89 protein-coding genes, 5 tRNA genes, 2 rRNA genes, 2 pseudogenes and 1 other annotated feature (1 of these 99 only partly in view) are annotated in these 94576 nt (G+C 62.6%); of the genes and pseudogenes, 73 read left to right on the top strand and 25 right to left on the bottom strand.

All coding sequences use genetic code 11. The features are described 5' to 3' along the window. Together DTPSY_RS16330 and rrf are read left to right on the top strand one after the other, a co-directional pair. Nucleotides 1-2325: ribosomal RNA gene (locus tag DTPSY_RS16330) — 23S ribosomal RNA — on the top strand; it begins 551 nt to the left of the window's first position. A gap of 120 nt (nt 2326-2445) precedes the next feature. After that, nucleotides 2446-2558 (top strand): 5S ribosomal RNA (gene rrf, locus DTPSY_RS16325). Between the two features lie 215 nt (nt 2559-2773). Here rrf and DTPSY_RS16320 read toward each other — a convergent pair. Continuing rightward, a protein-coding gene (locus tag DTPSY_RS16320; RefSeq protein WP_434060545.1) for an IS3 family transposase occupies nt 2774-4005 on the bottom strand; the annotation gives its coding sequence in 2 pieces (ribosomal slippage) (nt 2774-3714 and nt 3714-4005; 1233 coding nt in all). Continuing rightward, nucleotides 3611-3727 (bottom strand) — a sequence feature (AL1L pseudoknot). (Overlaps the previous gene by 117 nt.) Before the next feature lie 181 nt (nt 4006-4186). Between DTPSY_RS16320 and DTPSY_RS16310 the strand changes: the two genes are divergently transcribed. From DTPSY_RS16310 to DTPSY_RS16220, 19 genes are all read left to right on the top strand, one after another. After that, nucleotides 4187-4272 (top strand) — tRNA-Tyr (locus tag DTPSY_RS16310). A gap of 48 nt (nt 4273-4320) precedes the next feature. Further along, nucleotides 4321-4394: transfer RNA gene (locus DTPSY_RS16305), tRNA-Gly, on the top strand. Nucleotides 4395-4435: 41 nt separating this feature from the next. Then, nucleotides 4436-4510: transfer RNA gene (locus tag DTPSY_RS16300), tRNA-Thr, on the top strand. Between the two features lie 75 nt (nt 4511-4585). Beyond that, nucleotides 4586-5776: an elongation factor Tu gene (gene tuf / locus DTPSY_RS16295; RefSeq protein ID WP_012655361.1), complete on the top strand. Its 1191-nt coding sequence runs from the start codon at nt 4586-4588 to the stop codon at nt 5774-5776. A 15-nt stretch (nt 5777-5791) separates the two neighbouring features. Next, nucleotides 5792-5867 (top strand) — tRNA-Trp (locus DTPSY_RS16290). Between the two features lie 85 nt (nt 5868-5952). Beyond that, complete coding sequence (gene secE, locus DTPSY_RS16285) at nt 5953-6336, top strand: preprotein translocase subunit SecE (protein ID WP_015914495.1); 384 nt, start codon at nt 5953-5955, stop codon at nt 6334-6336. Beyond that, the gene (gene nusG / locus DTPSY_RS16280) at nt 6336-6926 is read left to right on the top strand and encodes a transcription termination/antitermination protein NusG (RefSeq protein ID WP_015914494.1); all 591 of its coding nucleotides are present in this window, start codon (nt 6336-6338) and stop codon (nt 6924-6926) included. The genes secE and nusG overlap by 1 nt, the downstream gene beginning before the upstream one ends. A 109-nt stretch (nt 6927-7035) precedes the next feature. Then, nucleotides 7036-7467 (top strand): 50S ribosomal protein L11, encoded by a 432-nt coding sequence (gene rplK, locus DTPSY_RS16275; protein WP_011806988.1) that lies wholly within the window; start codon nt 7036-7038, stop codon nt 7465-7467. Next, nucleotides 7468-8163 carry a 50S ribosomal protein L1 gene (gene rplA, locus DTPSY_RS16270; protein ID WP_011806987.1) on the top strand — a complete coding sequence of 232 codons (696 nt, stop codon included), beginning with the start codon at nt 7468-7470 and terminating at the stop codon, nt 8161-8163. It begins immediately after the preceding gene. A 241-nt stretch (nt 8164-8404) separates the two neighbouring features. Next, nucleotides 8405-8911, top strand: coding sequence for a 50S ribosomal protein L10 (rplJ, locus tag DTPSY_RS16265; RefSeq protein WP_011806986.1), 507 nt, complete (start codon nt 8405-8407; stop codon nt 8909-8911). Nucleotides 8912-8960: 49 nt separating this feature from the next. Then, nucleotides 8961-9341: a 50S ribosomal protein L7/L12 gene (rplL, locus tag DTPSY_RS16260; RefSeq protein ID WP_015914493.1), complete on the top strand. Its 381-nt coding sequence runs from the start codon at nt 8961-8963 to the stop codon at nt 9339-9341. Between the two features lie 273 nt (nt 9342-9614). Further along, a complete protein-coding gene (gene rpoB / locus DTPSY_RS16255) occupies nt 9615-13739 on the top strand; it encodes a DNA-directed RNA polymerase subunit beta (protein ID WP_015914492.1) in 4125 nt (1374 codons plus the stop codon). A gap of 130 nt (nt 13740-13869) precedes the next feature. Continuing rightward, on the top strand, nt 13870-18099 hold the full coding sequence (gene rpoC / locus DTPSY_RS16250) for a DNA-directed RNA polymerase subunit beta' (RefSeq protein WP_015914491.1): 4230 nt from the start codon (nt 13870-13872) through the stop codon (nt 18097-18099). Between the two features lie 146 nt (nt 18100-18245). Then, nucleotides 18246-18818 carry a LemA family protein gene (locus tag DTPSY_RS16245; protein WP_041838907.1) on the top strand — a complete coding sequence of 191 codons (573 nt, stop codon included), beginning with the start codon at nt 18246-18248 and terminating at the stop codon, nt 18816-18818. Further along, nucleotides 18815-20188 carry a 16S rRNA (cytosine(967)-C(5))-methyltransferase RsmB gene (rsmB, locus tag DTPSY_RS16240; protein WP_015914489.1) on the top strand — a complete coding sequence of 458 codons (1374 nt, stop codon included), beginning with the start codon at nt 18815-18817 and terminating at the stop codon, nt 20186-20188. Before DTPSY_RS16245 ends, rsmB begins: the two co-directional genes overlap by 4 nt. Then, nucleotides 20139-20810, top strand: a complete 672-nt coding sequence (locus DTPSY_RS16235) for a DUF4390 domain-containing protein (protein ID WP_238526548.1) — start codon at nt 20139-20141, stop codon at nt 20808-20810. Before rsmB ends, DTPSY_RS16235 begins: the two co-directional genes overlap by 50 nt. 92 nt (nt 20811-20902) lie before the next feature. Continuing rightward, the gene (locus DTPSY_RS16230; protein WP_238526607.1) at nt 20903-23095 is read left to right on the top strand and encodes a sensor histidine kinase; all 2193 of its coding nucleotides are present in this window, start codon (nt 20903-20905) and stop codon (nt 23093-23095) included. Nucleotides 23096-23131: 36 nt separating this feature from the next. Then, complete coding sequence (locus DTPSY_RS16225; RefSeq protein ID WP_011806978.1) at nt 23132-23830, top strand: response regulator; 699 nt, start codon at nt 23132-23134, stop codon at nt 23828-23830. Between the two features lie 63 nt (nt 23831-23893). Beyond that, nucleotides 23894-23969: transfer RNA gene (locus DTPSY_RS16220), tRNA-Phe, on the top strand. Between the two features lie 294 nt (nt 23970-24263). Here DTPSY_RS16220 and DTPSY_RS16215 read toward each other — a convergent pair. The 3 genes from DTPSY_RS16215 to DTPSY_RS16205 form a co-directional block, all read right to left on the bottom strand. Beyond that, complete coding sequence (locus DTPSY_RS16215; RefSeq protein WP_015914486.1) at nt 24264-24494, bottom strand: DUF2188 domain-containing protein; 231 nt, start codon at nt 24492-24494, stop codon at nt 24264-24266. A gap of 73 nt (nt 24495-24567) precedes the next feature. After that, entirely contained in the window at nt 24568-25566 is a 999-nt protein-coding gene (locus tag DTPSY_RS16210) for a hypothetical protein (RefSeq protein WP_015914485.1), read from the bottom strand. A 3-nt stretch (nt 25567-25569) separates the two neighbouring features. Further along, nucleotides 25570-26805, bottom strand: coding sequence for a hypothetical protein (locus DTPSY_RS16205; protein WP_015914484.1), 1236 nt, complete (start codon nt 26803-26805; stop codon nt 25570-25572). A gap of 245 nt (nt 26806-27050) precedes the next feature. On the opposite strand from DTPSY_RS16205, the gene DTPSY_RS16200 reads away from it, so the two are divergent. The 22 genes from DTPSY_RS16200 (at nt 27051) to DTPSY_RS16095 (ending at nt 44184) form a co-directional block, all read left to right on the top strand. Further along, nucleotides 27051-27392, top strand: coding sequence for a helix-turn-helix domain-containing protein (locus DTPSY_RS16200; protein ID WP_015914483.1), 342 nt, complete (start codon nt 27051-27053; stop codon nt 27390-27392). Nucleotides 27393-27395: 3 nt separating this feature from the next. Next, nucleotides 27396-28325: an ImmA/IrrE family metallo-endopeptidase gene (locus DTPSY_RS16195; RefSeq protein WP_238526547.1), complete on the top strand. Its 930-nt coding sequence runs from the start codon at nt 27396-27398 to the stop codon at nt 28323-28325. 23 nt (nt 28326-28348) lie between these two features. Beyond that, on the top strand, nt 28349-30061 hold the full coding sequence (locus DTPSY_RS16190; RefSeq protein ID WP_015914481.1) for a DUF262 domain-containing protein: 1713 nt from the start codon (nt 28349-28351) through the stop codon (nt 30059-30061). Nucleotides 30062-30170: 109 nt separating this feature from the next. Then, nucleotides 30171-30386: a hypothetical protein gene (locus DTPSY_RS18255; RefSeq protein WP_094766854.1), complete on the top strand. Its 216-nt coding sequence runs from the start codon at nt 30171-30173 to the stop codon at nt 30384-30386. Further along, the gene (locus DTPSY_RS16180; protein WP_015914480.1) at nt 30383-30853 is read left to right on the top strand and encodes a DUF2924 domain-containing protein; all 471 of its coding nucleotides are present in this window, start codon (nt 30383-30385) and stop codon (nt 30851-30853) included. Before DTPSY_RS18255 ends, DTPSY_RS16180 begins: the two co-directional genes overlap by 4 nt. After that, a complete protein-coding gene (locus DTPSY_RS16175; RefSeq protein ID WP_015914479.1) occupies nt 30850-32274 on the top strand; it encodes a recombinase family protein in 1425 nt (474 codons plus the stop codon). The genes DTPSY_RS16180 and DTPSY_RS16175 overlap by 4 nt, the downstream gene beginning before the upstream one ends. Beyond that, entirely contained in the window at nt 32271-32735 is a 465-nt protein-coding gene (locus DTPSY_RS16170; RefSeq protein WP_015914478.1) for a hypothetical protein, read from the top strand. The genes DTPSY_RS16175 and DTPSY_RS16170 overlap by 4 nt, the downstream gene beginning before the upstream one ends. Before the next feature lie 181 nt (nt 32736-32916). Then, nucleotides 32917-33180: a helix-turn-helix transcriptional regulator gene (locus DTPSY_RS16165; protein ID WP_015914477.1), complete on the top strand. Its 264-nt coding sequence runs from the start codon at nt 32917-32919 to the stop codon at nt 33178-33180. A gap of 11 nt (nt 33181-33191) precedes the next feature. Further along, nucleotides 33192-33668 (top strand): hypothetical protein, encoded by a 477-nt coding sequence (locus DTPSY_RS16160; protein WP_015914476.1) that lies wholly within the window; start codon nt 33192-33194, stop codon nt 33666-33668. Nucleotides 33669-33673: 5 nt separating this feature from the next. Beyond that, nucleotides 33674-33955, top strand: coding sequence for a hypothetical protein (locus DTPSY_RS16155; protein WP_015914475.1), 282 nt, complete (start codon nt 33674-33676; stop codon nt 33953-33955). 2 nt (nt 33956-33957) lie between these two features. Continuing rightward, nucleotides 33958-34716: a BRO-N domain-containing protein gene (locus DTPSY_RS16150; protein ID WP_015914474.1), complete on the top strand. Its 759-nt coding sequence runs from the start codon at nt 33958-33960 to the stop codon at nt 34714-34716. After that, complete coding sequence (locus DTPSY_RS16145; protein ID WP_015914473.1) at nt 34716-35561, top strand: ATP-binding protein; 846 nt, start codon at nt 34716-34718, stop codon at nt 35559-35561. Before DTPSY_RS16150 ends, DTPSY_RS16145 begins: the two co-directional genes overlap by 1 nt. 5 nt (nt 35562-35566) lie before the next feature. After that, entirely contained in the window at nt 35567-36190 is a 624-nt protein-coding gene (locus DTPSY_RS16140) for a hypothetical protein (protein WP_015914472.1), read from the top strand. Nucleotides 36191-36197: 7 nt separating this feature from the next. Further along, nucleotides 36198-36698 carry a DUF6511 domain-containing protein gene (locus DTPSY_RS16135; RefSeq protein ID WP_015914471.1) on the top strand — a complete coding sequence of 167 codons (501 nt, stop codon included), beginning with the start codon at nt 36198-36200 and terminating at the stop codon, nt 36696-36698. Continuing rightward, a complete protein-coding gene (locus DTPSY_RS16130) occupies nt 36695-37432 on the top strand; it encodes an isoleucyl-tRNA synthetase (RefSeq protein WP_015914470.1) in 738 nt (245 codons plus the stop codon). Before DTPSY_RS16135 ends, DTPSY_RS16130 begins: the two co-directional genes overlap by 4 nt. Then, nucleotides 37429-37656: a helix-turn-helix domain-containing protein gene (locus tag DTPSY_RS16125; RefSeq protein ID WP_015914469.1), complete on the top strand. Its 228-nt coding sequence runs from the start codon at nt 37429-37431 to the stop codon at nt 37654-37656. Before DTPSY_RS16130 ends, DTPSY_RS16125 begins: the two co-directional genes overlap by 4 nt. Continuing rightward, complete coding sequence (locus DTPSY_RS16120) at nt 37649-39931, top strand: phage/plasmid primase, P4 family (protein WP_015914468.1); 2283 nt, start codon at nt 37649-37651, stop codon at nt 39929-39931. Before DTPSY_RS16125 ends, DTPSY_RS16120 begins: the two co-directional genes overlap by 8 nt. Before the next feature lie 129 nt (nt 39932-40060). Continuing rightward, nucleotides 40061-40537, top strand: a complete 477-nt coding sequence (locus DTPSY_RS16115; RefSeq protein ID WP_015914467.1) for a crossover junction endodeoxyribonuclease RuvC — start codon at nt 40061-40063, stop codon at nt 40535-40537. Nucleotide 40538: 1 nt separating this feature from the next. After that, nucleotides 40539-40748: a hypothetical protein gene (locus DTPSY_RS16110; protein ID WP_015914466.1), complete on the top strand. Its 210-nt coding sequence runs from the start codon at nt 40539-40541 to the stop codon at nt 40746-40748. Then, complete coding sequence (locus DTPSY_RS16105; protein ID WP_015914465.1) at nt 40741-41136, top strand: DUF6362 family protein; 396 nt, start codon at nt 40741-40743, stop codon at nt 41134-41136. Before DTPSY_RS16110 ends, DTPSY_RS16105 begins: the two co-directional genes overlap by 8 nt. Before the next feature lie 358 nt (nt 41137-41494). Then, on the top strand, nt 41495-42910 hold the full coding sequence (locus DTPSY_RS16100) for a site-specific DNA-methyltransferase (RefSeq protein WP_015914464.1): 1416 nt from the start codon (nt 41495-41497) through the stop codon (nt 42908-42910). Then, a complete protein-coding gene (locus DTPSY_RS16095; RefSeq protein WP_015914463.1) occupies nt 42907-44184 on the top strand; it encodes a site-specific DNA-methyltransferase in 1278 nt (425 codons plus the stop codon). Before DTPSY_RS16100 ends, DTPSY_RS16095 begins: the two co-directional genes overlap by 4 nt. On the opposite strand, the gene DTPSY_RS18440 is transcribed toward DTPSY_RS16095, so the two are convergent. The 5 genes and pseudogenes from DTPSY_RS18440 to DTPSY_RS16075 all read right to left on the bottom strand — a co-directional run bounded on the left by DTPSY_RS18440 (nt 44148) and on the right by DTPSY_RS16075 (nt 46252). Continuing rightward, a complete protein-coding gene (locus DTPSY_RS18440; protein ID WP_015914462.1) occupies nt 44148-44390 on the bottom strand; it encodes a hypothetical protein in 243 nt (80 codons plus the stop codon). The two genes, DTPSY_RS16095 and DTPSY_RS18440, sit on opposite strands and share 37 nt — an antisense overlap. Before the next feature lie 32 nt (nt 44391-44422). After that, on the bottom strand, nt 44423-44890 hold the full coding sequence (locus tag DTPSY_RS18435) for a hypothetical protein (protein WP_187148587.1): 468 nt from the start codon (nt 44888-44890) through the stop codon (nt 44423-44425). A gap of 16 nt (nt 44891-44906) precedes the next feature. Further along, nucleotides 44907-45269: pseudogene (locus DTPSY_RS16085) on the bottom strand (hypothetical protein). A gap of 99 nt (nt 45270-45368) precedes the next feature. Then, the gene (locus tag DTPSY_RS16080; RefSeq protein ID WP_015914461.1) at nt 45369-45950 is read right to left on the bottom strand and encodes a DUF3489 domain-containing protein; all 582 of its coding nucleotides are present in this window, start codon (nt 45948-45950) and stop codon (nt 45369-45371) included. Nucleotides 45951-46045: 95 nt separating this feature from the next. Then, nucleotides 46046-46252, bottom strand: a complete 207-nt coding sequence (locus tag DTPSY_RS16075) for a DUF6900 domain-containing protein (RefSeq protein WP_015914460.1) — start codon at nt 46250-46252, stop codon at nt 46046-46048. Nucleotides 46253-46362: 110 nt separating this feature from the next. Between DTPSY_RS16075 and DTPSY_RS16070 the strand changes: the two genes are divergently transcribed. The 25 genes from DTPSY_RS16070 (at nt 46363) to DTPSY_RS15950 (ending at nt 70545) form a co-directional block, all read left to right on the top strand. Further along, entirely contained in the window at nt 46363-46929 is a 567-nt protein-coding gene (locus DTPSY_RS16070) for a hypothetical protein (RefSeq protein WP_015914459.1), read from the top strand. Between the two features lie 2 nt (nt 46930-46931). Next, on the top strand, nt 46932-48887 hold the full coding sequence (locus DTPSY_RS16065; protein WP_015914458.1) for a phage terminase large subunit family protein: 1956 nt from the start codon (nt 46932-46934) through the stop codon (nt 48885-48887). 29 nt (nt 48888-48916) lie between these two features. Further along, complete coding sequence (locus DTPSY_RS16060; RefSeq protein WP_015914457.1) at nt 48917-49123, top strand: phage head-tail joining protein; 207 nt, start codon at nt 48917-48919, stop codon at nt 49121-49123. After that, nucleotides 49123-50622 carry a phage portal protein gene (locus DTPSY_RS16055; RefSeq protein ID WP_015914456.1) on the top strand — a complete coding sequence of 500 codons (1500 nt, stop codon included), beginning with the start codon at nt 49123-49125 and terminating at the stop codon, nt 50620-50622. The genes DTPSY_RS16060 and DTPSY_RS16055 overlap by 1 nt, the downstream gene beginning before the upstream one ends. 45 nt (nt 50623-50667) lie before the next feature. Continuing rightward, the gene (locus DTPSY_RS16050; RefSeq protein ID WP_015914455.1) at nt 50668-51993 is read left to right on the top strand and encodes a S49 family peptidase; all 1326 of its coding nucleotides are present in this window, start codon (nt 50668-50670) and stop codon (nt 51991-51993) included. Between the two features lies 1 nt (nt 51994). Further along, nucleotides 51995-52372, top strand: a complete 378-nt coding sequence (locus DTPSY_RS16045; protein ID WP_015914454.1) for a head decoration protein — start codon at nt 51995-51997, stop codon at nt 52370-52372. A gap of 2 nt (nt 52373-52374) precedes the next feature. Beyond that, the gene (locus DTPSY_RS16040; protein ID WP_015914453.1) at nt 52375-53379 is read left to right on the top strand and encodes a major capsid protein; all 1005 of its coding nucleotides are present in this window, start codon (nt 52375-52377) and stop codon (nt 53377-53379) included. After that, nucleotides 53379-53681: a hypothetical protein gene (locus DTPSY_RS16035; RefSeq protein WP_015914452.1), complete on the top strand. Its 303-nt coding sequence runs from the start codon at nt 53379-53381 to the stop codon at nt 53679-53681. The genes DTPSY_RS16040 and DTPSY_RS16035 overlap by 1 nt, the downstream gene beginning before the upstream one ends. Before the next feature lie 3 nt (nt 53682-53684). Next, nucleotides 53685-54131, top strand: a complete 447-nt coding sequence (locus DTPSY_RS16030) for a hypothetical protein (RefSeq protein WP_015914451.1) — start codon at nt 53685-53687, stop codon at nt 54129-54131. 5 nt (nt 54132-54136) lie between these two features. After that, the gene (locus DTPSY_RS16025; RefSeq protein WP_015914450.1) at nt 54137-54355 is read left to right on the top strand and encodes a DUF7210 family protein; all 219 of its coding nucleotides are present in this window, start codon (nt 54137-54139) and stop codon (nt 54353-54355) included. After that, entirely contained in the window at nt 54352-55104 is a 753-nt protein-coding gene (locus tag DTPSY_RS16020) for a phage tail tube protein (protein ID WP_015914449.1), read from the top strand. The genes DTPSY_RS16025 and DTPSY_RS16020 overlap by 4 nt, the downstream gene beginning before the upstream one ends. A gap of 11 nt (nt 55105-55115) precedes the next feature. Then, nucleotides 55116-55514, top strand: coding sequence for a DUF6631 family protein (locus DTPSY_RS16015; protein WP_015914448.1), 399 nt, complete (start codon nt 55116-55118; stop codon nt 55512-55514). Further along, nucleotides 55511-55720: a hypothetical protein gene (locus DTPSY_RS16010; protein ID WP_041838904.1), complete on the top strand. Its 210-nt coding sequence runs from the start codon at nt 55511-55513 to the stop codon at nt 55718-55720. Before DTPSY_RS16015 ends, DTPSY_RS16010 begins: the two co-directional genes overlap by 4 nt. Continuing rightward, entirely contained in the window at nt 55695-56339 is a 645-nt protein-coding gene (locus tag DTPSY_RS16005) for a DUF6441 family protein (protein WP_015914447.1), read from the top strand. The genes DTPSY_RS16010 and DTPSY_RS16005 overlap by 26 nt, the downstream gene beginning before the upstream one ends. Before the next feature lies 1 nt (nt 56340). Then, nucleotides 56341-60297 (top strand): tape measure protein, encoded by a 3957-nt coding sequence (locus DTPSY_RS16000; RefSeq protein WP_015914446.1) that lies wholly within the window; start codon nt 56341-56343, stop codon nt 60295-60297. Between the two features lie 36 nt (nt 60298-60333). After that, the gene (locus tag DTPSY_RS15995; RefSeq protein WP_015914445.1) at nt 60334-60744 is read left to right on the top strand and encodes a hypothetical protein; all 411 of its coding nucleotides are present in this window, start codon (nt 60334-60336) and stop codon (nt 60742-60744) included. Further along, entirely contained in the window at nt 60744-64352 is a 3609-nt protein-coding gene (locus tag DTPSY_RS15990) for a hypothetical protein (protein WP_015914444.1), read from the top strand. Before DTPSY_RS15995 ends, DTPSY_RS15990 begins: the two co-directional genes overlap by 1 nt. A gap of 18 nt (nt 64353-64370) precedes the next feature. Continuing rightward, nucleotides 64371-65639, top strand: a complete 1269-nt coding sequence (locus DTPSY_RS15985; RefSeq protein WP_015914443.1) for a hypothetical protein — start codon at nt 64371-64373, stop codon at nt 65637-65639. Nucleotides 65640-65642: 3 nt separating this feature from the next. Next, entirely contained in the window at nt 65643-66638 is a 996-nt protein-coding gene (locus tag DTPSY_RS17810; protein ID WP_015914442.1) for a hypothetical protein, read from the top strand. Further along, on the top strand, nt 66635-67030 hold the full coding sequence (locus DTPSY_RS15975; RefSeq protein WP_015914441.1) for a hypothetical protein: 396 nt from the start codon (nt 66635-66637) through the stop codon (nt 67028-67030). The genes DTPSY_RS17810 and DTPSY_RS15975 overlap by 4 nt, the downstream gene beginning before the upstream one ends. Before the next feature lie 17 nt (nt 67031-67047). Continuing rightward, nucleotides 67048-69003, top strand: a complete 1956-nt coding sequence (locus tag DTPSY_RS15970; RefSeq protein ID WP_015914440.1) for a hypothetical protein — start codon at nt 67048-67050, stop codon at nt 69001-69003. After that, nucleotides 68996-69217, top strand: coding sequence for a hypothetical protein (locus DTPSY_RS15965; protein ID WP_015914439.1), 222 nt, complete (start codon nt 68996-68998; stop codon nt 69215-69217). Before DTPSY_RS15970 ends, DTPSY_RS15965 begins: the two co-directional genes overlap by 8 nt. 79 nt (nt 69218-69296) lie before the next feature. Then, a complete protein-coding gene (locus DTPSY_RS15960; protein ID WP_015914438.1) occupies nt 69297-69605 on the top strand; it encodes a DUF6127 family protein in 309 nt (102 codons plus the stop codon). Next, on the top strand, nt 69602-70078 hold the full coding sequence (locus tag DTPSY_RS15955; RefSeq protein WP_015914437.1) for a hypothetical protein: 477 nt from the start codon (nt 69602-69604) through the stop codon (nt 70076-70078). The genes DTPSY_RS15960 and DTPSY_RS15955 overlap by 4 nt, the downstream gene beginning before the upstream one ends. Beyond that, the gene (locus DTPSY_RS15950; RefSeq protein ID WP_015914436.1) at nt 70075-70545 is read left to right on the top strand and encodes a lysozyme; all 471 of its coding nucleotides are present in this window, start codon (nt 70075-70077) and stop codon (nt 70543-70545) included. The genes DTPSY_RS15955 and DTPSY_RS15950 overlap by 4 nt, the downstream gene beginning before the upstream one ends. A gap of 61 nt (nt 70546-70606) precedes the next feature. Here DTPSY_RS15950 and DTPSY_RS15945 read toward each other — a convergent pair whose 3' ends face one another. After that, complete coding sequence (locus DTPSY_RS15945) at nt 70607-71587, bottom strand: HNH endonuclease (RefSeq protein WP_015914435.1); 981 nt, start codon at nt 71585-71587, stop codon at nt 70607-70609. A 186-nt stretch (nt 71588-71773) separates the two neighbouring features. Here DTPSY_RS15945 and DTPSY_RS15940 point away from each other — a divergent pair, with 186 nt between their 5' ends. Next, entirely contained in the window at nt 71774-72991 is a 1218-nt protein-coding gene (locus tag DTPSY_RS15940) for a DNA-methyltransferase (protein WP_202944277.1), read from the top strand. 6 nt (nt 72992-72997) lie between these two features. Here DTPSY_RS15940 and DTPSY_RS15935 read toward each other — a convergent pair whose 3' ends face one another. The 5 genes from DTPSY_RS15935 to DTPSY_RS15915 form a co-directional block, all read right to left on the bottom strand. Further along, nucleotides 72998-74260: a hypothetical protein gene (locus tag DTPSY_RS15935; RefSeq protein WP_148215384.1), complete on the bottom strand. Its 1263-nt coding sequence runs from the start codon at nt 74258-74260 to the stop codon at nt 72998-73000. Then, on the bottom strand, nt 74257-75957 hold the full coding sequence (locus tag DTPSY_RS15930) for an AAA family ATPase (protein ID WP_187148586.1): 1701 nt from the start codon (nt 75955-75957) through the stop codon (nt 74257-74259). The genes DTPSY_RS15935 and DTPSY_RS15930 overlap by 4 nt, the downstream gene beginning before the upstream one ends. A gap of 150 nt (nt 75958-76107) precedes the next feature. Beyond that, nucleotides 76108-78741: a sigma factor-like helix-turn-helix DNA-binding protein gene (locus DTPSY_RS18250; protein ID WP_187148585.1), complete on the bottom strand. Its 2634-nt coding sequence runs from the start codon at nt 78739-78741 to the stop codon at nt 76108-76110. Between the two features lie 4 nt (nt 78742-78745). Continuing rightward, nucleotides 78746-79117, bottom strand: coding sequence for a hypothetical protein (locus DTPSY_RS18430; RefSeq protein WP_148215383.1), 372 nt, complete (start codon nt 79115-79117; stop codon nt 78746-78748). Beyond that, nucleotides 79114-80271 carry a hypothetical protein gene (locus tag DTPSY_RS15915; RefSeq protein WP_041838900.1) on the bottom strand — a complete coding sequence of 386 codons (1158 nt, stop codon included), beginning with the start codon at nt 80269-80271 and terminating at the stop codon, nt 79114-79116. The genes DTPSY_RS18430 and DTPSY_RS15915 overlap by 4 nt, the downstream gene beginning before the upstream one ends. A 67-nt stretch (nt 80272-80338) precedes the next feature. Between DTPSY_RS15915 and DTPSY_RS15905 the strand changes: the two genes are divergently transcribed. Beyond that, nucleotides 80339-81489, top strand: a protein-coding gene (locus tag DTPSY_RS15905; protein ID WP_085945350.1) for an IS3 family transposase whose coding sequence is annotated in 2 segments (ribosomal slippage) — nt 80339-80585 and nt 80585-81489 — 1152 coding nt in all. Because the reading frame shifts where the segments join, the coding sequence is not laid out codon by codon here. Here DTPSY_RS15905 and DTPSY_RS15900 read toward each other — a convergent pair. From DTPSY_RS15900 to DTPSY_RS15860, 10 genes are all read right to left on the bottom strand, one after another. Next, a complete protein-coding gene (locus tag DTPSY_RS15900) occupies nt 81476-82225 on the bottom strand; it encodes a phospholipase D-like domain-containing protein (protein WP_015914429.1) in 750 nt (249 codons plus the stop codon). The genes DTPSY_RS15905 and DTPSY_RS15900 overlap by 14 nt on opposite strands. A gap of 65 nt (nt 82226-82290) precedes the next feature. Further along, nucleotides 82291-83208: a helix-turn-helix transcriptional regulator gene (locus tag DTPSY_RS15895; RefSeq protein ID WP_015914428.1), complete on the bottom strand. Its 918-nt coding sequence runs from the start codon at nt 83206-83208 to the stop codon at nt 82291-82293. Between the two features lie 434 nt (nt 83209-83642). Further along, nucleotides 83643-84929, bottom strand: coding sequence for a DUF3987 domain-containing protein (locus tag DTPSY_RS15890; RefSeq protein ID WP_238526545.1), 1287 nt, complete (start codon nt 84927-84929; stop codon nt 83643-83645). A 92-nt stretch (nt 84930-85021) separates the two neighbouring features. Continuing rightward, nucleotides 85022-85900, bottom strand: coding sequence for a plasmid partitioning protein RepB C-terminal domain-containing protein (locus DTPSY_RS15885; RefSeq protein ID WP_015914426.1), 879 nt, complete (start codon nt 85898-85900; stop codon nt 85022-85024). Then, nucleotides 85897-86808: a ParB/RepB/Spo0J family partition protein gene (locus tag DTPSY_RS15880; protein ID WP_015914425.1), complete on the bottom strand. Its 912-nt coding sequence runs from the start codon at nt 86806-86808 to the stop codon at nt 85897-85899. Before DTPSY_RS15880 ends, DTPSY_RS15885 begins: the two co-directional genes overlap by 4 nt. Next, nucleotides 86805-88370 carry a recombinase family protein gene (locus DTPSY_RS15875; protein WP_015914424.1) on the bottom strand — a complete coding sequence of 522 codons (1566 nt, stop codon included), beginning with the start codon at nt 88368-88370 and terminating at the stop codon, nt 86805-86807. The genes DTPSY_RS15880 and DTPSY_RS15875 overlap by 4 nt, the downstream gene beginning before the upstream one ends. A 136-nt stretch (nt 88371-88506) precedes the next feature. Then, a complete protein-coding gene (locus DTPSY_RS15870) occupies nt 88507-88977 on the bottom strand; it encodes a hypothetical protein (RefSeq protein WP_015914423.1) in 471 nt (156 codons plus the stop codon). 150 nt (nt 88978-89127) lie between these two features. Next, nucleotides 89128-89979, bottom strand: a complete 852-nt coding sequence (locus DTPSY_RS15865) for a hypothetical protein (protein ID WP_015914422.1) — start codon at nt 89977-89979, stop codon at nt 89128-89130. Nucleotides 89980-89984: 5 nt separating this feature from the next. After that, nucleotides 89985-90626 carry a hypothetical protein gene (locus DTPSY_RS18425; protein WP_015914421.1) on the bottom strand — a complete coding sequence of 214 codons (642 nt, stop codon included), beginning with the start codon at nt 90624-90626 and terminating at the stop codon, nt 89985-89987. A 2-nt stretch (nt 90627-90628) separates the two neighbouring features. Further along, on the bottom strand, nt 90629-91414 hold the full coding sequence (locus DTPSY_RS15860; protein ID WP_015914420.1) for a TIGR04255 family protein: 786 nt from the start codon (nt 91412-91414) through the stop codon (nt 90629-90631). A 683-nt stretch (nt 91415-92097) separates the two neighbouring features. Between DTPSY_RS15860 and DTPSY_RS18245 the strand changes: the two genes are divergently transcribed. The 3 genes and pseudogenes from DTPSY_RS18245 (at nt 92098) to DTPSY_RS15855 (ending at nt 94199) form a co-directional block, all read left to right on the top strand. Further along, entirely contained in the window at nt 92098-92313 is a 216-nt protein-coding gene (locus DTPSY_RS18245) for a helix-turn-helix transcriptional regulator (protein ID WP_148215382.1), read from the top strand. A 370-nt stretch (nt 92314-92683) separates the two neighbouring features. Then, a pseudogene (locus DTPSY_RS18240) lies at nt 92684-92899 on the top strand (recombinase family protein); the annotation flags it as partial. Between the two features lie 73 nt (nt 92900-92972). Next, a complete protein-coding gene (locus DTPSY_RS15855; RefSeq protein ID WP_011805843.1) occupies nt 92973-94199 on the top strand; it encodes an IS256 family transposase in 1227 nt (408 codons plus the stop codon). The last annotated feature ends 377 nt before the right edge of the window (nt 94200-94576 follow it).

Below are 94576 nucleotides of genomic sequence, written 5' to 3'. Positions count from 1 at the left end.
GTACCTTTTGTATAATGGGTCAGCGACTTACATTCAGTGGCGAGCTTAACCGAATAGGGGAGGCGTAGAGAAATCGAGTCCGAACAGGGCGTTCAGTCGCTGGGTGTAGACCCGAAACCAAGTGATCTATCCATGGCCAGGATGAAGGTGCCGTAACAGGTACTGGAGGTCCGAACCGACTAGTGTTGCAAAACTAGCGGATGAGCTGTGGATAGGGGTGAAAGGCTAAACAAACTTGGAAATAGCTGGTTCTCTCCGAAAACTATTTAGGTAGTGCCTCAAGTATTACCTGCGGGGGTAGAGCACTGTTTTGGCTAGGGGGTCATGGCGACTTACCAAACCAAGGCAAACTCCGAATACTGCAGAGTACAGCTTGGGAGACAGAGCACCGGGTGCTAACGTCCGGACTCAAGAGGGAAACAACCCAGACCGCCAGCTAAGGTCCCTAAAATTGGCTAAGTGGGAAACGAAGTGGGAAGGCTAAAACAGTCAGGATGTTGGCTTAGAAGCAGCCATCATTTAAAGAAAGCGTAATAGCTCACTGATCGAGTCGTCCTGCGCGGAAGATGTAACGGGGCTAAGCCAGTTACCGAAGCTGCGGATGTGCAATTTATTGCACGTGGTAGGAGAGCGTTCTGTAAGCCTGTGAAGGTGTCTGGTAACGGATGCTGGAGGTATCAGAAGTGCGAATGCTGACATGAGTAGCGTTAAAGCGGGTGAAAAGCCCGCTCGCCGTAAGCGCAAGGTTTCCTACGCAACGTTCATCGGCGTAGGGTGAGTCGGCCCCTAAGGCGAGGCAGAGATGCGTAGCTGATGGGAAACAGGTCAATATTCCTGTACCGATCAATAGTGCGATGTGGGGACGGAGAAGGTTAGCTCAGCCAACTGTTGGATATGTTGGTTCAAGCCTGTAGTCGTGCCTGGTAGGCAAATCCGCCGGGCTTAGATGAGGGGTGATAACGAGTCTGCTTGCAGACGAAGTGAGTGATACCCTGCTTCCAGGAAAAGCCACTAAGCTTCAGCTATTGACGACCGTACCGCAAACCGACACTGGTGCGCGAGATGAGTATTCTAAGGCGCTTGAGAGAACTCAGGAGAAGGAACTCGGCAAATTGATACCGTAACTTCGGGAGAAGGTATGCCGCAAGTAGGTGAACTTGTACAAAGGGAGCCCAAAGCGGTTGCAAAAAATCGGTGGCTGCGACTGTTTAATAAAAACACAGCACTCTGCAAACACGAAAGTGGACGTATAGGGTGTGACGCCTGCCCGGTGCTGGAAGATTAAATGATGGGGTGCAAGCTCTTGATTGAAGTCCCAGTAAACGGCGGCCGTAACTATAACGGTCCTAAGGTAGCGAAATTCCTTGTCGGGTAAGTTCCGACCTGCACGAATGGCGTAACGATGGCCACACTGTCTCCTCCTGAGACTCAGCGAAGTTGAAATGTTTGTGATGATGCAATCTCCCCGCGGAAAGACGGAAAGACCCCATGAACCTTTACTGTAGCTTTGTATTGGACTTTGAACGGATCTGTGTAGGATAGGTGGGAGGCTTTGAAGTGAGGTCGCTAGATCTCATGGAGCCAACGTTGAAATACCACCCTGGTGCGTTTGAGGTTCTAACCTAGGTCCATTAGCTGGATCGGGGACAGTGCATGGTAGGCAGTTTGACTGGGGCGGTCTCCTCCCAAAGCGTAACGGAGGAGTTCGAAGGTACGCTAGTTACGGTCGGACATCGTGACGATAGTGCAATGGCATAAGCGTGCTTAACTGCGAGACTGACAAGTCGAGCAGATGCGAAAGCAGGACATAGTGATCCGGTGGTTCTGTATGGAAGGGCCATCGCTCAACGGATAAAAGGTACTCTGGGGATAACAGGCTGATACCGCCCAAGAGTTCATATCGACGGCGGTGTTTGGCACCTCGATGTCGGCTCATCTCATCCTGGGGCTGTAGTCGGTCCCAAGGGTATGGCTGTTCGCCATTTAAAGAGGTACGTGAGCTGGGTTTAAAACGTCGTGAGACAGTTTGGTCCCTATCTTCCGTGGGCGCTGCAGATTTGAGGAAGCCTGCTCCTAGTACGAGAGGACCGGAGTGGACACACCTCTGGTGTATCGGTTGTCACGCCAGTGGCATTGCCGAGTAGCTAAGTGTGGAAGAGATAACCGCTGAAAGCATCTAAGCGGGAAACTCGTTTCAAGATGAGATCTGCCGGGGCCTTGAGCCCCCTGAAGGGTCGTTGTAGACCACGACGTTGATAGGCTGGGTGTGGAAGTGCAGCAATGCATTAAGCTAACCAGTACTAATTGCCCGTGCGGCTTGACCCTATAACTTTGACTGCCAATCGCAGCTCAAGACTGTTATGCCAAGTACGCAATCAAATCCACGCTGATTCACAGACTCTATGAATTCGCTGTGCAGTCATCTCTGCTCAGCAACCCTTTATGCCTGATGACCATAGCAAGTTGGTACCACTCCTTCCCATCCCGAACAGGACAGTGAAACGACTTCGCGCCGATGATAGTGCGGGTTCCCGTGTGAAAGTAGGTCATCGTCAGGCTCTTACAGCCCAAACCGCCCTCCCACTAAACAGTGGGAGGGCGTTTTGCTTTTGGGCTTGAGCGGTCAACATCGGCTGGCGCACAGCATTCAACAACTCCCAGATGCCCTGTAGATCTGCAGCCAATTCAACCTGCCCCCTTTAGACGTGCTAGTTGAAGAGTTGGCGGTTTGGGCTGAATCGCCCCGGGATTCGCGGAGGCTGTTTGGTTTAAGTCAGGCCACCACCTCGGTGTTCTGACTGGCGAGTTGCCGGTAGTAGTTTGCCTCAGCCTCTGCAGGCGGGATATACCCGATGGGTTCGAGCAGGCGATGGTGGTTGAACCACGACACCCATTCGAGCGTTGCGAACTCCACGGCCTCCTTGGTTTTCCATGGCGCTCGGCGGTGAATCAGCTCGGCCTTGTAGAGGCCGTTGATGGTCTCGGCTAGGGCGTTGTCATAGCTGTCGCCCTTGCTGCCCACAGACGGCTCGATGCCGGCTTCTGCCAGTCGTTCGGTGTAGCGAATGCTGACGTACTGCGACCCTCTGTCCGAATGACAAACAAGGCTTCCATCGCGCTCCGGCTGCCGGGCATATAAAGCCTGCTCCAGCGCGTCGAGTACGAAGTCCGTTCGCATCGAACTGCTCACTCGCCAGCCGACGATGCGCCTGGCAAACACATCGATGACGAAGGCCACGTACAGCCAGCCCTGCCAGGTCGAGACGTACGTGAAATCGCTGACCCACAACTGGTTCGGCCGCTCGGCACGGAACTGCCGATTCACTCGGTCCAGCGGACATGGCGCCCTGGCATCGCCAATCGTGGTGCGCACGACCTTGCCGCGCATCACGCCGCGCAGGCCCAGCCGGCGCATCAATCGCTCGACCGTGCAGCGGACCACGGTCACGCCTTCGCGAGTCAGTTGCCGCCACACCTTGTCGGCGCCGTAGACCTGCATGTTGGCCTGCCAGACGCGCTGAATCTCCGGGACCAGCACATCATCGCGCTGAGCCCGGATGCAGCGTTTGTGAGGCTCACGCAGCAGCGCCGCATGCCTTCGATATGCCGACGGGGCGACCTGCAAGACCTTGCAGAGCGGCTCGACCCCGAAGGCATCGCGATGCTTGTCGATGAAATCCTTCAGGACTTGAGCCGGCGGTCGAGCTCCGCCTGGGCGAAAAACGCGCTGGCCAGCTTCAATATCTCGTTGGCCCGGCGCAGCTCCTTGACCTCGCGCTCCAGCTCCTTCATCCGCTGGGCCTCACTGGTCGTGATGCCTTCACGCACGCCAGTGTCGACCTCGACGCGTTTGACCCATTCGTACAGCGTCTGCGGCACGCATCCAATCTTCGGCGCGATGGACTCGATGGCCGCCCACAGCGACGGGTACTCCCCCCGGTGTTCCTGCACCATCCTCACCGCCCGCTCACGCACCTCGGGTGAGAACTTGTTCGACTTGCTCATGGCTCAATCCTCTCAGAGTGTTGAGCCTCCTCAAAACCCGGGGCGATTCACAACCTCTGGGAACTCGACGGCTAGCTCGCCAAACTGATGCCACCGACTGAATAAAGATCCGCCACGCCTAAAACAAAAAATAGTGATATCGACGCAAGGATCAAAAAGGCTGTATACTTCTAAATTCTTCGGAGGGGTGCCCGAGTGGCTAAAGGGGGCAGACTGTAAATCTGTTGGCTTACGCCTACACTGGTTCGAATCCAGTCCCCTCCACCAGATTGTGGTTTGAAGGCGTTGGACCGTACTTGCGCGAAATTCGGTCTTGCGGGAGTAGTTCAATGGTAGAACCCTAGCCTTCCAAGCTAATGACGCGGGTTCGATTCCCGTCTCCCGCTCCACAGTTTGGATAGGTTGGTTAAGAGGAGTTTGACTCCTTGTTGCCCATGTGGCTCAGTGGTAGAGCACTCCCTTGGTAAGGGAGAGGTCGCGGGTCCGATTCCCGCCATGGGCACCACAGTTTCAGGTGCGTCTCCGTTTGGGGTGCATCAATATTTGTCGTGTTGGTGTAGATTTTTTCGGAGTCGAAAAGATGGCAAAAGGTAAGTTTGAACGTACCAAGCCCCACGTGAACGTGGGCACGATCGGTCACGTGGACCATGGCAAGACGACGCTGACGGCGGCCATCGCCACGGTGCTGTCCAAGAAGTTCGGCGGCGAAGCCAAGGGCTACGACCAGATCGACAACGCCCCTGAAGAAAAGGCGCGCGGCATCACGATCAACACCTCGCACGTGGAATACGAAACGGCCACCCGCCACTACGCCCACGTCGACTGCCCCGGCCACGCCGACTACGTCAAGAACATGATCACCGGCGCCGCTCAGATGGACGGCGCCATCCTGGTGTGCTCGGCCGCTGACGGCCCGATGCCCCAGACGCGCGAGCACATCCTGCTGGCCCGTCAGGTGGGCGTGCCCTACATCATCGTGTTCCTGAACAAGTGCGACATGGTCGACGACGAGGAACTGCTCGAGCTGGTCGAGATGGAAGTGCGTGAACTGCTGGACAAGTACGACTTCCCCGGCGACGACACCCCCATCATCCGCGGCTCCGCCAAGCTGGCCCTGGAAGGTGACCAGTCCGACAAGGGCGAACCCGCCATCATGCGCCTGGCCGAAGCCCTGGACACCTACATCCCCACGCCTGAGCGCGCCGTGGACGGCGCCTTCCTGATGCCTGTGGAAGACGTGTTCTCCATCTCCGGCCGCGGCACCGTGGTGACCGGCCGCGTCGAGCGCGGCATCATCAAGGTCGGCGAAGAAATCGAAATCGTCGGTATCCGCGACACGCAAAAGACCACCGTCACCGGCGTGGAAATGTTCCGCAAGCTGCTGGACCAGGGCCAGGCTGGCGACAACGTGGGCCTGCTGCTGCGCGGCACCAAGCGCGAAGACGTCGAGCGCGGCCAAGTGCTGTGCAAGCCCGGCTCCATCAAGCCCCACACCCACTTCACGGCTGAGGTGTACGTGCTGAGCAAGGACGAAGGCGGTCGTCACACGCCCTTCTTCAACAACTACCGTCCCCAGTTCTACTTCCGCACCACCGACGTGACCGGCTCCATCGAGCTGCCGGCCGACAAGGAAATGGTGATGCCCGGCGACAACGTGTCGATCACTGTGAAGCTGATCAACCCCATCGCCATGGAAGAAGGCCTGCGCTTCGCTATCCGCGAAGGCGGCCGTACCGTGGGCGCCGGCGTCGTTGCCAAGATCATTGCGTAATCTAGTAGGGATCGAAGGGGTATAGCTCAATTGGCAGAGCGTCGGTCTCCAAAACCGAAGGTTGTAGGTTCGATTCCTACTGCCCCTGCCACTTCAAGGTGGTAACAAAACAAGCCCGCCAGCCCCTGGCGGGCTTCGGCGTCTTGTAAGGCGCGATCAAATAGGCGAATTTATCTATGGCCACATCCCAGGTTGAGACGGTCACGACTGGTGCGGACAAGGCAAAGTTGTTCGCGGCAGTGGCGATTGTTCTCGCGTCCATTGCCGGTTTCTATTTGCTGGGTAAGCAAGGGCCCCTGATTCAATGGGGTGTGTTGCTGTTGGGGCTAGTGCTGGCTGTAGCGGTTTTTCTCGTTTCCGAGCACGGACGCCAGTTCGTCGGGTTTGCAAGCGATGCGTGGCGTGAGGTCAAGAAGGTCGTCTGGCCCACGCGCAAGGAAACGCTGCAAATGACGGGCTATGTGTTCGCTTTTGTGGTGGTGATGGCGCTGTTCCTTTGGTTCACGGACAAGACCTTGGAATGGGTTCTGTACGACTTGATCTTGGGCTGGAGGAAGTGATGGTGGATGCCGTGGACACGAATGGTGTGCAGCCTCCGGTGGATGTTGCGGTGAATCCAGATCTGCGCTGGTACATCGTTCATGCCTATTCTGGTATGGAGAAGGCGGTGGAGCGCAACATCCAGGAACGCATTGCGCGTGCCGGTATGCAGCAAAAGTTCGGCCGCATTCTGGTGCCCACTGAAGAAGTGGTGGAAATGAAGAATGGGCAGCGCAAGACTACCGAGCGTCGCCTTTTCCCTGGTTATGTGTTCGTCGAAATGGTGATGGACGATGACACCTGGCACTTGGTGAAGCACACCAGCAAAGTGACAGGATTCGTGGGCGGGGTGAAGAACCGCCCTGCGCCTATTTCCGAAGAAGAGGTGCAGAAGATTGTCAGCCAGATGCAGCAGGGAACGGACAAGCCGCGCCACAAGATCGAATTCATGGTGGGCGAGTTGGTGCGGGTCAAGGAAGGTCCGTTCACCGATTTCAACGGCTCCGTAGAAGAAGTGAATTACGAGAAGAACCGCTTGCGCGTTTCTGTGATGATCTTTGGCCGCTCCACCCCGGTGGAACTGGAATTTGCCCAGGTCGAAAAGACCTGAGCGTCAGTGAAGTATTCGCGCTTTTCGACTCGGTGCGATGAGAGAAGAGAGTCGGTAACCCCGGGGAGCCTGGTGAACGATCAGGCGTTAATACCCGCAAGGAGCAAACATGGCGAAAAAAATCGTCGGCTTCATCAAGCTGCAAGTGCCAGCTGGTAAGGCCAATCCCTCCCCTCCGATTGGTCCCGCGCTGGGTCAACGCGGTCTCAACATCATGGAGTTCTGCAAGGCGTTCAACGCGCAGACCCAAGGTGTCGAGCCTGGTCTGCCGCTGCCTGTGGTGATCACGGCTTTTGCAGACAAGAGCTTTACTTTCGTCATCAAGACGCCGCCCGCAACGGTGCTGATCAAGAAGGCGATCAAGCTGGACAAGGGCTCCTCCAATGCCTTGAGTACCAAGGTGGGCAAGATCACCCGTGCACAGCTCGAAGAGATCGCCAAGACCAAGCTCAAGGACATGAATGCTGCTAGCGTTGACGCGGCAGTGCGCACGTTGGCTGGTTCTGCTCGCTCGATGGGCGTGACGGTGGAGGGTCTGTAAATGGCAAAGCTGACCAAGAAGCAAAAGGCCCTGCAGGGCAAGGTGGACTCTACCAAGCTGTACGCTTTCGCTGAGGCGGTGGCTCTGGTGAAGGAAGCCGCTACTGCCAAGTTCGACGAATCCATCGACGTTGCTGTGCAACTCGGCGTGGATGCCAAGAAGTCGGACCAAGTGGTGCGTGGTGCCGTGGTGCTGCCGAATGGCACGGGCAAGACGACGCGCGTTGCCGTGTTCGCCCAAGGTGCCAAGGCAGAAGAAGCCAAGGCCGCAGGTGCCGACATTGTGGGCATGGACGACCTGGCCGCTCAGGTCAAGGCTGGGGATATGCCGTTCGACGTGGTGATTGCTGCTCCCGATGCCATGCGCGTCGTGGGTACGCTGGGCCAGATCCTAGGCCCCCGCGGGCTGATGCCGAACCCAAAGGTGGGCACGGTGACGCCGGATGTGGCGACGGCCGTGAAGAACGCCAAGGCGGGTCAGGTGCAGTTCCGTGTCGACAAGGCCGGTATCGTGCACAGCACCATTGGCCGTCGGTCGTTCGACAACGACAAGTTGCAGGGCAACCTGGCAGCTCTGATCGAAGCGCTGAACAAGGCCAAGCCTGCGACCAGCAAGGGCGTGTACCTGCGCAAGGTAGCCGTGTCGTCCACGATGGGCGTCGGCGTCCGCGTGGATACGCAGACCATCGCAGCGTAATTGCGAAATCTTCAGGCCTGGTGCCCATGAGGGCGGCAGGTCTGATGTGGTGGGCTGACAGCTCGTTTGAGGGCTGGCAGGCCATCCAAGACCGTTGGTGTGCAAGGTGCACTTAAACCTTTCGAGGCCAACGCAGATGGCGATCCCGCTGCAGATGGAATGCATGTTCCAAAACAGTTGGTCGCTGCAACAAGAGCGCGCACGGAGGCTTGTCCGAAGTGCGCATATGAAGGAGTAGACCTTGAGTCTTAATCGCAGTGAGAAAGAAGCGGTCATCAATGAAGTGACCAGCCTCGCCGCTAAAGCTCAAACGCTCGTGATCGCGGAATACCGTGGCATCACGGTGGCCGACATGACCAAACTGCGCGTGGAAGCTCGCAGCAAGGGTGTGAGCCTGAGTGTTCTGAAGAACACCCTGGCCCGCCGTGCTGTGGCTGGCAGCCAGTTTGACGTGGTGGCCGACCAGATGACCGGTCCTCTGATCTATGGCTTCTCCGAAGACGCTGTGGCCGCCGCCAAGGTGGTGGCCGATTTCGCGAAAACCAACGACAAGCTGGTGATTCGCGGCGGCGCTTTCGCGGGCAAGGCCCTGGACGTGAACGGCGTGAAGCAACTGGCCAACATTCCTACCAAGGAAGTGCTGTTGGCCCAGCTGTGTGGCTTGCTGATGTCGCCGATCTCCCGCACCGCCGTGGTGCTGGGTGCCCTGGCGGCCAAAAAAGGCGAAGGCGAGCCTGCTGCTGCCTGAGGCAGCGTGGCAATCGTCCCCCCTCTCAACCAATTGTTAGGAAATCAAAATGGCATTCGATAAAGACGCATTCTTGACCGCGCTGGACAGCATGACGGTCCTGGAACTCAATGACCTGGTGAAGGCCATTGAAGAGAAGTTCGGCGTGAGCGCTGCCGCTATGGCTGCTCCCGCTGCTGGCGGCGCTGCCGGCGGCGGTGCTGCAGCTGCTGAAGAGAAGACCGAATTCAACGTGGTGCTGGCCGACGCCGGCGCCAACAAGGTGGCGGTCATCAAGGCAGTGCGCGAAATCACCGGTCTGGGCCTCAAGGAAGCCAAGGACCTGGTGGACGGCGCTCCCAAGAACGTCAAGGAAGGCATTGCCAAGGCTGACGCCGAAGCTGCCGTCAAGAAGCTGGTGGAAGCCGGCGCCAAGGCCGAACTCAAGTAATCGACCTTGTCTCCTGGGCTGGGGGTCTTGCAAAAGGCCTCCAGCCTTTGGTGCTTATGGGACGCACTTTAGAGCGCACCAGAAAGCGGCCCTCGTGGACTGTTTTCTAGTGTCTTCTGAACCATCCGACAGCAGAAGACGCCTTGGTTCGGGCGATGTGCAACGCATCGCCGTCCGCCATGGTTGGTAGTGGCCAACCGCCAAGCCTGCAAGGTGGCCGCCTTGCAGGGCAGTCGTCGAAGATCCCATTCCATGTCCTTGCCCGGAGATCTCATGGCCCAAACATCCACGTACAGTTATACCGAACGCAAGCGCATTCGCAAGAGCTTCGGTAGCCGCGACAGTGTGCTCAAGGTCCCGTACCTGCTGCAGATGCAGCGGGATGCCTATACCGCGTTCCTGCAGGCCGACACGGCCCCGCAAAAACGCAGCATCGAAGGCCTGCAGGCCGCATTCAACTCCGCGTTCCCCATCGTTTCCCACAACGGCTTCGTGGAGATGAAGTTCGTTGAATACAACCTGGCCAAGCCGGCGTTCGACGTGCGCGAATGCCAGACCCGCGGCCTGACTTTTGCATCGGCCGTGCGTGCCAAGGTGCAGTTGATCATCTACGACCGCGAGTCCTCGACCTCGCAGTCCAAGGTGGTCAAGGAAGTGAAGGAGCAGGAGGTCTACATGGGCGAAGTGCCCCTGATGACCGATAAGGGCTCCTTCATCATCAACGGCACCGAGCGCGTGATCGTCTCCCAGCTGCACCGCTCGCCCGGCGTGTTCTTCGAGCACGACAAGGGCAAGACCCACAGCTCGGGCAAGTTGCTGTTCTCTGCGCGCATCATCCCCTACCGCGGCTCCTGGCTGGACTTCGAATTCGATCCGAAGGACATCCTGTACTTCCGCGTGGACCGTCGCCGCAAGATGCCGGTCACGATCCTGCTCAAGGCCATCGGCCTGAACCCCGAGTCCATCCTGGCGAACTTCTTCGTCAATGACAATTTCCGCCTGATGGACAGCGGTGCTCAGCTGGAGTTCGTGCCCGAGCGCCTGCGTGGCGAGGTGGCGCGCTTCGACATCACCGACAAGGCCGGCAAGGTGATTGTGGCCAAGGACAAGCGCGTGACGGCGCGCCACACGCGTGAGCTGGAGCAGTCCGGCACCACGCACATCAGCGTGCCTGAGGACTTCCTCATCGGCCGCGTGGTGGCCCGCAACATCGTAGACGGCGACACCGGCGAGATCCTGGCCAAGGCCAACGAAGAGCTGACCGAGGCGTTGCTCAAGAAGCTGCGCGCTGCTGGCGTGCAGGACCTCCAGGTCATCTACACCAACGAACTCGACCAAGGCGCCTACATTTCGCAGACGCTGCGCATCGACGAAACCGTGGATGAATTCGCCGCGCGCGTGGCCATCTACCGCATGATGCGCCCCGGCGAGCCGCCGACCGAGGATGCCGTGCAGGCCCTGTTCCAGCGCCTGTTCTACAACCCCGACACGTACGACCTGTCGCGCGTGGGCCGCATGAAGTTCAACGCCAAGATCGGCCGCGACGAAGCCACCGGCCCGATGGTGCTGTCCAACGACGACATCCTGGCCGTGGTCAAGATCCTGGTGGACCTGCGCAACGGCAAGGGCGAGGTGGACGACATTGACCACCTGGGCAACCGCCGCGTGCGCTGCGTGGGCGAGCTGGCCGAAAACCAGTACCGCACGGGCCTGGCACGTATCGAAAAGGCCGTGAAGGAGCGCCTGGGGCAGGCCGAGCAAGAGCCGCTGATGCCCCACGACCTGATCAACTCCAAGCCCATTTCCGCGGCGCTCAAGGAGTTCTTCGGTGCGTCCCAGCTGTCGCAGTTCATGGACCAGACCAACCCGCTGGCCGAGATCACGCACAAGCGCCGTGTTTCGGCCCTGGGCCCGGGCGGTTTGACCCGCGAGCGTGCCGGCTTCGAGGTGCGTGACGTGCACGTGACCCACTACGGCCGCGTGTGCCCGATCGAGACGCCTGAAGGTCCGAACATCGGTCTGATCAACTCGCTGGCCCTGTACGCGCGCCTGAACGAGTACGGCTTCATCGAGACCCCCTACCGCCGCGTGGTGGACGGCAAGGTCACGATGGAAATCGACTACCTGTCGGCCATCGAAGAAGGCAAGTACATCATCGCCCAGGCCAACGCCACGCTGGATGCCGAAGGGCGTCTGACGGGCGACCTGGTGTCGGCGCGCGAGAAGGGTGAATCGACCCTGGTGTCCGCCGACCGTGTGCAGTACATGGACGTGTCGCCTGCGCAGATCGTGTCGGTGGCGGCTTCGCTCGTTCCGTTCCTGGAGCACGACGACGCGAACCGCGCGCTGATGGGCGCCAACATGTCGCGCCAGGCCGTGCCCGTGCTGCGTCCCGAGAAGCCCATGGTGGGCACGGGTATCGAGCGCGTGGCGGCCGTGGACTCCGGCACCGTGGTGACGGCCAACCGCGGCGGCGTGGTGGACTATGTGGACGCCACCCGTATCGTGGTGCGTGTGAACGACGACGAAGCCGTGGCCGGTGAAGTCGGCGTGGACATCTACAACCTCATCAAGTACCAGCGCTCTAACCAGAACACCAACATCCACCAGCGCCCCATCGTCAAGAAGGGCGACAAGCTGGCCAAGGGTGACGTGATTGCCGACGGCGCTTCGACCGACCTGGGCGAGATCGCCATCGGCCAGAACATGCTGATCGCGTTCATGCCCTGGAACGGCTACAACTTCGAGGACTCGATCCTGATCAGCGAGCGCGTGGTGGCCGAAGACCGCTACACCTCGATCCACATCGAGGAGTTGGTGGTGATGGCCCGCGACACGAAGCTGGGCGCGGAAGAAATCACCCGCGACATCCCAAACCTGTCCGAGCAGCAGCTGAACCGTCTGGACGAGTCCGGCATCATCTACGTGGGCGCCGAAGTGCAGCCTGGCGACACGCTGGTCGGCAAGGTCACGCCCAAGGGCGAAACCACCCTCACGCCGGAAGAGAAACTGCTGCGCGCCATCTTCGGCGAGAAGGCGTCCGATGTGAAGGACACCTCGCTGCGCGTGGACCAGGGCTCGCAGGGCACGGTGATCGACGTGCAGGTGTTCACCCGTGAAGGCATCCAGCGCGACAAGCGCGCCCAGCAGATCATCGACGATGAACTCAAGCGCTTCCGCCTGGACCTGAACGACCAGTTGCGCATCGTGGAGGCCGACGCGTTCGACCGTATCGAGAAGCTGCTGACCGGCCGCGTGGCCAACGGCGGCCCGCAAAAACTCGCCAAGGGTACGAAGATCGACAAGGCCTACCTGGCCTCGGTGGAGAAGTTCCACTGGTTCGACATCCGCCCCGCCGAGGAAGAGGTCGCCACGCAGCTGGAGTCCATCAAGAACGCGCTGGAGCAGACCCGCCACAGCTTCGACCTGGCCTTTGAAGAAAAGCGCAAGAAGCTCACCCAAGGCGACGAACTGCCCGCGGGCGTGCTGAAGATGGTCAAGGTGTACCTGGCCGTCAAGCGCCGCCTGCAGCCAGGCGACAAGATGGCCGGCCGCCACGGCAACAAGGGCGTGGTGTCCAAGATCGTTCCGGTCGAGGACATGCCCTACATGGCCGACGGCACGCCTGCCGACATCGTGCTGAACCCGCTGGGCGTGCCTTCGCGCATGAACATCGGCCAGGTTCTGGAAGTTCACCTGGGCTGGGCCGGCAAGGGCATGGGCCAGCGCATCGGCGACATGCTGCAGCGCGAGGCCAAGACGGCTGAGCTGCGCAAGTTCCTGGAAGAGATCTACAACTCGCGCGGCCGCAAGGAAGAACTGTCGCAGCTGAGCGACGACGAAATCCTGGCCATGGCGCGCGAGCTGACCTCGGGCGTTCCCTTCGCATCGCCCGTGTTCGACGGCGCGTCCGAAGAGGAAATCAAGGACATGCTCAAGTTGGCCTACCCGGACGACCTCGCCCAAGCCAAGGGGCTGACCGAGACGCGCACGCAGGCGTACCTGTACGACGGCCGCACGGGCGAGCGTTTCGAGCGCCCGACGACCGTGGGCTACATGCACTACCTGAAGCTGCACCACCTGGTGGACGACAAGATGCACGCCCGCTCGACCGGTCCGTACTCGCTCGTCACGCAGCAGCCGCTGGGCGGCAAGGCGCAGTTCGGTGGCCAGCGCTTCGGTGAGATGGAAGTGTGGGCGCTGGAAGCCTACGGCGCCGCCTACGTGCTGCAGGAAATGCTGACGGTGAAGTCCGACGACGTGCAGGGCCGTACCAAGGTGTACGAGAACATCGTCAAGGGCGAACACGCGATCGAAGCCGGCATGCCGGAGTCGTTCAACGTGCTGGTTAAGGAAATCCGTTCGCTGGGCCTGGATATCGAGTTGGAACGTTCCTGAGCAGGATCGAGTTTTTAAAAAAGTGAGCGGCTGGCGCTTACTTCATCTGGATTTGCAAGAGTTTTGTATTGCAGACCCTTATACGACAAGCGCCAGCAGCTATGTTTTTAGGTGAAAAGGAAAGAGTCACATGAAATCGCTACTCGACCTGTTCAAGCAATTCACGCCGGATGAGCACTTCGATGCCATCAAGATCGGCATGGCCTCGCCCGAGAAGATCCGTTCGTGGTCTTTCGGCGAAGTGAAGAAGCCCGAGACCATCAACTACCGCACGTTCAAGCCCGAGCGCGATGGCCTGTTCTGCGCCAAGATTTTTGGTCCCATCAAGGACTACGAGTGCCTGTGCGGCAAGTACAAGCGCCTGAAGCACCGCGGCGTGATTTGCGAGAAGTGCGGTGTTGAAGTCACGCAGACCAAGGTGCGCCGCGAGCGCATGGGTCACATCGACCTGGCCGCGCCCTGCGCGCACATCTGGTTCCTGAAGTCGCTGCCTTCGCGTCTGGGCCTGGTGCTCGACATGACGCTGCGCGACATCGAGCGCGTGCTGTACTTCGAAGCCTACGTGGTGACCGACCCCGGCATGACCCCGCTGAAGAAGTTCGGCATCATGTCCGAGGACGACTACGACGCCAAGCGCAAGGAATACGGCGACGAGTTCGTCGCCAAGATGGGCGCCGAGGGCATCAAGGAGCTGCTGGAAGGCATCGACATCGAGATCGAGATCGAGAAGCTGCGCGGCGACCTGACGGGCTCCGAAGTCAAGGTCAAGAAGAACGCCAAGCGCCTGAAGGTGCTGGAGGCCTTCAAGAAGTCCGGCATCAAGCCCGAGTGGATGATCCTGGAAGTGCTGCCCGTGCTGCCGCCGGACCTGCGTCCGCTGGTGCCGCTGGACGGTGGCCGCTTCGCCACGTCGGACCTGAACGACCTGTACCGCCGCGTCATCAACCGCAACTCGCGCCTGCGCCGCCTGCTGGAGCTGAAGGCGCCCGAGATCATCGCGCGCAACGAAAAGCGCATGCTGCAGGAAGCCGTGGACAGCCTGCTGGACAACGGCCGCCGCGGCAAGGCGATGACGGGCGCCAACAAGCGTGCCCTGAAGTCGCTGGCCGACATGATCAAGGGCAAGTCGGGCCGCTTCCGCCAGAACCTGCTGGGCAAGCGCGTGGACTACTCGGGCCGTTCCGTGATCACCGTGGGTCCGACGCTCAAGCTGCACCAGTGCGGCCTGCCCAAGCTGATGGCTCTGGAGCTGTTCAAGCCCTTCATCTTCTCGCGCCTGGAGGCCATGGGCATTGCCACGACCATCAAGGCTGCCAAGAAGGAAGTGGAAGCCGGCACGCCCGTGGTGTGGGACATCCTGGAAGAGGTCATCAAGGAACACCCGGTGATGCTCAACCGTGCGCCCACGCTGCACCGTCTGGGCATCCAGGCGTTCGAGCCCATCCTGATCGAAGGCAAGGCCATCCAGCTGCACCCGCTGGTCTGCGCCGCGTTCAACGCCGACTTCGACGGTGACCAGATGGCCGTGCACGTGCCGCTGTCGGTGGAAGCGCAGCTGGAAGCCCGCACGCTGATGCTGGCCTCCAACAACGTGCTGTTCCCGGCCTCGGGCGAGCCCTCCATCGTGCCCTCGCAGGACGTGGTGCTGGGCCTGTACCACGCCACCCGCGAGAAGATCAACGGCAAGGGCGAAGGCCTGGTGTTCGCCGACACCGGCGAAGTCCAGCGCGCGCTGGATGCCGGCGAGGCCGAGCTGCACGCCAAGATCAGCGTGCGCCTGACCGAGTGGACCAAGGACAAGGCGACGGGCGAGTTCGTGCCCGAGACCAAGCTCGTGGACACCACCGTGGGCCGTGCGCTGCTGTCGGAAATCCTGCCCAAGGGCCTGCCCTTCAGCAACCTGAACAAGGCGCTGAAGAAGAAGGAAATCTCCAAGCTCATCAACGCGTCGTTCCGCAAGTGCGGCCTGAAGGACACCGTGGTGTTCGCCGACAAGCTGCTGCAAAACGGCTTCCGCCTGGCCACGCACGCGGGCTTTTCCGTGGCGATCGACGACATGCTGGTGCCGCCGCAAAAGGCCGAGATCCTGGCCCGCGCCGAAGCCGAGGTGAAGGAGATCGAGCAGCAGTACGTCTCCGGTCTGGTGACGGCCGGCGAGCGCTACAACAAGGTGGTGGACATCTGGGGCAAGGCCGGCGACGACGTGTCCAAGGTGATGATGGACCAGCTCAAGGTCCAGAAGACCATCGACCGCAACGGCAAGGAAGTGAACGAGGAATCGTTCAACGCCATCTACATGATGGCCGACTCCGGCGCCCGCGGCTCGGCGGCCCAGATCCGTCAGCTGGCCGGTATGCGCGGCCTGATGGCCAAGCCCGATGGCTCGATCATCGAGACGCCTATCACCGCGAACTTCCGCGAAGGCCTGAACGTGTTGCAGTACTTCATCTCCACCCACGGTGCCCGTAAGGGCCTGGCGGATACGGCGTTGAAGACCGCGAACTCGGGTTACCTGACCCGTCGCCTGGTGGACGTGACGCAGGACCTGGTGGTGACCGAGGACGACTGCGGCACCTCGAATGGTTCGCTGATGCGCGCCATCGTCGAGGGCGGTGAAGTCATCGAGTCCCTGCGCGACCGTATCCTGGGCCGTACCGCGGCCGAGGAAGTGCTGCACCCCGAAACGCGTGCCGTGCTGGCGCAGCCGGGCCGGATGCTCGATGAAGACCTGATCGAAGAGCTCGAAGCCGCAGGCGTGGACGAAGTGAAGGTGCGTACCGCGCTGACCTGCGAAACCCGCTACGGCCTGTGCGCCAAGTGCTACGGCCGCGACCTGGGCCGCGGCGGCCTGATCAACCTCGGCGAAGCCGTGGGCGTGATCGCCGCGCAGTCCATCGGCGAGCCCGGCACGCAGCTGACCATGCGTACGTTCCACATCGGTGGTGCGGCATCGCGTGCGGCGGTGGCGTCCAGTGTGGAAGCCAAGTCCAACGGCATCATCGGCTTCAACGCCACGATGCGCTACGTGACCAACACCAAGGGCGAGCTGGTGGTGATTGCGCGCTCGGGTGAAATCATCATCCAGGACGAGCACGGCCGCGAGCGCGAGCGCCACAAGGTGCCGTACGGCGCGACGCTGACGGTGAAGGCCGACCAGACCATCAAGGCCGGCACCATCCTCGCCAACTGGGACCCGCTGACGCGCCCGATCATCACCGAGTACGCAGGTACGGTGAAGTTCGAGAACGTCGAGGAAGGCCTCACGGTGGCCAAGCAGGTGGACGAGGTCACGGGCCTGTCCACGCTGGTGGTGATCGACCCCAAGCGCCGCGGCTCTGCCAAGGTGGTGCGTCCGCAGGTGAAGCTGGTGGACGCCGATGGCAAGGAGGTGAAGATCCCCGGTACCGACCACTCGGTGACGATCGGCTTCCAGGTCGGCGCGCTGATCCAGGTGCGCGACGGCCAGGAAGTGGGCCCCGGCGAAGTGCTGGCCCGCATCCCGATGGAAGGCCAGAAGACCCGCGACATTACCGGCGGTCTGCCGCGCGTGGCCGAGCTCTTTGAAGCCCGCAGCCCCAAGGACAAGGGCATGCTGGCCGAGATGACCGGCACGATCTCCTTCGGCAAGGAAACCAAGGGCAAGGTGCGCCTGCAGATCACCGATCCGGACGGCAAGGTCTGGGACGAGCTGGTGCCCAAGGAAAAGAACGTGCTGGTCCACGAAGGCCAGGTGGTCAACAAGGGCGAGCTGATCGTCGACGGCCCGGCCGATCCGCAGGACATCCTGCGCCTGCTGGGCATCGAGGAGCTGTCGCGCTACATCGTTGACGAAGTGCAGGACGTGTACCGCTTGCAGGGTGTGAAGATCAACGACAAGCACATCGAGGTGATCGTGCGCCAGATGCTGCGCCGCGTCGTGGTCGAGAACCCGGGCGAGTCCACCTACATCGCCGGCGAGCAGGTGGAGCGTTCCGAGATCCTCAACACCAACGAGGCGCTGCAGGCCGAAGGCAAGCTCCCTGCCACGTACTCCAACGTACTGCTGGGCATCACCAAGGCGTCGCTGTCCACCGACTCGTTCATCTCCGCCGCGTCGTTCCAGGAAACGACCCGCGTGCTCACCGAGGCTGCCATCATGGGCAAGCGCGACGAGCTGCGCGGCTTGAAGGAGAACGTGATCGTGGGCCGTCTGATCCCCGCCGGCACGGGCTTGGCTTACCACCAGGCGCGCAAGGCCAAGGACGCCATGGACGAGGCCGAGCGCCGCGCCATCGCGGATGCCGAAGCCGCCGAGCTGGCCTCTGCCGGCACCGACGACGCAGCCGCCGAGATCGACGGCAGCGCCGACACGGCTGATTAAGCCGTTGCCAGTCCCGCCTCTCGCATGCGGGTACTGAACGCTCCCGGCTTGCCCATCCGGCAGGCCGGGAGTTTCTTTTTTGTCGTGTTACCAATCCCTCGGTTGGCAGGGGCCGTGCCCGCTGGCGCGAAGCCCCGGCTGTGAACATGTTGACCACCTGGATACTTCTCGCCCTGTTCCTGTTCTGGGCCGTGGGCGCCTACAACCGGCTCATCCGCCTGCGATCCGCGGCGCTGCAGGCCTTTGGCGGGCTGGACACCCACATGGTGCGCTGGATTGCCCTGCTGGGTGAGTACGAGGCTGCGCACGGTGCGCCTGGCGCGGTCCAGGCCATCGTGGGCGACGAACCGGCGCCGGCGGCGGGCGCGCACGACGCCCATGCCGCCCTTTGGGCCGCGGCCACGCAACTCGGCGCCTCGCTGGCAGTAGCGCGCGCGCGCCCGCTGGACAGCGGCGCCGCCGCCGCCCTGGCGGCCGCATCGCAGGTGCTGGAGAACGCCTGGCAGACCGTTGTGCGCGAAGCCGCGCAGGTGAGCGAAGGTGTGGCACCCCCCGCACTCGCCCCATGGGTGGTGCGGCGCGAACAGGTGGCGCTGCACAGCGACGAGGCGCGCCGCCTGTTCAACGATGCCGTGGCTCAGTACAACCATGCCATCGCCCAGTTTCCCGCCAGCCTGCTGGCGTGGCTGTTCGGCTTCAAGAAGGCGCAGACGCTGTGAACAAGCCTACTTCCCTCCCGACGCAGGGGGCTCCCGCGGTTGCGTTGAGCCAGTTGCTGGACGCCACCGCCTTGGCGCTGCAGGCGGTGCGCGCAGGGCAGTCGGGCACCGTGGCCCTGGAGACCACGGCTGCCGCGCTGCGCCCCGGCGTGCAGGCGCTGCTGTTCCAGGTGCTGCGCCACCTGGGGCGCGCGCAGGCCTTGCGCCGCCAGCTGGCACCCCGCAACCCGCCGCCGCGGGTGGATGCGCTGCTGTGCACCGCCCTGGCATTGGCCTGGGACCCGCAGACCGCTCCCTACGCGCCGTTCACCCTGGTCAACCAGGCGGTCGAGGCCGCCAAGCGCCACCCCGCGACGCGGGCGCAGGCGTCTTTCGTCAACGCCTGCCTGCGGCGCTTCCTGCGTGAGCGCGACACGCTGGTGGCCGCCACGCAGGGCGACGAGGTCGCCGTGTGGAACCACCCCACATGGTGGATCCAGCGCCTGCGCCGCGACCACCCCGATCAGTGGCAGCAGATCCTGCAGGCGAACAATGCGCCCGCGCCCATGGTGCTGCGGATTTCTAAGTCAAAAAGCACTCCAGCGCTTTACCAGCAAGCGTTAGAAGCTATCAATATTGAAGCGATGGCGGTAGGCCCCGAAGGGCTGGCGCTGGCACGCCCCGTGCCGGTGCAGCAACTGCCTGGCTTTGCAGAGGGTGTGGTCTCGGTGCAGGATGCCGCCGCGCAGATGGCGGCGCCGCTGCTGCTCAACGGGCTGGACGCCGCGCAGCCGCTGCGCTTATTGGATGCCTGCGCCGCCCCCGGCGGCAAGACCGCCCATTTGCTGGAATGGGCCGCCGCACTGCGGGCCCCTTGGCGGGTCACCGCGTTGGAGGTGGATGCGGCACGCGCCGAGCGCATCCATGACAACCTGCATCGCCTGGGGCTGAGTGCCCAGGTGCTGGTGGCCGATGCCGCCGTGCCCGCCGACTGGTGGCAGCAGGCCAGCGGTGGTGAGCCGTTCGACGCGATCTTGCTCGACGCGCCCTGTACCGCCTCGGGCATCGTGCGCCGCCACCCCGACGTGCGCTGGCTGCGGCGCGAGAGCGACGTGGCCCAGCTGGCCGCGCAGCAGTCGCGTCTGCTGGCGGCGCTGTGGCCGCTGCTGCGCCCCGGCGGGCGGCTGCTGTATTGCACCTGTTCGGTGTTCCGGGCCGAGGGCGACGTGCAGATCGCAGCGTTTCTTGCGCACAACACTGACGCACGCCTGCTGCCGTCGCCGGGCCATTTATTCCCCGGCAGCCCAGACAAGCGCGACGGGCTCCGTGACAATGGGCCGGGTGAACACGACGGTTTCTTTTACGCCCTGTTGCACAAGGCCCCCGCCTGAACGTGCCGGTCTGCGAAGGCCGGGCTGGCTGTGGGCCGCGCTGGTTTGTCTGCTGGCGCTGTGGAGCGCGGTCATTCCCGCCGCCTACGCCCAACAGCACGGCGAGATTGTTGAACTGCAACTCGACCCGCTGCCCGAAGGACTGTATCTGTCGGCCACGCTGCAGCTGGAACTCCCCGAACTCGTCAAGGATGCGCTCTACAAGGGCATTTCCGTGTTCTTCATCACCGAGGCCGAGGTGGTGCGCCAGCGCTGGTACTGGTCCGACAAAGTGGTGGCGCAGGCCAGCCGTTTTCTGCGGTTGAGCTACCAGCCCCTTACGCGGCGCTGGCGTGTGGTGCAGTCGTCCACGCCCTTTGCACCGTCGGGCCTGGGCGTGTCGCTGGGCCAGAATTTCGACACGCTGCAGGATGCGCTGGCATCGATGCAGCGCATCGCGCGCTGGAAGATCGCCGACGAGGGGCAGGTCGATGAAGGCGTGACCTACGTCATGAATTTCCAGTTCCGGCTGGATACCTCGCAGTTGCCCCGGCCCTTGCAGATCGGTGCGGTGGGCCGCTCGGGCTGGAACATGGTGCTTGCGCGCAGCGTGCCGCTGAGCGTGGTGGAGGCTGCGCGGTGAAAGCGGGCGATCCGCGCCCCGCGGGTTCGGCCCGCCGCGCAGAGACACGCGCACGCGCCGTGCGATGGGCGCTGGGCCTCGGCACGGGGCTGATGTGCGCCATCGCATTGGTGCTGCTGTTCCTGCTGACGCTGGCCACCAACAACCGTGACCTGTACGAACGCAACTTCGCCTGGCTGCTGGGCGTGAACGTACTGGTGGCGCTGGTGCTGCTGGCCGTGTTGGTCTGGGGCGCCCTGCGCCTGGTGGTGCGCCTGAGGCGGGGGCGCTTCGGCAGCCGGCTGCTGCTCAAGCTCGCGGGCATCTTCGGGCTGGTGGGCGTGATCCCCGGGCTGCTGATCTACGTGGTGTCCTACCAGTTCGTCTCGCGCTCCATCGAGAGCTGGTTCGACGTCAAGGTCGAGGGCGCGTTGACCGCCGGTGTGAGCCTGGCGCGCGTCACGCTCGACACCATTGCCAGCGACCTGGCCTCCAAGACGCGCACCGCCAGCAGCCAGTTGGCCCAGGTGCCCGATGCGGCCGCGGGCCTGGTGCTGGAGCGCATGCGGGACCAGTTGGGGGCCACCGACCTCGTGCTGTGGAACGCCGCGGGCCAGCCCGTCGCCGCCACCGGGCAATCGCGCTACATGCTCAACCCCGAGCGCCCGAGCGCGCAGCAGTTCCGCATGGCGCGGCAAGACCGCGTCACCTTCCAGATCGAGGGCCTGGACGACATCACCGACCCGCTGGCCGCGGAGAACGCGCGCGTGCGCGCGCTGGTGCTGGTGGCCAACCCCGGCGTGGGTCTGCTGGCCGAGCCGCGCTTCGTGCAGGCCACCGTGCCCTTGCCCCAGGCGCTGGTCGCCAACGCCATTGCGGTGCAGGAAGCAAACCGCGAATACCAGGAACGGGCGCTGGCGCGCGGCGGGCTGCGGCGCATGTACATCGGCACGCTGACGCTGAGCCTGTTCCTTGCCGTCTTTGGCGCGGTGCTGCTCGCCGTGGTGCTGGGCAACCAGCTTGCGCGGCCCCTGCTGGTGCTGGCCGACGGCGTGCGCGAGGTGGCGGCAGGCAACCTGTCGCCCAAGGCCGCGCTGCAGACCAAGGACGAGTTGGGCGGGCTGACGCGCTCTTTTGCCCTGATGACGCAGCAGCTTGCGGACGCCCGCGGCACGGTCGAGCAAAGCCTGAACGCGCTGGACGCCGCGCGCGGGCACCTGCAGACCATCCTGGACAACCTCACGTCGGGAGTCATCGTGCTGGATGAAAAAGGCATCGTCCAGTCGTCCAACCCTGGTGCGACCCGTGTCCTGCGCGCGCCACTGGCGGCCTATGAAGGACGGCCGCTGGCTGAGGTGCCGGGGCTGGCGGATTTCGCGGCGGCCGTGCAGCGGCACTTCGATACCTTTTTGCTGGATCGTGACCACCACGGTCTGGACCACTGGCAGCAGACCTTTGAGCTGCACGCGGCGGGCGGTGGCGTCACCACGCAAGGCACCAGCCTGGTGGCGCGCGGCGCGCAACTGCCCAACGAGGCGCGGCTGCTGGTGTTCGACGACATCTCCGAAATCGTCTCCGCGCAGCGCGCCCAGGCGTGGGGCGAGGTTGCTCGGCGTTTGGCGCACGAGATCAAGAACCCGCTGACGCCGATCCAGCTCTCGGCCGAGCGTCTGGAGATCAAGCTCTCAGGCAAGCTGCCTGCGGCAGAGCAGGCCGTGCTGACCAAGTCGGTGAAGACCATCGTGGACCAGGTGGATGCGATGAAACGGCTGGTCAATGAATTCCGCGACTACGCGCGCCTGCCGTCTGCGGAGCTGCACACGCTGGACCTGAACGCACTGGTTGCCGATGTGCTGCATTTGTATGGCGCCGAGACCGCGCAGGTGCCGGTCGAGGCCGAGCTGGACCCGCGCTGCCCCGCGATCTCCGGCGATGCCCAGCAATTGCGCCAAGTGGTGCACAACCTACTGCAGAACGCTCAGGACGCGACACAGCAGGCGGCCGAGCAGGGGGGCGTTCCACCGCCGCCCGTACGCATCAGCACACGCTGGAGTGCATCCGCGAAACGTGTGCGGCTGACGGTGTCGGACTGCGGGCCGGGCTTTCCTCCACACATCCTGCAGCGCGCCTTCGAGCCCTACGTCACGACCAAGCCGCGGGGCACCGGGCTGGGACTGGCCGTCGTCAAAAAAATCGCGGATGAACATCGCGCGCGGATCGATCTGGTCAACCGCGTGGAAGACGGCGTGGTGAAGGGCGCACAAGTGTCGCTATCATTCGCCCCTGAATCGGCGGTGGCGCTCTAACAACACCGCACGTGCAGCAAGGGTGCATTTACACACATGGCAAATATTCTGGTGGTCGACGACGAACTGGGGATCCGGGACCTGTTGTCAGAAATTCTGAACGACGAGGGGCATAGCGTCGACCTTGCCGAGAACGCCACGCAGGCCCGCAACGCGCGCTTGAATGGCAGCTATGACCTGGTGCTGCTGGATATCTGGATGCCCGATACCGACGGGGTATCGCTGCTCAAGGAATGGGCCATGGCCGGCACGCTGACCATGCCAGTGATCATGATGAGCGGCCACGCCACCATCGACACGGCCGTGGAAGCCACGCGCATCGGTGCCTTCTCCTTTCTCGAGAAGCCCATCACCATGCAGAAGCTGCTCAAGGCAGTGGAGCAGGGCCTGGCACGCAGTACGGCGCAGCCACCAGCAAGCGCTGCCGCTCCGGCCCAGACCAACACCGCACCTGCACCCGCAACAACCGGCGCCATTGCCAATGGCGCGCCGGCTCCTGCGCCTGTTGTTGCGGTGATGGAGCAGGCGCCCATGTCCCACCAGGGCTTCAATCTCGACCGACCCTTGCGTGAGGCGCGCGACGGTTTTGAGAAAGCCTACTTTGAATTCCATCTCGCCCGCGAAGGCGGCTCGATGACACGCGTCGCCGAAAAAACAGGATTGGAGCGCACACATCTTTACCGCAAGCTGCGCCAATTGGGGGTGGACCTCGGGCGCAACAAACGCAACGCGTGAATTGGCAAAAATTTTCCAGCTTGGCGTCATGCCCCGATTTCTCGGGCTATAATTCAAGGCTCAGGCCCGGTAGCTCAGTTGGTAGAGCAGAGGATTGAAAATCCTTGTGTCGGCGGTTCGATTCCGTCCCAGGCCACCAAAATTCAGCGCCCAACCGTTCTCGGTTGGGCGTTTTTATTTGCGGCTTCCCCAAGCCGCGCGGGCTTCCGGGCCATTCTGCGTGTGCCAGCCGCTCTGCCCGTGGGCCGCATGACCCGCCAAGTTCGCCCCTGTTCTGCCCTATCTTCTCTCGAAACCTGCGCCAACTTCTTCGCCGTGGCACACGCAGGCGGCGTTCTTCGTCAATGGCTTGTGCATGTGCCGATGGGAATGATTGGCTCGCGGGTTTGCTGCACCACATTGCCCGTGCAAACCCGCGAGGCCAGCCCCAACGTCAGCCCTTGGGCGGGAACGGATCATGACCGTAGCTGTTGCGCTCACGGATCTGGCCGTCACGCCCTTGGATGAGCATCTCGCTCTGTTGATTGATGGCGATGTCCCGCGCGTGGTCAATCGCCTGTTGCTGCGTGTGGTGGACGGAGGTGAGGCGGTCGTTGCCTTCACCACGCACACCCCACTGTTCACCGCCGTTGACGGGTACGACCCATTGGTTTTTTCCGCTCATTGCAAATGCTCCAAAAATTGAAAAGGACAGGCTCTTGAAGTCGGCGCGAGCCTTGGCGCTTCAGGGATGGAACTCATGCCATGAAGGTCTCCCCCTTTCCTGATATCTGGTGTGGGGAGGACGCCAACGCGCCCGCCGCGCACGGCATCGAATACAACCCTGCGCGTTGCTGCGTGACCACGAGCGCGCCGTAGGCCGCGTGCTGGGCCTCCGGCTCCGGCTTGCCCTTGTCCTTTGTCTTGATCTTGAACAGGTCGCTCGGCTTGGCGCTGTCCAGACCCGCGCGCTGCATGATCCGTTCCGCCGTCGTGGCTTCGCCCTTGAACGACCACAGCGCCTCGAACACTTTGGCCTGACCGTCGGTGAACCGAATCGGCGTGCCATCGCCGTCCGGCAGCGCCGCCCACTTGAAGTCCGCCGAGAACGGCCCGTTCACCGGCGCAGCCGGATCGGCGATCGCTGGCTTCGCAGATGACGACGGCGTGCCGATGAGCGCGATTCCGCCACCGTAGAACGTGAAGCGTTCTTCCAGCACCAGCCATTCCACGCCCGCGCCGAAGGGCGATCCGCGTGTCGCGCTTGACCTCGGCGTGATCACCCGGATGTCGCCGCCCTCCACGCGAACCCGATCCAGCAGCGCGGATTCGTGCAGCACCCGCGTCAGATCGCGGGCCAGCAGGACGGGCGACCGCCGGGCATCGCCGAGCCGCCACACACCGTCGCCGAGATCATCAATGCCGTCCCGGCTTTCGATGCCGAGCGCGACGCGCATCTTCGTGCGCAGCCAGTCCTCGTCCAAGGCCAACGCCACACCATCGGCTGCCTCGACGGCCACCGGCCCGCAGTCCGGGCAACGGCACATCCGTCCGCCACGCCCGTCGCCCCAGACCTGCGCCCGATGCTGCTGGCAGTGCGGACAGAGCACGAACGACTGATCCGCGACCGTCGGCTTGACTACCTTACCGAGGATGGACAGCGCCGAGGTCTCTCGCGGCGACAACGTGGTGCGCAGCACCGGCGTGCCGCCTGCGAACAGGCGGCAGATCAAGGCCCAAGCGTCATGCGCCGCCACCGATCAATCCTCGAACACCGACATCGAACTGATCGCGTCCGCTTCCGGCGGCATCTCCTGCGCGCTCAGAGTCTGGCCTTTCTGCAAGATGCCCACCCCGACCAGATAGCCTTCCAGCTGCGCCTGCATCTTGGCGTCGAACTTGTGCAGGTTCAGACGCCCTTTGCTGGTCACTTCGATGGTGACCACCTTGGCGCGCGTCCGGCCAGGCTCGGGTGGATAGTAGAGATTGACCTGCGCCGCCGTCACCGCCCACTGACCTTCCAGCGGGCCGGGCAGCTTCTCCTTCAGCAGCTCGTGTACCGAGCGTTGCTGGCTGGACTGCATCGCGGTGCATTCGATCTTCAGTGCGGTGTCGGGGCTGAGGAGCGTGAGCGCCTTGAGCTGCACCATCGAGAAGCCATCCTCGAACGCCTCCGGCATGTCGAAGCCGGTGCGCAGCATCGACAAATCCAGGGTCGGCGACTTGATGCGACTCGCGCTCGCCTTGACGCCCAGCACATGCTCGGCGAAGGCCTCGACCAGCATCTGCTGGTACTTCTGGCCGCCGCGCACCAGTGTGCGCACGACGGCGGTGGTCTTGGCGTACTCCAGCACCATGTGGATGTTGGGATTGCCGACCCGGCGCTTCAGGGCCGAGCCTTCGAACTCCAGCCGCAGCATGGCCATGTCCTTGACGTGGACGGTGAGCAGGAACACGCCTGGGCTGCGTTCGACCAGATGCGCCACGCTGCTGTCGCCGCACTGCATTTCGCGCTTGTAGAACGCCGAGATGGCGTGGCGCAGTGCGGCCAGGTTGGCGTCCGAACCGTTCGGCTGGCGCTTCAGGCCCAGATCGTATTGCTGGGTTTGCTGCCCGTGATGCTCCCAAAAGCTGAAGTCGTAGGCGCGCTCGAACAGCGCCGGGTGGTTGACGTACAGCCAGAACGAGCGATGGACGTCGCTGCTGCAGAGCGTCAGGCCCGCCAGCGCGGCACCGTCAGCCACCACGGCCTCGAACATCGCCTGCTTGCCCGCCGCGTCCCCCAACTGGACACTGGCCATGAGGTTGGCGGTCATCTGGTCTCGGGCGGCGGTGTCCGGCCAGACCTTGACCGCCTCCACCAGGAACTGGCTGGTCTCCGGCGTGTCGTCCCACGCGAACCCACCCGGCACGGGCAGACCATGTGAGGTCAGGAAGTCGCGCAGCGTGGCATCCACCGGCAGCTCGAGCATCACGTCGACAAAGGTTTTCTTCATCTTGTTCGTCCTTTCTGGATCGGCGTCGAAGGTCTGCGACCGATGTACGGGCTGCATTGGCCAGCGACAGAGTCACTAAACACGTACCTCGCTAAAGTAAAGCTACGAAATACAGGCGCGATTCTGAACCTCGGAATTCCGCTTGTCAAACAAAAGGGCACATCTAGACCTTTTGTGTATCTCACGGCTATACTCGCGGTCTTGATTTGATTCACTGACTGTTTTCCAACTACAGGAGCATCGCCATGGCTTCGGCGTTTGGAGTACGCCTGCGACGCTTGCGTGAGGCGAAGAAGTTGACCCTGCAGCAGGTCGCCGACGCGGTCGGCTGCACCAAGGCCTACATCTGGGAACTAGAAATGAAGGACGGGCAGCGCCCGTCCGCAGAACGGATTCAGGCCATCGCTAAGGTGCTGGGCGTGACGATGGCAGACGTGATGGGCGAGCCGATCAAAGAGGTTCCCCAAGCCAGCCCCGAGGACGTGGCCTTTTTCCGCGAGTACGCGGGGATGACGGACGAGGAAAAGGATCGCTACCGGCAGGCGCTCAAGATCATGTTCCCCGACAAGGGCGAAAGCGGGGGCTGAGGATTGAGCGCAGCGCAGGCCCTCACTGGTTCCATTGCCGCCAACACCCTCCAGAAGTGGTTGCGGGCGTGGCACCGTGAAGGCGTGCCCGATGCCGTCGATCTGGATACCGTCCGGCAGATGCTGCCGTCCACGCCCTACGGCGCAGGCGTTCGGGAGATCAAGACCCCGATGGTGCTCGTCATCGACAGCTGCGAAGGCATGTTGGTGCGCAACCCGAACGACACCGCCGAGTGGGGCATCTTCTACAACGGCAAGGCCAGCCCTGAGCGCCGACGCTTCACCATCGCCCACGAGCTGGGTCATTTCATTCTCCATCGCGGTCAGCGGCAAAGCTTCAACTGCGACAAGGAAAGCGTCTATTCCGGCATCGACACCATCCGCGTCATCGAGCGCGAGGCCGACGACTTCGCCAGCAACCTGCTGATGCCCGGTGATCTGCTGCGCGAGTGGATCTCGAACCAGCGCATCGACCTGCACGTCCTCAGCGCCATGGCCAAACGATTCCAGGTTTCGTTCGAGGCGCTGTGCATCCGCTTCATCAAATTCACCCCGCAGCGCGCGATCCTCGTCTATTGGGACAACGGCTACGCGAAGTACGAATGGCGCAGCAGCAGCGCCGTCAAGACGCGGGCGCGCATCAGACGCAATGGCGATCCGGCAGAACCGTTGCCGGGGACGCTGGCCGCGGATGCCAGCATCGATCAGGAGTGGGATGGCACCGAAATGTCTGCCGCGATCTGGTGCCCGGAGGAAGCGCAGCACATGAAGCTGCGCGAGTTCAAGCACAGCTACGGCGCGCGTGATCGCATCCTCACGCTGCTCCTGCTCGAAAGCGCCGAGCCGCGCTCATGGGATCGGTCGTGGAAGGACGAGGACAGCTTCGACAGCTTTGATCAGTTCATCTCCTCGGGTCAGCACGCCGTTCGGTGAGCAGGAGGAAATTGGGAGGAAATATGTCGTATTCAGGTATCTCAATCCGTGAAGCTCTCGACAAGATCAACGCACCGAATGGAGGGTGGTATCTCCCTCAAGTTCAGCGTCAATATGTGTGGGGGGCCCGCCATGAGTCGGAAACCTACATCTGCTTGCTACTTGACTCGCTGCTGAAGCGCTACCCGATTGGCGGCATTGTTCTGTGGGAAACGGCTCAAAAGGTTCCTTATCGTCGTTTCATTGGCGATTACACGTCAGGCCAGTATGCAAAACAGGTAGATGAGGGGCTTTGGGGCGCAGCTAAGTCTCTCGTGTACGACGGTCAGCAGCGCCTGCAAACGCTCTACTCGGTGCTACGCAACAGGTTCAATGACCTCGTTCTCCACTTTGATTTGCTATTCGATCAAAAGAATGCGGAAGCAGACGAAACGGGTTTTCACTTTCGTTATTCCGGAAGTGCTGCGGAGCCTCGTTACCTCCGGATGACAGAGTTGTCTATCTTGCCGTGCAATGACGATGAGAAAATTGCTCTTGAAGATCGAGTGTTGCCAGCTGCGGCTGGAAATCGAGATGTCGAGCGCCTGATTCGAAGGAATCTAAACGCTCTGTGGGACATCTTTGTAGAGACCGAGCACAAATCCATTGCCTACTTTTCAGTAAGGGCGGACACGCCAAAGGAGGTGAACGAGGTTTTTCGACGTTTGAACACTGGGGGCGTCGCGCTGACCCAACTGGAACTTGTGCTTGGCAAGATCAAGGCGGTCCATTCTGACTATGAAGAAAAGCTTTGGACGCTTGCTGAGACCATTGAGCGGAAGAGCGGCATCAAGTTCTCGTCGACGGCGGTGCTGCAGTTCTTCCACTTGCTAATCAAGAACACGATTCGCATCGACGAGGACCGTCTTGAAAGTGCAGATATCCGCGCTTTTCAGAACGCCTTGCAAAATGACACTGAACCCTTGGTTGAGGTCTTTTCGGGCTACCTAAGAGGGCTCTTGAGCATCAATCATGCATCTATTGTCCCACGCTGGCTGGCCGTATTGCCTCTTGCCGCCTACCTGACTGTGCGCAAGCGCAAGGGGCATGAATGGCGCATCCGGGCCCTGTCAGCGCCGGAACTACAACAAATCCATCAATACTTCCTCCTTTCGCAATTTTGCGACTGGAATACTCAAACGATGGTCAATGCCTTTGCTCGTGAGGCTATCGCGTCGGCCGAAGGTGGTCAGTGGTTTCCTCTTGCAAAAATTCGACAAATCGCCGTCGAGAAAAACCGAACCGGAGATCTGCACGAGTACCAGTTGCTCAGTCAGCCTTGGCTGGCGACAAAGGTATCGATGCCTCACCGCAGCTACGTCTTTCACGAAAACAAGCCGCAGGTCGACCACATATTTCCGGTCAATCTTGACGGGGCGGACGAGGCCTATCAGCAGGCTGTAGATGTTCTATGGAACTTTCAGCCAATGCCTGCCGAGGTCAATAACTACAAACGAGCTCGTCATCCAAGGGAGTTCTTTCAAAGTGATGACGGCAGTAAATACTGGGCATCTTACGACCTTATTCCATTGGCCGACCCCAGATCCTGGACTCAGTCCGACGCCAGTCAGTGGAATGACCATCTGACGTTTATCGCATTTAGGAAGCAGAGGATGCTTGACGAGTTGGCGAGGCTTTATGGATTGAGTCTCACGAAGCCTGTGGTAGCGCAGACGGCAGGAGCGGTCGCTGCTTAACAGTTCATCTCGCCCCATGACCTTTAGCCCGTGCATCTCCGCTAAATCACGTTACGCGAAGTGTCCTCGGTTTCTAGCATGAGCAGCGTTTTCTATCGAAACGTCAGCCATGCCAGAACGCCAACCCATCTCCATTTCTCCGCCGTCTGACCGGCCTCGACACGCGCAGCAGGAAATCGCCGACCTGCTGGCCGCTGCACTCCTGCGCCTGCGCGCGCGTCCGTCGCGCGACACCATCGAAACCAGCGAGTGCGTTCGCCTTGGCTTCCCCGGCCAACAGCGCGTGAATGCGAACCCCGATCACAACAAAGGAGTTCGCCCATGACGGCACACGCAAAACCATCCACTACCTCGGTCGCCGCACGTGTCGCGGCGCTTCCCCATCTTTCGATGGACGACCTCTGGGCGCTCTGGGATGACCATTTTGATGAGCGCCCCGGCCATCACCATCGCACTTGGTTGGAGAGCCGACTGGCCTACAGGATTCAGGAACGTGCCTTCGGTGGCCTGAGACCCTCGCTGCGCAAGAAGCTCGAGGAAGTCGGCGAAACCGGCATCCTGCCCAAGCAACTGCGCAGCGACAGCCAGCGCCTGCTGCCCGGCACCATCCTCACGCGCATCTACGACGACGTCGAGCATCGCGTGCTGGTGCGCGGTTCGAACGATTTCGAATACCAAGGGCAACGCTTCAAGAGCCTGTCCGCGATTGCGGGCCACATCACGGGCAGCCACTGGTCGGGCCCTGTGTTCTTCGGCCTCAAGTCGCCGGCATCGAAGAAGGTGATGGCATGAGGTCGCCGCGCGCCAATCCGCTGCCCTCGGGCAGCCAAAGCATCACGCCGAAGAAGCGCTGCGCCGTCTACACCCGCAAATCCACCGACGAAGGGCTGGATCAGGAATACAACAGTCTCGAAGCCCAGCGCGACGCAGGCCTCGCCTTCATCGCTAGTCAACGGATTGAGGGCTGGATCGCCGTCGGCGACGGCTACGACGATGGCGGCTACTCCGGCGGCAACATGGATCGTCCCGCCTTGCGCCGCCTGATGGTTGACATCGAAGCCGGGAAGATCGACACCGTGGTCGTCTACAAGATCGACCGCCTCACACGCAGCCTGCCAGATTTCGCCAAGCTGGTGGAGGTGTTCGACCGCAACGGCGTGTCCTTCGTCTCGGTCACACAGCAGTTCAACACCACGACCTCGATGGGACGGCTGACGCTCAACATCCTGCTGTCCTTCGCACAGTTCGAGCGCGAAGTCACCGGCGAGCGCATCCGCGACAAGATCGCCGCCAGCAAGGCCAAGGGCATGTGGATGGGCGGCGTGCCGCCCCTGGGCTATGACGTGGTCGAGCGCAAGCTCGTCGTCAACGAACGCGAGGCGGCATTGGTGCGCGACATATTCAGGCGCTACGGCGAGCATGGCTCGGCGGCGCGGCTCGTGCGCGAACTGGTCATCGAAGGCCACACCACCAAGGCGTGGGTGACGCAGACCGGGCGCGAACGCTCGGGCCGCACCATCGACCAGCAGTACCTCTTCACGTTGCTGCGCAACCGCATCTACCTCGGCGAAATTTCTCACAACGAGCAGTGGTATCCGGGTCAGCACGAGGCCATCGTCGCCCCGGCCCTATGGGACGCTGTATATGCCTTCATCGAACGACGCAAGCAAGCGCCGCGCGAGCACGCAGCCAAGCATCCGGCACTGCTGGCGGGTCTGCTGTTCGCGCCCGACGGGCAACGCATGCTGCACTCCTTCGTCAAGAAGAAGAACGGACGGCAGTACCGCTACTACGTCCCGTACCTGCACAAGCGGCGAAACGCGGGCGCGAGCCTGTCGCCCGGTACGCCGGACGTGGGTCATCTGCCCGCCGCCGAAATCGAGAACGCGGTGCTGGCGCAAATCCACGCGGCACTCTCGGCTCCCCAGATGCTGATCGCGGTCTGGCGAGCCTGCCAGCAGCACCCCGCAGGTAGCACGCTCGACGAAGCGCAGGTGGTGGTGGCGATGCAGCGCATCGGCGACGTGTGGGCGCAGTTATTCCCCGCCGAGCAGCAACGCATCACACGACTGCTGATCGAGCGGGTGCAGTTGCACGGGCATGGACTGGATATCGTCTGGCGCGAGGACGGTTGGATCGGATTCCGTGCCGACATCAGCGCGCATCCGCTGGTCGAGGAAGCCCGTGAGCACCCTGAGGAGGCACTGGCATGACCACCTCGGTGAACCCGCGCAAACGCACAGTCCACATCGAGGTCGGAGTCGATGCCCGCAGCTATGTCAGCGATGGGCAGCGCGTCACGCTGGTGCCGCTGACCATCAAGCGCCGCCAGAACCGCAAGTTGCTGATTCCGCCCACGCCCGACGCCGCCGCTGCGACGGGCGGCTTCGATGTGCCGATGATCAAGACGCTCGGCAAGGCGTTCTACTGGAAGCAGCTGATCGACGACGGCACCTATCCGACAACCTCGGATCTTGCACGAGCGCTGAAACTGGAACCGGGCTGGGCGGCCGAGGTGCAGCGGATGACCATGCTGGCCCCGGACATCGTCGAGGCAATTTTCGAAGGTCGCCAGCCCCGGCAGCTGAACCTACACACGCTGCGTGGCCGCGAAGACCTGCTGCCGCGCGACTGGGGCGAGCAGCGTCGGCTGCTCGGCTTCCCCGACGCCTGACCCTTTCATCCCCGACTTCCCCGATGACGGCGAGCCATGTGCTCGCCGTCTGCTTTTGGGCGGGATCTGGCGGATTGGCGAACCCGAAGTTTCCGCGTGGTTCGCCATTGCGTCCCTTAAAGGTTCGCCACCCGAAGTTTGGAATGACACCTGTTCCCCAACAACGTCACAGGAGCATTCCATGCAGACACCAACCAGCAGCATTCCCCGGTCGCCCCAGCAGGCGATCAAAACCATGTCACCCGGTGATCGCCGGGTGCTCAACGAAAACGAGCTCGCGCAACGTTGGGGCGTCAGCCCCAAGACCTTGCAGCGCTGGCGCAGCGAAGGTCGCGGCCCGCGCTACATGAAGCTGTCCAAGCGCGTCGGCTACCCCGTGGACGCGGTCATCCAGTTCGAGCGCGAAGCGCTGCACGACTCGACGTCCGAGCGCGCGGCGGGCTGAGGAGCGATGCCATGAACGACATCACCATCTTCCCCGCTGACATCGCAGAGCTGTCTGTCAGCCAACTGGCTGCATTGCCGCCCGCGCAGAAGCACGAGATCGACCAAAACCTCGATGCCGCCATCGACTGGCTGAAGAAGGCCCGCGCCAAGTTCGATGCGGCGCTGGATCAGTGCTACGGCGAGCAGGCCCGTACCGCGCTGCGTGAATCCGGCCGTGACTTCGGCACCGCCCACATCAGCGATGGCCCGTTGCACCTGAAGTTCGAGCTGCCCAAGAAGGTCAGCTGGGATCAGAAGCGACTGACCGAAATCGCCGAACGCATCGTCGCCTCAGGCGAGAAGGTCGAGGGTTACCTCGACATCAAGTTGTCCGTCTCCGAATCCCGCTTCACGAACTGGCCGCCTGCCTTGCAACAGCAGTTCGCCGCCGCTCGCACTGTGGATTCCGGCAAGCCGTCTTTCACTCTTTCCATTGATTCGGAGTAATGACCATGAGCACCAACCTCATCGCTTCGCTGCGTCAACAGCTGCCGTCCATCTACGGTGAACACCTTCCCGACGAAATCCGGTATCGCCGCGCGGACGGCCAGGACGTCGTCGTCCCGCTCGATGCCGCCACGGTCGACGAACTGGCCTTCGCCATCCAGACGGCCAACGCGGAATCGCTGGCGCTCGGCCGCCGCCGTACCGCGCTGGAAGAACTCCACACGGAGGTGCGCAAGCGCGCCGCGCGTGGGGCCGACCGCATCGCCGACGTGTCGTGGGAGGGTTGATCATGAGCGCGATCATTCCCTTCCAGTTCGAAGCGCACGCCGTGCGCGTCCAGGTCGATGATCAGGGGCAGCCGTGGTTCAACGCCACCGATGTCTGCGATGCCCTGGAAATGGGCAATCCGTCTCAGGCGATCAAGACGCACGTCGATGCCGAGGATCTCCAGAAACTGGAGACCCTTACGGCGGGTGGCCGTCAGCGCCAGAACCACGTCAATGAATCGGGCCTCTACGCCCTGATCCTCGGCAGCACTAAGGACGCCGCCAAGCGTTTCAAGCGCTGGGTGACCAGCGAGGTGCTGCCAGCGATCCGCAAGACCGGCGGCTACACCGTGCCCGGCGCGCTGGCGACCTTGCCCGCGCCGACCCACGACCGGGTTTCCGCGATCCTGCTGATCGGTGAGGCCGTGGCGAAGGTGCCGGGCGTGAAACCGGGCATCGCGGCGGCGGCGACGCTGACCTGCATTCAGGAGAACACCGGCATCACCACCGAGGTGCTGCGTCGCGCGCTGCCATCGGCCAACGAACCGATCTGCGCCTTGAACGCCACGCAGCTCGGCAAGCTGCTCAACCGCTCGGCGAAGGCCACGAACCAGATGCTGGCGGCCGGCGGCTTTCAGTTCCGCAACGAGCGCGACGAATGGGAGCTGACCGAGGCCGGTGAGGGGTGGGCCGAGGCTATGCCGTACTCGCGCAACGGCCACAGCGGCTACCAGATCCTCTGGAATCCTGCCGTCGCCGAGCAGTTGAAGGAGGCCGCGTGATGAGCCTCCCCATCATCTCCGCGAAGCAGCGCATGGCCGAGCGCAAGGGCGTGAAACTGCTGATGCTCGGCAAGTCCGGCATCGGCAAGACCACCCGGCTCAAAGACCTCGATCCGAAGACCACGCTGTTCATCGACATCGAGGCAGGCGATCTGGCCGTGGCCGACTGGCCGGGCGACACCATCCGACCGGCGTCTTGGCCCGAGAGCCGCGACTTCTTCGTGTTCCTCGCGGGCCCGGACAAGTCGCTGCCGCCGGAGTCTGCCTTCTCGCAGGCGCACTACGACCACGTCATCGAGAAGTTCGGCGACGCGACGCAGCTCGACCGCTACCAGACGTTCTTCCTCGACTCGATCACGCAGTTGTCGCGCCAATGCTTCGCGTGGTGCAAGACGCAGCCCGGTGCAACCAGCGACCGCTCCGGCAAGCCTGACCTGCGCGGCGCCTACGGCCTGCTGGGCCAGGAAATGGTGAGTGCCTTGACCCACCTGCAGCACGCACGCGGCAAGAACGTGGTGTTCGTGGCCATCCTCGACGAACGCCTCGATGACTACAACCGCAAGGTGTTCGTGCCGCAGATCGAAGGCAGCAAGACCAGCCTGGAACTGCCCGGCATCGTCGATGAGGTCGTGACGCTGGCCGAGATCAAGGCCGAGGACGGCAGCGCCTACCGCGCCTTCGTCACCCACACCGTCAATCCCTACGGCTTCCCGGCCAAAGACCGCAGCGGTCGTCTCGACCTGCTGGAGCCGCCGCATCTCGACGCGCTGATCGCCAAGTGCGCGGGCGCATCCGCTACGCCCGCCAGCGCCGCCACCCCCACACACATCGAATCTCAGGAGTAATCGCAATGACCGCATGGAATGACTTCAACGATGCCGACGCCCAGCAATCCGGCTTCGATCTGATCCCCAAGGGCACCACTGTCCCGGTGCGCATGACCATCAAGCCCGGTGGCTACGACGATCCCGAACAAGGCTGGGGCGGCGGCTACGCCACCGAGTCCTTCGAGACCGGTTCCATCTATCTCGCCGCCGAATTCGTGGTCACCGCTGGCGACCATGCCAAACGCAAGATGTGGTCGAACATCGGCCTGCACTCCAAGAAGGGGCCGACCTGGGGCCAGATGGGGCGCAGCTTCATCCGTGCCGCGCTGAACAGCGCACGCAACGTCCACCCGCAGGACAACAGCCCGCAGGCCGCCGCCGCGCGCCGCATCCAGGGCTTCCACGAACTGGATGGCCTGGAGTTCCTGGCCCGCGTCGACATCGAGAAGGACGGCAAGGGCCAGGATCGCAACGTAGTCAAGGTGGCGGTCGAACCCGATCACCCCGACTACGCCAAGTTGATGGGCGTGCCGCCCAAGGCGTCGGGCGGTGGCACGTCCGGCGCTCCGGCGCAGGCAGCCCCCGCGTATCAGACACCGGCTCCGCAACGCGCACCCGTGACCGGCAAGCCGTCTTGGGCTCAGTGAGGGGGCGATGAAATGCTGGGTCTGCAAACGACAGGCCCGGGGATTCGGCCACACCGACAACCGACACGGTGTCGGCAATCCCCGGCGCTACCCCATCGACTGGGTGTTCTGCTCGCAACGCTGTCAAAACGCGTTTCATGCGCTGTACGGCAATTGGCTGCGAGCCAAGGAAGGTCGCACCGATATCAAGGGGGTCGCCATGATCGATCCGTCTGATGTCGAGCTGGCCGCGATGCGCCAGTGCCTCAAGGCTTTCGGCGAGACAGCGGGCGAGATCGGCTTCACTAAGCCGCTGGGCGACTACTCCGAAGCGGAAGCGCTGCGGGTGATCGATGCCATCGTCACCTGCTGGTCGGACGCGATGGTCGCGCACCACGAGGCCACCAAGTACCCACCGGTGCGAGGCATGACGCCTGCGCCCGATCCGTTGGCACCCGACGCCGCCAATCCGTTCGCGGATCTGGAGGACGACCTGCCTTGGGAAGAACTGAAGGGGAAGAAGCCATGATCGACTTCAACTCCTCATTGAGCATCTCGGGCCAGGTCACCGCCTTGGTGGACGCCGGGATACAGCAGGCCCGCGCCCGCCAGTCCGAGCGCCAGTACCTTGGTGCCTCGCGTCTGGGCGTGGCCTGCGAGCGCGCGCTGCAGTTCGAGTACGCCAAGGCTCCCATCGACCACGGGCGCGACACCCCGGGGCGGATGTTGCGCATCTTCGAACGTGGCCACGTCATGGAAGACTGCATGGTGGCGTGGCTGCGCGACGCGGGTTTCGACCTGCGCGCCCGCAAGTCAGACGGTGAGCAGTTCGGTTTCTCGGTGGCCGACGGTCGCCTGCAAGGCCACGTCGACGGCGTCATCGTCGCGGGCCCCGTGGGCTTCGCCTATCCCGCGCTCTGGGAATGCAAATGTTTGGGCAACAAGTCCTGGAGTGAGCTGGAGAAAAAGGGGCTGGCCATCTCCAAGCCCATCTACGCCGCGCAAGTGGCGATCTACCAAGCCTATCTCGAACTGCACGAGCACCCGGCGATCTTCACGGCTCTCAACGCCGACACGATGGAGATCTACACCGAGGCCGTGCCCTTTGATGCAGCCCTGGCCCAGCGCATGTCGGATCGGGCGGTGAAGGTCATCACGGCCACCGAGGCGGGAGATCTCCTGCCTCGTGCCTTCAATGACCCGACCCACTTCGAGTGCCGGATGTGCGCGTGGCAAGACCGCTGCTGGAGAACAAAAGCATGAACACCACGACTTTGAATCATGTGCTCGGCGAGCAACTGATCGACGTACGCCAGGCTGCACTGATGTTCAACCTGCCCTCGTACTGGCTCTCGCAAGCGAAGGAACGAAAGCAGCGTCGCATTCCCCATTACCGCGTCGGCAAGCTCGTGCGGTTCAAGCCTGCAGAGCTGGAAGCGTGGATCGTCGGGCAGCAAGCGTCTGGCGAGGAGTCTGCGGATGCTTGATTTCAACGACACGCAAAAGCCCGCTCCTCGTGACCTCGATGCCGAACGCGACGCAATCCGCGAGGCATTGCTCTCGCGGCTGGAATCGGTACTGGCAACGCTGTTCCCTGCAGGCAAGAAGCGCGGTGGCAAATTCCTGATCGGCGACGTGCTCGGTAGTCCGGGCGACAGCCTGGAAGTCGTGCTCACCGGTGACAAGACCGGCCTGTGGACGGATCGCGCCACTGGCGACGGCGGCGACATTTTTTCCCTGATCGCGGCCCACCTCGGCATCGATGCGCACACCGACTTCCCACGCGTGCTCGATACCGCGACCGAACTGGTCGGGCGTGCTCCGGCGACTCTGGCGCGCAGGGGCAAGAAGGATGCTCCCGTCGATGACCTCGGCCCCGCCACCGCGAAGTGGGACTATCTCGACGCCCAAGGCCATCTCATCGCCGTCGTCTACCGCTACGACCCGCCCGGACAGAAGAAACAGTTCCGGCCCTGGGATGCGAAGCGGCGCAAGATGGCACCGCCCGACCCGCGTCCGCTCTACAACCAGCCAGGGATGACCAGTGCCGCGCAGGTGGTGCTGGTCGAAGGCGAGAAATGCGCGCAGGCGCTGATCGAGGCGGGCATCGTGGCCACCACGGCGATGCACGGCGCGAACGCCCCGGTCGACAAGACCGACTGGTCGCCGCTTTTGGCCAAGGCCGTGTTGATCTGGCCCGACCGCGACAAACCGGGCTGGGAGTACGCCACGCAAGCGGCACAGGCCATCCTGTCGGCGGGGGCCAAATCCTGCCACGTCCTCTATCCGCCCGAAGAGGCCGCCGAGGGCTGGGATGTGGCCGACGCCATTGCCGAGGGCTTCGATGTCGCCACCTTTCTCACCCACGGCCCACGCTTGCAGATGCACGACGTGGCCGATGACGTCGATCCGGTGGTCAGCAGCGACGAATCCGTCTGGGGTACGGAGGACGCGCTGGCGCTGTCCTTCACCCGCCGCTACCACCGCGACTGGCGTTACGTGGCTGGCTGGGGCAAGTGGCTGGTGTGGGACGGGCAACGCTGGCGCACCGAGGACACGTTGGCCGCCACGGACTTGATCCGCAGCGTCTGTCGCCAGACCGCCGTGCGCGCCGACAACCCCAAGGTCGCGGCGAAGCTTGCCAGCGCCAGCACGGTCGGGGGCGTGGAACGGCTGGCGCGTGCTGACCGCAGGCACGCGGCCACCACCGACGAATGGGATGCTGATCCGTGGCTGCTCAACACGCCGGGCGGCGTGGTCGATCTCAAGACAGGCCGGATGCGCCCGCACGAGCGCGCCGACCGGATGACCAAGATCACCACAGCAACGCCCAGCGGCGACTGCCCGACGTGGAAGCAGTTCATCGACGAAGTCACGGGTGGCGACAAGGAACTGCAGTCCTACCTGCAACGGATGGTCGGCTACGCGCTGACCGGATCGACGCAGGAGCACGCGCTGTTCTTTCTGTACGGCACGGGCGCGAACGGCAAGTCGGTGTTCGTCAACACGCTGGCCACCATCCTGGGCGACTACGCGACCAATGCGCCGATGGACACCTTCATGGAGACGCGCACCGACCGGCACCCGACCGATATGGCGGGGCTGCGCGGCGCACGCTTCGTGGCGGCCATCGAAACCGAACAGGGCAAGCGCTGGGCCGAATCCAAGCTCAAGAACCTGACCGGTGGCGACAAGATCTCTGCGCGCTTCATGCGCCAGGACTTCTTCGAGTTCTTCCCGCAGTTCAAGTTGTTCGTGGCGGGCAACCACAGGCCCGCCATTCGCAACATCGACGAGGCGATGAAACGCAGGCTGCACCTGATCCCTTTCACGATCACCGTGCCGCCCGAGCGCCGTGACAAGAACCTGCAGCAGAAGCTCCTGGCCGAACGTGACGGCATCTTGGCGTGGGCCGTGCAGGGTTGCCTCGACTGGCAACGCCACGGACGACTCTCCCCGCCGCAGCGGGTGGTGGACGCCACCGAGGAGTATTTCGAAGCCGAGGATGCGTTGGGCCGCTGGCTCGATGAGCGTTGCGTGCGCGAGGCCAACGCCAAGTCGCTGACGGCAGAACTGTTCAACGACTGGAAGCCGTGGGCAGAGGCAGCGGGCGAGTTCACCGGTTCGCAGAAGCGCTTTGCCGATCTGCTGCTCAACCGGGGCTTGGATAAATGGCGCAACGGCATGGGCTTGCGCGGGTTTCAGGGCATTGGCCTCAAGTACCCGCCAGCACCCACCTACACCCCTTACGCCGATGACTGACACAACCGCGTCTGACGGATCGGACGGACTACGTCGTAACTCCTACACGTGCGCGTGCGCGCGCCTTATGGAAGGTTTCGATACGACCCGTCCGATCCGTCAGACCAGCGAAAAACAAGGACTGACACCATGACCACCACCATCCTCGCCCTCGATCTGGGCACCATGACCGGCTGGGCACTGCGCGGCAGCGACGGCCACATCACCAGCGGTTCCGAGAGCTTCCGGCCGCAGCGCTTCGAAGGCGGCGGAATGCGCTTCCTGCGATTCAAACGCTGGCTCACCGAGATCAAGCAATCCTGCGACGAGATCGACTGCCTGCACTTCGAGGAAGTCCGTCGCCACGTCTCCACGGATGCTGCCCACGCCTACGGCGGTTTCCTTGCCACGCTCACCGCGTGGTGCGAGCACCACCAGATCCCGTACCAGGGCGTGCCGGTCGGCACGATCAAGAAGCACGCGACCGGCAAAGGCAATGCCAGCAAGGACGAGATGGTGGCGTCTGCCCGTGCCCGTGGTCATGCCCCGGCCGACGACAACGAGGCCGACGCGCTGGCCCTGCTGCATTGGGCCATCGAGCAGCACGCACTGGAACGGGAGGCGTGAGATGAAGATTTCGACTCCCACCTATCGCTGCCCCTTGGGTCGCCTCCAGCCCGAGACCACAGATCTCGACGCGATGAAGCAACGCGGCTGGCGCGATCAGCACATCCTCGTGGTCAACGCTGCCGACGAACGCTTGGACTTCATCGAGCGCGAGTTCGTGCGGCGCATCGGCGAGCGCCTCTACGGACAGGGAGGCGCACGTCATGGCTGATCCCCGCACTTGGACAATCGACGACGTGGCCGCACGCTTCGAGGAGGCGGCCAGCACCGGACGACGCCTGCCGCCCGTGCGTGTGCAAGGCTACTTCAACACCTGGCCCATCATCGTGCGCAAGGAGTGGGAAACGTTCGCTGCCGACGAGCACGTCTACCGACCTTTCCCACCCGACCCCGACGCTATCGACCGGATGCTGGAAACGATGAAGTGGGTGCAGTGGCTGGAGGTCGACCAGCGCCATCTGGTGTGGATGCGCGCCAAGCGCTACGGCTGGCGCGACATCACGATCCGTTTTGCCTGCGACCGAACGACGGCGTGGCGGCGCTGGCACCGCGCCTTGCAGACCGTCGCCGACCAACTCAATGGTGTCGTCACGGCGTAGGGTTTTGGCGTGAATTGGCGCGCGTGGCTTGCAGTGTGAGCATGTCAGCGGCGATGCGCGGTTTTTGACCCTGCAACAAATCACCCCGGTCGAGCGTAGTATTCGAGCTATCTTCTGGATAGCGGTGACGGTTCGGCGAGTGGCCCGAGGCGAAAGGGGTCCTTCCTGCCGAAAATCCCATGCGGGGGGCGCGAGCGCGATGCTTTTTTAGCGTCAGGGCGCGGGCAAGGTTACCAGTCGGCAGGTTACCGGCTCGGGTTACCACCCCACGACACGGTTACCACCCCTCCAGATTCATCATTCACCCAGCCCGCCCGGCGGCAACGCTCGGCGGGTTTTGCTTTTTGGGACATCCACTTTGAACACGCTCAACGTCGAGTACCGCAAGGTCGAGGCGCTGATTCCCTACGCCCGCAATCCGCGCACGCACGCCGAAGGCCAGATCGCCAAGATCGCGGCCAGCATCGTCGAGTACGGCTGGACGAACCCGATCCTGGTCGATGGCGACAACGGCATCATCGCCGGGCACGGGCGTCTGGCCGCCGCTCGCAAGCTGGGTCTGGATCAGGTGCCGGTGATCGAACTGGCCCACCTGACTGTCGCGCAGAAGCGTGCACTGGTGATCGCCGACAACCGGCTGGCACTGGATGCGGGCTGGGACGAGGAGATGCTGGCCCTGGAGCTGGCCGAGCTGTCCGACGCTGGATACGACCTCGCCCTTACCGGTTTTGAGGATGCCGAGATCGAGGCACTGCTCACCGGTGCGGTGGCGGTCGATGATGATGAATCAGAGTCCGAAGCCGACGAGGCTGACGCTGCTGACGACGTTCCGGAAGCACCCGTCGTGTCGGTTTCCCGCCCCGGCGATGTCTGGGCCATCGGAGCGCACCGCCTGATCTGTGGCGACGCCACCGACCGGGACGTGGTCGCTGCGCTGATGCAGGGTGAAGTCTCTCGCCTGTGCTTCACCTCGCCGCCCTACGGTAACCAGCGCGACTACACCTCGGGTGGCATCTCCGATTGGGATGGCCTGATGCGTGGCGTGTTCGCGCACCTGCCGATGGCAGGCGACGGTCAGGTGCTGATCAACCTGGGCCTCATTCACCGCGACAACGAGGTGATCCCCTATTGGGATGGCTGGCTAGCCTGGATGCGCCAGCAGGGGTGGCGGCGTTTCGCGTGGTACGTCTGGGATCAGGGGCCGGGGATGCCAGGCGACTGGCAGGGCCGACTGGCCCCGAGCTTTGAGTTCGTTTTTCACTTCAACCGCGAAAGCCGCAAGCCCAACAAGATCGTGCTCTGCAAGCACGCCGGGCAGGAATCGCACTTGCGTGCCGATGGCTCGTCCACCGCGATGCGTGGCAAGGATGGCGAGGTCGGCGGCTGGACGCACAAGGGCCAGCCGACACAGGACACGCGCATCCCCGACAGCGTGATCCGCGTGATGCGCCACAAGGGCAAGATCGGTCAGGACATCGACCACCCCGCTGTGTTCCCGGTCGCGCTGCCCGAGTTCGTGATCGAGGCCTACACGGATGCGGGCGACATCGTGTTCGACCCCTTCGGCGGCAGCGGCACCACGATGCTGGCTGCCGAGCGCACGGGTCGCGTCTGCCGCAGCGTGGAAATCGCGTCGGAGTACGTGGACGTCGCCATCAAACGCTTCCAGCAGAACCACCCCGGTGTACCGGTCACCCTGATCGCCACCGGTCAGTCCTTCGAGCAGGTCGCCGCCGAGCGCGCCAGCACCGTTGATGCCGAGGTGGTGGCATGAACTGGCTGGCCGACAAGATTGAGCAGTGGCCCACGGCCAAACTGCTGCCTTATGCCCGCAACGCCCGCACCCATTCCGAAGAGCAGGTGGCCCAGATCGCGGCCAGTATCGCGGAGTTCGGCTTCACCAATCCCATCCTCGCGGGCAGTGACGGCATCATCGTCGCTGGCCACGGACGCTTGGCCGCCGCCCAGAAACTCGGACTGGAGATCGTGCCGGTGGTCGTGCTCGACCACTTGAGCCCCACCCAACGCCGGGCCCTGGTCATCGCGGACAACCGCATCGCCGAGAACGCGGGTTGGGACGACGCGATGTTGCGGGTCGAACTGGAAGCCTTGCAGCTGGACGGCTTCGACCTCGACATCACCGGCTTCGACGCCGACGCGCTGGCCGAACTGATCGCGGGCGACGAGCCGGACAACGAGGGGCAGACCGATGAGGATGCGGTTCCCGAAGTCGGCGAGACGCCAATTTCCCGCCCGGGCGATGTGTGGGTGCTGGGCCAGCACCGCCTGCTGTGTGGCGACGCCACCGTGGCCGAGAGCTACGACCGGCTGATGCAGGGCGACGCGGCAGACATGGTTTTCACCGACCCGCCGTACAACGTGAACTACGCCAACAGCGCCAAGGACAAGATGCGCGGCAAGGATCGCGCGATCCTCAATGACAACTTGGGCGACGGCTTCTATGACTTCTTGCGGGCGGCGCTGACGCCCACCGTCGCGCATTGCAGTGGCGGCATCTACGTGGCGATGTCGTCCAGCGAACTGGATGTGCTGCAGGCCGCCTTCCGCGCTGCCGGTGGCAAGTGGTCGACCTTCATCATCTGGGCCAAGAACACCTTCACGCTGGGCCGCGCCGACTACCAGCGCCAGTACGAGCCGATCCTGTATGGTTGGCCCGAGGGTGCACAACGCCACTGGTGTGGCGACCGCGATCAGGGCGACGTCTGGAGCATCAAGAAGCCACAGAAGAACGATCTGCACCCGACGATGAAGCCGGTGGAACTGGTCGAGCGCGCGATCCGCAATTCGAGCCGACCCGGCAACGTGGTGCTCGATCCCTTCGGTGGCTCTGGCACGACGCTGATCGCCGCCGAAAAATCAGGCCGCATCGCGCGGCTGATCGAACTCGATCCGAAGTACGTGGACGTGATCGTGCGCCGGTGGGAGGAGTACACCGGCAAGCAGGCTATCCGCGAGGCAGATGGCATGATTTTCGATCAGGTCAACGATGCTCAGGTGGTAGCAAACCCGCCAAGCTCATTTTCCTGAATGACCTGCTTGCAGGCCTTCTTTGGAAGAGATTTGCTGGTTAGCGCTTTGTCGCACTTGATAAGAGTTCGGACATCATCCGGGGAGATGTTGATGCCGTGATCCTTGAAGAGACCAGAAATGGTGTTAGCGCCAACACCGGCTTCGTTGAGTTCACGGATACGGTTGAAGTTTCCGGCAAGACGAACATTTTCTTGGATGCGCATGATGTGCTCCTGGTGGTTGAGGGCTTGATGAATCAGGAATCGTCGCGTTTAGGCGCTACGACTTCATGGATCGTGGACTGACTGACACCGTACTGTTCTGCAAGAGCATCCTGAGTGAAGTGTCCAGTCGCGTAGTAACCCGCTATCTCTTGGCGTTCACGATCTGACAATTTCCCCCCCTTTGTTTGAGGAAGAGAGGACACAATCTGTTGCTCGTGGCGCTTCAAGGATTCGCGCAACGCCGACGCCGCCAGTAATTTTTCCGCGACTTCTTGTGCATTCGTTTGATCAACAGGGGTGCTGATCAACTGCCGCTGGATCAAATCAAGGGATTTCCCAAGTTCAGTCAGGTTGCGCTTTGTAGCGGCAACCTCGGACCTTGATAGCACATGGCTTTCAGCCTGAATTCGGTATGCAGGCTTGGAGTTGTTATCACCCACGAAACTCTCCAATAAAATCGATATTGTGTTCATCGATTTTATTGAAGGTGAAGCATCCACGTCAAGGACGTACTGATCAGGCGGCCACTTCGTCGCAGATCTCGCAGTGGATCACAAAGCCCGTCAGGTAAGGCAGGCCGCGTGGGATGCCGTAGTCCTTGCTGGTCTGGCGGCCAATCGTCCATCCCATCCAGCGCCCGGTGGCGGCGTTGATCGCGTCGGTCAGGGTCTTGCCTTCCTAGAGCCCGTTCTGGACGTCGTCGGCAAAGTGGCGGCCGTGGCGGCTGTCGAGGAAGATTCGCGCCGATTCGATGGGCTGACCGGTGGCGTCCGAGATGGCGCTCATCGCTAGGGGCCACGCGCCGCTGGCGTGCTCATTCATCGTGCCGCAAAAGCCCCAGGCTTCGTTCTGGGTGGCGGGGATCTGGATGCTGGTCATGGTGATTTCTCCTTCGGGTTGATCGTTGCGACACCCGTAGTAACGCGCTGTCCGATTGAGAAGCCAAGCGCCGCTTGGTCTCTTTCTCGATCTTTCTGATCAGGCGATGCGGTAGACCCGCTCGCCGCCCTGCGGCTTGTCCGAGACGATGGTCAGGCCCAGCTTTTTCTTGAAGGCTCCTGCAAAGGTGCCGCGCACCGTGTGCGCCTGCCAGCCAGTGGCCGTGCAGATCTGGCCGATGGTCGCGCCCTCGGGGCGTTGCAGCATCCGGATCACGTCGGCCTGCTTGCTGTTGTCGCGGGTGCGAGGCGCTTTGACGGGCGTTTTGAAGGATGCCTCGGCTTGCGCGACGGCGGCTTCGAGCTCTGCGTCCGCGTCTGCGGTGTCGTCCTGCGCCGCTTCGGCGTTGGCAATGATCGCGTCGAGTTTGGCCTCGAATTTCGAGGTGTGCTTGACATCGATGTGAGGGCGTTTCATGCCCAGGGCGTCGTAGCCCTCGGCGGCGATGCACCAGCCCTCGCCATCGGGCGTGATCAGGGCGCGGTTGAACAGGCCGTCGAGCACCTTTTTGCGTGCGCCGCCTTTGATGTTGTCGGGGAACCAGTCGATCTTGCCGCCGCTGGTGTTGATGGCCTTGGCGAGGATGGCGTGCTGGGCCGGGGTGAGTTGGGTGGTGGTCATGGGCTGCTCCTTCGGGGGTGGTGGATGACGATGTGATGAACGCGCTGTTCGGGAGTGAAGCCAAGCGCCTTCCGCCTGGTTTCGTGGGTTTCCGATCAGTCCTTGGCGATCTCCGCTTCCGTGGCTTTCGGGCTCGACGCGCCGAGTTCGACGCCCGCCTTGAAGGCCGCTTCCAGCGCGTCCCGGATGCACCACACCGCCGTGTCGTGGAAGTCCAGGCTGTCGGCGTGGCGGGTTTGCAGGGTGTCGATGCCCAGATGCTTCTGGGCGATCAGGGTGAGGATGGTGTCGATCTGGCTCATGGCGTGTTCCTTTCGGGGGGTGGTTGGCGTGACGTGATGAACGCGCTGTTCCCGATGGAAGCCAAGCTCAATTCGCAGGAATGACGAACAGATGATTGAAGAAGGTGACGATGGGACTCTCGATTCGCGCCTATGCGCGCCACCGTGGCGTGTCGCACGTGGCCGTGAAGAAGGCCATCGACACCGGGCGGATCGCCGCACTGCCTGACGGCACGATTGATCCGGATGCGGCGGACGCCCAGTGGGCACAAAACACATTGCAGCCGCGCCGCGCCGCTGCGCAGGAGAAGGTCAGCACCACGAAGGCGCGACCCGCGCTCGCGCCCGCCGAAGCGACACCGCAGCGCGATGTCTCCGACACCAGCACAGCGCCGATGTCGGCGGGCGGTACCTCGCTCTTGCAGGCGCGCACGGTCAACGAGGTGCTCAAGGCCAAGCTCAACAACCTGGAGCTGGCGCACCGCAAGAAGGAACTGGTGGATCGGGCGCAGGCCGTGGCACACATCTTCAAGCTCGCGCGCATCGAGCGCGACGCGTGGTTGAACTGGCCTGCGCGCATCTCCGGGCAGATGGCCTCCGCGCTTGGCGTTGACGCGCACACGATGCACGTCACGCTGGAAGCTGCCGTGCGCGAGCACCTGATCGAACTGGGTGAGCTGCGCCCGCGCGTGGATTGACGATGGACGATTACGAAGGCGCTGTTGAGATCGAACGCGCGTGGCGCGACGGCTTGACGCCTGATCCGCTACTCACCGTGTCGGAATGGTCGGATCGCCATCGGATGCTCTCCAGCAAGGCGTCCGCCGAACCCGGGCGCTGGCGCACCAGCCGCACGCCGTACCTGAAGGCGATCATGGATTGCCTGTCGCCGACCTCGCCGGTCGAGCGGGTGGCGCTCATGAAGGCGGCGCAGCTCGGCGCGACCGAAATGGGCTCGAACTGGATCGGCTACGTGATCCACCACGCACCGGGCCCGATGATGGCGGTCTGGCCGACGGTGGAGATGGCCAAGCGCAACTCGAAGCAGCGGATCGACCCGCTGATCGAGGAGTCGGCGGCGCTGGCGGAATTGATCGCGCCCGCACGCAGCCGGGATTCGGGCAACACGATTCTGGCCAAGGAGTTCCGGGGCGGCGTGCTGGTGATGACCGGCGCGAACAGCGCGGTCGGCCTGCGCTCGATGCCGGTGCGCTACCTGTTCCTCGACGAGGTCGATGGCTATCCGCTGGACGTCGAGGGCGAAGGCGATGCGATCTCGCTGGCCGAGGCCCGCACGCGCACCTTCGCGCGCCGCAAGATCTTCATCGTGTCGACGCCGACGATCTCCGGGGCGAGCGCCATCGAACGCGAGTACGAGGCCAGCGACCAGCGCCGCTACTTCGTGCCGTGTCCACACTGCAACCACCCGCAGTGGTTGCGCTTCGAGCAACTGCGCTGGGACAAGGGGCAACCGGAAACCGCCGCCTACCTCTGCGAAGCCTGCGACACCGCGATTGCCGAGCATCACAAGACGTGGATGCTGGAGCACGGCGAATGGCGCGCGATGGCCGAGGGCAAGACGGCAGGTTTTCACCTGTCGTCGCTGTACAGCCCGGTGGGTTGGCGCTCTTGGCGCGACATCGCCGCCGCGTGGGAAGCCGCCGTCAACAAGGAATCGGGATCGGCCGCCGCGATCAAGACCTTCAAGAACACCGAACTGGGCGAAACCTGGGTCGAGGAAGGCGAAGCGCCCGACTGGCAACGGCTGGTCGAGCGACGCGAGGAGTACCGCATCGGCAGCGTGCCGCAAGGCGGTCTGCTGCTGGTTGGCGGCGCGGACGTGCAGAAGGATCGCATCGAGGCCTCGGTCTGGGCCTTCGGGCGCGGCAAGGAATCGTGGCTGGTCGAGCACCGCGTGCTGATGGGCGACACCGCCCACGATGCGGTGTGGAAAGCCCTGGCCGCGATGCTGGCCGAGCAGTGGACGCACGCATCGGGTGCGGCGATGCCGCTGGCGCGCTTCGCGCTGGACACCGGCTTTGCCACGCAGGAAGCCTATGCCTTCGTGCGTGCCTGCCACGATCCGCGCGTGATGGCGGTCAAGGGTGTGCCGCGCGGCGCGGCCCTGATCGGCACGCCCACGGCCATCGATGTCTCGCAGGGCGGCAAGAAGCTGCGCCGGGGCATCAAGGTGTTCACGGTGGCGGGCGGCATCGCCAAGCTGGAGTTCTACAACAACCTGCGCAAGAGCGTGGACGTCGGCGATGACGGCTTGACCCCGGTGTTTCCTGCCGGGTTCGTCCATCTGCCCAAGATCGACGCCGAGTTCATCCAGCAGCTCTGCGCCGAACAGCTGATCACCCGCCGCGACCGCAACGGCTTCCCGGTGCGCGAGTGGCAGAAGATGCGCGAGCGCAACGAGGCGCTGGACTGCTACGTCTACGCCCGCGCGGCCGCATCCAGCGCGGGACTGGATCGCTTCGAGGAACGCCACTGGCGCGAACTGGAGCGGCAACTGGGGGTAGCACCCCCACCGGATGAGCCGCAGCCCATCCAAGACATTGAATTGAACGAGGCCACCCCCAGCGGTGGCCTCGCCGTTTCTGGCAACCGCAACACCGGTCGGCGCGTCATTCGAAGTCGTTGGCTTCGCTGATTGTCGACGGCTGACCTGATGAGGACACCGTGAGTTACACCACCACCCAACTCGATGCACTCAAACGTGCCCTTGCCACGGGCGAGCGGCGCGTGAGCTTTGGCGACAAGATGGTCGAGTACCGCAGCATCGAAGAGCTGCAGGCCGCGATTCGCATGGTCGAGGCCGAGATCGCGCGCAGCATCGGTGCGCCTGCGAAGCGCCAGATCCGCGTCACGACGGCGAAGGGCTTCTGATGGCCTGGTACTCGAAAATTCGCAGCCTGTTTGGCCAGCCTCCCGTCCACGAAGCGGCGGGGCGTGGCCGTCGCTCGCTGGCGTGGATGCCCGGCAACCCCGGCGCGGTCGCCGCGATGCTGGCGACTAGCAACGAACTGCGCGGCAAGAGCCGCGACCTAGTGCGCCGCAATGCCTGGGCGCAGGCTGGCATCGAAGCCTTCGTGGCCAACGCGGTCGGCACCGGCATCAAGCCCCAGAGCCTGTCGCCTGACGAGGCGTTCAAGGCCGAGGTGCAGGCGCTGTGGCGCGACTGGACGGCGGAAGCCGACGCCGCCGGTCAGACCGACTTCTATGGTCTGCAGGCGCTGGCCTGCCGCGCAATGCTCGAAGGCGGCGAATGCCTGATCCGCTTGCGGCCGCGACGCCCGGAGGACGGGCTGGTCGTTCCGCTGCAGCTCCAGTTGCTGGAGCCCGAGCACCTGCCGATCAATCTGAACACCGATCTGCCCTCGGGCAACGTCGTGCGCTCCGGCATCGAGTTCGACAGTCTGGGGCGGCGCGTCGCCTACCACCTGTACCGATCGCACCCGGAGGACGGTCGGCTCGCGCCGATGTCCGGCCAGGGGGGGATGGACACGGTGCGCATCCCGGCTGCGGAAATCATCCATCTGTTCCGCGTGCTGCGCCCGGGCCAGATCCGCGGCGAGCCGTGGTTGTCGCGTGCCCTGGTCAAGCTCAACGAGCTCGATCAATATGACGACGCCGAGCTGGTGCGCAAGAAGACCGCCGCGATGTTCGCGGGCTTCGTCACGCGCGCCAACCCGGAAGACAACCTGATGGGCGAAGGCGCAGCCGACGCCGAAGGGATTGCGCTCGCCGGGCTGGAGCCGGGAACGCTGCAGATTCTGGAGCCCGGCGAGGACATCAAGTTCTCCGATCCCGCCGACGTGGGCGGTTCGTACTCCGAGTTCCTGCGCACGCAGTTCCGCGCGGTTGCCGCCGCCATCGGCATCACCTACGAGCAACTGACCGGCGATCTGACGGGCGTGAACTACTCGTCCATCCGTGCCGGGATGCTGGAGTTCCGGCGTCGCTGCGAGATGGTGCAGCACGGCGTGCTGGTGCATCAAATGTGTCGCCCGGTCTGGGCGGCCTGGATGAAGCAGGCCGTGCTCGCCGGTGCGCTCGAAGCGCCCGGTTTCGCGCGTGGCGGGGCTGCCCGCTGTCGTCAGTACCTCGCGGTGAAGTGGATTCCCCAGGGCTGGCAGTGGGTCGATCCAGAGAAGGAATTCAAGGCGATGTTGCTGGCCATCCGCGCGGGCTTGATGTCGCGCTCGGAAGCCATCTCGGCCAACGGCTACGACGCCGAAGACGTCGACCGCGAGATCGCCGCCGACAACCAGCGCGCCGACGACCTCGGCCTGATCTTTGATTCCGATCCTCGCTACACGTCGAAGGACGGCGGCAGCGCGGAACCAAACCGCAACGCCGTCACACCCGAGGCCACCGGCAGCTAGTCGATTCCCTGACTCGTCGCCTGACCGTTTTCCAGAAGGATTCCCATGACCGTGCTGCCACATCTGGCGGCGCGCCTCTTTGGCGTGCCGCTGGCGATCCATCGCCCGAAACTCGACGTCATCCTGTCCGTGTTCGGTGCGCGCATTGGCCTGACCGACATGCTCGTGCCCGCAGACTACGCGCCGACCACACGCCCACTGTCGCCTGCGACCGGCAAGGTCGCCGTCATCCCGATCCACGGCACGCTCGTACGCCGCACCTCCGGCCTCGAAGCTGTGTCGGGCCTCGCCAGCTACACCAGCATCGCCGTGCAACTGGACGCGGCGTTGGCCAGCCCTGAGGTCGCCGCGATCCTGCTTGATGTCGATTCGCCCGGCGGCGAATCCGGCGGCGTGTTCGATCTGGCCGATCGCATCCGTTCGGCCAGCCGGATCAAGCCGGTCTGGGCCGTGGCCAACGACATGGCGTTCTCGGCGGCGTACGCGCTGGTGTCCGCCGCGAGCCGCGTGTTCGTCGCGCGCACCGGCGGCGTCGGCTCGATTGGCGTCATCGCCATGCATATCGATCAGTCGGTGAAGGACGCGAAGGATGGCGTTCGCTATACCGCCGTGTTCGCGGGCGAGCGCAAGAACGACCTCAACCCGCACGAACCGATCTCCGGCGAAGCGCATGCCGTCCTGAAGGCCGAGGTGGATCGCGTCTACGACCTCTTCGTCGAGACGGTCGCTCGCCATCGCGGCCTCGACGCCGACGCCGTGCGCGCCACCGAAGCGGGCCTGTTCTTCGGCCCGGATGCCGTCGGCGCTGGTCTGGCCGATGCGGTCGGCGGCTTTGACGACGCGCTCTCGCAGCTCACGCAATCGCTTTCCCCACTCCCGACTCAGGTGGCTTCGGCCAGCCAAGCGGGATTCCGCGCCGCCGGGCCGCCCCAAGGCAGGAGCACCCCCCTGGGGGGCAGCGAGCCGCAGGCGCAGCTTGGGGGCCATTTCTGCAACCACCAGATGGAGTCATCCATGAATGATCGAACCGACCCCGCTGCTCTTGATCGGCCTCTTGCTGATCCTGCTGGCAATCCTCCTCAACCCTCCGCCACCGCCTCCACCGCCACGGCAATGACCGTGGCCGACGCCGTCGAAATCGCCCAGACCTGCACGTTGGCTGGGCGCACCGACCTGATCGCGGGCTTCCTCGAAGCGCAGGCCTCGCCCGCCAAGGTGCGCAGCCAGCTCCTGGCCGCGCAGGCCGACGCCAGTCCCGAAATCACCAGTCGCATCACGCCCGATGCCGTGCGCCCTGCGGCCAGCAATCCGCTGATCGATGCAGCAAAGCAGATCGCGGCGCAATCCACCGCCTTCAAGAAGGAGATCTGAAATGTCCGTTCTCGCCGAACCCCTGAACCTGGGCGATCTGCTCAAGTACGAAGCACCCAACCTCTACTCGCGCGACCGCGTCACGGTCGCATCGGGTCAAAACCTGCCGCTGGGAACGGTGCTCGGCATCGTCACCGCCAGTGGCAAATACAAGCAGATCGATCCGTCCGCTGAGGACGGCACGCAGGTCGCCGCAGGCGTGCTGCTGCAAGCCTGCGATGCCAATTTGATCGACCGCGATGACGGCCTCGTCGTCGCGCGCCACGCCGTCGTCGCCCATCACGCGCTCGCGTGGCCCGATGCCATCACCACCGCCGAACAACTCACCGCCATTGCGCAGCTCAAGGCGCTGGGCGTGCTCGTCCGTCAAGGAGCCTGATTATGAACAACCCCTTCAGCAATCCCGCCTTCTCGATGGCTGCGCTCACGGCCGCCATCAACATCCTGCCCAACCGCTACGGCCGTCTGGAAGAACTGAACCTGATGCCGCCCAAGCCGGTGCGTCAGCGCCAGATCGTCGTCGAGGAAATGAACGGCGTGCTCAACCTGCTGCCCACGCTGCCGCCGGGCTCGCCCGGCACGGTCGGCGTGCGCGGCAAGCGCAAGCTGCGTTCCTTCGTCGTGCCGCACATCCCGCACGACGACGTGGTACTGCCCGAGGAAGTGCAAGGCATCCGCGCCTTCGGTTCGGAAACCGAAACCGAGACGGTCGCGGGCGTCGTCGCGCGCCATCTGGAGACGATGCGCAACAAGCACGCGATCACCTTGGAGCACCTGCGCGTCGGCGCGCTCAAGGGCGTGATCCTCGATGCCGATGGTTCGGTGCTCTACGACCTGTTCGATGCCTTCGAGATCGCCCAGCAGACCGTGGCCTTCGAGTTGGGCACGGCGGGAACCAACGTCAAAGCCAAATGCACCACGGTGCTGGCGACCATCGAGGAGAACCTCAAGGGCGAGTTCATGAACGGCGTCCATTGCCTGTGTTCGGCGGAGTTCTTCGCTGCGCTCACCGGTCACGCCAAGGTCGAGAAGGCGTTCGAGAACTGGCAGAACGGGGCCATCCTCATCAACGACGTGCGTCGCGGCTTCACCTACGGCGGAATCACCTTCGAGGAGTACCGGGGCCAGGCCACCGATGCCAGTGGCACCGCCCGCCGCTTCATCGCCGCCGGTGAGGCCCACGCTTTCCCGCTGGGCACCATCGACACCTTCGGCACCTACTTCGCACCGGCGGACTTCAACGAGACCGTCAACACGGTGGGCCAGCCGCTGTATGCCAAGCAGGAGCCGCGCAAATTCGACCGGGGCACCGACCTGCACACGCAGTCCAACCCGCTGCCGATGTGCCATCGCCCCGGCGTGTTGGTCAAGCTGACGGTAGCGTGATGGGCATCGTGGAACAGATCTACGCCTCAGCGGGTAACGCCGGGCTGCTCAGGGAGTGTCGCTGGCAACCGTCGGATGGCAGTCCCGCCCAGCAGCATCCAGTGGGCTTCGCCGCGCCGGACGACGCTGTGTTCGACGGGTTGGCCTCTACCACCGATTACCAGATGTCGTACCCGGCTTCGGTGTTCGTGGATCTGGCTGCTCGCGAGGCGGTTGAGATTGGCAGCGTGATCTATCAGGTGCGTGACATCCGGGCCGTGGGCGATGGCTCGGAGATGCGCGCCAAGCTCACAAGGCTCTGACCCGTGTCCGGCAACTCGATCCGCGAACAGATTCTGCTCGCGGTGATGACGGCCGTCCGCACGCCGGTGGAATCGCTCGGGGCCACGCTGCACCGCTCGCCCACGGTGGCCATCAGCCGGGAGCAATGCCCGGCGCTGGTGGTGTTCCCCGAGTCCGAATCCATCACCGAGCGCGCCAACGACCGCGTCACGCGTGAACTGATCGTGCGCCTCGTCGCGCTGGCCCGCGCGGTGCCGCCCGCGATTCCGGAAACCGAAGCCGACCGGCTGCTGACCGCCGCTCACGCCGCGCTGCTGGCCGACCGGAATCTGGGTGGCTTGAGCCTTGGCATCCGTGAGCAGGAATGCGAATGGGACATCGAGGACGCCGACGCGGTGGCCGCCGCTATTCCCGCGCGCTACGCGATCACCTACCGGACGCTCGACACCGATCTTTCAACCAAGGGATGACACCCATGACTTCCATCGTTCTGACTCACCCGCATTCCCACGCGGGCCAAGCCCACAAGGCGGGCGAACGGCTCGATGTGGATGGCCGCACCGCCGACTGGCTCATCGCCAACGGCATCGCCCGCCACGACCGCCAGCCCGCACCCGTGCCGCAGCCGGAAGGCGACAGCGCTCCCATCGAAGCCAAACCCACTCCCACCCAACGCAAGGAATCCAAATCATGAGCACCTATGCATCGTTCCAAGGCCGCGTCTTCCTCGGCAAGCGCGATATCGACGGCCTGCCCATCGAAGTGCGCTCGCCCGGCAACGTCGCCGAGCTCAAACTCTCGCTCAAGACCGACGTGCTGGAGCACTACGAGAGCCAGACGGGCCAACGCTCGCTGGATCACCGGATGGTCAAGCAGAAGTCGGCCACCGTGAACCTCACCATCGAGGAGTTCACCAAGGAAAACCTCGCACTTGCCCTCTACGGCAACCACATCACCGGCAGCACCGGCACGGTCACCGCCGAACCCATCGGCGGCGCGGCACCGGTGGTGGGCGACCGCTACTTCTTCGCCCACCCAAAGGTGTCGTCGCTGGTGGTGACCGACTCGGCGGGCACGCCCGCGACGCTGACCGCTGGCACGCACTACACCGCCGACACCGACTTCGGTGCCCTCCAGTTTCTGGATACCACCGGCTTCACCGCACCGTTCAAGGCCGCCTACAGCTACGGCGTCGCCATCGAGATCGGCATCTTCACGCAGGCGCTGCCCGAGCGCTACCTGCGCTTGGAAGGCATCAACACCGCGCAGGGCAACGCCAAGGTGCTGGTCGAGCTGTACCGCGTGGCCTTCGATCCCTTGAAGGAAATCTCCTTCATCTCCGACGAGTACAACAAGTTCGAGCTGGAAGGCTCGCTCCTGGCCGACACCACCAAGCCCTATGACGCGGTGCTCGGCCAGTTCGGCCGCATCGTGCAACTGTGATGGGGACTGCCATGAGCGATCTGGAAACTCTCATCCCGCAGGCGGTGGATCTGGTCATCGACGGCGAGCCGCTGGCCATCAAGCCGCTCAAGGTCGGCCAGATGCCCGCCTTCCTGCGCGCCATCACGCCGGTGATGCAGCAGATCGGCGGCGATGGCATCGACTGGCTGGCGCTGTTCGGCGAGCGCGGCGACGACCTGCTGACGGCAGTGTCGATTGCCGTCGGCAAACCGCGCGCGTGGGTCGATGAGCTGGCCGCCGACGAGGCCATTCTGCTCGCGGCCAAGGTGATCGAGGTCAACGCCGATTTTTTTACCCGGACGGTGATGCCCCGGCTCGACGGGCTGATTGCACGGACGGGCGCGAAGGCATCGATGGTCACGGCTGGTTCGACACCGTCCAGCACCTGATCGCCCACGGCCACCGGTTGCCCGACATCCTCGACTACACCCTGGCGCAGGTGCGCGGCTTCGCCGCCGCCACCGCGCGGGAGGATGCCGCACGCGATGCACGGCTTCTGTCGTTGATCGCCATCGGCGCACGGGGCGACGCCCGCCACCTCGATCAGACCCTCGATAGGCTCCAAGACCATGCGCATCTCGGTTCGCATCGATAGCAAGGCCGCACAGGCGCAGTTGCGCCGCTGGGGCGGCGAGTTCCGCGAGAAGGTGCAGAAGGCGGTCGCGCGCGGCATCGCCAGTGAAGCCACCGAACTCAAAGAGGACGTGCGCAGCCACGTCGCGGGCCAGATGACGGTGGTCAAGAAGTCCTTCGTCAAGGGTTTCACCGCCAAGGTGCTCGACAAAGACAAGAACCGACTGCCCGCGCTCTACGTCGGCTCGCGCATCCCGTGGTCAGGTATCCATGAACGTGGCGGTGTCATTGGCGGCCGGATGCTGATCCCGCTTCATGGGCGCGTGGGCCGCAAACGTTTCAAGGCGCAGATCGCCGAGCTGATGCGCGGCGGCAACGCCTACTTCATCAAGAACGCCAAGGGGAACATCGTGCTGATGGCCGAAAACATCAAGGAACACGACCGGCCACTGTCGGGCTTCAAACGCCGCTACCGAAAAGCCGAGGGCATCAAGAAGCTGAAGCGCGGTGCCGACGTGCCCATCGCCGTGTTGGTGCCGCGCGTGCAGATCAAGAAGCGGCTGAACGTCGAGCGCATCGTCGCCGGCCGCATCCCGCGCCTCTCTGCACGGATCGAGAAGCAGTTGCGGCTGGTGGACTGAAATGGCAAACCGTATTTCCATCCTTGTTGCGCTCGAAGGCGCTGACGAGGGGCTCAAACGCGCCATCAATTCGGCCGAGCGCAGCCTTGGCGAGTTTGGCGCGAACGCCAAGACCGCAGGCGATAAAGCCGCCGCCGGGATGGCCGAGGTCAAGGCCGGGATGAACGCCTTCGGCGATCAGGTCGCCAAGGCCAAGACGCAGTTGCTGGCCTTCCTCACCCTCAACTGGGCGGCGGGCAAGGTGCAGGAGATCGTCCAGATCGCCGACGCCTGGAACATGATGTCCGCGCGCCTGAAGCTCGCCACCGCAGGCCAGCGCGAATACACGGTCGCGCAGAAGGATCTGTTCGCCATCGCGCAGCGCATCGGCGTGCCGATCCAGGAAACCGCCACGCTCTACGGCAAGCTCCAGCAGGCCGTGCGGATGCTGGGTGGCGAGCAGAAGGACGCGCTCTCGCTGACCGAGAGCATCTCGCAGGCGCTGCGCATCTCCGGCGCATCGGCCACCGAGGCGCAGTCATCCCTGCTGCAGTTCGGTCAGGCGCTGGCCTCGGGAGTGCTGCGCGGCGAGGAATTCAACTCTGTCGTCGAAAACAGCCCCCGTCTGGCCAAGGCACTGGCCGACGGCCTGAACGTACCCATCGGACGGCTGCGCAAGCTCGCCGAGGAAGGGCGGCTCACCGCTGACGTGGTGGTCAACGCGCTGATGAGCCAGAAGGACAAGCTGGCCGCCGAGTACGCGCAACTGCCGATGACCGTTAGCCAGGCCTTCACGCGTCTGTCGAACGCCTTCGGACAGTGGGTCAGCAAGCTCGATGAATCGACCGGCTTCACCAAGAAGCTCGCCGAGGCCCTGACGTGGCTGTCGGAGAACCTGGACACGGTGATGAAGTGGCTGGGCCGCATCGCCGAGGTCGGTCTCGCGGTGCTGGTCTACCGCCTAATCCCGGCGCTGATCATCGCGTGGCAGACGGTGGGCGCGGCAGCGGTGACGGCGGCCAGCACCACGGCGGCAGCGTGGGCCACGGCCAACCTGTCCGTCTCGAACGCCATCGCCACGGTCGGCAAGCTGCGCGTGGCCTTCGGCGTGCTCGGCGCGGCCATCATCGGCTGGGAGATCGGCACGTGGCTGTCCGAGAAGTTCGAGATCGTCCGCAAGGCGGGCATCTTCATGGTGCAGGTGCTGATGACGGGCATCGAGCACCTGCGTTATCGGTGGGAGGTGTTCGCCGCCATCTTCACGTCCGACACCATTGCCGAGGCCACCCAGCGCCACAACGAACGCCTGACGGAAATGAACCGCATCTTCGCCGAGATGTACGCCGACGCCACCGAAGGCGCGAACGCGGCCAAGGGCGCGATGAACACCGCCGCGACCGCCGCCGAGGAAATCGCCAAGCGGCTGGAAGCCGTGCGCCAAGGCACGCAGGAAGCGGTCGGGCGCGGCATCGAGGCCGTCCACGCTGCGCTGGAAAAGCTCAAGTCCCGGCTGGGCGAGGTCGAACAGGCGGTGGGCAAGGCCCAAGGCGTGGTCAACGACGCGACCGCCAAGATGGCCGAGGCCTACAAGGGGCTGACCTCCATCGTCGAGGCCAGCCTCGCGCAGCAGGTGCAGGCGGTGAAGAACCGCTACGAGCAGGAGAAGGCGGAACTGGAACGCACCCAGCAGTCCGAAACGGCCAAGATCACCAAGTCCACTCAGCTGCTCACCGAGGCGCTGACCCAGCAGGCAACCCTGCGCCGTCAGGCCACGACCGAGACGCTCGGCCTGATCGATCAGGAAACGCAGGCGCGCAAGGACGCCGCTGCCCGGCAAGGCCAGACCGAGGAAGATCGCCGCGCCAACGTGCAGCGGGTCGAGAACGACATCCTCGCCACCAAGCGCCAGACCTTGACGCAGGCGCTCTCCGAGTACCGCCAGCACATCGACGCGCTCAACGCCGAAGCCAACCGGCATCTGGCCGAAGTGCAGCGCATCGAGGAAGCCAAGCGCCAGTTGTCGATGTCCACGGAGGAGCGCATCCGCGACATCCGCCGTCAGGGCATGACGGAGTACGAGGCCACTGAGGATCGCAAGCGCCAGATCACTGAGATGCAGGAGCAGGCGCGCCGGGCGCTGGCCAACGGCGAGCTGGAGCTTGCCCGCCAGCTCGCGCAGAAGGCGATGGACATGGCCGCGCAGGTTGCCACCAGCCAGACCAACGAGGCCAAGCGCGGCGAGGAAGCGCGCAAGCAGTCCGAGCAGGCGGTATCGCAGGTCACGCAACTGGAAGCGCAGTCGCGCGAGGCCTACCGCAGGCAGGAATACCAGCAGGCCACCGATCTGATGCGGCAGGCCGATCAGTTGCGCGCCGAACTGGCGCAGAAGGTCAAGGACGCCGACGCGCAGGCCGCGCAAGGCAAACAGGGCGTGCGCGACGCCATCGACCGCATCCGCCAGTCCGAGGAAATCCTCAACCAGACGCTGGACGCCGAAGCGAAGGCGCACCAGACGGCGGCACGCTCGGCGATCACCGCGCGCGATGAGATTCAGCGCACGCTGACCGAGACCACACGCCAGATCGACGACATCACCGCCAAGCTCAAGGACGGTCTGAAGGTTACGCTCGACGCCGACACCACGCGCTTCGACAAGGCCATCACTGATCTGGACAAGGCGCTGGCCGAAAAGGAATACCTGCTCCAGATCCAGGCCGATCTGCAGGAAGCGGAGAAGAAGCTCAAGGAATACGAGCAGTTGCTCAAGGAAGGCAAGACGCTGCCGGTCGATGCCGATGTGTCCAAGGCCAAGGAGGCACTGGATAAGCTCAAGACCTACGCCGACCAAAACGCGCAGTTCGAGCTGAAGGTGGCGACCGAGAAGGCGCAGGCGGCTATCACCAATGTCGAGGGGATGATCAAGGCGCTGGATCGCATCCAGACCGAGTCGCAGCATCAGGTGGCCAGCAACGTCGGTGCGGTACGCGCGGAAATCGACAGCCTCAACGGGCGCAACACTTCCAGCACCCACACCATCTACGTGACCAAGGTTGAAACCAATGCCACTGGCGGTCTGGTGGGTGGCGTGCGGAGGTTTGCCGACGGCGGTGCGGTGGCTCCGGCCTTTCCCCGGATGAGCGGTGGCTCGGTGCCCGGCTCCGGCCACCACGACACCGTGCCGCGCACCCTGGATGCCGGGGCCTTTGTGATCCGCAAGGCGGCGGTGCGCAAATATGGCAGCAGCCCCTTGGCCCGGCTGGCCAACCACGCGGCCCGGTTTGCCACTGGCGGATTTGTGGGCATCACCACGCCGAAGAAGAACCGCGAAGTCGCACAGGCGCAAAAGATGATGGAACTGGGCATGCGCAGCATCAATAACGGCAACTGGGGTGGGCCCATTGCCAACCAGGCCACGCGCAACCACTGGTCAAAGCTCTGGAACCTGGACAAACCGCTACTCGAGCGGATGGAGTCGCTCAAAACCTTGACGAGTCGCGAGCGTTCGGCGCTGGCCACCGTCACCCAGCGCTGGCAGTGGGCCATGAACGCTGCAAGGGACGATCTGGAGCGCGAGCTGCTCGAATACATGGAGCAGCACCAGGGTGAGTTCTATCGGCGAGGAGGACTCGCCAAGTCCGACACTGTGCCCGCCATGCTCACGCCCGGCGAGTACGTGGTCAACCGCAACGCCGTGGCGCGCCTGGGCGTGGGGTTCTTCGAGGCCATCAACAACCTGAGCGCTCCGGCGCAGGCACTGGCCGGGCGCGCGCTGGCGGGCATTCAGGGCTTCGCTTCGGGCGGCCTGGTGCATCCCGCAAGCCACAGCCTGCCACGTCCGTCGTTGCTCGAAGGTACGCCCACCCGCACCGTGCGCGTGGAACTGTCCTCGGGACAACAGAAGGTCAACGCCAGCGTCGATGCGCGCGACGAAGCGCGACTGCTGCAACTGCTGGACGCCGCTCGCGCCCGCACGGCTTGACCGTGCGCTCCTGTTTCTCTGCCTGAGGGTTTCCCGATGCAACTGAAGAACCTCGATACCGGGGTGGCTCTGCCATTGCCCGACGACTTGCTGTGGAGCGACGAACACGCGTGGTCGCCTGCGGTCGCCAATGCGTCCTACCTGATTACCGGGGCCTTGCTGATCCAGTCGGCCACTCGGCAGGCAGGTCGGCCGATCACCCTGGTGGGCGCACCCGATATGGCTTGGGTGACGCGTGCTGCCGTGGAGCAGTTGCGCGGGTGGGCGGCGATTCCGGTGGGCGGCAGCACAGGCCGCTTCGAACTTACTTTCGCCGATGGCCGGGTCTTCACGGTCGCTTTCCGCCACCAGGAGGTCGCCATCGAGGCCGAACCCGTGCTGGGCATCCCGGCGCGATCCGGCTCCGACTTCTACCGCCTGACCCTTCGATTTCTGGAGATTGCCTGATGCCGATTCAATCTGGCGACGTGAAGTTGCTCAAGTCCGCCGTAATGGCGGATGTGCCTGAAGGCGGCGGTGCGCCCACGGGCCTCGTGATTGCCGATGGCGTCTCGAACGCCATCTTCCCCGACATCTCCGAGCTGGATCGCGCCGGAGGCCGTGTCAACTTGCGCAAGAGCTTCGTGCAAGTGGGCACGGATGACACCGACACCTACTTCGGGGCCAACGTCATCGTGGCCGAGCCGCCGCAGGACGAGCGCGTTAGCGTCACGCTGTTTTCCACCCGGAAGACCTTCGACACCCGTGAGCAGGCCCAGACCCGCATGGAGGCCTACCTCAACAAAGGGCCGGAGTGGGCGGGCTACCTGTTCGAGAACCACATCGCGGGGCAGCGGGTGATCCAGCTCTTCCAGCGCCTGAGCGACGCCGTGCCCAACGTCGGCCAGACCCTCGTCCTGATCGAGAACGAAGGCCCGCCGACACAGAAGGAGCAGTACATCCGCGCCACCGCCGTCTCGGTGGTCGAGCGCAGCTTCACTTACAACACCGACCAGGACTACAAGGCGGCGGTCGTCACCGTCGCCATCAGCGACGCGCTGCGCTTTGATTTCACGGGCTCGCCCGCCAGTAGAACCTTCACGCGGGCAACCAACAGCACTAAAACGCGCGACACGGTGGTGGCCGACGCGGGCACCTACGTCGGCATCGTGCCGCTGACGCAGGCTGCCAATGTGGGCGACTTCACCATCAAGGGCGCGTCCATCTACACGCAGCTCGTGCCCAGCGCCCAGACCGAGACGCCGATCTCGTTCGTGCCGCCGTATGCCGCAGCGGGCTTGCCGGTGCCGGGCGCGGCACCCGTGAGCTACACGGCCAGCCACGCCTGGAACACCACCCTCAAGTTCAATCTGCCGGGCGGCTGCCTGCCCGGATCGCTGTCCATCGTCACCGACGGCGTCACGATCTTCGACGACGCGGGCCTGCTCAAGACCGCCAGCGGGACGCTGGGCACCATCGACTACGCCAACGGCATCCTGAGCTTGAACTCCGGCTCGATGTCCAACAGCAAGTCCATCACCTACACGCCCGCGGCGTCTTTGCAGCGCGCGCCGCAAAGCTCGGAGATCGCGGTCACGCCGGAGTCGCGCAGCCAGTCCTACGTCGGCACCGTGAACCCGGTTCCGCAGCCCGGCACGCTCTCCATCAGCTACATGGCGCAGGGCCGCTGGTACGTGCTTTCGGATGGCGGCAATGGCTCCCTCAAAGGGCTGGATGCCAGCTACGGCGCGGGTACCTTCAACAAGAACACCGGGGCCTTCGTGGTGACGCTGGGCGCGCTGCCCGACGTGGGCTCGTCCCTGATCCTGACGTGGAATGTGCCGACGCAGGAAACGCAGCAGCCGACCGCCGCCCTGAAGGCGTCGCAGGCCCTGCAGCTTGCCCCACCCGAAGGCAAAAGCGTTCAGCCGGGCACGCTCACCATCACCTGGCCACACGAGAGCGGCACGGGCACGCGCACGGCGTCCGCCACCACGTCTGGCGAGCTCAGTGGTGCTGCCACCGGTAGTCTGAACGTCGCGCAGAATCTCTTGAGCTTCGCGCCGAACGTCCTGCCGCCAGTCGGCGCACTGCTGACCGTGGACTACGTTGCGGGCCCCAAGCAGGAAGACAGCTTCGCGCACCCCTCGCGCGATGGCCAGGGCAAGGTGCCGGTGACTGCAACCCTGGGCTCCATCGAGCCGGGTTCATTGGAGATCGAGTGGAACACCCTGACGGACACCGCCGTGCTCGGGGTCTACACGCTGCAGCAGATTCAGGCGATGGGGCTAGGCCTGTGGAACGGGGTCGATCCCACGCAATACGCCCGCGACGATGGTGCGGGCAATGTGCTGCGCGCAGGCCAAGTCATCGGTAGCGTCAACTACGCCACCGGGGCGGTGCAGTTCCAGCCCGACGTCACTGTCAAGATTCCAAGTCCTGTCTACGGGGCGCAGCGCCTTGGCTGGGCCTCGGGCGTGGGCCAGATGTTCCGCCTCAACTACGGCGGCATCAGCTACGTGGATGCGCCGTCGCTCTACCCGAACGACGAGTCCGGCCGCGTCTTGCTGCGCTACAACAGCGCAGGCTCGACCAGCAACCACAGCGAGACGTTCGCGTTCAGCCCATCGTTTCGGCTGGTGCCCGGCGTCAACGCACAGGTGGTGACGGGCACGGTGTTGTTGGCCATCGCGGGCAACCAGCCCTGGGGTGACAACGGTCAAGGCACGCTGCGCGAATTCACGCCCAGCGGCTGGGTCACGCGCGGCAGCATCAACTACCTCTCGGGCGCGGTGACGCTCACCTCCTGGTCGGCGGGCGCGGCCAACAGCATCACGCGCGCCAGTTGCGTGACCACTGTGGGCGAGAACATCTCCAGCGAGTACGTGTTCCGCACCGGTGCTGCGCCACTGCGCCCAGGATCGCTCTCTATTCAGTTCGCCCGCGCGGTGGGTGGAACCCAGACCGTGACGGCAGACATCGACGGCACGATCACCGCGTCTGGCGTCATGGGCAGCGTCGATTACGACACTGGCCTTGTGCGAGTGCGGTTTGGCACCGTGGTCACGGCGGCGGGCAACGAGAGCGAGCCGTGGTTCGACGCCGAGAACGTGCGGCCAGACGGCAAGATCTTCCGGCCAGAGCCGGTGGCGGCCTCCAGCCTGCGCTACAGCGCCGTGGCCTACAGCTATCTGCCCCTGGATGCTGCGTTGCTGGGCATCGACCCGGTCCGCCTGCCCAGCGACGGGCGTGTGCCGATCTTCCGTCCAGGAGGCTTCGCCGTCGTCGGCCACACCGGTCGCATCACCGCCTCGGTCAGCAACGGCCAGACCATCGATTGCGCGCGGGTGCGTCTGTCGCGCGTGCGTGTGGTCGGCCACAACGGCGTGGTGATCCGCACAGGCTACGTTACCGATCTGGAAGCAGGCACCGTCACGTTTACCGACGTGACTGGCTACAGCCAGCCAGTGACCATCGAGCACCGCATCGAGGACATGGCCGTGGTGCGCGACGTGCAGATCAACGGCGAGATCAGCTTCACCCGCCCGCTGACGCACGCCTATCCGCTGGCCAGTCCCGGCGATCCGGCCTCTGGCAGTTTTGTCTCCAGTGCGCTGGTTGCCGGTGACCTGTTCGCCCGCGTGAACCTCGTGTTCGACCAGAGCACCTGGAACGGCAGCTGGTCGGATGAACTGATCGGCAGCGCTGCCACCGCGACCTTCAACCACACCCAGTACCCGATAACGGTCACCAATCGCGGGGCGCTGACCGAGCGCTGGGTGGTGCGCATGACCAACAGCACCTCGTTCGAGGTCATTGGCGAGAACGTCGGCGTGATCGCCACCGGCAACACCAGCGCCGACTGCGCCCCCAACAACCCGGCGACCGGAGTGCCGTACTTCCGCCTGCCTGCGCTCGGCTGGGGCAACGGCTGGGCCACCGGCAACGTGCTGCGCTTCAACACCATCGGCAGCCAGTTCCCGGTGTGGGTGGTGCGCACCGTCCAGCAGGGGCCGGAGTCCGTGCCCGACGACCACTTCACGTTGCTGATTCGCGGTGACGTCGACACCCCTTGACCATAAGGAATCAATGCAATGGCTGACCTCACCGTCAAATACTTGAACAGCGGCATGACCGGCGCGCCGCAGATCAGCAACAACTGGGGCGATCTGGTGACGATGCTCGACGCCTGTCTCGTCAACGGTTTCGCCTTGAAGGCCATCGACACGCTGACCTGTGTCGATGGCGTGGCCACGGCCACCATCAGCGCAGGCCACGCGTACCGGCCCGAGCAGGTGGTCGAGATCGCCGGAGCCGACCAGCCCGAGTACAACGGCGAGGTGAGGGTGATCGCCGCCACCGCGACCAGCTTCACATTTGCGGTGACCGGCACACCCGTGTCGCCCGCGACCAGCGCCACCAGCATCTCTGCCAAAGTCGCGCCGCTGGGTTGGGAGAAGGCGTTCGCGGGAACGAGCAAGGCCGCCTACCGCAGCAAGAACCCGCAGTCGCCGCAGAACCTGCTGCTGATCGACGACAGCATCAAGACGCCCGGCTACACGACGACGTGGGCGAAATGGGCCAACGTCGGCATCGTCGAAGACCTCACGGACATCGACACCATCGTCGGTGCGCAGGCTCCGTTCGATCCGAACAACCCGACGCAGAACTGGACGCAGGTGCAGGCTAACCAGTGGGGTTGGTACAAGTGGTACCACGCCCGCCAGACTGGCTATGAAATCTATGGCGACGGCAGCGGCGGCAGTCGCAACTGGGTGTTGGTGGGAGACGACCGGTTGTTTTTCCTGTTCGTCACCAACGCTGCTGGTTACGGTTGGTACGGGCGCAATAGTTATTGCTTTGGTGACATCACGAGCTTCAAGCCGGGCGACAACTACGCCACCGTCTTGTGTGCCGACGATTTGTATTGGAGCAACAACAACCATTACATCAGTTACCCCGGCCAATACAACGGCTATGGGCTGTCCTCATCATTGGACTTCACAGGCAAGGTGCTGCTGCGCAATCACACCCAATTGGGCAATCCGGTACGTTGGGGTGTGACGTCTCTCAATACCAATAACGGCCAGCAGATCTGCGGGCGCGGGCCAATGCCGTTTCCCAATGGGCCTGACTACAGCCTGTGGCTGCTGCCCACCTATGTGCGGCAGGAGGACGGTCATATGCGCGGCCTGATGCCGGGGATGCTGTGGATGCCGCAGGATCGCCCGTATAGCGATCTAACCATCGTCGACAACGTCGTCGGGCAGACGGGCAGGAAGTTTCTTTTGGTCAGGACGCAGTACAGTTCGGAAACCGAGGGCGCGCAGATCGCCTTCGACATCACCGGGCCGTGGAGGTAAGCCGTGATCTGGTGGGACAGCGTGGCGTCCTTGACGCCAGTCGCGGCGTGGGACGCACTGCACTTCTCGGGCGGGCAACTGCAGGATCAGGTCAGCAGCAATGCCATCACTGTGCAGGGCGGCGTGGCCACGCCATTTCCGCTGTACGGTCTGTACGGCCAGGACAAGCCCTGGCCGCTGGCGTCGCCTATGTCCTTGTCCGGCGACTTCGTGCTGGCGGGCTTCGTGATGCACGTCAGCCGGGGGCTGGTGTTCTACAAGACCCTTGGCGACAGCAACAGCTACTTTCTGGATCAGGAATCCAACGGCGCGATCTACCAGTACGCCAATGGCAGTGGCGGTCAGGTGGGCAGCGGGCCTGCGTGGGGCACGCCGAAATTCATGGCGCTGGTGGTCAGCCCGGCCAGTGTTCGCGTCTACATCAACAACGACTGGGCGGGCGCGGCGTTCGCGCGCTCGTGGGTCGCTGACAGCGTGGGCGGCATCGGCTACTACGCTGATGGCAACGAATACAACATCGGCGGCAGCGAGCGCTTCTTCGCGGCCGGGCTGTGGTCGGGTGTCGCCAGTCTCGCCGACTTGCGCGCGCTGGAAGCCGCCTGCCGAGCCGCGCTCGCCGGGCCGCCGGTCGGCGTTCACGCCGTCGCCTTGAGCCGCTTGCACAGCCCGAACTCCGCGCAATGGAACCAGCAGGGCAGCCACCCGCGCCAGTACCGAGGCGTGGCCAGCCACCGCCGCAACATCCATTTCGGCGGCAACGGTCAGATCACCGGCACCGTTAAGGAGAAGGGCCAGCCCGACCAGCCATTGGTGCGTGAGGTGCTGCTCTACAGCGAAAACACCCACACCCTGGTGGCGAGCACGTGGTCTCAGGCTGACGGCACCTATCGATTCGAGCGCATCGACCCTCAACAACGCTACACGGTGATCAGCACGGACTATCGACAGATGTACCGCGCAGTGATCGCGGACAACCTCAGGCCGGAGCCGATGCCATGACCGTCGCCATCACGCAGGAACACAACGAGGCACGGCTGGCGGGCACGCTGTCCTTCCTCGATGCGGGAACCAACCCCGCGCGGCTGCGCATCTACGGCGGCACGCGCCCACCCAACCCGGCGGCGACTCCCACCAGCGCGATGCTGGTGGAGATCGCGCTCACCAAGCCCGCAGGAACGATTGCAGGCGGGTTGCTGACGCTCACCCAGCAGGAGGACGGCCTCATCGCCGTCACCGGCATTGCCACGTGGGCGCGGCTGGTCAACGGAAGTGAGGTGACGGCGCTCGATCTGGATTGCAGCGGCACCGAGGGCGCAGGCGATGTGAAGCTCGCCGCTACCCAACTCTATCTGGGCGGCGACGCCCGGATGGTGTCGGCCATCTTGGGCTGAAGGATCGGGGGTGAACGATGCCTGTGAACTCTGGGCAAAACGTCGACCTGCTGTACGACCGACCCGCCGCCACCGCCGCCGATCTGATCTTCGGCGCGGACTACGTGCCGCCGCGCAACGACGTGGTGGTACAGGCCACGCTGCCGCTGCCGGTCGTCAGCGTCGCCTTCATTCCGCCCGCGCGGCTGGAGGTGCTGGCCGAGCTGCCGGGCCTGACGGTCAGCACGCTCATCCTGCGCCCGAGCGTGCCGCTCAACGTCGGCGTGGCCAGCCTGCCCGGGGTTGTGCTCACTGGCGAGGTGCGCTACGCATCGCGCACGCAGCGCCCGACGTTGGGTCAAACTGCGCACGAGTGGCAGCAGGCCGTGCAGCGCGAGGACGGCGCAGCGCAGTGCCAGCAGGATGCGACGGCCACACCCGCAGGCTGGGGCGCTGCGTGGCACCGTGGGGCTGTGGCGATCCACGGCATCGCGCACCGCCTGCCGCCGGTCTTGGTGGCAGCGCCGCTGCTGCGGCGCACTGGTCAGCAGCAGGCGACGCGCTTGCACGGCGCAACCGGGTTCAGCCACGAGAACGCGACGCCTATCGCGCAGCTTCGGACCGGCGTGTTCCAGAACGCCACGCGTTTGCGCGACGCCACGCGCTTCGCGCATCAGGACGGCTCCGCTAGCTGCCGCGCCGGTCGGCTCGCCCTCTGGCAGAACGCCCGACCGCTGAGGCAGCGCCAGGGTTCGGACTTCCAGAGCGCAAGCCACCGACCGGTCGGCTGGCGCGGGCGGTACCAGGAAGCGATGCGGCCACCGCCCGGCATCAGCGTGTGGGTGATCCCCGAGCCGCTCGAACCGCCGCGTTGCTACACGCCGAGCGGCCACCTGCTGTTCGCTGCGTTGGCTCCCGCCAGTGCCCATCTGCTGTTCTTCTGCGAAAACCACATCGAGCCGCCCGATGGCGAGCCGGTGGTCGTTCCCGTTCGGAGGGTCTACTTCGTGATCAACAACGTGACCCTGCACCGGCTGCCCGATGGCTTGCCCGTGCCGGTGTTCAATCTTGCGCTGTCGCTCGATGCCGCGTCCTGGACGTGGGGCTTCGAGGCACTGCTCCCCGCCGCCGCAGAAAGTCTGGTCGCGCCCGGCAGCAACGGCAGCCCGGTCGAACTGGTGGCCAGCGTCAACGGTACAGGCTTCCGGGTGCTGGCCGAAAGCATCAGCCGCGAGCGGGTGTTTGGCGACGCCAGCATCCGCATCTCGGGCCGTGGGCGCAACGCCGTGCTGGCCGCCCCCTACGCGCCGGTGACGAACTTCCAGCAGCCGCAGGCGCGCACGGCGCGGCAGCTGATGGATGACGTGCTGACGCTCAACGGCATCCCGCTGGGTTGGAACATCGATTGGGGCCTGACGGACTGGAACATCCCGGCCGGGGTGTTCACCCAGCAGGGCACGTGGATGGAAGCCTTGGCTGCCATTGCCAGCGCCGCCGGGGGCTACCTAATCCCGCATCCGTCCGACCAGAGCATCCGTGTGCGCCATCGCTATCCGGCCGCGCCGTGGGACTGGGCCGCCGTCACGCCTGACTTCGTGCTGCCCGTCGATGCCGTGGCCCGCGAGTCGCTGCGCTGGGTGGAGAAGCCCGGCTACAACCGCGTGTTCGTGTCGGGCCAGGACGTCGGTGTGCTCGGTCAGGTCACGCGCGCAGGCACGGCGGGCGATGTGCTGGCTCCAATGGTGGTCGATGCACTCATCACCGAGGCCGCTGCGGCGCGCCAGCGTGGCATCACCGTGCTGGCCGACACCGGGCAGCAGATCGAGGTGAGCCTGCGCCTGCCGGTGCTGGCCGAGACGGGAATCATCGAGCCGGGGGCCTTCGTCGAGTACCAGGACGGCAGCGTGACCCGGCTTGGCCTCGTGCGCTCGACGCAGATCGAGGCCGGGATGCCCGAGGTCTGGCAGACGCTGGGAGTGCAGAGCCATGCATAACCTCTACGAACAGTTCCGCCAGCTCATCCCCGACCCGCCGTTGCAGGCGGGCACGGTGGTGGGCATCGGCGCAGGCAGCGTGGCCGTCGCCTTGCCCGGTGGTGGCCTGATCCGCGCACGCGGCAGCGCCGCCATCGGCCAGAAGGTGTTCGTGCGCGACGACGTCATCGAAGGCGTCGCACCCAGCCTGACGCTGGAGATCATCGAAATCTGAAGCCCAACTTTCCGATCAACCCTGAACCCGCCTTGGTGCCACATGCATCGGGCGGGTTCTGCATTTCTGGAGACCTGCAATGACTGAACCCGAACAACAAGCGCCCGCCGCCCTCGTGGAGAACATGCTGCTTCTGCGCAAGGAGGACTTCGACGATCTGCTCGACCGTGCCGCCGAACGCGGAGCCGAGCGTTGCCTCGCCCATCTCGGGCTGGAGAACGGCAGTGCCGCGAAGGACATCCGCGAGCTGCGCGACTTGCTGGAAGCGTGGCGCGATGCCCGCCGTACTGCGTGGCAGACCGCCGTGAAGGTCATCACCACCGGCATCCTGGCCGCGCTGCTGGTCGGTGCTGCCATCAAGCTCAAGCTGATGGGAGGTGGCCAATGATCGAAACACTTCTTGGCGGCCTCCTCGGCGGGGCATTTCGTCTCGCGCCGGAAATACTCAAGTGGCTCGACCGCAAGGGCGAGCGTGGCCACGAGTTGGCGATGCAGGATAAGGCGCTGGAGTTCGAGAAGTTGCGCGGCGCGCAGCGGATGGCCGAAATCGGTGCGAGTGCCGAGGCAGCCTGGAACGTCGGTGCAGTCGATGCGCTACGTGAGGCCATCCGCACCCAAGGGGAGAAGACCGGCGTGCGCTGGGCCGACGCGTTGTCGATCAGCGTGCGCCCGGTGATCACCTACTGGTTCATGGCGCTGTACTGCGCTGCTAAGACGGCGGCATTTGCGGCTGCCGTCACCGCTGGCGCTGGCTGGGGCACGGCGATCTTGCACGCCTGGACGGAAGCCGATCAGGCGCTGTGGGCCGGAGTGCTGAACTTCTGGTTCCTCGGGCGCGTGTTCGACCGGGTGCGGTCGTGACCGAGGTGCCGAAAACGGCCATCGAGTTGGCCAAGCGCTTCGAGGGCTTCCATCGCGTGCCAAAGGCCGATCCTGGACGCGCACACCCGTACATCTGCCCAGCGGGTTACTGGACGATCGGCTACGGTCATCTGTGTGACCCGAAGCACCCGCCGATCAACGAAACCGAAGCCGAGGTCTATCTGGCGCGTGACCTGATGACCGCGTTCAATGCTGCGCTGCGCTACTGCCCGGTGCTGGCCACGGAGCCCGAGGCGCGGGTTGCGGCCCTCGTGGACTTCACGTTCAACCTTGGGGCGGGGCGTCTGCAGACGTCGACGCTGCGGCGGCGGGTCAATCAGCGGGATTGGGCTGGTGCGGCCATAGAGCTGCGTCGCTGGGCCTATGGGGGTGGGCGCGTGCTGCCAGGACTGGTCTTACGCAGAGAGGCTGAGTGTGTCTTGCTGACTCTACCCAGCTTAAAGTGATCTTCATCCAAAGTCGGTGGCCGCTTTTAGCCTCCAAAAGGGCAGGCAAGAAAGCCCGTATTCATGCCCGCCATCCGCGAATTCGTCGTGATGCTCTGATATAGGCAGCCCTCGGGCGCAGAGCTTGTTTGGCCGGAAGTTGGAGCATTGGTGTGAGGGCGTTCCGAAATTTTGCAATGCCTCCATTCTGTTTCGCGGCTGCAAGCTCGTTGCATCGGGACTCGCTGACCTCAATTCGATAAGCCTCGTTGAACGAAACTAGATTACTGTCGTAGGCATAGTGATGAAGCTTGCAGAGTGCAATGCCGTTGACAATTTCATCTGTGCTGTCAGGTGCTGAAACGGGAATTATGTGAGCAGCGTCGATGAGGGCTAGCTGCACTTGGCAAAACGCACACTTGTGACCATAGGCACCAAGCACCTTATCGCGAAAGTTTGCGGCTCTGTATTTTGTTGCAATGCTTCTGATAACTGTGCGGCGGTTCGAGTTGGCCACCTCGTCGATCTCTTCGTCGGTCAGGGTGTCAAGCTTGTTAAGTAGAGCGATGTCGCGGTGGGATGTGCCGGTCTTGTGCAGGCTTGCGCTTGAAAGGGCGTAATCAGCAAGAAAAATAGGCCGGAAGGCAGCGACGATTTCGTTGTCCTTGACCTGCGTGGCGAATGCCTTGCTGTGGGCGTCTTGGAGCGTTCCCTCTTTGATCTGAGCCGAGGGCGATGATGATGCCTGCCCGTCGTGGGCCGCGATGTCCCATGCCGCGAAGACCTGGGTGTCGTCGTGCCAGCCCAGCAGCACCGTTGCTTCCTTTGGATGGATGTGCGGAATCGCGCTTGTGACTTGGATGCGGAACTCGTCGGGTGCCCGGTTTCCTCCGCCGTGGGTGCAGTTCCAGATGTAGACCCGCAGGTCGAACGAGGCGCGCTCAGGGTTGGCCGCCCTAACCAGGAACGGGTGTTTTCCTTCAATCACCAGTGGCATCCAGCCGCCGTCTCGCAGGCCTTGGAGCACTCTGTCAAGCAGTTCGGGCTTGGTCAGTTGAGCCATTTCTTTTCCTTTTCAAGGTCTTGGAAAAGATGGTAAGCGCGACTCTTGCCTTGCCGCCGTCCCGGCTTCGCACACCCGGCATTGGCTTGGCGTCGCGCAGACGACGGGCAGTGGCGAAGATGGCACGCCCATTGGAGAGGAGGCCTCGGAAGGGTGGTTTTCGTATTACACTTGCCTGCTAGTTAAATGAATGCGAAAAACCAGAAAGAAGAGGCATCAATGGTCCGCCCGCACGTTGCAGAGCCCCGTGAAAACATCGCCAGCCTGAGGCTGACCGCCAACGAACGCGAGGAGATGGAGTTCACCTCGCAAGCTCTTGGCTTCAAGTCGCTCAGCGACTATATCCGACACCTCCACAAGGTCGCTGTCGCCCCAGAGAAGAAGCGTGTCGCAAAGCTCAACGGTAAGACCTACGGCCCCCTGATCGAGGTCCACAAAACCGACCTTGGCAAGATTTACCAAGGCGATTCGCTCGAATACCTGCACCACAAGGTCAAGCCGGGCTCTGTGAACCTGATCATGACCTCGCCGCCTTTCGGGCTGGTCCGTAAGAAGTCCTACGGCAACGAGGACGCCGCCGAGTACTGCGAATGGTTCCGGCCTTTCGCCGAGGGCTTCCATCGCGTCCTCAAAGACGACGGCAGCCTTGTCATCGACATAGGCGGCGCGTGGAAGTCAGGCTCGCCCACTCGGTCGCTCTACCACTTCAAGCTCCTGGTGATGCTCTGCGAGGAATACGGCTTCCACTTGGCCCAAGAGCACTACTGGTGGAACCCTGCCAAGTTGCCGTCGCCTGCCGAATGGGTCAACGTGCGCCGCGTCAGGGTCAAGGACGCGATCAATTGCGTGTGGTGGCTGTCAAAGACGCCATTCCCCAAGGCGAGCAACAAGCGGGTGCTCGCCCCCTATTCCGATTCGATGAAGGGCCTGCTCAAAAACGGCTACACCGCCAAGCTGCGCCCGTCCGGACACGACATCTCCGACAAGTTCTCCAAAGACAACGGCGGATCGGTGCCGCCGAACTTGCTGGCCATCGCCAACACGGAGAGCAATGGGGTCTATCAGGAGTATTGCCGGGCCAACGGCATCGACATCCATCCAGCCCGTTTCCCTGCCTTGCTGCCGGAATACTTCATCCGCTTCCTGACCGATCCGGGCGATTTGGTCGTCGATCCGTTCGGGGGCTCTTGCGTGACCGGCATGGTCGCGGAGGCGTTGGGCCGCAAGTGGGCCTGCATCGAACTGTCGAGCGAATACATCCGAGGTGGCATCGGTCGCTTTCAAGGCGACGTGGCCGCGATTGGTCGCGGGCGTCCGGCCCTCTATTCGATCAACACGCCATGCTCTCAGCCCGTGGACGAAGCCGCTGTGCCATTGATGGCCAACGGCGGGGCAACGCGGTAATTGCGATCAGTCAGCTAAGGCCAACGTCGCCTTGGCGTGAAGGCGTTGGGCCAACGGAGCGAGGCTTCCATTGGCAAGGCCTGCGAAGTCGGTGAGACCGACGGGCTTGGCGCCATCGAGGCTTTCGGCAAAGCCAGAAAGATCCGAGATCACTGCGGCACAGTCAACCAAGAGCGACTCGGCAGTGGCTACATTCGCGGGCCGCGAATCCCGGCAATAGCGGACAAGTTGTTCGATCGCGTCCACGATCGCAGAATTGGCGGAATTGGGCGAGCCAAACCACTTGCATTCCAAGTGCGAAATCGTAATACCGGTCGGCTGGTCGACCACTGTGATGTCGGTTCGCCCCAAACCAAGCCTTGCATCCAGAGCCTCGGTGGCTTTGCGAACCATGATTTCCGACGAGTCGAGTTGCGCGTCGGCCCGTTTGGGCAGGGCTTTTTGCCAGTGGATGCGGTAGCGCCCCACGGATGCGATTTCCGACCCGCCCGCAATGGAGCCTTTCCATCGCATGGGCGATCCGCTGGTGTCTGCCAGCGCTTCGGCCATGGCAAGTCCAGCGGAGAGTTCGAGCTTTTGCCAGTCGTCAAGCTGGGCCACCAACGTGCTCGACAGCAGGGCTTTGATCGCTTCGGGCTCAAATCGCTCGATGCCTTCGAATGCGAGCATGGCATCGGCCGCCAACCGGTACAGTGGAGAAAGGCTCTTGCGCGCATCGCGAATCTCGGCGCCGCCTGGCCTGCGCCGCCCCGCAGGTGAGAGCATGACTTCGCGAAGCAGCTTGGAACGGGTGGCTTGCTCAATCAGGGCCGCGCGGTTGTGTATCCATTCCTGCTCAGGCCCGAGCTTGTGCCTGCGCATAGCCGAAAGGATCAGGGACTCGGCTTCGCGGAGCACCCAAGCCAAGACATGGTTGCGCCGGGTAAGAGGCGACACCGAAGGCTCCGACACGACAAACAGCGTGGTGTCGCCGGTCAGTTCCTGTTCGAACAGGGTTGCTCTGGCGTCGACCGATCCGGGGATGTGCCCCGAGTAGGTCTGCGTTTCGAATGCGATTGCCGAGCGAATGTCGCGGGGACGGGCGGCGACGTGCTTTGCGATTCGGCGCAAGTTGTCCGACAAGGCCCAACGAAGCAGAAGCTCTTCACGATCCTCGATCATGGCCCGAGGCGTTTGCGACTGCCAGCCATCGCCATGCTGCGCGCGGTGGCAACGCAGTAAAGCCGACAGGCAGTAATCGGAGAGCGAATCGGGCGTTGGAATCGTCAAGGCGCGAGGTCCATGAATCGACGGTCCACATCGGCGGCCAAGACGTGCGGCAGCCCCCATGCTTGGGAGATAGCCGCGGAGCACTCCATCGCTTCGGCCCGGCTGATGCCGTCAAGCAAGGGCAGGAAGGTCGATGCCATGACAAGTATGAAGGTGTCTTGATCTGCAGCATTCGGCGCAGCCAAGAAGTCGATCGTGTCGTCGATGCCGGAGGCGAGCCGCAGAAAGTCGATCACAGGCGCGCCCCCAAGTTCACGGTGGCGATTGACGATGGTCCACATGTCTGCGATCGGGTTTGGCAATGCTGCATCGTTGGCCCCGCGAAGCAGCCCAAGCTTGGCAAGCATCTCGCGCACGAAAGCGCGGGGGTCTTCCGGGATGCCGATGCGAATCCATGTGAAGCGCCGTGACAGCGCGAAGCTGATCTGTTCGAGCTGCGTCTTGTCAACCTGATTGAGCGTGCAAAGCATGGCCCAGTTGGAACCGGGCGCGAATTCGTGGTCCGCCTTCGCCGGGTTAGGCTTCGGAAGGATGCGGTAGCACGGGCTCGCCGGGTTTTCAACTTGAACCCGATAGGGCAACGAGGTCGACTGGCCCGACAGCACTGAAAATAGCGGGCCGATCACCTTGTCGATGGGGCAGCGGTTCAACTCGTCGATGATTATGGGCTTGTGGAAGTCCCGCAGCATCGCGCCGGGAATGAATCCCATTCGACCCGGTCCCAGCGGCTGGTAGCCACCCACCAGATCTTGCGAATTCCACGATGCTGAGCCGGTCAGCAGCGTGTAGGGCGCTTCACCATCGGAGAGGTCGTCGCCTGCGATCTGCTCGGCGACATATTCGGCCAGCGTGGTCTTGCCGGTGCCGGGTGGGCCATGGAAGACGAAGTGCCGCTTTCCCGTGCCCAAGGCAGCGTTGATGAGCTTGTAGACGTTGTCGGGGATGCCGATCAACTCAGGAGACGGGGCCAGCGTGACAGGGGCAGCAACTGCCGGAACGCCCGCCGCAAAGGTCGCAGCAAGGTCGACTTCCATCCGGGCAAGGTCCGCAGGCAGGTTGGGGTCGTAGACTTCGACGTCGGCTGGTCCCGTATCGAGCCATGCCCGTATGGCTTCGGTAGCTTCGTCGTAAGTCAATTGCGCGCCGGACGGCAAGGTCAGCGGGTCGCGGGCCGCCATGGTCTTAATCAGGCACATCCGGGCGATTCGGACGGTCGCCTTGTTGTCGGCGCGGCCCTTGTAGCCGATGTCGCTGGTCCCGGCGGTGAAATCGGTCAGGGCGTCGCCCGACGTGCCCGGAGGCAAGGGGCGCGCGAAGGCGAATTGGATGATCCACTCCCATTCAGGCGGGAAGACGAAGGCTGCATTGGCAGTCTTCACCGAAGGCATGACCCGGAAAGCTGCCAACGCGCACTTGCCCTGTCCATTGTTGATGTAGCCGGGCGTCCCTGCGCCGGGCATCTCATGGCCAGTTGCGTCCTTGGCGAGGCTTGCCGTGGCGGGCGTTACTGTCGCGTCGATCTGGATAATCCAACGTGGCGGCTTGCTGCTGATGTTGGCAGGCGTCTCCCAGTAGCCGGAGGCGACAGAGGTGGCCTCCGGCAGCGCCAAATCGCGCGTACCAGAGGAACGACGAGTGTAGGCTAAGGGCCGAAGGGCGCCGGAGCTTGCGGCTTTGGCTGCGGATTCGGCGCCCAAGATGTTGTTCTGCGTTGGTGCTGTGGCCACGTAATTTCCCTTTGTAACTGCATAAAGTTTAAGCGCAGTTGGGAGGGGCGCTTCTGCAGACGAAAGCGGGTGGGCCCGCAACAGCCGCATAGCGTGAGGAAGCGCAAGCCTGAGCAGGTATTACATGCCTTGCTCCAACTCATCTTCCGTTTCGGTGTCCAATGCTGTGTTCCTGTCAATTCGCCATTTTTCTGTTGTGGGATCGAAGACAGCGCCTTCCATAACCACCAATATCTGGCTGATTTGGAACTTCTTGAAATCTCGTTTGGTCAAGCGGCGAACGGCATTGAAAATATCGTCCAGTGTTGAGCCTTCTGCCGGGCTATTCTCCAAAGCCATGCGAACCGCGACATTGGGCCAAACTCGTCGAGAGCTCGGCCAGGTGGCTGGGTAGAGGTATTGGGCGCGGTCGATTCGTAAGCCCTTGCCCTTGCAATATCCAAAGAACGCCTTTGAAGTGTCCTCATCCAGGTCGCCTAAAACGGAGGAGACTTCCGACACATGTATGCCTTCTCGTGTTTCCTCCAGATGCTTTTCGATCATCTCAAAATAAGCAGCGGGGTCTTTGAGTTGGACATCTCTGTCCGCAAGTCCCCATTTGCTGGTGCCGATTCGTATCAGATTGCCCGCAGCATGGATTTGGAAATGACTGTTCACACCTCTTCCGGAAAATAGCTTCTCGCGAATTTCACTCGTGCTCATCGGAGCGCCTTCGCTTTCCAAAAGAGCCATCACTGCTTGGCGCAAATCCAAACGCGATGCTGCCGACCCAGACCAGCTGCCTCTCAGGCCCCACACCATGCGTTTCATGTAAACCAGCGATTCAGAGTTTTGCAGAGCAATGTTGATGATGTATTTGGAAATCCTACCGTCGAAGTCCAAACCTCGGTCGAGAAGTTCGTCCATCAGCTCAGATGTGTGCCATTGCCGGGTGGCGTCGCCACTGGACACGATGTCTTCCACTTCGGAAACGATTAGGTCGATCTCGTCCTTGGACAGTGGGCAATGTGAGAAGAGCCCATAGGTGCCTCGCGCATAGAGCATCCCAACGGATGCCGCCGCGTGATGCAAGCGCCTTGCTTCAAATTTCCGGTCTTCGTATCGCGATGCGCGGCGTTCTATTTCAGAGTAGTGAAGCGGCATGCCTGCTTCTTCCAAAATGGCGCTGACCACCGCCTCGGCAGTCCGGCCATAACCGGATAGCCTTTTGGCGTCGCCCGCGCGATTTGTCCACAATGCAAATGAAGAAACTTGCCGCCAAAGCGTTTCACGCAATTCTGCGCCCTTGTCGCTCAACAAAGCTTCAATTTGGAGGCGAACATACTCCTCAGTGGGTTTTTCGCTGACCATTTCACGGAGTAGTGATTTTCCGGAGTCGACGGCATGGGTCCATTCTTCAGTGGAAAGATGCGTGATGATCGAAACATCATCGATTTTCAGGATTGAAAATCTTTCTGGAAACAGATGCTTGAAAATTTCGGCCAATGAATTTTCAAGTTCCTCGGCGCCTTTGAACCAAGGATCGATGGCTGAAATTCCTCCAAGAAGTAGAGGGGATGCGCGCTCGGCAAGAAGTCCATCAAGCCGCTCTGCGAGCGATTCCCAAAACAAGTGTCGCCGAATTTTCTTGAAAATCTTTACTTCTATTTGCCTCACTCGCTCGCGGGATACTCCAATTTGATCGGAAATTTGTTGAAGCGTATGAGGCTCGCAGCGAAAGCCAAGTCGTGCTGCAAAAATTCCCCGCTCGTTTTCATTGAGACATTGGGCAGCTTCAACGATGCCGTCAATAAGACTGAGAGCAGCGTCGTGCCGGGAAATTTTTAGCAATCCATCCTGAATGTCGTCGTCGATCGCAGATAGTTTGCTGTTAGGTCCATAGTCGACTAACGCCTTAGGATCAACTTCATCGTGTAGCTTGCTAGTCTTGCGTTTAAGGGCATCGCCGTTGATCAACGCCTCGTAAAGCAATTTGCCGAGCCCATGAACGGAACCTTGCCCTAGATTGGGGAGCTTAAGCAGTCCGTTGTAGCCCTTTGCGGCAATATGCGCGACTGTCGAAAGATTGTGGCCTTTGAACACGTTGGCCATCCGAACCGTCGTATTCAAATTTTGAAGCTTATCGTTTAAAAACCATGGAGGGCATGCATGAAGATTATTGAGAATGCCTGATGCTGACGGTTTTTCGCCAGCGATCAATGTATACCGCGCTATGCCAATGATGTGGCGGTTTGATGTGTCCAGCACGTGTTCATTGGCAATGTAGGACTCGTCGTCCCATATGTCGGCACTGCGCAAGGTCTGTTCGAATTGCGGCTGAGCTTCCAAAAATTGCTCAACCCATCCGCGCGGTTCAAAATCGCCTAGGGTGCGCAACGCCGGTGCCGCAACCGATTGCAGGTCTTTTACCGATGGGTGGCTTGGATCTGCAATCTCATAGCCATATCCGGCAAGAGCTAGTCGGAAACACAGTCCATCGACTACCCCAACGGGCAGCGAACTCACTATGACAGGAGGAGGGAGCGAACCGACCGCTGCATCTGACAACAGCAAAGTGCCTGGCCAAGCTTGCGCAAGCTCGGCAATCTTCTGGGTCTCTGGCCGCCAAAATCCAACATGGATAGCAGCAGATGCATTTTCGACGGACAGTGCGACCCGAGCTGCGTCGATCAGTGGCTCCAGCTCCCGAAAGGCGTTTGATGCCCAATCGCCACCATGGGCTTGCGAGAACAAGAAGGCGCGCAGTGGCTTCATCCAATTAATAGCTTGTAGAGTTCTTGGAGGGGAGGAGAGATGCGACATCCAGCGGTCCGCCATCGAATCGGTTTGCCAGTTCTATGACACCCCAATCGGCGAGCCGCTCTGCCATGCGATAAACCGACCCGCCTTGAAGGTCCATCAAAGCGCGTATCGCGGCAGCAATCTCTTGATCTGGATCGATGGTGGCAACGCTGAAAACAGTTCGCCGCGATGGAACATCGGGAGGCTCGATTCCTTGCGCCAACGCCAAGCCTATGCCGAGCCGATATCCGTCAGCCATCTCAGCCAGAAAGTTGTCTTCCTTCATTTGCTGCAAAAGCGCGTGGGCCTTTTCGCTTAGTCCGATCATTGTGGGTTCTGTGATACTCATTGGGTCACCTTTTCAATGGTCGAATGGCGGGTGTTCACTTCTTTGATTTCATAGACACGGCCTACGCGTGATGCGATTTGGTCAAGGTCGCGGTCTCGATTGACCTCTCCCTCGTGGACGAACAAGATCAACTGATTGGTCGTCGTCGGTAAATATTTGAGAATGTTCGCGCGATGCCCCGGATCGAGTCGTCCAAATGGCGTGTCCATGACCACAGGCCCGGCGGATCGGCCAGCCCGCGAAAGGCCGTCGATGAGTGACAAAGCAACGATCTGTTCAGCGCCTGCGCTGCGGATAGTGACCTCATGGCCATGCTCATCAAGAATGGCCAAACCATAGTTGTTATTGATCTTCAAGCCGGAATACTTGCTCTGCGTCGTCATCGACTTGAAGGCATCGCTGGCAAGTCTTTCCACGCGAGTCTTCAAGTCGTCGCGAAGCCGGTCGATGCTTCGACCGTAGATTCGTTCGAGTTCGCTGGCGATCTTCACCACCTGCGAACTCTTTGCCGCTCTGGCTGTTGGGATGCTTTCAAGCGCCTTGGAAATCATGGCCAAGTCTTTGACGGCCTTGTCCATTTCAGCCTTGTTGGCTCGGATGTGCTGCTCGATGCGACCCTCTTCTTTGAGGAGGCCATCCCGCAAGGCGCGCTTTCTTGCGATCTCGGCAGTGTCTTGGCCTTTGATCTGGTCGTGCAGCCTCTCGATTTCATTGTCGAGCTTGGTTTGCTCAACCTTCAAGCGGGAAATTTCCCGGTCACATGTCGCGATCTGGGCAGTGGGACCGTGTTTCAAGAGGCGGTCAAGGTCTCTGATCTCGGCGCTGATTCGATTGCGTCCGTTTTCGTCAACGGTGATGCCCATGAGCGCGGCTTCGAGTTCGCCCAACTCTTTGCCTGCGTTGTTCCGCTGTTCTTGATGCAGGGGCTGGCCGCAAGACTGGCAAACGGCATTGTCGACAGACTTTCTCAATTGCTCGATCTTTGCGATGACTTTCGCGCGGTGGATCATGGCATCGGAGAGTCGGTTGTTCTCCTCCATTAGGTGCTCTCGCTTCAAGGCAATTTGTGGCCGGATCAAGTCCTTCCACGCATCGCGAATCAAGGCGAGTCTTTCGATTTCGATCTCCTTTTGGCGCTGGGAATTCTTGACCAAATTGTGAATCGCCCCGGGTTTTCTAGACACCTCTGAGCCTCAAACCTGAGGCCCAATAGGAGGTGCCATGAGCAAGCAGAGATACCCCGAAGAATTCAAGATCGAAGCGGTCAAGCAGATCACCGAACGAGGCCACAAGGTGGCCGACGTGTCGGCCAGGCTTGGCGTCAGCCAGCACAGTCTGTATCAATGGATCAAAGTCAAGCAGATGTCGCCTGACCAGCGCCAAGCGCAGTGCTCGCAAGCCGACGAGATGCGCCGCCTGAAGGCCGAGCTCAAGCGTGTGACCGAGGAGCGCGACATCTTAAAAAAGGCCGCAGCGTACTTTGCCAAGCAGTCCGGGTGAAGTACGCATTTATCGAGCGGCATGAACACGAGCACAGCGTGCGCCGCATGTGCAAGATCATGACGGTGCACCCCAGCGGCTACTACGCCTGGAAGGCCGATCCGGTGAGCCCACGCGCCCAGGACGATCAACGGGTGCTGGGCCTGCTCAAGCACGCGTGGTTGGAGAGCGGCGGCGTGTACGGCTACCGCAAGCTCACCCTGGACATGCGCGATCTAGGCGAGTCCTGCGGCAAGCACCGCGTGGCCCGATTGCTCAAACTCGAAGGACTGCGCTCGCAGACCGGCTACCGCCGTCGCCCTGGCATGCGTGGTGGCAAGCCCGCGGTCGTCGCGCCCAACCACCTGCAGCGCCAGTTCTCCGTGGCGCAGCCCAATCAATCCTGGGTGACCGACATCACCTACATCCGCACCCATGAGGGCTGGCTGTACCTGGCCGTGGTGGTCGATCTGTTCTCGCGTCAGGTGGTCGGCTGGTCAATGGGTAGCCGCATCGATACCGGGCTGGCGCTCGATGCGCTGGTGATGGCCTTGTGGCGTCGTCGACCCGAGCAGCCAGTCACAGTGCATTCGGATCAAGGCAGTCAATTCACTGGGCATGACTGGCAGGACTTCCTACGCGACCACAAGCTGATCTGCAGCATGAGCCGTCGCGGCAACTGCCACGACAACGCCGTGGCCGAGAGCTTCTTCCAGTTGCTCAAGCGCGAACGCATCCGCCGCCAGATCTATCCGACCCGCGATGACGCGAGAGCCGATGTCTTCAACTACATCGAGATGTTCTACAACCCTAAGCGCCGCCATGGCACTGCCGGAGATACTTCGCCGGTAGAGTTCGAGAGACGCCATTCCCAACGGCTCAAAAGTGTCTAGGGAATCCGGGGCGATTCACTGGGTCATCCAATCCTGGGGCGGCAGCAGTCAAGAGCTTGCGGCGCTGAGCTTCGGGAAATTCAATTGTGTCTACCCCTGGCGTTTCCCCCCTCCATAACAGATCGAATATCTTGTGATGGGATTGCACCCGCGCTTCATCTGCGGGCAGCCAGCTTCTGAATACTTCGATTGACTCGTGGTTGCCCTCGGCGTGCCACGCGCTCCATGTCTCATTGGCCGATCCCAAGAAGCTCACCTGGTGGCCCCGAGCATCGTCGAAGATACCAATCTTTTCATGATAGATCCCATTGCCGCCGCTGCGAATGGCAATCTTCATATCCAGGGCGCCGACTTTGATGAATGTTGCCAAGAGCTTTGCACTATGTCCTGCAGCCGGGTCCGACAACAAAGCATCTATATCCCGTGAAATGGCACGCTCCACAGCCTCGTCGCGCTGAACGTATCCTGACGCGATAGCTTGGGCATCCTCCTCAGTGATGGAGGGGGAGCAGATGAATCTGGCTTTGCCGCCCCTGCGGGCGAAGTCCACAAATGGCTGACCAATGATGGCAAAAATGCTGGACCGGAAATATCCCACTGCTCTGTCGTACGTGACAGCGGCGTCGAGGCACGGCTTGTAGAAGCCGGAAACAGGATCCCTGTCGCCCGTCCGATAGTGGGCATCAAGCGCGAGAGTCGCGAGGTTCCCGAGATGATTTCCACCTGCTGTGCTCAACTGAATTCCTTTCGGCAGTTGGGGCGGGTCTGGTAATTGTTCACTTTGGAAGTCGTCTCAGTTCTTTATTCCGCAGCATCGGCATCTATCCTTTGCTGGTCAGGAGACCGGTAGCCAGGTGCCAGCACGGCATTCTTGACGCCATAGATCGCCAGAGGGTCATTCAGCCAGAGCCGGTACTCATGGCCCCGCAGGCTATGGTCGGGAGAGCAGTCCACACTCCATTTGCGCAGGAGGTATCCAGCCGTGGCGGCACGGAGCTTCATCCGCAGCACGCCATTCCGGATGCCGTAGTCCATTTCGGTGATTTCAGGCCGGGGCTGATCGGGATGCGGAACTAGCTCGAGTTCGACGATCCGGGTCCACTGAATGTCTTGATCGCTCATCTCGTGGGACGCTACTAGCTGACCTTTCAGCACGACGGGGTGTCTGATCCGGGTGATGACGAAATCCCGGAACTCCTGGGACTTCCGGTCGAAGGCGCGGACGTGCCAGCGAAGGCCGTTATCGATCAACGCAAAAGGGACGATCTCCCGCTGAGTGCGGCCACTGGAGATCGAGTGGTACTCGATGCCGAGCGGGCATTCCTGGTGGATCGCCCGAGTCACGCTCGCCAGCACATCCAGATCGGGATGCGTCAACCGCGAAGGGCTCTCGCTGGCGACCCATGCCTTGAGCCGCATAGGCTCGCCGTCGCCGAACCCCTGGGTCAGCCAAGACAGCACGCGCTCGGGCGGAAAGTCGAAGACCGGGTGGAAGTCCGGGCCCAGGATGTAGGACTTGCCCTTGGAGTCGTAGTCGATGTTGCCGGGGGACAGATCTTTGTAAAGCGCCAGATCCCGGCTGGCCGCTGCCGACTGGATGCCAAATCGCGAAACCAGGTCCTGACGGCGGATCTCCCCGATGAAGCGCACACGCAACTCCACGAACGCGAGGCGATCGCGCTGTGGCTGGGTGAGTTCTGCTAGCTGTTCGTTCGACATCCTGGGTGCTCATTCGGGTTAGCGCAAGCTTGTGCGGGCCATCGCGGGAAGTATATAAGCTGCTTTAGAATGTGTTTATTGTATGAAATTAGATATTTATACATCGCATTGTGATTATGAACTGATGTACTGAAGACGCTGGGGGGCCAAGCATGAGCGGTAGCCGATGGGATCAGTCGGGCATGTCCCACAAGGGGTGGCACTGCGTGGACGTTGTCGACTTTCGGGTCGACGGCGAGCCTGCTGACGACACCGACTACGCGACCTACCAGATGTGTTGAAACGAGAAGATCCGCTACGTCCAGTACCCTGGATCGATCGCTTGAGGTTGTGCACAGACGCTGCGCGAAATCAGCGAAATCAGCGAAATGAGAAGCCCGACAAACACTTGCGGACGAACCGGCACGGCGAAACGAGCGAAATGAGCTTCCGCACTACGTAGGTCTGTACACCCGCGTCGGCGTGCCCGGCGAGTCGACAGGCCGCTCGACGGTCTGCACGTTAATCTTGGGCGGCGTACTGGCCAGCAGTTGCTCCAAACTGGCGTCGATCCGCGCCTTGGGCACCTTGCCCTTGAAGCATTCAGTACTGATCTGGCTGCGCGTAGCCTGTCCTCGCTCGCGCAGGAAGGCCAGTACCCGGTTCGACAACTCCAGAACCTGCACCAGCTTGGCTTCCTCGGCGGCGCTGACGAAGACAAAGCGCACGGACGCCGTGGCGTGCCGAATCCACGCCATCGCGGCGTCGATGTGCGGGACATCGATGCGGGTTTGCAGATCGGTCAGTGCCATCAGCATGGCCAGCCGGAGCAGCATCGGCGCACGGCGCTCCAGCAACGCCCCAATAGCGCCATCGTCCATGCCATCGTGCAGTTCGCCACGGTAGAACTGGGCGTAACGCCACTGCGCCTGGGGCGATAGTTCCATCCGCAGGTGTTCGCGATCGTCGTGCCGGTCGGCGCTGACAAAGATCAGCACCTCGAGCGTTCGGCGTGCCAGATGCTCGACCAGCGCCTGCGGCGTTTCTTTTGGAAACGGTAGCATCCGGGACCGCTCGGCCCAGATCATCAGGAAACGGTTGGCAAAGCCGTTGGTGAGTTCGCGCGCGCTCATCAGGCCGGTCAGCTCGCCCGGTGAGATCGCGCCACTCAGGCATACGTGCGGATCGCTCGCGTAGAGCCGGTTCGACTTGGTGGCGGGCTTGAGATCGACGCCATCCCAACAGTCGCGCAGGGCCGCCGACAACGTGTTGCCGTCGCGTCGCCCCTGATGCAGCACATTGGCGAACTCGGATTCGACCACCCACAACCGCTTGTCCTCCATGGCGGGCACGTCCAGTCGGCCTTGCCGATAGCCGTCGTGGATCAACGCCGCAAGACCTTCGCGAGTGGACAGCCCGCCTCGGTGAACCTGAGGCGCGAAGGCATCATCGATTGCCCGCAAAGCCGCGTCGATGCGCAGCACCAGTGACACCGCGTCGCCCTTGCGGCCACGGCCAGAGCGCCCAATGTGCAGGCAGAACAACCGAGCATGGTGCCAGGTGTTGCCGATGGGCAGGTACACGCCACGCCCGACCGCGCAGGACAGGTAGGCCATGAAGTTGGCGGCTATGGCATGGGCGTTGGTCTCCGTGCCTTCGCTGCCCGCGCGGGCGACGTCGCCGATCAGGCCGTAGAGGCAGGTGGGATCGGGCTGTGGCGCGTTGCGGTGGGGTGGTGCCACGTCATCTTGGTGGTCATCTCTATCGAGGCCAGTCGCTGCGTCCGGCACTGGACGTGTCGCATGACCGCCGTCGGTGGGTGCGGGCTGTTCATTCACTTGTCCAGCGTCACCATGCGGACGATGCTGTCGAACTCGTTCAGCACGTCGGGATGTTTCTTCGTCAGTTGGCGCAAGATGGCTTCGTTGGCCATGAGTTTGGCCAGGTAGCCCTTGGCCAGCACCAGATTGAGGATGTCCTGGCCGTAGGACTGTTCGGCCAGCTTGAACTGTTCCTGCAGATTGCCCATTTCTCGCTCCATCTTGGCCATCTGATCCGCGCTGACGCCGGTCATCCTCTTCGGCTTGACCTCGCCGACGAGCATGTTGCTGGGCGTGGCGGCCACCAGAGCCTGGGCGTAGGCGACCGTGATGTTGTTGGCGCTTACCATCAGTTCCACGCATTCGACCTGCCGAGTCGGTTTCATCTTTCGCAGTGCCGCACCGAGGTTGGCCGAGAAGGTTTGGTCGCGCAGAAGCTCGGCGGCTTCCGGACAGATCCCGTCGAGCAGGTTCAGCTTCTTGATGATGTGGCTGATGTCCACGTCCAGGGCCTTGGCGAGCCGTTCTGGAGTGACGCCACGTTCGACGGCGCGCCGGATCATCAAATGTTCCTGGATGCTGGAAAGCCGATTGACGCGGTTGTTGTAGGTGTAGCTCTCGTCATCAGTGGCCACGAGGCATGGAACCTGTTCGAAGCCCAGTTGCTTCAACGCGACCAGGCGTGTGTGGCCATCGAGCAGGATGTGCTGGCCAGATCGGTCGGGTTTGCCAACCGACAAGGGTTCGATCAAGCCGACGGCCTCGATGGACGCGATGATCTGCTTGAACTTGCGGGAGGTCACCAGCCCTTCGGGCGTCTTGCGTGACGGAAGGACGGCCGACAGCGGCAGGAGCAGTGGCTCTGGGACGAAGCCCAGTGGCGGCTTGGTCACGCTCCGCTCCCGCGTGCCCAGACCCGATCCGCCAGGTACTGCGGCAGGGTGTCCAGGCCTTCGGCACGCAGCAGATTGGTGAAATTCTCATCAGCCAGCAATTGACGCAGTGCGCCGACGATAAACAGCAGATTGCGCTGGGCGGTTTCGGCCTTTCGCACCAGCAGCTTCTGGCGCTCGACCTCGCGCTGATAGTTGCGTACCAGGCTGGACGTAGTGACATCCTCGTTCGGCTTGCGGGACGGCATCCTGCCGCCGATTGACCGGCCTTGGGTGCGACGGCGTTCGATCACGCGACGGGCCTGGATCAGTTGGCTGCCGCGCAACTTTCCGGACTCGTAGGCTTCCTGCAGGGCGGCCTGGACCGATTTGTCATCGGTGCCAGCGCCCGCGATGGTGATCGCCGCGTTGAGTGGGATGCGTCCGCTGCCGACGGCCATCAGGAGCCGTTCCTCCCCGTTCTTCAGTAGGTACAAAATGCCTTGGACATACTCCGGACTCAGGCCGGTCTTCTGCGCGATGGCCTTCTTGTCGTATCCCTGATCCCGCAGTTGCTCGATCCCGACCAGGAGTTCAAGCGGGCTGAACTTGCGCCGTGCGATGTTCTCCGTCAGGCTCATGATGAAAGCCGATTCGTCATCGACGTTCATCACCATCGCTGGAATTTCCTGTTGGCCGATGGTCTTGAAGGCCTTGAACCGCCCCTCGCCGCAAATGAGCAAGTAGTGCTCGCCATCGCTGCCGGGGCGCGGGGTCACGATGATGGGCTTTTTCAGGCCGATGCTCTGGATGTTGCCGACGATCTGCTCGAACACGCGGCTGTTGCGTTCGCGCGGGTTGAGCACTTCGATGCGGTCGAGCGGGATCATCCGCAATTCCGAAGGGCGATGCTCTTTTTCGTTGCTCATGCGGCCCTCCTGATGCGTATGCGCCGGGCCATGCCATACAGGTAGTCCAGGCTGTCGAAGTGGTAGCACTCGAACTCAATGCCGTTGTGATCGGCCAGATGGATGCGCGGCTGACCGAAATCCAGTCGAGGCAGCAGGTAGTAGTCCAGTGCGCCTTGGTTGCCATCGTCCAGACGCACGGCCACGGTGATGTCCGGGGCCAGACTGGTGTCGAAGCGCACTTTCCAGCGCCGTCGCCCGTTGTCGAGCTGCTGGCAACGGGCCAGCACCAGTGAGACGGTGAATTCACGATTGACCGTCAGCAGGTCGGTCGCCGGATCGCGTTCGACCGCACCGCCGACCTCGGCGATCATCCGTTCGGTCTGGCCGACGATTTCCGGGTGCAATCGGCGCAGGAACTGGTTCACCTCCAGATACTGGTAGTCCCGATCCGGGGTGAAGCCGACTGTCTGGTACGCGCGGATCAGGCTGCCGAAACGGTGCGCATAAGCCGCTGCCGATGGCATCCCTTCGGTTTCATCGATGATCAGGCCGGAGAGATAACCGTGCCGCTGGTACAGGCTGCGCAGCTTTTCGATCAGATCTTCGTCGGTGTATCGATGTGCCCGTGCGCGCAGGATGCCTTGTGCGGTGTAGAACAAGTCAGGTGGGACGATGCCCTCGAACGCGCCTTCCTTCTTGATCCACATATCGGGGCTGTTGACCACCCGATGCTTCTTGAGCTTGAACGAGCGCCGGTTGTAGACGTTGTTGCCGATGTATTTCTCGTTGGACAACACCTCCCGCACGGTGGCGCGCGTCCAGTCACGACCGAGGTCGGTGCGAATGCCCTGGGTGTTGAGACGTTCGGCGATCTCCGATTCGGTCAGGTTGTCGTCGACGAACCAACGGTAGATCATGTTGACGACGGCGACCTCCGCATCCGGCCCAGGCTGCAGGATGACGCGGTCGGTTTGCAAACTCTTGTGCTCGCCGCGCGAGAGTTCACTCTTGACCGATCCGGACTGGTCGATCAGCACACGTCGCAGGCCGTAGCCTGCGGGCCCGCCTTGCCGAAACCCCAGTTCGATCAGGCGACACTGCCCTGCGAACACCTTGGCCGACAGCTCCCGGCTGTATTCACCGGCCATCGCGCGTTTGACGCCCTTGACGATGGTGGACACGGGCGACCCGTCGTTCTCGAACTGTTCGGCACAGTAGGCGACCTGAATGCCAGCGCGGCGGCAGATGTACTCGTAGTAGGCACTCTCGTCGGCGTCCTGGAATCGCCCCCAGCGGCTCACGTCATAGACGAGGATGATCTGGAAGTCCGCGTTGTCCGTTTCGACGTCCCTGATCAATTGCTGCAGCGCCTGACGGCCATCGATGCGCAGTCCGCTCTTGCCTTCGTCGGCGTAGGTGCGGACGATCTCGATGTTGCGCCGGGTGGCGTACTCGCGGATTTTGTCGCCCTGGTTCTCCGTCGAGTACTGCTGGTGCTCGGTCGACATCCGCACGTATTGCGCGGCCCGAAACACCGGGCCCGACCCCGGCGGGTGTGGAGGAGGTTCGATCTCTTGCATAGGCCCGGTCACTCTGTGATTGGTGCTCTCGGGTCTGCCACTCCTTTCAATGAACGCGACGCAGCGCTACGGCGGCATCGCACACGGTCGGAATCGTTGCCATGCAGAACATTCGAGAGCCTGTTTGGGGTCAAAGTTACGGTCGGATGGCCGGTGTGTCGATCAAGTCCTCTCTTGACACGTCCATCTTGCACGGACACGTCACGCAGACCGGCGTGATCTCGACGATCCAGGAATCGCCGGTTCCCCTCGGAAACGCAGGATGTCGGGTGATGCGGTACAGGCCGGTTGGCAGGTCGCACACGTCCATCTTTGCAAGATCGACATCTGCCCCGTTGGCATCACGCAGACGCTGCCGCTCGCGGGTGCGCTGCGCGTACTCGGGCTGGTCGTCGCGGTAGTTGCGCCAGTAGTCCTGATGGCGCTGCGACCACGCCTGCTGGGCGGCGCGCTGGTTGATCCGGTAGTCGGGATCGGACTGGAGCTTGGACCGTTGCCACTGGCGCTTACGGGCGCGCTGGCAGTCAGGTACAGAGCAGAAGGCTTGGTCGGGAACCTGCGGGCGGGGTTCGAAGGGTTGGCCGCAGTGCGCGCAGCGTTTGGTCATCGTTGTGGTCTCCATGCAAATTCCGCATGGAAACCGCGACGACTCCGACGCCGGGCCCGAGTGCTGGCCGTGCGCCTCTACCTGGAAAGCCTGGGATGAGCCGGTGTCGGAGCCAGCTCGGCTCTCCTGGTGGAATATGTGTCGTAACTTTTAGTCTGGAGCACCAACCTGATCGTCGTCGGCTTTTAGGGTCATGTATTCCAGTCGCCACTGCGTGAGCAGTCTTGCCTTGCTCATAGGTAGATCGTCTTCCGAGATGGACATACATCCCTTCAAGGCAATCCCGCTCCATTTGTCCGTGGCTTGGTCGAAGTGCTTTTCCGCGAAGAGAGTCGTGATCGCGGTTTCGATCTTTTCCACATCGTCGGCGGTCTGCTCCGGATCGTCACCCGGCGGGTATGCAAGAACGATTTTCAGGTCGTAGGGACTGCCATCGGAGTGATTGATTTCATTGCCACCGTCCACATCGAAATAGATGGCGGACAGCAGGTTACCGACCGGTTCGATGATTTTCGCGAGGCGCTTGTCGACTTTCGACTGGGATAGACGAATCACGAAAGGGTCGGGGAATGCCGCACGGTTGTAGCGGACTCCCAGCCAAGAGCGCAGCGCCGATAACGACTTACCAGGAAACACATGAGTGGTGTCGGGAGTAAATTCTGCGAGTGCCCGCTTCGGAATCGAGCGTTTGGCTGTGGCGACCAATTCGACAACGGCTGGGATGCCGTTTTGCAGCACATCGACGTGTAGTGTGCGGGGCGCTTTTGCCCAGTAATAGTTGCCGTCCCCTTTCGACACATGACGCCCAACGATGACTTCCACGTCGGGTTCGATCTGCAGGGCATCGTTGGCCAAATCGCAATCGTGACTGATGATGACCACACAGGTCAAGTCAGAAGACTCAGGATGGAGCAGTCCCAGCGCCTGGATGGCATCCGTCGTGAGGACGTGCCCCTGGCGCCACGGAGTATCTCGAGTCCAGCTTCCTGCCATGCCATCCATGTCGGTCAAACGTCTTCATTGAATGCGGGACGACCCATGTCGGATACGTCGGGGCGCGAAGGTGTTCTACCCCCAAGCAAGGCATTGAGTTTGGCTTTTGCGACCGTGCCCCGTTTTTCTATTCGAACGAGTTTTTCCGCCGTTTCCTTGCCGTCGGCACCCTGTCCAATCAGTTCGACGAATGACCTGCCTTGTGCAACGGTACGTTCGAGAGAAAGTGCTGTGGGCTTGAAGCCAGCCTCAGTGAACGTTCGAGCGGCTGCGGCCAGCTGTACGAGCTTGCCCTGATGCGGCTCCTTGGGCGTTTCGCCATTGAGCCAGTTATAGAGCGTCTGGCGCGATACCCCGAAAACGGCAGGCAGATGGGACATGGTTCGGCCGAAACCGGTTTTCACCTCCTTCATCAGGTCGGTGTAGGGGGCAAATGTTTCCTGTGCCGCTGCGGGTTCAACTTTCAGGATCGCGTAGGAGCTATAGCCTGGGCGCGACATGACAAAGTACACGCTGTCGACACCGCCGGTTCCGCTTCCGCCAAAGCAAGGCAGCGGACCGCCGTCGCCAGCGGTCGCCCGTTTGTAGATTGCGGGAGCGGGCCGGTAATGGGCGTGGACATTGATATCGCCAACGGGAACTGCGAGTCCGAGCATGATTACTTGTCCCAAGCGTCAAATGCATACCGCGTTGCGGTAGTCTTGAACGCAGATCCGATAATCTTGTGGATAACGTCAAGATGGTGTGCAACGGCCTTCGTCGAAAAGGCTTCACGGCCTTCTACGAAACCATCATTGTCGAGGATGGCACTGATGCCTATATAAGATGCGAATCTTTCAATAATCCGCATGCTCCCCGGCTGGATATCCGGAGGGAAGGCCAGAGGGCCTTCTTGTATGGCAACCCGACTCAGTAACTTGATGTTCTCGATCTCGTTCATTGCCTCTGTATAGGAGTACAGCGAGCGTCCTTCGAGGCGTGAACTCAGCCCCTGAACCTGTTCGACGAGGTATTGCCCGATGGATTCTTCGGGTTGCGGCATTACTCGGTCGAGATAACGAAGCCCAACGCGTTCGGTGAATGCGAGTTTTACTGCGTCATTGACGATACTCAATCCATCCAAGAAGCAAGCGGAGAAGGTTTCGAACTGGCCGTAATTCGTTGACTGGAGGGTGAGGCTCTGACCGTCGAGGATAAAGGTATGCGTGTTCTCGACGTTGCCGAATAGGAACCTTTCCTGCTGGACAGGCGTCGGGGTCGGCGGTTGACCTTCTTGGGCAGTCAACTGGATCGAGATGAGATGCTGGCGATCGAAATCGGGGTAGCCTGCCTGACGGAAGCTCTCCTGGATGCCTGGCAGGAAATCAGCCAGCTTCAGAATCGGGTTGAACCGCACCTGAGCCAAGGTTAGGTACACGGGCGGGTTCTTGAGCGGGGTTCCCATCGATTGATCATCTCCAAGTGACCGGTCTAAGTTTACACTTCGGTTGACACTTTGGCAAGTTTTCGTGTAAACCGCCCCGGATCGCCGGGCGGCACGGTGAGCAAGTGACTATCGTCATCGGAAGGAGGTTCGCCGTACCCCGGGGCGTCCAGAGTGACTCATGTCCTGCGCCGATAGTGGTGGTCTCAACTCCGAAGAGTTGGTGTAGTCCGGCTTTCGACAGTTGCGGAAATGCGCGGAGACGGCGGAATTCTCCCCGGACTTCCGCATGGTGTATGATCATAGATATGGTGTCCTCGCCTGTGAGGCAGGGCGGTTGCCTGTATGAGGGAACTACACCACCAAATTACTGCTTTGGCGCCACGCGCAACTGGCGATGATCTGCAAAAAATCCCTAAGTATCAAAGACTTAGGGATTTTTTTTGTCCAAGGCGTTCCATCACAGTCCAAGAACAACCGTCCCATTGTGCAGTAACTTTTACAGGAACCTCCGCAAGGACGTCTGTTGCTCTAAAAAGTTACTGTTGCTCGTTTTTCCCTTTTTGTGCCTATACATCTGGAGCACCTGGGCATTCCAGGGAGCCACCGGATCCCCGCAGCACATCCCCCGCTGCGGTTCAAGGACAGATAGCTTAGATAGAGGACACATCGCGCCGGGCCACCAAGGGGGTGGAGATGATGTGATGACGACCACAACAACTGACGTGCTTATGCGTCTGCCAGCTGTGCTTCAGGTGTTTCCTGTGAGCCGTTCTGGTTGGTATGAAGGTGTCCGGACAGGACGCTACCCTGCGCCGGTCAAACTTGGCGCACGCGCAGTCGCTTGGCGGCGCTCGGATATTGAGCGACTGGTAGCAAATGGCAGCTATGAACCAGTGCCGTCTGGGGGGCGCGCATGAGTGCCGAGGGGCGCTACGCTCGTTGCCGTGCCATGCCCTGAGCGGTACCAGTCAAACGCCCAAAAAAAAGAAAGCGCCTCGGCGGCAACCGGGGCGTATCGCCAACTGCCAAGCGGCATCTGCACCGTAGCATGTAGAGAGCTTCCGACCGAATAGCTGGTGTGATTCAGTGAGTGGGTACTCGCTGCATTTGGACAAAGGCAGTCATTCGTTGCTCGTGAATCGTCTTCTTTGTGTCAATGGACCCGGACAGTCCAAAAAACCTAGGATTTCTGGACACTCTTCGCACGATCGTTTTTTGCCCTCCGCGCGCTATACCAAATGTGCAACAAGCCATACACCTATCAACATCCAAGAAAGGAGTCTCGATATGGCACACATTGGGTACGCGCGGGTCAGCACGCACGAGCAGAACTTGGATCTGCAACGTGATGCGTTGGCGCGCGCAAACGTAGCGCAGATCTACGAAGACAAGGCCAGCGGCAGAACACTCGATAGGCCGGAGTTGACGCAGTGCCTTAAGGCCTTGCGTCCCGGCGACACGCTGGTTGTGTGGCGCCTGGACCGGCTGGGACGCAATCTGCGTGACCGAGGGTGTGCAGAATTTTGTGTAAACGGACAATCCACCGCCGGCGTAAGCCGGCCTGTCCGTAAGCACAATGAACACCAAGAAACACGACGTACCCGAAGAACTGCTGTCTGGCCTGCTGGCCAACTACAAGAAGCCCGAAGACCTCATCGGCGAGAACGGTCTGCTCAAGCAACTTACCAAGCTGCTGGTCGAGCGAGCCCTGGACGCTGAGCTGACTGAGCACCTGGGCCATGAACGCAACGAGGCGGTGGCCAACCCCGCTGGCAACACCCGCAACGGCAAGAGCAAGAAGACCCTCAAGGGCGAGTTCGGCGAATTGCCCATCGAAGTGCCACGCGACCGCCATGGCAGCTTCGAGCCTCAGCTCATCCCCAAGCACCAGACCCGCTGGGCCGGCTTCGACGACAAAATCATCTCGCTGTACGCCCGTGGCATGACGGTGCGCGAGATACAGGCCCACCTCGAAGAGATGTACGGCACCGAGGTCTCACCCAGCCTGATTTCCTCGGTGACAGATGCCGTGGCCGACGAGGTCAAGGCCTGGCAGGCCCGACCGCTGGAGCCGATTTATCCCATCGTCTATCTGGACTGCATCCATGTGAAGGTGCGCGAGGGCGCGGTGCGGGTCAAGGCGGTGTACCTGGCCATCGGCATCACCATGACGGGCGACAAGGAGGTGCTGGGCCTGTGGCTGGCCCAGACCGAGGGCGCCAAGTTCTGGCTGCAGGTGGTCACCGAGTTGCGCAACCGGGGCGTGCAGGACATCTTCATCGCCTGCGTCGATGGGCTCAAGGGCTTCCCTGACGCCATCGAGGCAGTCTTCCCCAAGGCGGTGGTGCAACTGTGCATCGTTCACATGGTGCGTCACAGCCTGAACTACGTCTCATGGAAGCGCCGCAAGGAAGTGGCGGCCGACCTGCGCCGTATCTACACGGCCGCCACCGCCGAGGAGGCCGAACTGATGCTCGCAGAGTTCGAGGCCCGATGGGATGCCGAGTACCTGCCCATCGGCCAGTCCTGGCGCAGGAACTGGAGCCGCTTGACCCCGTTCTTTGACTACCCGCCGGAAATCCGCAAGGTCATCTACACCACCAATGCCATCGAGTCGGTGAACATGAGCCTGAGGAAGCTGACCAAGAACCGGGGCTCGTTCCCCAGCGACGAGGCGCTGACCAAGCTGTTCTACCTGGCGCTGCGCAACATCAGCCAGAAGTGGACCATGCCCATCCGGGATTGGAAGGCCGCGCTGACCCGCTTTACCATTCAGTTCGGAGACCGCATCTCCGTCAATTGAAGTCCGACCCGTTTACACAAAAATTCGGACACGCCCTCATCAGGCAAGCGGGAAGCGAGCGAAAGCTGGCGGCGGTTGAAAGTGTGTATGCCCGCCGGGGGAAACCTCGGCGGATCGGGCTTGGCGGCCCATTGCAGTGTGCGATAGCCCGAAGCGCTTGGCGGCGTGGAAGGCGAAGACCCCCGGCCTGGCGGCTGGGGCGGCAAGGCAGGACATCATAGGAAAGGAACTATCGGACGCCGCCCGGGCGGGCATCTGCTCGTTCGCGGCCATGGCGCAACTCGGGCCCCCTCCATTCAATTCGGAGGGGGCTTTCTGCGTTCCCTTACCTAGCGGTTGGCAGTGCGAGATGAACAAACACCCATAGTTTGGCGAGA

It is taken from the genome of [Acidovorax] ebreus TPSY (assembly GCF_000022305.1).
GTDB lineage: Bacteria > Pseudomonadota > Gammaproteobacteria > Burkholderiales > Burkholderiaceae_C > Diaphorobacter > Diaphorobacter nitroreducens.
Note: the sequence above shows the minus strand (reverse complement) of the source record. Positions and strands in the feature narration are given on the sequence as shown.

Coding starts and splice junctions, on each gene's coding strand:
- DTPSY_RS16130 (WP_015914470.1), top strand. CDS start 36,695: ATGATCGACTTCAACTCCTCATTGAGCATCTCGGGCCAGGTCACCGCC.
- rpoB (WP_015914492.1), top strand. CDS start 9,615: ATGGCCCAAACATCCACGTACAGTTATACCGAACGCAAGCGCATTCGC.
- DTPSY_RS16125 (WP_015914469.1), top strand. CDS start 37,429: ATGAACACCACGACTTTGAATCATGTGCTCGGCGAGCAACTGATCGAC.
- DTPSY_RS16230 (WP_238526607.1), top strand. CDS start 20,903: ATGTGCGCCATCGCATTGGTGCTGCTGTTCCTGCTGACGCTGGCCACC.
- DTPSY_RS16035 (WP_015914452.1), top strand. CDS start 53,379: ATGGGCATCGTGGAACAGATCTACGCCTCAGCGGGTAACGCCGGGCTG.
- DTPSY_RS16140 (WP_015914472.1), top strand. CDS start 35,567: ATGACCGCATGGAATGACTTCAACGATGCCGACGCCCAGCAATCCGGC.
- DTPSY_RS16120 (WP_015914468.1), top strand. CDS start 37,649: ATGCTTGATTTCAACGACACGCAAAAGCCCGCTCCTCGTGACCTCGAT.
- rplK (WP_011806988.1), top strand. CDS start 7,036: ATGGCGAAAAAAATCGTCGGCTTCATCAAGCTGCAAGTGCCAGCTGGT.
- DTPSY_RS16205 (WP_015914484.1), bottom strand. CDS start 26,805: ATGAAGAAAACCTTTGTCGACGTGATGCTCGAGCTGCCGGTGGATGCC.
- DTPSY_RS16110 (WP_015914466.1), top strand. CDS start 40,539: ATGAAGATTTCGACTCCCACCTATCGCTGCCCCTTGGGTCGCCTCCAG.
- DTPSY_RS15870 (WP_015914423.1), bottom strand. CDS start 88,977: ATGACCAAACGCTGCGCGCACTGCGGCCAACCCTTCGAACCCCGCCCG.
- DTPSY_RS16065 (WP_015914458.1), top strand. CDS start 46,932: ATGGACGATTACGAAGGCGCTGTTGAGATCGAACGCGCGTGGCGCGAC.
- DTPSY_RS15975 (WP_015914441.1), top strand. CDS start 66,635: ATGACCGTCGCCATCACGCAGGAACACAACGAGGCACGGCTGGCGGGC.
- DTPSY_RS16175 (WP_015914479.1), top strand. CDS start 30,850: ATGAGGTCGCCGCGCGCCAATCCGCTGCCCTCGGGCAGCCAAAGCATC.
- DTPSY_RS16095 (WP_015914463.1), top strand. CDS start 42,907: ATGAACTGGCTGGCCGACAAGATTGAGCAGTGGCCCACGGCCAAACTG.
- DTPSY_RS16190 (WP_015914481.1), top strand. CDS start 28,349: ATGTCGTATTCAGGTATCTCAATCCGTGAAGCTCTCGACAAGATCAAC.
- DTPSY_RS18425 (WP_015914421.1), bottom strand. CDS start 90,626: ATGCTCGGACTCGCAGTTCCCGTTGGCGATATCAATGTCCACGCCCAT.
- DTPSY_RS18245 (WP_148215382.1), top strand. CDS start 92,098: ATGACGACCACAACAACTGACGTGCTTATGCGTCTGCCAGCTGTGCTT.
- rplA (WP_011806987.1), top strand. CDS start 7,468: ATGGCAAAGCTGACCAAGAAGCAAAAGGCCCTGCAGGGCAAGGTGGAC.
- DTPSY_RS18430 (WP_148215383.1), bottom strand. CDS start 79,117: ATGAGTATCACAGAACCCACAATGATCGGACTAAGCGAAAAGGCCCAC.
- DTPSY_RS16245 (WP_041838907.1), top strand. CDS start 18,246: ATGTTGACCACCTGGATACTTCTCGCCCTGTTCCTGTTCTGGGCCGTG.
- DTPSY_RS16145 (WP_015914473.1), top strand. CDS start 34,716: ATGAGCCTCCCCATCATCTCCGCGAAGCAGCGCATGGCCGAGCGCAAG.
- DTPSY_RS15960 (WP_015914438.1), top strand. CDS start 69,297: ATGACTGAACCCGAACAACAAGCGCCCGCCGCCCTCGTGGAGAACATG.
- DTPSY_RS16155 (WP_015914475.1), top strand. CDS start 33,674: ATGAGCACCAACCTCATCGCTTCGCTGCGTCAACAGCTGCCGTCCATC.
- DTPSY_RS18255 (WP_094766854.1), top strand. CDS start 30,171: ATGCCAGAACGCCAACCCATCTCCATTTCTCCGCCGTCTGACCGGCCT.
- DTPSY_RS16135 (WP_015914471.1), top strand. CDS start 36,198: ATGAAATGCTGGGTCTGCAAACGACAGGCCCGGGGATTCGGCCACACC.
- DTPSY_RS16150 (WP_015914474.1), top strand. CDS start 33,958: ATGAGCGCGATCATTCCCTTCCAGTTCGAAGCGCACGCCGTGCGCGTC.
- DTPSY_RS16105 (WP_015914465.1), top strand. CDS start 40,741: ATGGCTGATCCCCGCACTTGGACAATCGACGACGTGGCCGCACGCTTC.
- DTPSY_RS16225 (WP_011806978.1), top strand. CDS start 23,132: ATGGCAAATATTCTGGTGGTCGACGACGAACTGGGGATCCGGGACCTG.
- DTPSY_RS15990 (WP_015914444.1), top strand. CDS start 60,744: ATGCCGATTCAATCTGGCGACGTGAAGTTGCTCAAGTCCGCCGTAATG.
- DTPSY_RS16160 (WP_015914476.1), top strand. CDS start 33,192: ATGAACGACATCACCATCTTCCCCGCTGACATCGCAGAGCTGTCTGTC.
- rplL (WP_015914493.1), top strand. CDS start 8,961: ATGGCATTCGATAAAGACGCATTCTTGACCGCGCTGGACAGCATGACG.
- DTPSY_RS15865 (WP_015914422.1), bottom strand. CDS start 89,979: ATGGATGGCATGGCAGGAAGCTGGACTCGAGATACTCCGTGGCGCCAG.
- DTPSY_RS16005 (WP_015914447.1), top strand. CDS start 55,695: ATGCGCATCTCGGTTCGCATCGATAGCAAGGCCGCACAGGCGCAGTTG.
- DTPSY_RS15895 (WP_015914428.1), bottom strand. CDS start 83,208: ATGTCGAACGAACAGCTAGCAGAACTCACCCAGCCACAGCGCGATCGC.
- DTPSY_RS16115 (WP_015914467.1), top strand. CDS start 40,061: ATGACCACCACCATCCTCGCCCTCGATCTGGGCACCATGACCGGCTGG.
- secE (WP_015914495.1), top strand. CDS start 5,953: ATGGCCACATCCCAGGTTGAGACGGTCACGACTGGTGCGGACAAGGCA.
- DTPSY_RS16040 (WP_015914453.1), top strand. CDS start 52,375: ATGAACAACCCCTTCAGCAATCCCGCCTTCTCGATGGCTGCGCTCACG.
- nusG (WP_015914494.1), top strand. CDS start 6,336: ATGGTGGATGCCGTGGACACGAATGGTGTGCAGCCTCCGGTGGATGTT.
- tuf (WP_012655361.1), top strand. CDS start 4,586: ATGGCAAAAGGTAAGTTTGAACGTACCAAGCCCCACGTGAACGTGGGC.
- DTPSY_RS15880 (WP_015914425.1), bottom strand. CDS start 86,808: ATGAGCAACGAAAAAGAGCATCGCCCTTCGGAATTGCGGATGATCCCG.
- DTPSY_RS18440 (WP_015914462.1), bottom strand. CDS start 44,390: ATGCGCATCCAAGAAAATGTTCGTCTTGCCGGAAACTTCAACCGTATC.
- DTPSY_RS15955 (WP_015914437.1), top strand. CDS start 69,602: ATGATCGAAACACTTCTTGGCGGCCTCCTCGGCGGGGCATTTCGTCTC.
- DTPSY_RS16165 (WP_015914477.1), top strand. CDS start 32,917: ATGCAGACACCAACCAGCAGCATTCCCCGGTCGCCCCAGCAGGCGATC.
- DTPSY_RS16055 (WP_015914456.1), top strand. CDS start 49,123: ATGGCCTGGTACTCGAAAATTCGCAGCCTGTTTGGCCAGCCTCCCGTC.
- DTPSY_RS15985 (WP_015914443.1), top strand. CDS start 64,371: ATGGCTGACCTCACCGTCAAATACTTGAACAGCGGCATGACCGGCGCG.
- DTPSY_RS16070 (WP_015914459.1), top strand. CDS start 46,363: ATGGGACTCTCGATTCGCGCCTATGCGCGCCACCGTGGCGTGTCGCAC.
- DTPSY_RS16015 (WP_015914448.1), top strand. CDS start 55,116: ATGAGCGATCTGGAAACTCTCATCCCGCAGGCGGTGGATCTGGTCATC.
- DTPSY_RS18250 (WP_187148585.1), bottom strand. CDS start 78,741: ATGAAGCCACTGCGCGCCTTCTTGTTCTCGCAAGCCCATGGTGGCGAT.
- DTPSY_RS15875 (WP_015914424.1), bottom strand. CDS start 88,370: ATGCAAGAGATCGAACCTCCTCCACACCCGCCGGGGTCGGGCCCGGTG.
- DTPSY_RS16075 (WP_015914460.1), bottom strand. CDS start 46,252: ATGAGCCAGATCGACACCATCCTCACCCTGATCGCCCAGAAGCATCTG.
- DTPSY_RS16215 (WP_015914486.1), bottom strand. CDS start 24,494: ATGAGCGGAAAAAACCAATGGGTCGTACCCGTCAACGGCGGTGAACAG.
- DTPSY_RS15855 (WP_011805843.1), top strand. CDS start 92,973: ATGAACACCAAGAAACACGACGTACCCGAAGAACTGCTGTCTGGCCTG.
- DTPSY_RS16180 (WP_015914480.1), top strand. CDS start 30,383: ATGACGGCACACGCAAAACCATCCACTACCTCGGTCGCCGCACGTGTC.
- DTPSY_RS15940 (WP_202944277.1), top strand. CDS start 71,774: ATGAATGCGAAAAACCAGAAAGAAGAGGCATCAATGGTCCGCCCGCAC.
- DTPSY_RS15965 (WP_015914439.1), top strand. CDS start 68,996: ATGCATAACCTCTACGAACAGTTCCGCCAGCTCATCCCCGACCCGCCG.
- DTPSY_RS16050 (WP_015914455.1), top strand. CDS start 50,668: ATGACCGTGCTGCCACATCTGGCGGCGCGCCTCTTTGGCGTGCCGCTG.
- DTPSY_RS15970 (WP_015914440.1), top strand. CDS start 67,048: ATGCCTGTGAACTCTGGGCAAAACGTCGACCTGCTGTACGACCGACCC.
- DTPSY_RS15995 (WP_015914445.1), top strand. CDS start 60,334: ATGCAACTGAAGAACCTCGATACCGGGGTGGCTCTGCCATTGCCCGAC.
- DTPSY_RS16170 (WP_015914478.1), top strand. CDS start 32,271: ATGACCACCTCGGTGAACCCGCGCAAACGCACAGTCCACATCGAGGTC.
- DTPSY_RS16025 (WP_015914450.1), top strand. CDS start 54,137: ATGACTTCCATCGTTCTGACTCACCCGCATTCCCACGCGGGCCAAGCC.
- DTPSY_RS16000 (WP_015914446.1), top strand. CDS start 56,341: ATGGCAAACCGTATTTCCATCCTTGTTGCGCTCGAAGGCGCTGACGAG.
- rpoC (WP_015914491.1), top strand. CDS start 13,870: ATGAAATCGCTACTCGACCTGTTCAAGCAATTCACGCCGGATGAGCAC.
- DTPSY_RS15945 (WP_015914435.1), bottom strand. CDS start 71,587: ATGGCTCAACTGACCAAGCCCGAACTGCTTGACAGAGTGCTCCAAGGC.
- DTPSY_RS16200 (WP_015914483.1), top strand. CDS start 27,051: ATGGCTTCGGCGTTTGGAGTACGCCTGCGACGCTTGCGTGAGGCGAAG.
- DTPSY_RS16045 (WP_015914454.1), top strand. CDS start 51,995: ATGTCCGTTCTCGCCGAACCCCTGAACCTGGGCGATCTGCTCAAGTAC.
- DTPSY_RS16080 (WP_015914461.1), bottom strand. CDS start 45,950: ATGACCACCACCCAACTCACCCCGGCCCAGCACGCCATCCTCGCCAAG.
- DTPSY_RS15860 (WP_015914420.1), bottom strand. CDS start 91,414: ATGGGAACCCCGCTCAAGAACCCGCCCGTGTACCTAACCTTGGCTCAG.
- DTPSY_RS16020 (WP_015914449.1), top strand. CDS start 54,352: ATGAGCACCTATGCATCGTTCCAAGGCCGCGTCTTCCTCGGCAAGCGC.